At 51.4% G+C, this 115343-nt stretch carries 117 protein-coding genes, 3 tRNA genes, 2 riboswitches and 1 other annotated feature (2 of these 123 only partly in view); of the genes, 80 read left to right on the top strand and 40 right to left on the bottom strand.

Annotation, left to right across the window (positions count from 1 at the left end; translation table 11 throughout):
• From KNP77_RS05920 to lysA, 10 genes are all read left to right on the top strand, one after another.
• Positions 1-820, top strand: partial view of an alanyl-tRNA editing protein gene (locus KNP77_RS05920; protein WP_214889203.1) — the 3' portion only. 341 nt of this gene lie to the left of the window's left edge; 820 of the gene's 1161 nt are visible here — the last part of the coding sequence; its start codon lies off the left edge, out of view; the stop codon is at positions 818-820.
• Positions 814-1242: a GNAT family N-acetyltransferase gene (locus KNP77_RS05915; protein ID WP_131465760.1), complete on the top strand. Its 429-nt coding sequence runs from the start codon at positions 814-816 to the stop codon at positions 1240-1242. Before KNP77_RS05920 ends, KNP77_RS05915 begins: the two co-directional genes overlap by 7 nt.
• Positions 1243-1319: 77 nt before the next feature.
• A riboswitch (Lysine riboswitch) is annotated at positions 1320-1500 on the top strand.
• Between the two features lie 114 nt (positions 1501-1614).
• Positions 1615-2814, top strand: coding sequence for an aspartate kinase (locus KNP77_RS05910; protein ID WP_070328972.1), 1200 nt, complete (start codon positions 1615-1617; stop codon positions 2812-2814).
• A gap of 12 nt (positions 2815-2826) precedes the next feature.
• Positions 2827-3822, top strand: a complete 996-nt coding sequence (locus KNP77_RS05905; RefSeq protein ID WP_214889200.1) for an aspartate-semialdehyde dehydrogenase — start codon at positions 2827-2829, stop codon at positions 3820-3822.
• A 12-nt stretch (positions 3823-3834) separates the two neighbouring features.
• Entirely contained in the window at positions 3835-4716 is an 882-nt protein-coding gene (gene dapA / locus KNP77_RS05900; RefSeq protein ID WP_214889187.1) for a 4-hydroxy-tetrahydrodipicolinate synthase, read from the top strand.
• Entirely contained in the window at positions 4713-5462 is a 750-nt protein-coding gene (gene dapB / locus KNP77_RS05895; RefSeq protein WP_131456721.1) for a 4-hydroxy-tetrahydrodipicolinate reductase, read from the top strand. The genes dapA and dapB overlap by 4 nt, the downstream gene beginning before the upstream one ends.
• Positions 5440-6147, top strand: a complete 708-nt coding sequence (gene dapD / locus KNP77_RS05890; protein WP_070328832.1) for a 2,3,4,5-tetrahydropyridine-2,6-dicarboxylate N-acetyltransferase — start codon at positions 5440-5442, stop codon at positions 6145-6147. Before dapB ends, dapD begins: the two co-directional genes overlap by 23 nt.
• A gap of 46 nt (positions 6148-6193) precedes the next feature.
• Positions 6194-7120: a branched-chain amino acid transaminase gene (locus KNP77_RS05885; protein ID WP_131441174.1), complete on the top strand. Its 927-nt coding sequence runs from the start codon at positions 6194-6196 to the stop codon at positions 7118-7120.
• Positions 7121-7133: 13 nt separating this feature from the next.
• Complete coding sequence (gene alr, locus KNP77_RS05880; protein ID WP_214889183.1) at positions 7134-8222, top strand: alanine racemase; 1089 nt, start codon at positions 7134-7136, stop codon at positions 8220-8222.
• Positions 8192-9484 carry a diaminopimelate decarboxylase gene (lysA, locus tag KNP77_RS05875; RefSeq protein ID WP_251138946.1) on the top strand — a complete coding sequence of 431 codons (1293 nt, stop codon included), beginning with the start codon at positions 8192-8194 and terminating at the stop codon, positions 9482-9484. Before alr ends, lysA begins: the two co-directional genes overlap by 31 nt.
• A gap of 99 nt (positions 9485-9583) precedes the next feature.
• Here lysA and KNP77_RS05870 read toward each other — a convergent pair whose 3' ends face one another.
• Positions 9584-10198 (bottom strand): hypothetical protein, encoded by a 615-nt coding sequence (locus KNP77_RS05870; protein ID WP_131508230.1) that lies wholly within the window; start codon positions 10196-10198, stop codon positions 9584-9586.
• A gap of 186 nt (positions 10199-10384) precedes the next feature.
• Between KNP77_RS05870 and KNP77_RS05865 the strand changes: the two genes are divergently transcribed.
• The gene (locus KNP77_RS05865) at positions 10385-10933 is read left to right on the top strand and encodes a nitroreductase family protein (RefSeq protein WP_131465752.1); all 549 of its coding nucleotides are present in this window, start codon (positions 10385-10387) and stop codon (positions 10931-10933) included.
• Positions 10934-11361: 428 nt separating this feature from the next.
• Here the strand turns inward: KNP77_RS05865 and KNP77_RS05860 are convergent, their stop codons facing one another.
• Positions 11362-11898, bottom strand: coding sequence for a gamma carbonic anhydrase family protein (locus KNP77_RS05860; protein ID WP_070328839.1), 537 nt, complete (start codon positions 11896-11898; stop codon positions 11362-11364).
• Positions 11899-12017: 119 nt separating this feature from the next.
• Between KNP77_RS05860 and ade the strand changes: the two genes are divergently transcribed.
• The 3 genes from ade to KNP77_RS05845 all read left to right on the top strand — a co-directional run bounded on the left by ade (position 12018) and on the right by KNP77_RS05845 (position 16068).
• Positions 12018-13727: an adenine deaminase gene (gene ade, locus KNP77_RS05855; protein WP_214889179.1), complete on the top strand. Its 1710-nt coding sequence runs from the start codon at positions 12018-12020 to the stop codon at positions 13725-13727.
• 117 nt (positions 13728-13844) lie between these two features.
• On the top strand, positions 13845-14117 hold the full coding sequence (locus KNP77_RS05850) for a hypothetical protein (protein WP_070328841.1): 273 nt from the start codon (positions 13845-13847) through the stop codon (positions 14115-14117).
• 69 nt (positions 14118-14186) lie between these two features.
• A riboswitch (Lysine riboswitch) is annotated at positions 14187-14362 on the top strand.
• A gap of 113 nt (positions 14363-14475) precedes the next feature.
• The gene (locus tag KNP77_RS05845) at positions 14476-16068 is read left to right on the top strand and encodes a Na+/H+ antiporter NhaC family protein (protein WP_214889176.1); all 1593 of its coding nucleotides are present in this window, start codon (positions 14476-14478) and stop codon (positions 16066-16068) included.
• Positions 16069-16178: 110 nt separating this feature from the next.
• Here the strand turns inward: KNP77_RS05845 and KNP77_RS05840 are convergent, their stop codons facing one another.
• Entirely contained in the window at positions 16179-17807 is a 1629-nt protein-coding gene (locus KNP77_RS05840; protein WP_131465746.1) for a peptide ABC transporter substrate-binding protein, read from the bottom strand.
• A 224-nt stretch (positions 17808-18031) separates the two neighbouring features.
• Between KNP77_RS05840 and KNP77_RS05835 the strand changes: the two genes are divergently transcribed.
• Positions 18032-19435, top strand: a complete 1404-nt coding sequence (locus KNP77_RS05835; protein WP_070328844.1) for a basic amino acid/polyamine antiporter — start codon at positions 18032-18034, stop codon at positions 19433-19435.
• Between the two features lie 42 nt (positions 19436-19477).
• Here KNP77_RS05835 and KNP77_RS05830 read toward each other — a convergent pair whose 3' ends face one another.
• The gene (locus tag KNP77_RS05830; RefSeq protein WP_131465744.1) at positions 19478-21520 is read right to left on the bottom strand and encodes an EAL domain-containing protein; all 2043 of its coding nucleotides are present in this window, start codon (positions 21518-21520) and stop codon (positions 19478-19480) included.
• A gap of 157 nt (positions 21521-21677) precedes the next feature.
• On the opposite strand from KNP77_RS05830, the gene KNP77_RS05825 reads away from it, so the two are divergent.
• From KNP77_RS05825 to KNP77_RS05815, 3 genes are all read left to right on the top strand, one after another.
• Entirely contained in the window at positions 21678-22880 is a 1203-nt protein-coding gene (locus KNP77_RS05825) for an ornithine--oxo-acid transaminase (protein ID WP_131441167.1), read from the top strand.
• Between the two features lie 91 nt (positions 22881-22971).
• Positions 22972-23376, top strand: coding sequence for a fluoride efflux transporter CrcB (gene crcB, locus KNP77_RS05820; protein WP_131441166.1), 405 nt, complete (start codon positions 22972-22974; stop codon positions 23374-23376).
• On the top strand, positions 23376-23723 hold the full coding sequence (locus tag KNP77_RS05815; RefSeq protein WP_236633519.1) for a fluoride efflux transporter FluC: 348 nt from the start codon (positions 23376-23378) through the stop codon (positions 23721-23723). Before crcB ends, KNP77_RS05815 begins: the two co-directional genes overlap by 1 nt.
• Positions 23724-23752: 29 nt before the next feature.
• Here the strand turns inward: KNP77_RS05815 and yhfH are convergent, their stop codons facing one another.
• Positions 23753-23914, bottom strand: coding sequence for a protein YhfH (yhfH, locus tag KNP77_RS05810; RefSeq protein ID WP_016509445.1), 162 nt, complete (start codon positions 23912-23914; stop codon positions 23753-23755).
• Between the two features lie 145 nt (positions 23915-24059).
• On the opposite strand from yhfH, the gene KNP77_RS05805 reads away from it, so the two are divergent.
• Together KNP77_RS05805 and KNP77_RS05800 are read left to right on the top strand one after the other, a co-directional pair.
• Positions 24060-24425, top strand: coding sequence for an ArsR/SmtB family transcription factor (locus KNP77_RS05805; protein ID WP_070328849.1), 366 nt, complete (start codon positions 24060-24062; stop codon positions 24423-24425).
• A gap of 109 nt (positions 24426-24534) precedes the next feature.
• Positions 24535-26571, top strand: a complete 2037-nt coding sequence (locus KNP77_RS05800) for a heavy metal translocating P-type ATPase (RefSeq protein WP_214889173.1) — start codon at positions 24535-24537, stop codon at positions 26569-26571.
• A 45-nt stretch (positions 26572-26616) separates the two neighbouring features.
• On the opposite strand, the gene KNP77_RS05795 is transcribed toward KNP77_RS05800, so the two are convergent.
• On the bottom strand, positions 26617-27240 hold the full coding sequence (locus KNP77_RS05795) for a hypothetical protein (protein ID WP_236633751.1): 624 nt from the start codon (positions 27238-27240) through the stop codon (positions 26617-26619).
• A gap of 168 nt (positions 27241-27408) precedes the next feature.
• On the opposite strand from KNP77_RS05795, the gene KNP77_RS05790 reads away from it, so the two are divergent.
• The gene (locus KNP77_RS05790; protein WP_251138945.1) at positions 27409-29478 is read left to right on the top strand and encodes an alpha-amylase family protein; all 2070 of its coding nucleotides are present in this window, start codon (positions 27409-27411) and stop codon (positions 29476-29478) included.
• Between the two features lie 43 nt (positions 29479-29521).
• Here the strand turns inward: KNP77_RS05790 and KNP77_RS05785 are convergent, their stop codons facing one another.
• The 3 genes from KNP77_RS05785 to KNP77_RS05775 form a co-directional block, all read right to left on the bottom strand.
• Positions 29522-32110 carry a putative bifunctional diguanylate cyclase/phosphodiesterase gene (locus KNP77_RS05785; protein ID WP_251138944.1) on the bottom strand — a complete coding sequence of 863 codons (2589 nt, stop codon included), beginning with the start codon at positions 32108-32110 and terminating at the stop codon, positions 29522-29524.
• Positions 32111-32225: 115 nt separating this feature from the next.
• The gene (locus KNP77_RS05780; RefSeq protein WP_070328853.1) at positions 32226-33092 is read right to left on the bottom strand and encodes a YitT family protein; all 867 of its coding nucleotides are present in this window, start codon (positions 33090-33092) and stop codon (positions 32226-32228) included.
• A gap of 86 nt (positions 33093-33178) precedes the next feature.
• Entirely contained in the window at positions 33179-33586 is a 408-nt protein-coding gene (locus KNP77_RS05775) for a YkvA family protein (protein ID WP_070328854.1), read from the bottom strand.
• A 114-nt stretch (positions 33587-33700) separates the two neighbouring features.
• On the opposite strand from KNP77_RS05775, the gene KNP77_RS05770 reads away from it, so the two are divergent.
• Complete coding sequence (locus tag KNP77_RS05770; protein ID WP_214889170.1) at positions 33701-34939, top strand: aminopeptidase; 1239 nt, start codon at positions 33701-33703, stop codon at positions 34937-34939.
• Between the two features lie 54 nt (positions 34940-34993).
• Here the strand turns inward: KNP77_RS05770 and KNP77_RS05765 are convergent, their stop codons facing one another.
• Entirely contained in the window at positions 34994-35776 is a 783-nt protein-coding gene (locus KNP77_RS05765) for an alpha/beta hydrolase (RefSeq protein WP_070328856.1), read from the bottom strand.
• 127 nt (positions 35777-35903) lie between these two features.
• Here KNP77_RS05765 and KNP77_RS05760 point away from each other — a divergent pair, with 127 nt between their 5' ends.
• The 6 genes from KNP77_RS05760 to KNP77_RS05735 all read left to right on the top strand — a co-directional run bounded on the left by KNP77_RS05760 (position 35904) and on the right by KNP77_RS05735 (position 38781).
• A complete protein-coding gene (locus tag KNP77_RS05760; RefSeq protein WP_214889167.1) occupies positions 35904-36482 on the top strand; it encodes a TetR/AcrR family transcriptional regulator in 579 nt (192 codons plus the stop codon).
• Between the two features lie 11 nt (positions 36483-36493).
• Positions 36494-36823, top strand: a complete 330-nt coding sequence (locus tag KNP77_RS05755) for a DMT family transporter (protein ID WP_251138957.1) — start codon at positions 36494-36496, stop codon at positions 36821-36823.
• The gene (locus KNP77_RS05750) at positions 36820-37134 is read left to right on the top strand and encodes a DMT family transporter (RefSeq protein ID WP_214889160.1); all 315 of its coding nucleotides are present in this window, start codon (positions 36820-36822) and stop codon (positions 37132-37134) included. Before KNP77_RS05755 ends, KNP77_RS05750 begins: the two co-directional genes overlap by 4 nt.
• A gap of 67 nt (positions 37135-37201) precedes the next feature.
• Positions 37202-37759 carry a GNAT family N-acetyltransferase gene (locus KNP77_RS05745; RefSeq protein ID WP_131465726.1) on the top strand — a complete coding sequence of 186 codons (558 nt, stop codon included), beginning with the start codon at positions 37202-37204 and terminating at the stop codon, positions 37757-37759.
• An 86-nt stretch (positions 37760-37845) separates the two neighbouring features.
• Positions 37846-37918: transfer RNA gene (locus KNP77_RS05740), tRNA-Val, on the top strand.
• Positions 37919-38076: 158 nt separating this feature from the next.
• Entirely contained in the window at positions 38077-38781 is a 705-nt protein-coding gene (locus tag KNP77_RS05735; protein WP_214889157.1) for a DUF554 domain-containing protein, read from the top strand.
• Between the two features lie 27 nt (positions 38782-38808).
• On the opposite strand, the gene KNP77_RS05730 is transcribed toward KNP77_RS05735, so the two are convergent.
• From KNP77_RS05730 to KNP77_RS05715, 4 genes are all read right to left on the bottom strand, one after another.
• A complete protein-coding gene (locus KNP77_RS05730; RefSeq protein WP_214889154.1) occupies positions 38809-39024 on the bottom strand; it encodes a FeoB-associated Cys-rich membrane protein in 216 nt (71 codons plus the stop codon).
• A gap of 15 nt (positions 39025-39039) precedes the next feature.
• Positions 39040-41016, bottom strand: coding sequence for a ferrous iron transport protein B (gene feoB / locus KNP77_RS05725; RefSeq protein WP_214889151.1), 1977 nt, complete (start codon positions 41014-41016; stop codon positions 39040-39042).
• Positions 41013-41249: a FeoA family protein gene (locus KNP77_RS05720; RefSeq protein ID WP_070328862.1), complete on the bottom strand. Its 237-nt coding sequence runs from the start codon at positions 41247-41249 to the stop codon at positions 41013-41015. The genes feoB and KNP77_RS05720 overlap by 4 nt, the downstream gene beginning before the upstream one ends.
• A gap of 187 nt (positions 41250-41436) precedes the next feature.
• Positions 41437-42234, bottom strand: coding sequence for a pyrroline-5-carboxylate reductase family protein (locus KNP77_RS05715; RefSeq protein ID WP_251138943.1), 798 nt, complete (start codon positions 42232-42234; stop codon positions 41437-41439).
• A gap of 209 nt (positions 42235-42443) precedes the next feature.
• On the opposite strand from KNP77_RS05715, the gene yidD reads away from it, so the two are divergent.
• Positions 42444-42713, top strand: a complete 270-nt coding sequence (yidD, locus tag KNP77_RS05710) for a membrane protein insertion efficiency factor YidD (protein ID WP_083274114.1) — start codon at positions 42444-42446, stop codon at positions 42711-42713.
• A gap of 132 nt (positions 42714-42845) precedes the next feature.
• Positions 42846-44204, top strand: coding sequence for an alanine/glycine:cation symporter family protein (locus KNP77_RS05705; protein WP_214889145.1), 1359 nt, complete (start codon positions 42846-42848; stop codon positions 44202-44204).
• A 19-nt stretch (positions 44205-44223) separates the two neighbouring features.
• Here KNP77_RS05705 and KNP77_RS05700 read toward each other — a convergent pair whose 3' ends face one another.
• Positions 44224-44586 carry a potassium channel family protein gene (locus KNP77_RS05700; RefSeq protein ID WP_131490651.1) on the bottom strand — a complete coding sequence of 121 codons (363 nt, stop codon included), beginning with the start codon at positions 44584-44586 and terminating at the stop codon, positions 44224-44226.
• Positions 44587-44675: 89 nt separating this feature from the next.
• Positions 44676-45425 carry a sugar nucleotide-binding protein gene (locus KNP77_RS05695; RefSeq protein ID WP_131505097.1) on the bottom strand — a complete coding sequence of 250 codons (750 nt, stop codon included), beginning with the start codon at positions 45423-45425 and terminating at the stop codon, positions 44676-44678.
• A 101-nt stretch (positions 45426-45526) separates the two neighbouring features.
• On the opposite strand from KNP77_RS05695, the gene KNP77_RS05690 reads away from it, so the two are divergent.
• Complete coding sequence (locus KNP77_RS05690; protein ID WP_251138942.1) at positions 45527-46081, top strand: GNAT family N-acetyltransferase; 555 nt, start codon at positions 45527-45529, stop codon at positions 46079-46081.
• A 105-nt stretch (positions 46082-46186) separates the two neighbouring features.
• Entirely contained in the window at positions 46187-46996 is an 810-nt protein-coding gene (locus KNP77_RS05685; RefSeq protein ID WP_070328868.1) for a DUF368 domain-containing protein, read from the top strand.
• A gap of 80 nt (positions 46997-47076) precedes the next feature.
• On the opposite strand, the gene KNP77_RS05680 is transcribed toward KNP77_RS05685, so the two are convergent.
• Positions 47077-47631 (bottom strand): methyltransferase family protein, encoded by a 555-nt coding sequence (locus tag KNP77_RS05680; RefSeq protein ID WP_016509434.1) that lies wholly within the window; start codon positions 47629-47631, stop codon positions 47077-47079.
• Between the two features lie 99 nt (positions 47632-47730).
• Positions 47731-48576 carry an ABC transporter ATP-binding protein gene (locus KNP77_RS05675; RefSeq protein ID WP_214889138.1) on the bottom strand — a complete coding sequence of 282 codons (846 nt, stop codon included), beginning with the start codon at positions 48574-48576 and terminating at the stop codon, positions 47731-47733.
• 190 nt (positions 48577-48766) lie between these two features.
• Here KNP77_RS05675 and KNP77_RS05670 point away from each other — a divergent pair, with 190 nt between their 5' ends.
• Entirely contained in the window at positions 48767-49816 is a 1050-nt protein-coding gene (locus KNP77_RS05670) for an NAD(P)/FAD-dependent oxidoreductase (RefSeq protein WP_070328870.1), read from the top strand.
• A 10-nt stretch (positions 49817-49826) separates the two neighbouring features.
• Here KNP77_RS05670 and KNP77_RS05665 read toward each other — a convergent pair whose 3' ends face one another.
• Positions 49827-50240, bottom strand: a complete 414-nt coding sequence (locus KNP77_RS05665; protein ID WP_070328871.1) for a VOC family protein — start codon at positions 50238-50240, stop codon at positions 49827-49829.
• A 102-nt stretch (positions 50241-50342) separates the two neighbouring features.
• On the opposite strand from KNP77_RS05665, the gene KNP77_RS05660 reads away from it, so the two are divergent.
• Complete coding sequence (locus tag KNP77_RS05660; protein WP_070328872.1) at positions 50343-50714, top strand: hypothetical protein; 372 nt, start codon at positions 50343-50345, stop codon at positions 50712-50714.
• A gap of 62 nt (positions 50715-50776) precedes the next feature.
• Here the strand turns inward: KNP77_RS05660 and KNP77_RS05655 are convergent, their stop codons facing one another.
• On the bottom strand, positions 50777-51658 hold the full coding sequence (locus KNP77_RS05655; RefSeq protein WP_131490648.1) for a hypothetical protein: 882 nt from the start codon (positions 51656-51658) through the stop codon (positions 50777-50779).
• Between the two features lie 331 nt (positions 51659-51989).
• Between KNP77_RS05655 and KNP77_RS05650 the strand changes: the two genes are divergently transcribed.
• The gene (locus tag KNP77_RS05650; RefSeq protein WP_035385937.1) at positions 51990-52211 is read left to right on the top strand and encodes a hypothetical protein; all 222 of its coding nucleotides are present in this window, start codon (positions 51990-51992) and stop codon (positions 52209-52211) included.
• A 176-nt stretch (positions 52212-52387) separates the two neighbouring features.
• Here KNP77_RS05650 and KNP77_RS05645 read toward each other — a convergent pair whose 3' ends face one another.
• Complete coding sequence (locus KNP77_RS05645; RefSeq protein ID WP_070328874.1) at positions 52388-53302, bottom strand: hypothetical protein; 915 nt, start codon at positions 53300-53302, stop codon at positions 52388-52390.
• Positions 53303-53503: 201 nt separating this feature from the next.
• Here KNP77_RS05645 and KNP77_RS05640 point away from each other — a divergent pair, with 201 nt between their 5' ends.
• The 3 genes from KNP77_RS05640 to KNP77_RS05630 all read left to right on the top strand — a co-directional run bounded on the left by KNP77_RS05640 (position 53504) and on the right by KNP77_RS05630 (position 55749).
• Positions 53504-54718 carry an LCP family protein gene (locus KNP77_RS05640; protein WP_214889135.1) on the top strand — a complete coding sequence of 405 codons (1215 nt, stop codon included), beginning with the start codon at positions 53504-53506 and terminating at the stop codon, positions 54716-54718.
• 79 nt (positions 54719-54797) lie between these two features.
• Positions 54798-55502: an SDR family oxidoreductase gene (locus KNP77_RS05635; RefSeq protein WP_071399121.1), complete on the top strand. Its 705-nt coding sequence runs from the start codon at positions 54798-54800 to the stop codon at positions 55500-55502.
• 28 nt (positions 55503-55530) lie between these two features.
• Positions 55531-55749 (top strand): PspC domain-containing protein, encoded by a 219-nt coding sequence (locus KNP77_RS05630; RefSeq protein WP_016508377.1) that lies wholly within the window; start codon positions 55531-55533, stop codon positions 55747-55749.
• Positions 55750-55785: 36 nt separating this feature from the next.
• Here the strand turns inward: KNP77_RS05630 and KNP77_RS05625 are convergent, their stop codons facing one another.
• The gene (locus tag KNP77_RS05625) at positions 55786-56637 is read right to left on the bottom strand and encodes an aldose 1-epimerase family protein (protein ID WP_233589682.1); all 852 of its coding nucleotides are present in this window, start codon (positions 56635-56637) and stop codon (positions 55786-55788) included.
• Between the two features lie 75 nt (positions 56638-56712).
• Between KNP77_RS05625 and KNP77_RS05620 the strand changes: the two genes are divergently transcribed.
• On the top strand, positions 56713-57267 hold the full coding sequence (locus KNP77_RS05620; protein WP_214889133.1) for a TlpA family protein disulfide reductase: 555 nt from the start codon (positions 56713-56715) through the stop codon (positions 57265-57267).
• 41 nt (positions 57268-57308) lie between these two features.
• Here KNP77_RS05620 and KNP77_RS05615 read toward each other — a convergent pair whose 3' ends face one another.
• The 4 genes from KNP77_RS05615 to KNP77_RS05600 all read right to left on the bottom strand — a co-directional run bounded on the left by KNP77_RS05615 (position 57309) and on the right by KNP77_RS05600 (position 59044).
• Positions 57309-57515 (bottom strand): DUF3006 domain-containing protein, encoded by a 207-nt coding sequence (locus KNP77_RS05615; RefSeq protein WP_016508383.1) that lies wholly within the window; start codon positions 57513-57515, stop codon positions 57309-57311.
• Positions 57516-57907: 392 nt separating this feature from the next.
• Positions 57908-58708: an MBL fold metallo-hydrolase gene (locus KNP77_RS05610; RefSeq protein ID WP_131505094.1), complete on the bottom strand. Its 801-nt coding sequence runs from the start codon at positions 58706-58708 to the stop codon at positions 57908-57910.
• Positions 58709-58871: 163 nt separating this feature from the next.
• A tRNA-Gly gene (locus KNP77_RS05605) sits at positions 58872-58945 on the bottom strand.
• A gap of 25 nt (positions 58946-58970) precedes the next feature.
• Positions 58971-59044, bottom strand: a tRNA-Gly gene (locus KNP77_RS05600).
• Positions 59045-59172: 128 nt separating this feature from the next.
• Here KNP77_RS05600 and KNP77_RS05595 point away from each other — a divergent pair.
• The 3 genes from KNP77_RS05595 to KNP77_RS05585 are packed head-to-tail and all read left to right on the top strand — an operon-like array spanning position 59173 to position 60499.
• A complete protein-coding gene (locus tag KNP77_RS05595; RefSeq protein WP_131441135.1) occupies positions 59173-59532 on the top strand; it encodes a hypothetical protein in 360 nt (119 codons plus the stop codon).
• Between the two features lie 2 nt (positions 59533-59534).
• Entirely contained in the window at positions 59535-60089 is a 555-nt protein-coding gene (locus tag KNP77_RS05590) for a hypothetical protein (RefSeq protein ID WP_070328879.1), read from the top strand.
• The gene (locus KNP77_RS05585; RefSeq protein ID WP_070328880.1) at positions 60086-60499 is read left to right on the top strand and encodes a hypothetical protein; all 414 of its coding nucleotides are present in this window, start codon (positions 60086-60088) and stop codon (positions 60497-60499) included. Before KNP77_RS05590 ends, KNP77_RS05585 begins: the two co-directional genes overlap by 4 nt.
• A 40-nt stretch (positions 60500-60539) precedes the next feature.
• Here KNP77_RS05585 and KNP77_RS05580 read toward each other — a convergent pair whose 3' ends face one another.
• The 3 genes from KNP77_RS05580 to KNP77_RS05570 all read right to left on the bottom strand — a co-directional run bounded on the left by KNP77_RS05580 (position 60540) and on the right by KNP77_RS05570 (position 65917).
• Positions 60540-63110: an SH3 domain-containing protein gene (locus KNP77_RS05580; protein WP_214889130.1), complete on the bottom strand. Its 2571-nt coding sequence runs from the start codon at positions 63108-63110 to the stop codon at positions 60540-60542.
• A gap of 193 nt (positions 63111-63303) precedes the next feature.
• On the bottom strand, positions 63304-64206 hold the full coding sequence (locus tag KNP77_RS05575; protein ID WP_214889127.1) for an alpha/beta fold hydrolase: 903 nt from the start codon (positions 64204-64206) through the stop codon (positions 63304-63306).
• Between the two features lie 25 nt (positions 64207-64231).
• The gene (locus KNP77_RS05570; protein WP_214889124.1) at positions 64232-65917 is read right to left on the bottom strand and encodes a formate--tetrahydrofolate ligase; all 1686 of its coding nucleotides are present in this window, start codon (positions 65915-65917) and stop codon (positions 64232-64234) included.
• Positions 65918-66160: 243 nt separating this feature from the next.
• Between KNP77_RS05570 and KNP77_RS05565 the strand changes: the two genes are divergently transcribed.
• From KNP77_RS05565 to KNP77_RS05445, 25 genes are all read left to right on the top strand, one after another.
• Positions 66161-67066, top strand: a complete 906-nt coding sequence (locus KNP77_RS05565) for a carbohydrate ABC transporter permease (RefSeq protein WP_070328883.1) — start codon at positions 66161-66163, stop codon at positions 67064-67066.
• Positions 67063-67968 carry a carbohydrate ABC transporter permease gene (locus KNP77_RS05560; RefSeq protein WP_251138941.1) on the top strand — a complete coding sequence of 302 codons (906 nt, stop codon included), beginning with the start codon at positions 67063-67065 and terminating at the stop codon, positions 67966-67968. Before KNP77_RS05565 ends, KNP77_RS05560 begins: the two co-directional genes overlap by 4 nt.
• A 106-nt stretch (positions 67969-68074) precedes the next feature.
• Positions 68075-68316: a binding site (T-box leader), on the top strand.
• A gap of 65 nt (positions 68317-68381) precedes the next feature.
• Complete coding sequence (asnA, locus tag KNP77_RS05555) at positions 68382-69365, top strand: aspartate--ammonia ligase (protein WP_070328884.1); 984 nt, start codon at positions 68382-68384, stop codon at positions 69363-69365.
• A 180-nt stretch (positions 69366-69545) separates the two neighbouring features.
• Positions 69546-70841: an ABC transporter substrate-binding protein gene (locus tag KNP77_RS05550; protein ID WP_214889121.1), complete on the top strand. Its 1296-nt coding sequence runs from the start codon at positions 69546-69548 to the stop codon at positions 70839-70841.
• A 147-nt stretch (positions 70842-70988) separates the two neighbouring features.
• Complete coding sequence (locus tag KNP77_RS05545; RefSeq protein WP_131443902.1) at positions 70989-72179, top strand: right-handed parallel beta-helix repeat-containing protein; 1191 nt, start codon at positions 70989-70991, stop codon at positions 72177-72179.
• Entirely contained in the window at positions 72166-72732 is a 567-nt protein-coding gene (locus tag KNP77_RS05540) for a nitrous oxide reductase accessory protein NosL (protein ID WP_070328887.1), read from the top strand. The genes KNP77_RS05545 and KNP77_RS05540 overlap by 14 nt, the downstream gene beginning before the upstream one ends.
• Positions 72733-72735: 3 nt before the next feature.
• Positions 72736-73536 carry an ABC-2 transporter permease gene (locus KNP77_RS05535; protein WP_070328888.1) on the top strand — a complete coding sequence of 267 codons (801 nt, stop codon included), beginning with the start codon at positions 72736-72738 and terminating at the stop codon, positions 73534-73536.
• Positions 73523-74242, top strand: coding sequence for an ABC transporter ATP-binding protein (locus KNP77_RS05530; RefSeq protein WP_070328889.1), 720 nt, complete (start codon positions 73523-73525; stop codon positions 74240-74242). Before KNP77_RS05535 ends, KNP77_RS05530 begins: the two co-directional genes overlap by 14 nt.
• Positions 74243-74305: 63 nt before the next feature.
• Complete coding sequence (locus tag KNP77_RS05525; RefSeq protein ID WP_131505091.1) at positions 74306-75766, top strand: MDR family MFS transporter; 1461 nt, start codon at positions 74306-74308, stop codon at positions 75764-75766.
• Positions 75767-75801: 35 nt separating this feature from the next.
• Positions 75802-76890 (top strand): PQQ-dependent sugar dehydrogenase, encoded by a 1089-nt coding sequence (locus tag KNP77_RS05520; RefSeq protein WP_070328891.1) that lies wholly within the window; start codon positions 75802-75804, stop codon positions 76888-76890.
• Positions 76891-76985: 95 nt separating this feature from the next.
• Positions 76986-78194 (top strand): M48 family metallopeptidase, encoded by a 1209-nt coding sequence (locus KNP77_RS05515; protein ID WP_070328892.1) that lies wholly within the window; start codon positions 76986-76988, stop codon positions 78192-78194.
• Between the two features lie 102 nt (positions 78195-78296).
• Entirely contained in the window at positions 78297-80048 is a 1752-nt protein-coding gene (locus KNP77_RS05510) for a sensor histidine kinase (protein WP_070328893.1), read from the top strand.
• Positions 80045-80752 (top strand): response regulator transcription factor, encoded by a 708-nt coding sequence (locus KNP77_RS05505; RefSeq protein ID WP_070328894.1) that lies wholly within the window; start codon positions 80045-80047, stop codon positions 80750-80752. Before KNP77_RS05510 ends, KNP77_RS05505 begins: the two co-directional genes overlap by 4 nt.
• A 15-nt stretch (positions 80753-80767) precedes the next feature.
• Positions 80768-81481 (top strand): purine-nucleoside phosphorylase, encoded by a 714-nt coding sequence (deoD, locus tag KNP77_RS05500; RefSeq protein ID WP_214889118.1) that lies wholly within the window; start codon positions 80768-80770, stop codon positions 81479-81481.
• 142 nt (positions 81482-81623) lie between these two features.
• Positions 81624-82790 (top strand): MFS transporter, encoded by a 1167-nt coding sequence (locus KNP77_RS05495; protein WP_070328895.1) that lies wholly within the window; start codon positions 81624-81626, stop codon positions 82788-82790.
• Positions 82791-82895: 105 nt separating this feature from the next.
• Positions 82896-84281: an aldehyde dehydrogenase gene (locus KNP77_RS05490; protein ID WP_070328896.1), complete on the top strand. Its 1386-nt coding sequence runs from the start codon at positions 82896-82898 to the stop codon at positions 84279-84281.
• A 185-nt stretch (positions 84282-84466) separates the two neighbouring features.
• Positions 84467-85177, top strand: a complete 711-nt coding sequence (locus KNP77_RS05485; RefSeq protein ID WP_214889115.1) for a Crp/Fnr family transcriptional regulator — start codon at positions 84467-84469, stop codon at positions 85175-85177.
• A gap of 184 nt (positions 85178-85361) precedes the next feature.
• Positions 85362-85481: a cytochrome c oxidase subunit 2A gene (locus KNP77_RS15975; RefSeq protein WP_233589685.1), complete on the top strand. Its 120-nt coding sequence runs from the start codon at positions 85362-85364 to the stop codon at positions 85479-85481.
• 21 nt (positions 85482-85502) lie between these two features.
• Entirely contained in the window at positions 85503-85973 is a 471-nt protein-coding gene (locus tag KNP77_RS05475) for a cytochrome c oxidase subunit II (protein ID WP_070328898.1), read from the top strand.
• Entirely contained in the window at positions 85974-87659 is a 1686-nt protein-coding gene (locus tag KNP77_RS05470) for a b(o/a)3-type cytochrome-c oxidase subunit 1 (protein WP_070328899.1), read from the top strand.
• A 48-nt stretch (positions 87660-87707) separates the two neighbouring features.
• Complete coding sequence (locus tag KNP77_RS05465) at positions 87708-88316, top strand: kinase (RefSeq protein WP_070328900.1); 609 nt, start codon at positions 87708-87710, stop codon at positions 88314-88316.
• Positions 88317-88451: 135 nt separating this feature from the next.
• Complete coding sequence (locus KNP77_RS05460; protein ID WP_070328901.1) at positions 88452-88844, top strand: GntR family transcriptional regulator; 393 nt, start codon at positions 88452-88454, stop codon at positions 88842-88844.
• The gene (locus KNP77_RS05455; RefSeq protein WP_131441121.1) at positions 88822-89502 is read left to right on the top strand and encodes an ATP-binding cassette domain-containing protein; all 681 of its coding nucleotides are present in this window, start codon (positions 88822-88824) and stop codon (positions 89500-89502) included. The genes KNP77_RS05460 and KNP77_RS05455 overlap by 23 nt, the downstream gene beginning before the upstream one ends.
• Positions 89499-90299 (top strand): hypothetical protein, encoded by an 801-nt coding sequence (locus tag KNP77_RS05450; RefSeq protein ID WP_131443908.1) that lies wholly within the window; start codon positions 89499-89501, stop codon positions 90297-90299. The genes KNP77_RS05455 and KNP77_RS05450 overlap by 4 nt, the downstream gene beginning before the upstream one ends.
• 11 nt (positions 90300-90310) lie before the next feature.
• Complete coding sequence (locus tag KNP77_RS05445; protein ID WP_214889112.1) at positions 90311-91396, top strand: hypothetical protein; 1086 nt, start codon at positions 90311-90313, stop codon at positions 91394-91396.
• A gap of 30 nt (positions 91397-91426) precedes the next feature.
• On the opposite strand, the gene KNP77_RS05440 is transcribed toward KNP77_RS05445, so the two are convergent.
• The 3 genes from KNP77_RS05440 to KNP77_RS05430 are packed head-to-tail and all read right to left on the bottom strand — an operon-like array spanning position 91427 to position 93708.
• Positions 91427-92068 carry a hypothetical protein gene (locus tag KNP77_RS05440; RefSeq protein WP_214889109.1) on the bottom strand — a complete coding sequence of 214 codons (642 nt, stop codon included), beginning with the start codon at positions 92066-92068 and terminating at the stop codon, positions 91427-91429.
• Complete coding sequence (locus KNP77_RS05435; RefSeq protein WP_070328906.1) at positions 92065-93231, bottom strand: DEAD/DEAH box helicase; 1167 nt, start codon at positions 93229-93231, stop codon at positions 92065-92067. The genes KNP77_RS05440 and KNP77_RS05435 overlap by 4 nt, the downstream gene beginning before the upstream one ends.
• A gap of 54 nt (positions 93232-93285) precedes the next feature.
• Positions 93286-93708: a hypothetical protein gene (locus KNP77_RS05430; protein ID WP_070328907.1), complete on the bottom strand. Its 423-nt coding sequence runs from the start codon at positions 93706-93708 to the stop codon at positions 93286-93288.
• Positions 93709-94068: 360 nt separating this feature from the next.
• Between KNP77_RS05430 and pflB the strand changes: the two genes are divergently transcribed.
• Positions 94069-96315, top strand: a complete 2247-nt coding sequence (gene pflB / locus KNP77_RS05425) for a formate C-acetyltransferase (protein ID WP_131465689.1) — start codon at positions 94069-94071, stop codon at positions 96313-96315.
• 56 nt (positions 96316-96371) lie between these two features.
• The gene (gene pflA, locus KNP77_RS05420) at positions 96372-97088 is read left to right on the top strand and encodes a pyruvate formate-lyase-activating protein (RefSeq protein WP_070328909.1); all 717 of its coding nucleotides are present in this window, start codon (positions 96372-96374) and stop codon (positions 97086-97088) included.
• 138 nt (positions 97089-97226) lie between these two features.
• On the opposite strand, the gene KNP77_RS05415 is transcribed toward pflA, so the two are convergent.
• The 3 genes from KNP77_RS05415 to rsgA all read right to left on the bottom strand — a co-directional run bounded on the left by KNP77_RS05415 (position 97227) and on the right by rsgA (position 101629).
• Positions 97227-98903: a retron Ec67 family RNA-directed DNA polymerase/endonuclease gene (locus tag KNP77_RS05415; RefSeq protein WP_214889106.1), complete on the bottom strand. Its 1677-nt coding sequence runs from the start codon at positions 98901-98903 to the stop codon at positions 97227-97229.
• Between the two features lie 323 nt (positions 98904-99226).
• Positions 99227-100453: an NAD(P)-dependent malic enzyme gene (locus KNP77_RS05410; protein ID WP_214889103.1), complete on the bottom strand. Its 1227-nt coding sequence runs from the start codon at positions 100451-100453 to the stop codon at positions 99227-99229.
• Positions 100454-100660: 207 nt separating this feature from the next.
• The gene (rsgA, locus tag KNP77_RS05405; RefSeq protein WP_251138940.1) at positions 100661-101629 is read right to left on the bottom strand and encodes a ribosome small subunit-dependent GTPase A; all 969 of its coding nucleotides are present in this window, start codon (positions 101627-101629) and stop codon (positions 100661-100663) included.
• A 244-nt stretch (positions 101630-101873) separates the two neighbouring features.
• Between rsgA and KNP77_RS05400 the strand changes: the two genes are divergently transcribed.
• From KNP77_RS05400 to KNP77_RS05375, 6 genes are all read left to right on the top strand, one after another.
• Positions 101874-102257: a lmo0954 family membrane protein gene (locus KNP77_RS05400; RefSeq protein WP_016508398.1), complete on the top strand. Its 384-nt coding sequence runs from the start codon at positions 101874-101876 to the stop codon at positions 102255-102257.
• A gap of 23 nt (positions 102258-102280) precedes the next feature.
• Entirely contained in the window at positions 102281-102937 is a 657-nt protein-coding gene (locus tag KNP77_RS05395; protein ID WP_071399150.1) for a PspA/IM30 family protein, read from the top strand.
• Between the two features lie 86 nt (positions 102938-103023).
• A complete protein-coding gene (gene liaF / locus KNP77_RS05390) occupies positions 103024-103716 on the top strand; it encodes a cell wall-active antibiotics response protein LiaF (RefSeq protein WP_070328912.1) in 693 nt (230 codons plus the stop codon).
• Positions 103713-104741 carry a sensor histidine kinase gene (locus KNP77_RS05385; protein WP_016508424.1) on the top strand — a complete coding sequence of 343 codons (1029 nt, stop codon included), beginning with the start codon at positions 103713-103715 and terminating at the stop codon, positions 104739-104741. Before liaF ends, KNP77_RS05385 begins: the two co-directional genes overlap by 4 nt.
• Entirely contained in the window at positions 104738-105370 is a 633-nt protein-coding gene (locus KNP77_RS05380) for a response regulator (protein ID WP_070328913.1), read from the top strand. The genes KNP77_RS05385 and KNP77_RS05380 overlap by 4 nt, the downstream gene beginning before the upstream one ends.
• 22 nt (positions 105371-105392) lie before the next feature.
• Positions 105393-105938 carry a GNAT family N-acetyltransferase gene (locus KNP77_RS05375; protein ID WP_131465685.1) on the top strand — a complete coding sequence of 182 codons (546 nt, stop codon included), beginning with the start codon at positions 105393-105395 and terminating at the stop codon, positions 105936-105938.
• Positions 105939-105956: 18 nt separating this feature from the next.
• On the opposite strand, the gene KNP77_RS05370 is transcribed toward KNP77_RS05375, so the two are convergent.
• From KNP77_RS05370 to KNP77_RS05355, 4 genes are all read right to left on the bottom strand, one after another.
• Complete coding sequence (locus tag KNP77_RS05370; RefSeq protein WP_131465683.1) at positions 105957-107846, bottom strand: ABC-F family ATP-binding cassette domain-containing protein; 1890 nt, start codon at positions 107844-107846, stop codon at positions 105957-105959.
• The gene (locus tag KNP77_RS05365; protein WP_070328916.1) at positions 107843-108544 is read right to left on the bottom strand and encodes a lysophospholipid acyltransferase family protein; all 702 of its coding nucleotides are present in this window, start codon (positions 108542-108544) and stop codon (positions 107843-107845) included. Before KNP77_RS05365 ends, KNP77_RS05370 begins: the two co-directional genes overlap by 4 nt.
• 87 nt (positions 108545-108631) lie before the next feature.
• Positions 108632-108892: a hypothetical protein gene (locus KNP77_RS05360; RefSeq protein ID WP_016508370.1), complete on the bottom strand. Its 261-nt coding sequence runs from the start codon at positions 108890-108892 to the stop codon at positions 108632-108634.
• Positions 108893-108976: 84 nt separating this feature from the next.
• Positions 108977-109219 (bottom strand): hypothetical protein, encoded by a 243-nt coding sequence (locus KNP77_RS05355; protein ID WP_070328917.1) that lies wholly within the window; start codon positions 109217-109219, stop codon positions 108977-108979.
• 567 nt (positions 109220-109786) lie between these two features.
• Between KNP77_RS05355 and KNP77_RS05350 the strand changes: the two genes are divergently transcribed.
• The 5 genes from KNP77_RS05350 to map all read left to right on the top strand — a co-directional run bounded on the left by KNP77_RS05350 (position 109787) and on the right by map (position 114682).
• Positions 109787-110638 (top strand): CvfB family protein, encoded by an 852-nt coding sequence (locus KNP77_RS05350; RefSeq protein WP_070328918.1) that lies wholly within the window; start codon positions 109787-109789, stop codon positions 110636-110638.
• Between the two features lie 162 nt (positions 110639-110800).
• Complete coding sequence (gene cshA / locus KNP77_RS05345; protein ID WP_070328919.1) at positions 110801-112330, top strand: degradosome RNA helicase CshA; 1530 nt, start codon at positions 110801-110803, stop codon at positions 112328-112330.
• Between the two features lie 102 nt (positions 112331-112432).
• A complete protein-coding gene (locus KNP77_RS05340; protein WP_035385950.1) occupies positions 112433-112684 on the top strand; it encodes a hypothetical protein in 252 nt (83 codons plus the stop codon).
• Positions 112685-112751: 67 nt separating this feature from the next.
• Positions 112752-113915 carry an EAL-associated domain-containing protein gene (locus KNP77_RS05335; RefSeq protein WP_251138939.1) on the top strand — a complete coding sequence of 388 codons (1164 nt, stop codon included), beginning with the start codon at positions 112752-112754 and terminating at the stop codon, positions 113913-113915.
• An 11-nt stretch (positions 113916-113926) separates the two neighbouring features.
• Positions 113927-114682, top strand: coding sequence for a type I methionyl aminopeptidase (gene map, locus KNP77_RS05330; RefSeq protein WP_214889100.1), 756 nt, complete (start codon positions 113927-113929; stop codon positions 114680-114682).
• Between the two features lie 41 nt (positions 114683-114723).
• Here the strand turns inward: map and menC are convergent, their stop codons facing one another.
• Positions 114724-115343, bottom strand: partial view of an o-succinylbenzoate synthase gene (gene menC / locus KNP77_RS05325; protein WP_214889097.1) — the 3' portion only. 448 nt of this gene lie beyond the right edge of the window; only the last 620 of its 1068 coding nucleotides appear in the window; its start codon lies beyond the right edge, outside the window — the gene reads right to left on this strand; the stop codon is at positions 114724-114726.

The raw sequence follows: 115343 nt of genomic DNA, 5'->3' as shown, positions 1-115343 counted from the left end.
CGATTCATCGATCGAGATCGCGGCCGAATCGTTCGATTGGGAGTTAATCGAAACGTTAGAACGTGACGTTCAGCAGATCATCTTCGACAACCGACCGATTCACATTTTTGAATTACAGGATGGCGAAGTCGAGCATGACCGGTTACGTAAAGCGACGGATCGCACCGGCACGATTCGGATCGTCGAAATCGATGGACTCGATTATAACGCTTGCGGAGGGACGCATGTGTCGACGACCGGCCAGCTCGGGATCATTAAAGTGACCTCGATGAAAAAAGTGCGGGGGAACGTTCGTTTGACGTATGTCGCAGGGATGCGGGCACTAACGGTCATCCAATCTTCGCGCACCGCGCTACGGGCGATCCATCAAACGTTGTCGACGACGAACGAGACGGTCGCGGCCCGTGTCGCCGAAGAGCGGACGGCGCGACTCGAACGTGAAAAAGAAGTGAAGGTGCTCGAGGCCCGGGTCGCCAAGGCAAAAGTCGCAGCATTCTTACAAGAGGACAATTACGTCATCACGCACATCGGCAAGACCGAGGCGGAGACGCTCACGACGATGATCGTCGAACGGATTGCGGCGACCGGACGGATTGCCGTCGGTGCCAATCATACCGGACAAAAACTGTTGCTCATGCATGACGGGACGCATGACATCGCCATCGGCAAGTTTTTAAAACGGACGTTAGACGACCTTGGCATCGGTCGGGGCGGTGGCAGTCATAAACAAGCCCAAGCCCGCTTCGAATCGATCGTCGACCTAGAACGGGCCACGGCAGAAGTCGTCAAACGGTTACAGGAAGGAGTGGTGTCATGTTGACGATTGAACACGGCAACGACACGTCGCTCATCGAACGAGCCCGTTCCGTACGGGAGGTTGTCTTTATCGGCGAGCAAGGGATTGACCCGGCGCTCGAATATGACGACCTCGATCCAATCTGTATCCATTTTGTCGGGATGATAGACGGGGAGCCCGTGACGACGGCACGACTGCGACCAATCGGAGACGGTGTCGGCAAAGTCGAACGGGTCGCCACGCTCGCATCGGCGAGAGGGAACGGATATGCGAAAAAGCTGATGCTCGAAATCGAGGATGTGGCGCGCGAGAGCGGGCTGCATGAGTTGAAGCTCGGCGCTCAACTGACGGCGCTCCCGTTCTATGAACGGCTCGACTATACGACGTTCGGTGACGAGTTTTTAGACGCCGATATCCCGCATCGGATGATGAAGAAGTCGTGGTGATTATTTTTAGAAAGTTTCTTTTTTTCTAAAAAAAGGTTGGCAAGCCGGGAAGCATTTGTTATAACTAAAACTAACAACTGACAGATAGAGGTTGCGAATGACATGAGTAAGCTTGATTGAAACGGACGCATTCCGGATCGAGCCGAAAGGGGAAATTCGCCGAAGTCAACGTTCGCATGCGTACGAACGAAGGCTGGGGTAGTCGTGAACAACGCCTACACTGCCATGGATGAAATGCCATGGAGCGCTATCTACGGAACGATTTTTTAATCGTTTTTCAACTGCGCGTACAAGCGGCAGACCGTAGGGAGAGTGCTTCCTACCGGTCTGCCGCTTTTTCTGTTGGTCGACATCATGAAAGTGGGGAACCTGATGACAACCGTACTAAAATTTGGAGGAAGTTCTGTTGCCACAATCGAACAGATTCAGGCAATTTCTGAATATTTACAGACACGAGTCGTTGCTGGCGAGAAACTCGTCGTCGTCGTCTCCGCGATGGGGAAAACGACCGATTCGCTCCTGTCACTCGCAAAACAAATTACAGAGCGTCCGATGATTCGTGAGCTCGACCGCTTGCTCGCCGTCGGAGAAGAACAGACGATCAGTCTACTCAGCATCGCCTTGAACTCACGAGGCGTCGCCGCCATCTCGCTCACGGGGCAACAGGCCGGGATCGACACGATGGGCATTCACACGAAAAGTAAAATCAAAGCGATCCGGAAAGAAGTGTTGGAAGAAAGGCTCAGAACGAATGACGTCGTCATCGTCGCCGGCTTCCAAGGCGTCAACGAGTTCGGGGATGTGACGACGCTCGGACGCGGTGGTTCGGATACGACAGCCGTCGCACTTGCCGCCGTCCTCAGTAAACGTTGTGAGATTTATACGGACGTCGCCGGTGTCTATACGGCCGATCCGCGTATCCATAAAACGGCACGTCGCCTAGATACCGTCTCGTATGACGAGATGATGGAAATGAGCGCGCTCGGCTCGAAAGTGATGGAAATGCGCAGCGTCGAGCTGGCCAAAAAATATGATGTGAACATCTTTGTAGGGAAGACGCTATCGAGCGAAGGAGGAACATGGATCATGGATATGACACAGGCGATGGAACAAAAAGCGGTGACGAGCGTGAGCGTCGTGAAAAACGTGCTCAGCGTCTCAATCAAACATATTCCGCATTCAGTGGCAGGGGTTGCCGATATTTTCGAGAAGTTGTCACAGCGTCACGTCAATATCGACATGATCAGTCAGACAGCGTTCGACGGTGAAGTGTTCCTGTCGTTCACTTGTCCACTTGACGAGGAGGCGTTCCTCGAAGAAGCGCTCGCCGAACTGACGGAGGCGTTCCCGCAAATTAAAATCGACCGTCATACCGAACATGCGAAAATCTCGGTCGTCGGCATCGGCATGCGTGACGCGACCGGTGTCGCAGCCGGATTGTTCGCCACGTTCCGTGAGAGCGGAATCCCGTTCTATCAAGTCACAACTTCAGAGATCAGCATCTCTTACACGATTAACGATCAAGACGTTGAAGCGGCGGTCGCGGCCATCGCGGAGCGTTTCCATTTATAAGGGGGAGTTACCATGTATAACGTTGCCGTCATCGGTGCGACAGGCGCCGTCGGTCAAAAAATGATCGACGTGCTCACAGAATATGAGTTTCCAATCAACGAACTATTACTATATGCGTCAGCCCGCTCGGCTGGGAAAACATTCGAAGTGAACGGTCGCGACATCGTCATCCGTGAACTGTCGGACGCGATTTACGCAGACGCGATCGACATCGCCTTGTTCTCGGCCGGTGGTAGCATCAGTGAACAGTATGCACCGCGCCTGAGTGAACAAGGGGTCATCGTCATCGATAACTCGAGCGCGTTCCGGATGCAAGCAGGAATCCCGCTCGTCGTACCAGAAGTGAACCGAGTCGAACTGGGCCCGGACAAGATGCTCATCGCCAATCCGAACTGCTCGACGATCCAATCGGTCGTCGCCCTCGCACCGCTCGCAGAAGTGTACGGATTGACACGCGTCGCCTATACGTCTTACCAAGCCGTCTCCGGTTCGGGACAAAAAGGCATCGAAGACCTCGAACGGGGCGCCCGCGGTGAAGAGCCGCAAAACTACCCGTATCCGATCTACGATAACGTGCTGCCGCATATCGATGTCTTCCTCGAGAACGGCTACACGAAAGAAGAACAAAAGATGATCGACGAGACACGCAAAATTTTGAACGCACCAGAATTAGGTGTGACGGCGACGTGTGTCCGCGTCCCGGTCCGTAACAGCCACGCCGTCTCGATCACGGTCACGCTCGATCGTGAAGCGACGCTCGCGGAAGTGAAGGCGGTCCTCAGTGACGCGCCAGGCGTCGTCCTCATGGACAACCCGAGCGAACTCGTCTACCCGACGCCGCTCGATGCGAACGGGACGGACGAAGTGTACGTCGGTCGCGTCCGCCGCGACGAGTCGCAACCGAACACGTTCCATCTCTGGTGTGTCGCCGATAACGTTCGCAAAGGGGCGGCGGCGAACGCCGTTCAAATCGCCCAGTGCATGATCGGGCAAGTCGCTACGAAATAAGGGGGAAATCATATGTTTACAGGAGTCGCTACAGCACTCGCTACACCGTTCCAAACGGACGGTCAGTTAAATCTCACAGCGTGGGAAACATTGATTGAAGATCAAATCAAAGAAGGCGTCAGCGGTCTTGTCGTCGGGGGGACGACAGGCGAAGGGATGACGATCACGGACGAAGAGTTCGAGACGCTCCTCACGAAGGCGATCGAAGTCGCCGCCGGTCGTGCCGTCATCATCGCCGGGACAGGGTCGAACAATACGGCGTTAAGTATCACCAAGACGAAACGGGCGGCAGAACTTGGTGCCGAGATGGCGATGGTCGTCACGCCTTACTATAATAAGTCGACCCAAGCGGGGCTGATCGCCCACTTCACGGCGATCGCCGACGCGTCACCGATTCCACTCATGCTCTACAACGTCCCGTCACGGACAGGCGTCGCGCTCGATCCGGCAACGGTCGGTGAACTCGCCGAACACCCACAGATCGCTGCGTTGAAAGAAGCGAGCGGGGACATCTCGGTGATGGCGCAAATGATGGCCCACTTGCCGGAAGGTTTCCCGGTCTACTGCGGAAACGACGACCAAATCCTGCCGTACATGGCATGGGGCGCCCAAGGTGTCGTCTCGGTGCTCTCGAACGTGTATCCGGGAGCGACGGTCGCGCTCGCCGAAGCGCTTCTCGCTGGAGATTTAGAGACGGCCCGCACATGGCAGATCCGCTTGCTTCCGGTCATCGATGAACTGTTCGCCGAAGTGAACCCGATCCCGGTCAAGGCGGCGTTGAACGCCCGCGGCTTCGAATTTGGCTCGCCGCGCCTCCCGCTCGTTCCGATGAGCGCGACGGCCGAGGCACGTCTGTTGTCGGCGATGGAGCAGTTTAATGAGGTGAGACAGTGAACTTGTTAATTCACGGATACGGCGCGATGGGGCAGATCGTTGAAGAAGTCGCGCTCGCTCAAAACTTGAACGTCGCGGCCATCGTCTCACCGGCGGGCGGCGATCATCCCGTTTCACTGAAAGAAGTTGACGCCGCGATCGACGTCGTCATCGACTTCTCGAACCCGGCGCTGCTTGATGATGTGCTCGCGTTCGGGAAAGACAAACAAATCCCGCTCGTCATCGCGACGACGGGCTTCTCGGAAGCGGAACTGGCAAAGATCGAGGACGCATCGAAACAGATCCCGATCTTCCAGTCGTATAACACGTCTTACGGGATTGCACTGTTGAAGCAGTTGCTTGATCAGCTCGTGCCGCTCACGCTTGGTTATGATATCGAAGTGATCGAAGCGCATCACCGTAAAAAAGTCGACGCGCCGAGCGGGACGGCTGAACTGCTCGCCCGTGCCATCGAGGCGAAGCGGGACGTGACGCCGGTGTACGAACGTGCGTCACGCCGTGAGGCGAGAGGCACCGACGAACTCGGCATGCACTCGGTCCGCGGCGGTACGATCTTCGGTGAGCATACGGTGCTCTTCGCCGGAGACGATGAAATGCTTGAATTAAAACATACGGCCCTGTCGAAACGCGTCTTCGCGAACGGGGCACTCGCCGCGGCGGCGACAATTCTCGACCGCCCGGCCGGATTATACAATTTAACGAACCTATACGAGGAGGCCACTCATGTTACTCACAAACGCTTATGAGATCGCACAATACATTAAAGATGCCAAGAAAGAAACGCCAGTCAAATTGTACGTCAACGGTCAGTTGGCAGGTCTAACAATCGAAGAAGCAAAAGCATTCGGAACGGACGAGTCGAAACTATTCCTCACGACGGCTGAACGTGCGGCCGCTTTCCTTGAAGCGAACGCGTCAGTCATCACCGACTCGCACCTCGAGTTCGACCGCCGCAACAGCGCCGTGCCGATGCTTGACACGACGAAGTTGAACGCCCGCATCGAACCAGGTTCGTTCATCCGTGACCACGTTCAAATCGGCAACAACGTCGTCGTCATGATGGGGGCGGTCATCAATATCGGCGCCGTCATCGGTGACGGGTCGATGGTCGACATGAACGCCGTCATCGGCGCCCGCGGCACACTCGGTAAAAACGTCCACCTTGGCGCTGGCGCAGTCGTCGCAGGTGTCCTCGAGCCGCCTTCAAAAGATCCGGTCATCATCGAAGACGGGGTCATGATCGGTGCAAACGCGGTCATTTTAGAAGGTGTCCGTGTCGGCGAGAATGCGGTCGTCGCAGCAGGCAGTGTCGTCACAGTCGACGTCCCGGCAGGAAGTGTCGTCGCCGGCACGCCAGCCCGTGTCATCAAGCAAAAAGATGAAAAAACAGCAGAAAAAACACAACTAGTGGATGACTTACGCTCCCTGTAACGTATAATAGACAGAAAATATCAAAAGTGAATGGGAGAGTTGAACAATGGAACAATATGGACAATGGATGTGGAAAGACGGGGCTTGGATCGAGCCGAGTGACGCGAACACGAGTATCATGACGCACGCGATCCACTACGGTAGCGGGTTCTTCGAAGGAATTCGGGCGTATCACACAGAGGAAGGTCCAGCCATCTTCCGACTCCGTGAACACTTGGAGCGACTCGTTCGTTCGTGTGCTTACTATCACGTCGAACTACCGTACACGGTCGACGAGCTCGAACAAGCGACGATCGAATTGATCGAACGCAACGGCTTTGAAGCGTGTTACATCCGTCCATTCGTTTTCCTCGGCACACCTTGGCAGGCACTCATGCCGACGCAGGAAACGAAAGTACACGTTGCCATCTCATGCTGGCCGCTCGGCGAATATTTCAGCAAGACGGTCGGTATCCGGGCGAAAGTCGCGTCATACCGCCGCGTCTCTTCGACGATGATGCCGATGCAAGCGAAAGCGGCCGCCAACTATATGAATTCGCAACTCCTTAAAGGAGAAGCGGTCCGAGACGGGTATGACGAAGCGATCGCCCTCGACATGAACGGAAACGTCAGCGAGGCGAGCGTCGCCAACATCTTCCTCGTCAAAGGCAATAAAATTTTCACACCGTCACTCGACTGTTCTGTCCTCGACGGCATCACGCGTCAAACGGTCATCGATCTTGCCCGTGAAGAAGGGTTCGAGGTCATTGAGCGCCATATCGGACGTGATGAATTGTATGTAGCAGATGAGATCTTCTTGACGGGTACAGCAGCTGAAGTGACGAGTGTCATCGAAGTCGACAATATCTCGATCGGCGGCGGGGTTCAGACGGTCGCAACGACTATGCTCGCCCGTTACCGCGAGACCGTGACGGGACAAATCCCGGCACACCGCGATTGGATTACGTTCGTCAAAGAAGCAGTCAAAGAATAAAGGAGCAATGTGTATGGGAGTCACAATTGACTTAAACGCGATTCGCGAGAACAAACGTCGGATCGAGGCACTCGGCCGACCGGTGTTTGCCGTCGTGAAAAACAACGCCTATAACTTAGGGATGGAGCCAGTTGTGACGACACTGTACGCAGAGGGGGTGCGTCACTTCATGGTGACGACGCTCGACGAGGGGAGCGAGGTCCGGGTGCATGCGCCCGAGGCGAACGTCCTCGTCATGAACCCCGTTTACGAGTGGTCGGCCGTGCATCGCGACGGTTTAGACGTCGCCATCGGTTCGTACGATTGGCTCGTCTCACAACGCCATGAGCTCGACGGCGTCCGTCTTCATTTGAAGCTCGACGTCGGCATGAACCGGTTCGGTGCGAAGACGTTCGAAGAAGCGCTCGCCATCTTAGCGTTCTGCCAAGATGAAAAGCTCAATCTCGTCGGTTTATGCACACACTTTCCGCTCGCCGACGCCGATAACGCCGAAATCGAGCACAGTGTCCATGTCGAACGGTTTGCCGACTGGTCGACGCGTCTGATCGAACGGCATTCGTTTGAAGTCGTCCATGCCGCCAACAGCGCGGCGACGCTTCAAGCCGATCCGCGTCTCGGGCACTGCACGCACGTCCGGGTCGGAATCTTTCTCTACGGCTACTCATCGGTCGAGGCGGTCGATTGGCTCGTCCCGGCGTTTCATTGGGAGACGGAAGTCGTTGCCGTGCACGACATCGAGGCCGGCGCACACGTCGGCTACGGGACGGGCTACACGGCACCGTCGAAAGAGCGGATTGCCGTATTGTCAGTCGGATATGGCGATGGCTTGATGCGGGCCCGCCGGCATTTGCCGGTCCACATTAATGGACGGGCGTTCCCGTTCGTCAGCAATATTTTCATGAGCCACAGCTTCCTCCGTGTCGACGAGACGGTTCAAATCGGTGACCGGGTCGAGCTGTACGGTAATGAGACGAAGATCGATGACGTGACCCGGACCGGGCACGCCAACAACTCGGAACAACTATGCGCACGCTCATGGCGTGTCCCGCATCGCTTTGAAGGAGGCATTTTATGTACACCAGCAACCAATCCGTTTGTATGATCGAGGGCGTATCCGTCCAAGAACTTCAAGCGACGTACGGGACACCGCTCTATATCATGAGCGAGCCAGAACTTGAAACTCGGCTCGGGCTCGTCCGGAGCGCATTTTTAGATAAGTATCCGAACACGTACGCGCTCTATGCGTCAAAGGCGATGTCGATCGCGGCCGTGTATGAGAAAGTCATGACGGCGGGCTTGAGCATCGACGTCGTCTCACGCGGTGAGATGTTCGTCGCGCTCCATGCCGGTGTCCCAGCTGACCGGATTCACGTTCACGGGTCAAATAAGACGGTGCAAGACATCTCGTTCGCGCTCGAGAACGGCATCACCCATTTCACGATCGACAACATGCGTGAGATCGGTCTGCTCTCGGGTCTCGCTGTAAAGTATGATGTCGATGTCGACGTCTTGCTCCGCATCGTCCCGCAAGTCGTCGGAGGCGCCCACGAGGCGATCCAGACGGGTGGGGTCGATACGAAGTTCGGTTTCCCGACGCATGACGACACGTATCTCGAAGCGGTTCGGGAAACACTCGCGACGGAACGTCTTCATCTGAAAGGGATCCATTGTCACGTCGGGTCACAGATTCAAGAACCGACGCTGTTCATCAATACGGTCAAGACGATGGTCAACTTCATCGAGACGATTCGTCGGGAGACCGGCTTTACGGCTGATGTGTTGAACATCGGCGGTGGCTTCGGCGTCGCCTATCTCGAGACGGACGACCCGCTCGACTTTGCCGCTACGATGACGCAAGTGATGGATACGCTCGTTTCAGAAGTGGAGCGATTCGGTTTGCCGCTCCCGAAAATTGGCATCGAGCCGGGACGTTGGCTCGTCGCCAACGCCGGTGCGACGCTGTATGAAGTCGGGACTGTCAAAGACGTGAGCGGTGTCCGCACATACGTCTCGGTCGACGGCGGCATGACAGACAACATCCGTCCTGCCCTCTATGATGCCGAATATGACGTCATTGCGGCGACGCGGATGGATGAAGCGAAGACGCTTGAAGCGAAGATCGTCGGGGCATGCTGCGAGTCGGGAGACATCATCTCGAACCGTTCGCTCATCCCGCCGGTCGAAGCCGGGGATCTTCTCCTCGTCAAAGCGACAGGCGCCTATAACTTCTCGATGGCGAGCAACTATAACCAAATGCTCCGCCCGGCCGTCGTGTTCGTGAAAGACGGGACACATCGTCTCGTCGTCCGCAGACAGACACTCGAAGACTTGGTCGCGTGTGAAGTGATTGGACAATCGACATAATTTTGTAGGTAGATAAAGAAAAGGGGTTCAGTCATAAACACGACTGAACCCCTTTTCGTATGAACGACCGATGCGACTTTATCGAGTCGATCTATCAGGTTAATCTAGTTGTGCGTTGACTTCCGCTTCATAACGATCAACGAGCTCGTTGTTGTCGTCTGTCTGGTACTTCTTTTCCAACTCAAGTTTCAACTTTAGCCAAATCGTATTCTTTTCATAAAGGTCTCGATCGAACTGATGATTTAGTTGTTGCAGCGACAAGCCGAGGGCGCTCGCGTAGGCGAGATGACTCGGTAAATCACTCCGGTCCGGTCCTTGTTGAATGTAACGGTCAATTTCTTCTTCCGTTACGTGAATGTTGTACTGCTCTTTTGCGACCATTTTCCATGCGATGTCATGCTTCATCGCTTCCGTTGAGAGCGTGATGACTTGTTCATCCGTCAAGTCGGTTTCATAATACAGTTTCTCTTGGGACAATGTCCGAATTACCCACTTTCGAAGCGGTTCCTCAACGTCGAACTGGTTTGCTTCGGTGATGACGTCGTCAAACAGTGCTTTATAATCTTCGAACGCGAAGTTGTCTACGATTTGGCGTTGTTCTTCTTCGCTCTTCATGTCAATCGTCAAAGGTGACGATGTCGCGGATTGACATGCTGTTGTAAAGATGACGAACGAGAGCGTACATAATAGAAACGATTTGAAACGTGGGGTCACGGTGATCCTCTCCTTATTTGTATCGTCTTCAAACGGAGTGCAAGTTTCAATCAAAAGAACAGTCTAGTCATTTCTATATACGGGACGATGAGCTACCAAGTTCCCATGCTTTTCGGTCAAATTGCTACACGTGAGAACCGTTTTCACTTATGATGAAAAAGACTACATCAGGGGAAGTGATTTCTAATGGAGAAGACAGTCGGACAACAGTTGATCGAGTCGCGGCGGACGATTCGGATGTTTGTAGAGGAACCGCTTGATACGGCATTGCTGTATCAGTTGCTGACATCGGCCCACCAAGCGCCGTTTCATAACAAAGTCGAGCCGTGGAATCTTTATTTGTTCAATGGAGACGGGAAAGGCGTGTTGTTAGACGCGCTCGAACCGGCGTTTCAAAACGGTCCTGAGGCCAAGCGAGAGAAGATTACCGGACGAATCCGCAACGCGGCGGCGTGTGTGTACGTGACGACGAAGCCGTTTGAGACGGAGAAAGGGCAAAAGGATGCACTGCTCGCGACGGCGACGTTCATCCAGAACTTCCATTTGCTCTGTGCCGAGCAAAACATCGGGCTCGTCTGGCGGACGGGCGGTATCTTCGAAGACGCTCGCCTGCAGGAGATGATCGGGGCGGACGGGGAGACGTTCGTCGGTCTGCTCCAACTCGGACGATTTGAAGACGTTCCGCCGACGAAGGCGCGGCAGTCGCTTGATGCGTGTTTGACGATCTTCGAGTGAACATGAAAAAGCTCGAGCACGGCGTGGCCGCACTCGAGCTGGATGTATAAACAGGCTGAGACGTTTAAAAACGTCTCAGTTTATTTTTTGAGCTTGCCAGCAAGCCAGTTTTGAATGACATTCGTCGGAATCATGGTAATTATTTTCCCCCAGTTTGAGTTTCTTCTTCTATGTCATTATCCGATTGCATCCGTTCCCAAACCTCTCGATGTGTACCTTTTAGCGTATCATCGAACGAATCATCGATGTGAAGGCAATAGCTCGGGTTAATGGACGAGGCGTACAGGTCTAACATGAGTTGTGCATGGTTTGGATACATACAATTGGCCCCTTTCAACACGTCGGCTTGACTACATCCTCAGTATACAAGGGAAACATGAAGAAAAATCGGGGTAATCGTTAACAATTTATGAATCTTGTAAACGCTTTCACAAACTTTGTGTCGGTGTTAACGGTTCACACGTGTTCAAATACTGCTCGGCCCGCTTCGCATACTTGTTGACGGTCCGTTCCATGATGAAGCGGTCTTCGTCATTGAGCGGACGGACGACTTTGGCCGGTACGCCCATGACCATGACACCTTCCGGAATTTGCATATTCGGTGTGACGAGGGCGCCGGCGGCAACGAACGAGCCTTTCCCGACTTTCGCACCGTCAAGCACGGTCGCATGCATCCCGATGAGACAGCCTTCCTCGATCTCACACCCGTGAATCATCGCCATGTGACCGATCGAGACACGGTCATGGATGATTGTCGGTGATCCTTCGTATTGATGGATCATCGACCCGTCTTGAATATTGACGTAAGCGCCGATCTGGATCGGACCCTCGTCTCCACGGATGACGGTGTTGAACCAGACGCCGGAATGGGCTCCGATCGTGACGTCACCGATGACGTGGGCGCCAGGCGCGACGAATACCGTCTCGTCGACTTGTGGGATCAGGTCTCCTAATTTGTATTGCATATGTGTAACCCCTTTCAATTAGATATGCGTTCATTGTCGCACAACTACAAAAAGAAATTGCGCCCGAAAGATTATTCTTGATAAGATAGGTAAAATACGTTGCAAAAGGAGACAGACAGATGGAAAAACAATATTTGATCGACATTGCCGCCAAGAAAAAGAAAGCGGCGGTCGTCTTTAAGGACGTAGCGGTCATCGACGTCTATAGCCGCGGGACGATTCGCACCGATGTCGCCATCGACTCGGGCTATATCGTCGCCATCGGGGAAGGTTACGAAGGGGAGACGGAATATCATGACCCGTCTTGGACGCTCGCTCCGTCATTCATCGACTCACACGTTCACATCGAGTCGTCGATGGTACCTCCGCATGAGTTTGCGAAAGCAGTCCTGCCGCTCGGTGTGACGACGGTCATCGCCGACCCACATGAGATCGCGAACGTCAACGGTGCGCTCGGGATCGAGTATATGCTTGCCGATGCGAACGGGTTGCCGCTCGACGTCCGGATGATGCTCCCGAGCTGCGTCCCGGCGACGCCGTTCGAACACGCGGGCGCCAAACTGTACGCCGAAGACCTTGCGCCATTTTTAGGAGACCCAGGGGTGCACGGTCTCGGGGAAGTGATGGATTATCCATCGGTCGAAGCCGGAAGCGAGGACATGCTCCAAAAAATCGCACAAACGGAACTCGCGGGAAAAGTCGTCGATGGTCACGCGTCAGGCCTCAATCCTGATCAGTTGAACGTGTACCGGACAGCCGGCATCATGACCGACCACGAATGTACGACGGCAGAAGAGGCGATCGAGCGGGTCCGTCGTGGCTTTTACGTCCAGATTCGCGAAGGTTCGGTCGCGCGAAACGTCGAAAAAGTGAGTCGGGCCATCACCGAAAGTAACGCCCACCGCTTCTTGTTCTGTACGGACGACAAGCACCTCGATGATCTCGTGGCAGAAGGTGGTATCGACTATAACATCCGCATGGCAATCCGTCAGGGCGTCAAGCCGGAGACAGCATACGCCATCGCCAGCCTTCATGCGGCCGAAGCATACGGCTTGAAAGACGTCGGTGCGATCGCGCCGGGCAAGAAAGCGAACTTTGTTATCTTGTCAGACGTCGAATCGGTTAACATCGAAACCGTCTACGTCGATGGTGAAGTAGTCGCTCGAGCGGGGAAAGCCACGTTCGAGGCCGAAGGGATTGAAGTGCCGAAGCCGATGAAAGGTGAGCTCAAACTCCCGGACCTGACAACTGACTCGTTCCGCTTGCCGATCAAGGAAGAAGCGGTCGACGTCATTCAAGTGTTGCCGAACAGCCTGTTGACGAAGCGGGTCCGCCACGTGTTCAATCCGGATGAATCGGGCGCTGATCTTAACGAGGACATCGTGACGCTCGCCGTCATCGAGCGGCATCACGGGACGGGCCATATGGCGCTCGCACCGGTGACGGGCTTTGGACTGAAACGTGGTGCGCTCGCAGCGACTGTCGCCCACGACAGCCATAACCTTGTCATCGCCGGTGTCAGCCCGGAAGACATGTTACTGGCTGCAGAGACGCTCGAGAAGGTCGGTGGCGGTGTCGTCGCCGTCTCGGAAGGGGAAGTGCTTGCCGTCTTGCCGCTCGAGATTGGGGGGCTCATGACGAGGCGTCCGTATCATGAAGTCGCAGACGTGCTCGAACAGCTGAACGACGCACTTGACGTCGTCGGGGCTCACCGTCACTTCAACCCGTATTTGACGATGTCGTTCCTGGCACTTCCCGTCATTCCCGACTTGAAGTTGACGGACATGGGACTGTTTGATGTGACGACGTTCTCATTTGTCGAAAATTGACTCGGTCTAACGTATGATTTTCGTAAAGATCAACCCGAAACGATTGAATGCGTGCGCTTAAGTTGATATAGTTACAACAAGTTTCATCGGTACAAATTGAAAGGGGGGATATAACAGATGGAACAAGTTGCTTACAACCGGTCGTATGATGAACATGAGGATTTGATCAATTCTGTGTATCGTGCCTTCAAGGACCGATGTGAAGAATTGCCTAGCGAGACGCAGACGAAGCGACGGTTGCGCCGTTTGATTTTATTGACGATCAAAGATCATACGTCATCGCATGCCGAACGGTTCGTGCTTTATCATTTCTTTAGTGATTTCTTTAAAGCCGTTGAGTCAAACGACCAAGCCGCGCTCGCTGTATTAAAACAAATCGTCCGTGACTAAAAAAACTATTGATATGTTACTGTAACCTATGATAATTTAGACGTAACTTTAAATGAATATTCGTGCTATCGATGAGGTAGAGGTGCGATGCTGATGAGTAAGTAGTCCGAGGATGACAACGGTGAAGACTACAGAAAGGCAGAATCGCCGAAGTGTAAAGTCATGTCTCTGACTTTATGCTGGGCTGACGGGAAACACCCGTCAGACTGCCATACATATATTACGTATGGAGCGCTCCAAGTCGGCTAAGAAAGACGGAACATCCAGCGAGGGTGTCGGCTTTGTTGCCGATGCCCTCGCTTTGCGTTTTTTTAAGCATTGGGGGGCCTCATCTCAAACAGAAGAGGAGGAAATCAGCATGGTAGATTATTCAACATCGGTACTTTCGTTAGTACCGGCACTACTCGCCATCATTATGGCGATCACAACTAGGAAAGTCATTCCGTCACTCGGTGTCGGGATCATCGCAGGGGTCTTGCTCCTTCATAGCTTCAACCCGCTTGAATCGATTCAGTACTTATGGTCGAACGTCATCGCCTTGTTCTGGGCAGATGGGGCCATAAACGAATGGAACGTGCTCTTGATCGCGTTCTTGCTCTTGCTTGGTATTTTATCGTCGATCATCCAAACATCGGGCGGCGCTCGCGCGTTCGGTGAATGGGCGGCTTCTAACGTTAAAACGGCGCGCGGCGCACGCCTTGTCTCGTTCGGTCTTGGAATCTTGATTTTCATCGACGACTATTTCAACAGTCTCGCTGTCGGGAACATTAGCCGGCCGCTGACGGACCGGAAGAAAGTATCGCGCGCTAAACTCGCGTATACGATTGACTCGACGGCGGCTCCAGTCTGTGTCATCAGCCCGCTTTCGAGCTGGGGTGCCTACATCATCGCCATCATTGCTGGTATTTTAACGAAGTACTCAATCGACAGCTACTCGTCGTTCTCGGCGTTCATTCAAATCATCCCGATGAACTTTTATGCCATCTTCGCACTCATGTTGACAGGGTACGTCGCTTTCACAGGGCTTGCCATCGGACCGATGCGGACGCACGAGCTACGTGCGCTTAAAGGCGAGCTCTACGACGTGTCGAAAGGTGCGCCGATGGGGATGAGTGAAGACATTAAAGAGCATGATGGTGGGAAAGTCCGCGACTTGATCGTCCCGATCATCGTCTTGATCATCGCGACCGTCTCGGCCATGCTTTACACGGGTGGTCAAGCACTCGCTGCCGACGGTCAAAGCTTCTCGCTGCTCGGAGCGTTCGAATCGACGGACGTGACGCGTTCACTCGTTGCCGGTGCGGTCATCAGTTTGATCGTGGCGTTCTTGCTCCTGATTGGTCGCAACATTCCAGCTGTGGACTACGGCCATGCAGCGTGGGCCGGTATCCGGGCCATGTGGCCAGCCGTGCTCATCTTGCTGTTCGCTTGGACGATCATTGCCGTCATCGGGGATATGAGAACTGGTGATTACTTGGCAAGCTTCGTCACAGATACGATCGCGGCGTCATACTTGCCGCTCATCTTGTTCGCGATTGCCGGTCTCATGGCGTTCTCAACAGGTACGAGCTGGGGGACGTTCGGTCTCATGCTACCAATTGGTGCTGATTTGATCATGGCGGTCGACCCAGAGCTGTTGCTCCCGACGCTTGCCGCTGTGCTCGCAGGTGCCGTGTTCGGTGACCACTGTTCACCGATCTCGGATACGACGATCCTCAGTTCGACGGGTGCCGGGTCGCACCACATCGACCACGTGTTGACACAACTCCCGTACGCGTTGATCGCGGCAGGAGTGTCGGCGGTCGGTTACTTGGTGCTCGGAATCACAAGCTCGATGTGGATTGGCTTCTTCGCGGCGTTCGCGACGTTCGTCGTCGCGCTGGTCGTCGCTCAAGTCATCTCGAAGCGCGGCCAAGTGCCGGCAGAGATGCGTGCTGAGCGTGAAGCGTAAACAGCTCGTCTAACAATCCGAAAAGATGTGTGTCACGCGATTCGTGACACACATCTTTTTTGTATGGAATGTAAAAACAAATCCTGCCGCTATGCGACAGGATTTGTTTTTTAGTTAACGTCCAACCACTTGAAGCTAGCGTCAGCTCCGAACGGATGGCGGTACATGTTTTGAATGTTTGAGCGCTCGAGGTAAGCTTCACCTTTTTGGTAGATCGGTGCGATCGCGAAGTCGTCTTCGAGCAAGATGCGTTCAGCTTCTTGCATCGTCTCCCAACGCTTCATTTGATCAGCTTCTTTCTTCGCGCTTTGGATCAACTGATCGTACTCATCGTTCGAGTACGCCATCCGGTTGAACGGACCGTCTGTGATCCACATGTCGAGGTACGTCATTGGATCCTGATAGTCAGGGCCCCAGCCGGCAGCAGAGATATCATAGTCGCCTGCACCTTCAAGCTCGAGGAAGTTTTTGAACGGCTGTTGTTTGATGTTAAGCGTGAGTCCAGGCAAGTTCTTCTCGAGTTCACCTTTGATGTACTCGTTGACTTTCTTGAACGCTTCTTCATCACGTGAGAGGAACTCGAGTTCGATCGTCTCGACGCCGAGCTCAGCAAGTCCTTTATCCCAGGCAGCTTTCGCTTCGTCGACGTTGTAGCTTTGAAGATCAGGATACTTCTCGCGGAAGTCAGCTCCGTCTTCCGTGAACGTGAAGTCCTTAGCGACGATGAAGTTGGCCGGCTGTGAACCGTCTGTCAAGATGACGTCAGTTACGCCTTGCTTGTCGAAACCTTTCGCCAACGCTTCACGAATATTCACGTTTTGGAGTGCTTCATTCTTTTGGTTGAAACGAAGGAAGTTGATCCGTGCGTCAGCACGTGTTTTAAACTCTTCTGCTTCTTGGAATTGTGGAACGAATTCAGAAGACAAGAGCGTATAGTCGACTTCACCTGACTCGAACAAGTTGACACCGGTCGCGACTTCTTTGACGACTTTGACGTTGATCGTGTCCATCTTGACGTTTTCAGCATCCCAGTAATCTGGATTCTTTTTATAAACCCAACCTTCGTTGTCTTGCCAGCTATCAAGTACGTAAGGGCCGTTGTAGAGCGTTTTATCGACGGCTGTCGCGAACGACTCGCCTTGTTCTTCGACGAACTCTTGTTTTTGCGGCATGTACGTCGGGAATCCTGTCAACCCGAGGAAGTATGGAGCCGGTGCTTCCAATTGAACTTCAAGCGTCTTCTCATCGACTGCTTTCGCACCGAGTGAATCGAGTTCAGCTTCGCCGCCGAGGATTTTGTTGGCATTCTTCAAGTCTTGAAGGATGTATGCGTACTCGGCACCCGTTTCAGGGTTGAGGGCACGTTTCCACGAGTAAACGAAGTCTTCAGCCGTTACTGGTGAGCCGTCTGACCAGTTGGCGTCACGTAATTTAAATGTGTATGTAAGACCGTCTTCCGAAATCTCGACGTCCTCAGCAATACCTGGTACTGGTTGGTTGTTTTCATCAAGACGATACAGTCCCTCGAAGACGTTGTTCGTCACGATGATCGATGTCGAGTCGGTCGTGAGTGTCGGGTCAAGCTGTGGCAAATCAGTTGCCGAAACGAGCGTGACTTCTTTTTTCGCGTCACTTGATGACGATCCGTCCGTCGAATCTGTTGCCTCTTCTCCACCGCCACACGCTGCTGTAGCAAGCAAAGCGACACCCGATAAAGCTAACCATTTTTTATTCCGCATTGTCTTACCTCCCGAAAATTCTGATTGTTTCGAATATATTGCAATTAAACTACAAACAGAATGAATGCGCAATAAAATTTTTTAAATTATTCGAAAATACAAACATTACTGAAATACCTATCTAAACGTTCCTTTATTCAGTAGAATGAGAAAATCGTCGAATGTTTATACATTATGTGTGTATAGTTATTCGATAAAAGTGAACTAATGTTGGAGGGTTTTGAATGAAGTCACAATCAGCCGGAATCGGCTTTTTCGGGCTTGCTGCCATGGTCGTCGGGACGATGATTGGCGGAGGAGCTTTTAATTTGCCAGGAGCGATGGCCCAAGGTGCCGGGGTCGGGTCAGTGATGATCGGTTGGACGATCACAGGGGTCGGTATGATTATGCTGGCGTTCGTATTCCAATTTTTGGCGGATTCACGTCCTGAACTTGAGGGTGGGATTTATGCCTACGCTAAAGAAGGGTTTGGGAAGTTCGTCGGCTTCAATAGCGGCTGGGGTTATTGGATGTCCGCTTGGATCGGGACGGTAGCGAACATCACGCTGATCTTTAGCACGCTCAGTTACTTTTTCCCGATTTTTTCAGCAGAGCATCGATCGTTCCGGTTAGTGATGAGCGCGTTCTTCATTTGGGGGCTGTTCTGGCTCATCTCCCGAGGGATGAAGGAGGCGGCGCTCTTGAACATCGTCACGACGATTGCGAAGCTCGTCCCGATCTTCTTGTTCATCGTGCTCATTTTGTTTGCGTTCCAGATTGAGACGTTCCAAATCGATGTTTGGGGCGAGTCTGGTTTCAGTTGGTCGCACGTGTTTCCCCAAGTGAAATCGACGATGCTCGTGACGCTTTGGGCGTTTGTCGGCATTGAAGGCGCGGTCGTCTTATCGTCGCGGGCGCGCAATAAGCGCGATGTCGGGCGGGCGACGGTGATCGGCCTCATCGGGACGCTGTTGATTTACATGATGATTTCAATCTTCTCCTTCGGCGTCATGACGCAAGAACAACTCACGGCGCTCCCGGAACCGTCGATGGCGTACGTGCTCGAAGCGGTCGTCGGTCCGGTCGGTGCGACGATCATCAATATCGGTCTGCTCGTGTCGCTCGCTGGGGCGTTGCTCGGGTGGACGATATTGGCGACGGAGATCTCCTACGTGGCGAGCCGAGACGGTGTGTTCCCGAAATTGTTCAATCGGCTCAATCGAAATGATACGCCGGTGAGCGCCTTGTTCATCACGCAAGCGTTCACGCAAGCAGTCACGGTCATCGCCTTGTTCTCGGAACAGACGTACTTGGTGCTCTCGAGCATCGCCGGTATCGCCGCGCTCGTGCCTTACTTATTCTCGGCCTTGTTCGGCTGGAAAGAGGCACGGCGGACTGGTGTTCGGAAAATGGTCCTCGTTTCGAGTGTCGCTTCGCTCTACGCGGCATGGTTACTCTACGCATCCGGGATTGAATACATGCTCATCGCAATGATTTTGTATGCGCCGGGAATCTTCGTTTTCATGCTCGCAGAACGGGAGCAAGGACGGAAGTTCCTAAGCGGGATTCAGTATGCGATTGCGACTGTCATCATCCTCGCGGCGACTTATGGTGTGTACGGACTATGGACGGCTGCGATTAGCCTCTAATCAAAAGAAGCACCGGTCGTCGAGATGACGACCGGTGCTTCTTTATGTCTCGTTATTCGTGAGCAACCGGACGACTTGGTCGGGTGGCATTGGTTTGGCATATAAAAATCCTTGGAACGAGTCGCAATCGGTCTCTTTTAAATGGTCGAGCATGATTTGGTCTTCGACGCCTTCGGCGACGACGTGAAGGTTCAAACTCTTGCCGAGGTGGACGATGACGTCGAGCAAGTGAGACTTCGACGTCAACCAGTCGTCGAGGAACACTTTGTCGATCTTCAGCTCGTCGACCGGGAACGATTTCAAGTATTGAAGCGACGAGAAGCCGGTTCCAAAGTCGTCGATCGACAGGCGGTAATCGAGCCGTTTGATTTGATTCATCCGAGCGATGGTTTCTTCCGTCTGTTGCATGACGAGACTTTCTGTGATCTCGAGAATGACGTCGGACGGGTTCAAATCGAGTTGTTGCTTGATGTTTCGGAGCGTGTTGATGAAACTCTCGCTGCGGAACTGGTTCGGCGAAATATTGACCGCCATCGATAGAGGATGATTGACGAGCGGTTGCCACGCCTTCAGTTGCTTGGTGGCCTCAAGAATGACCCAGTTGTTGATCGGGACGATCAGCGCCATCTCTTCAGCGAGCGGGATGAACTCCGAAGGCGGGATTTGCCCGAGTTGGTCGTGATGCCAGCGCAGTAACGCCTCAAATCCAATCAGCTTATCCGTTTTCAAGTCGAACTTCGGTTGGTATTCGAGATAAAAATGTTTTTCTTCGAGCGCTTGGTACAGCGCTTTTTCGATATGGACTTGTCTTGAGAACGCATCGTCCATGTCTTTCGTGACGAATTGGATCGTCCCGACACCGATGCGCTTGCCTTTGAACAAAGCGCTCTCGGCCCGGGTGTACAGCTCGTCCAACGAATTAGTGGCCGATGGGTAGAACACGCAACCGATCGAGATCGATAACATGATCGAATGGTGGTAAATCCGGAACGGTCGTTGCAGTTCGTGTTGCAGTTGACGAAGCAGCTGGAACACTTCTTCTTTTGATTGTTCAAAGAAAAGAATACCGTACAAGCCGCCCGAAGGATGGAACATGACACTCGACTGGGGCAGGAAGCGTTCAGCCCGGTCTTTAATTTGGAGCAACAGTTCATTGCCGACGCGTGAACCGAACGACTCGTTGATAATTTTGAACCGATCGATATCGAAGAGGGCGACGTGCAATAACCCGTTATGTTCTTTCACGTCAGTAAGTGAATGCGCATATTGGCGCAAGAGCCCTTTTTTATTTAACAGCCCGGTCAAATCGTTGTGATAGGCGAGGTAGTTCACTTCTTGTTCGAGACGTTTTTTATCAGACACGTCGAAACCAAACGCCGTGTACTGGGCGATTTCGCCGTCTTCACTTAAAATCGGTACAATCGTCAAGTTGAGCCAGCAGATGTTCGTCACATGTCGTTGCGATCGAACCGGCATCTCGCCGTTCCAAATTTGATCGGTCGTGAGCGCTTGACGTACCACGCCCGCAATCGGATCATCTTCAAAGGATGGGTGAATGAGCTCGAACCAGTTACGACCGATGAATTGTTGGTCAGGTGCCCCGATCAAGTCGCACAACAGCGGGTTGATCTCGGTGATCTCGCCACGAGCGTTGGCTGCCAAATAATAAGTCGAATGCTCGATCATCGCTTGGAAGTGGTGGAGCAGGTTGAACTGCTCGGTGCTGATGAGCGGACCGAAGCCTTTCGGTAGGAAGGCTAAAAAATAGCCGTTGACGTCGTTGATCGAAAAAGTTTGTAAGTAAGCGGTCGCATAGACGACCGAGCCGTTTTTATGTTTAAACGCCGTCAACGCCGTCGTCGAGAATGGATATTGAAGGAGCAATGGTGACCACGTTTCAAGCGCCTGCTCTAAATGTTGGACGACGGGTAATGCGTGGTGAAGTACCTCGTCACGCTCCCAACCGAACAGCGTCTCCGCTTGTTCGTTCCAAAGAAGGACGGTGCCGTCAAAATCGATGTAACAGCATGGGATCGATAGGGCATCGATGAACGTATCAATCGGCAAATCACGCAATGAAGTCACACAAATTCCTCCAATCTACATCAAATAAGTCATACTATACGTTCAGTGTACCTTATTTTCCCAACCCAAGGAACGGGCAAGTTCGTCGTTGTCAAAAGAAAGACGGTCATCATATACTGAAGGTGTAAGGTAGTTCTTTTCATAAGGGGGAAATCAAATGTCAAAAACACAAGAAGTGATTGAATTGACAGAGAAATTCGGGGCGCACAATTATCATCCGCTTCCAATCGTCATCTCGGAGGCGAAGGGGATTTGGGTGACGGACCCGGAAGGAAATCGTTACATGGATATGTTGAGTGCGTATTCGGCTGTCAACCAGGGGCATTGTCATCCGAAAATCATTCAAGCGTTAAAAGATCAGGCCGACAAGATCACGTTGACGTCACGTGCTTTCTACAACGATCAGCTCGGTCGCTTCTACAAAAAAGTGGCAGCGCTTACAAATAAAGAAATGGTGTTACCGATGAACACCGGTGCCGAAGCGGTCGAGACCGCGGTCAAGGCATCACGACGCTGGGCCTATGAGGTCAAACAAATTCCGGGGCAAGCCGAGATTATCGTCTGCACCGGCAACTTCCATGGACGGACGATGGCGGCTGTGTCGATGTCGACAGAAGCGGACTATCAGCGCGGTTTCGGACCGCTCCTCCCAGGCTTCAAAGTCGTGCCGTACGGAGACATCGACGCGTTCGAGGCGGCGATCACGGAGAACACGGCGGCGTTCATCGTTGAACCGATTCAAGGGGAAGCGGGTATCATCATCCCGCCGGCGGGTTACTTGAAGCGGGCGGCTGAATTGTGTAAGGCGAACAACGTGTTGTTCATCGCAGATGAGATTCAGTCAGGTCTTGGCCGCTCTGGAAAATGGTTCGCAATCGAATGGGAAGGCGTCGATCCCGATATGTATATCCTCGGAAAAGCACTCGGTGGCGGTGTCTTCCCGGTATCGTGCGTGGCTGCTAACGAAAGCGTCCTCCAAGTGTTCAATCCAGGATCGCACGGGTCGACGTTCGGGGGGAACCCGCTCGCGGCGGCGGTATCAATCGCTGCGCTCGAGGTGCTTGAAGAAGAACAGCTTCCGGAGCGTTCGCTCGAACTCGGGACGTACTTTATGGACCGTTTAAAGTCAATCGACAACCCACGCATTAAAGAAGTCCGGGGCCGCGGCCTATTCATCGGGATCGAGTTGACGGAAGCGGCTCGTCCTTATTGTGAGGCGCTTAAAGAGCGGGGCTTGCTCTGCAAGGAGACGCACGAGACGGTCATTCGACTCGCGCCACCGCTTGTCATTACGAAAGAAGAACTCGATGAGGCGTTCACGGCAATCGAGGCTGTATTCGCACCGACTCCTATTTCATAATGCGGGAGGGCTTGTTATAATTTGAGAAGAAATGCAGACACCTGCCGGGCGATGTTTTCGCGCAGGTGTCTTTTCGTAAGGAGGAACGGTCGTGCTCTACGTTTACGTTGGTTTAGCAGGAGCGCTTGGAGCGCTAGCAAGGTATGGGGTCGGTATAGGGATGCATACGTTGTGGACAGGTACATTTCCGCTAGGGACGCTCACCGTCAACTTGATCGGCAGTTTTCTACTCGGTTGGCTCACCCATTACTTGTTTCAGACCGGAAAGTTTTCACCGATGGTCATTACGGCGGTCGGTACAGGGTTTATCGGTTCGTTCACGACGTTCTCGACGTTCAGTGTCGAGACGATTGTGATGATCGAGTCAGGGAACCTGGTCGGAGCGCTCACCTATGTGACACTGAGCATCGTCCTCGGTCTGTTCAGCTCGTGGTTAGGCTATAAACTAGGAAGAAGACGATTCCGGCGTTTTGTGAAGCGAGAGGGGGAGGCGTGATGACTGTTTTGACAGTGATGATCGGTGCCTTTTTCGGGGCGATGGCCCGCTTCGGGATTGGTCAGCTCGTTAAAGTATGGACGACATCGGTCTTTCCTTGGGCGACTTTGTTCGTGAACGTGACCGGATCGTTTTGGCTCGGATATTTGTATGCGGCCCCTGTACCTTCGGTGGTGGGATTCGGAATCGGCGTCGGCTTCCTCGGTTCGTTCACGACGTTCTCGACGTTCAAACTTGAAGTGATGCGGTTCGTGACGAAAGATTGGGTTCGCTTTGGTTTATACTTACTGGCGACGTATGTCTTTGGTTTAATTGCCGCCTACCTCGGCTACCAATTTGGACAATAAACAATCCCTCGGAAATTCCGAGGGATTGTTTATTGTTCAGCGAGTTGAAGCTTTTCAGCACATGATGCGCATGTGTTTTCATAAGACTCACACTGCTCATCCATATGTTGTCCGCATTCTTGACACGTCTTATCTGGTAATTTCCGATAAAATTCCACTGACGATTCGAGTCGGCTTGCCCATTCATTCATATAAAGCGCCTCCTTTAAGTATGCGTGCGTTTGTTAAGTTGTATTCATTGTATTATAACAGTTGTGTTTAAGTCAATTATAATCTATAACAGATTTTTCTGTTTGGATTTGCTAAAATGAAATTATACGAAATGAGGTGACACGGATGAAGGCACCACAATGCGAAACAATCGCCATCCAAAGTGAAGACGTGGCTGTATTGCAACAGGCGCTTGTGCGATTGGATGCGAACCGAGTCAGTCGGTTGTTTAAGGCGTTCGCTGATCCGACGAGACTGAAAGTGCTGTACGTCCTGACGCTCGAGCAAGAATTATGTGTCTGTGACGTCGCCGCCGTGATCGGACACTCGAACGCGACCGCGTCTCATCATTTACGGACGCTCCTCGATCAAGGGCTCGTAAAATATCGTAAAGATGGGAAAGTTGTTTATTACTCATTAGATGACGAGCACGTTCGCCTTCTCGTCGAAATCGCGATGGCGCACAGTGCCGAACAGCAATCAGGTCTTTGAGAAGTGTCTACTGCGACAACACAGTAGACACTTTTTTATATTGTATTCTCTTCCGATCAGCGTTAAGATATATTCAAATAAGCGTTTGAATGAAGTGGGAGGGAAATCTATGGAATCACGTGACGTCTTACCAGTCGAAGGTATAACTTGTACAAATTGTGCGGCGAAGATCGAGAAAAGCGTCTCGGAGCAGACCGGTGTCGCATCCTGTCAAATCGACTTTGCGACGAGCCGGATGATCATCGAATGGATTGACCCGTCCGAGCGTGAAACAGCGCTCCGTTCAATTGAAGAGACGATGGGGCGGATTGAACCGGGCGCGCATTTCGTGAAAACTGATCAAATCGAGCAAGCATCGAACCACCTGTTGTGGCGCTTTGGTATCGCCCTCAGCCTGCTTGTGCTCGCTCTCTTGACTGAATCACTGCCGTTATACGTTGTTGCTTATGCAGTCGCCGGCTATGATGTCGTCTATGCGGCAGCACGAAACGTATGGCATCGCGAATGGTTCGATGAGAAGTTTTTAATGACGATTGCGACGATTGGGGCATTCGCAATTCGAGAATATCCGGAAGCGGTCGCCGTCATGCTATTTTATCAACTCGGCGAATACTTCCAAGGACGAGCCGTCCATGCGTCGCGTCGGTCGATCCAGTCATTATTGAATATGAAACCGACGATGGCACGTGTGCTCGGTCCGGACGGTGAGTTCGAACGGCGTCCTGAAGATGTGGCAATCGGCTCGGTCATCATCGTCCGTGCCGGCGAACAAGTTCCGATGGACGGGAGCGTCGTGATCGGCTCGAGTTCACTCGATACGGCATCATTGACGGGCGAATCGGTTCCCCGTCAAGTCGGACCGCACGATGAAGTGCTCGCCGGAATGGTCAATTTAGAAGGGCGGCTTGAAGTGCGCGTCATACGATCTGCGACGGAGTCGAGCTTGCAAAAGATGATTGCGCTTGTCGAACAGGCAAGCTCGAACAAAGCGAAGACAGAGCAGATGATCACACGCTTAGCCAGAGTGTATACGCCGATTGTCGTCGTTTTAGCAGCAATCGTTGCGTTCATCCCACCTCTTTTCGTTGGGAATTTAGAGGAGTGGGTGTATCGCGCCTTAATTTTCCTCGTCATCAGTTGCCCGTGCGCACTCGTCATTTCAATTCCGTTAGGTTATTTCGGCGGGATCGGGGCTGGTTCTAAACGAGGGATTTTGGTCAAAGGCGGCGAGTATTTAGACGTGCTCGCCGAAGTGAAGACGGTCATCTTTGACAAGACGGGAACGCTCACGACCGGTCGCTTTGAAGTGACGGACGTGACGACGAGCGGAGACGTGACGGAAGCGGAGTTGTTAACGCTCGCTGCCCGTGTTGAGATGGCATCGACGCATCCGCTGGCAAAAGCAATCGTCGCGAAGGCGAGCAAGACGACCGCGTTTGCGAATATTACCGAAGACCCGGGCTACGGTCTGACAGCGACAGATAGCACGGATACAATCTATGTCGGAAGTGCCCGTTTCATGAGGAAGTTAGGACATTCGATTCAAGATGAACAAATGGGCACAAGCGTCCACGTCATGAGAAATGACCGCTGGCTCGGGCGGATTGAACTGATGGATACGGTGAAAGAGGATGCCGCAGCAGCCATTGCCGCGCTAAAACGTCTCGGCTATCGGACGGTCATGTTGACAGGGGACCGGGATGAAGTTGCGACGTCGGTCGGTTTGAAAATCGGAATCGATGAAGTGAAAAGTGAGTTACTTCCCCATCAGAAAGTCGAGGAAGTGGAGAAGTTGGCCGCGCGAGGGAAAGTCGCGTTCGTAGGTGACGGTTTGAACGATGCGGCAGCGCTGGCCCGTGCGGACGTCGGACTCGTCATGGGTGGAATCGGGAGCGATGCCGCAGTGACGGCGGCAGACCTCGTGCTCATGAATGACGCACCGAGCGATGTCGTTGCGGCGATTGAGTTAAGTCAGCGGACGAAGCGGATCGTGTGGCAAAATATCGTCCTCGCATTCGGGATGAAGGCGCTGTTCCTCCTGCTCGGCGTGCTCGGACTCGCATCGATGTGGGAAGCGGTGTTCGCAGACGTCGGCGTCGCGTTGCTCGCGATCGGCAACGCGACTCGCTTGATCCGTTCCAACTAAAAAAACTTCAAGCGAGCTTGAAGTTTGGTGAATACTTGAGACCGATCAGTTGTGATCGGTCTTTTTTTGACGTGTTTTGAAAATCATGAACATGAGGATGATGAGGACCGCTACGAGTAAGAAAACGATTGAGTACAGTGCTTGAATGACGATATCGATTTGATTTTGAGTGGATACGAGCTCTTTCCGGATATCGTTGTATTGCATCTGTTTCAAAGCTCTTAAATCTTCTAGTATCGTCTGCCGTTGATCGGTCATCGACTTGGCCGTCACCGTCGCCTGTTCGATGTCACCGCTCTCGTACATGACGAGGACGCGGTCGGCTTCTTGTTCCCAAATGCCGTCCCGATGCAGTAAGTCGAGGAATGAACTTGGCGTTCTCGGATCATTCTTGATAGATTCCTTCAACTCTTTCGTACGTTGGGACATGCTGTAATAGGCTTCTAAAAAGCGGCGGTCTTCATAGGCGAGGAGACCGCGGATAGCGTTGGCGCGTTCGATATTGTAGTACATGATTTCTTCAATTGCTTCATATGAATCGAACCGTTGCTCGTGAATGGTATCGATCTGGTCAGTCGTATTTCGCAGTTGAACGATGAAACTGGCGATGACGAGGACGATTAATACGGACAATGAGGCGAGCAGCAGCAGCCACTTTCGTTGGGACATGTTCATCCCTCCTTTATGAAGACAATCGTACAATATTTTTCGGGTTTCAGCATAAAATATTTTTTTAGGAAAGGAAAAACCGGGTAAAGAGTTAAATATATAATATGACGTTTCTTGTTATCGCTTACAATAGACGATGGAATGATTTCATTCATAAGGAGAGTAAATATGCCAGAGAACTCGTCGTTAAAAAAGTTACATCAGGTCTTAAAAACAAAACGGACCAATCTTCAATATGAAATCCCGACCTTATGGAACCGGATGCGATTTCCGGCAGAACCCGTGCGCGACGGTGTCGAGCGGGTGAACCCGTACGACTTTTTAATCGATACGATTGAACGAGGCATTCTTCCGCACGCTGTCAACGGGCGTGATTATCGTCAGTCGATCGCACAAGCGGACGGGCACCTCGAGACAGGGGGAGACTGGATTAAGCGCTCCTCGGTCTACTCGATGCAAGTCCGGACCTCGACGTCGTGGGACCATGACGGGTCAGGCTACGTCGAGATGGACAACTCTCAAGGCATGAAAGATACCGGCACGTTCGTGAAAACGCTGGCTCTGTTGCCACACTTGTTATACATGGGGATCGACACGTTATTTTTATTGCCGATCTCGCAGCACAGTCATAAAAATAAGAAAGGTGAGTTCGGTTCCCCATACGCTGTCCAAGATTTCTTTGCCATCGACGAAGAACTAAAAGAGACATTGACAGGGGACGGGTTGACGGTCGAGGAAGAGTTCGCAGCTTTCGTCGAGGCGTGTCATATGGTGGGCATTCGTGTCGTCATCGATGTTATTCCTCGCACATGCGCCCGCGATAACCGTCTCATTTTAGAAAATCCGGAATGGTTCTACTGGATCCCGGTTGCGGAACTCGATTACTATCACCCGCCTCACGTCCCGGGAATCGGAGAAAACGTGAAGCCTGAGTATGCATTCCTGCCGATGATCTATGGATCTGAGGACGTTTGGCACCATCTCCGCCGCTTCTCGATGGCGCCTAATCTCGTCGATGCTGCCAAGTGGGAGACGGTGAAAGCCTACTTGGTCGAACATCCGGACGAAAACTTACTTGCCGTCATCGAGCGTGAGTTCGGTTTGACGACCGCTCCGGCGTTCTCGGACTGTATCAACGATCCGCAACCGCCGTGGTCGGACGTCACATACTTCCGCCTGTTCCTCGACCACCCGACAGCAGCTGCACCTTATGTCGGCGAGGCGAGTCTAGCACCGTATATTTTGTTCGACTCGATCAAGTCGAACCAGTTCCGGGGTGACGAGATCAACGAGCCGCTTTGGGCGATGTTAGCCGACATCATCCCGCATTATCAACGCGAATATGGGATTGACGGTGCTCGAATCGACATGGGACACGCTTTGCCAGTCGATCTCGCCCAGCGCATCTTGACAGAGCCGCGTCAACTCGATTCGAACTTCAGTTTCATCGCCGAAGAACTGATCGAAGTCGGGGCTTGGTCGGCGCGTGACGCCGGCTACAATATGATCATCGGATACGGATTCTATAAAGAGCCGCGTTTTGACACGCATGACACCCACCAATTCATCTACGACTCACGTTTCTTGCCGTTGCCGGTATTTGCGGCTGGTGAGACAGCCGATACACGCCGGATTGCGACACGAGACGGTGGACACCAGGCGAGTCGCTTGCTCACCGTACTGAACGGCTTCATGCCGAACGGGGTGCCATTGACGAACTCGGGGCTTGAACTGTATGAGACGCAGCCGATGAATACCGGTCTCGATTGCCGACCGGAAGAGGCGTATCAGTTGTTCCCGACCGATCCATATTTCGGGAAACTTGCTTTCTTCGACGCGTATCAGTTCCATTGGGATCATCCCGAGCGGACTGAAATGGTTGAACTCATGCATCAAGTGGCGGAAGTTCGCCGCCGTTGGCTCGATGTTCTCGTCGACCCGAGTCACTTTGAACCGCTCACGATGATGGATATGGGGGCGCCGTTCATCGGTCTAGCTTGGTTACGGGCAGATACGAACGAGACGTTGCTCATCATCGCCAACACGAATATGCAAGAGCACCTGCAAGGGAAGGTGCCGCTCGATGGGGTGCGTCGCCGGAACTGGAACGCGAGTCGTTTCGCCGAGATGGTGTACTCACCGAACTCATGGCCGTACGCCGAGCATTCGTTCGACGACAACTGGGACCTTTGGGTCGATTTGATGCCAGGCGAAGTCAAAATCTATGAAATGAAATAAGCAACGCCTCGGGTCCGTAAGTGGATCCGAGGCGTTTGTCTGTTCAAGCGTTTTGTTTCATGTAATAGATGACGAACTCGTCGAGCGGCATCGGTTTCGCGTAACGATACCCTTGCATCGAATTGCAACCGATCCGCCGAAGGAACGTCTCTTGGTATTCGGTCTCGACGCCTTCAGCGACGAGAGCCATCCCAAGTTGTCGTGCCATGGCGACGATGGTCGCGGTCACGGTTTGATACTCGCGATTTTCTTCTAGCTGCATCGTGAACTCCCGCGGGATCTTTAACTCGTCAATCGGATAGCGGACGAGATAGGCGAGTGAGCTGTAGCCGGTCCCGAAATCGTCGATCGATAGTTTGATGCCGAGTGCCTTCAACTCGAGAATTCGATTTAAGACGCGGTCCGACTGGTGCGCCGCGACCGTTTCGGTCAACTCGAAGTTCAAGCGGCTCGGTTCGATCGGGAAGCGTTCGAACAACGTCGTCAAATAATCGATCAAGTGTTCATCGAACAATTGCCGGACCGACAAGTTGACCGATAGTTTCGGCAAATCGATGTCGCCTTGTTCAAACGCGTACATCAGTTGGAACGTCTCATGAATCATCCAACGACCGAGGTCATGAATATGACCGGTCTCTTCGGCGATCGGAATGAATTCGCTCGGCGGGATGAACTTGCCGTCGCGTTGCCAACGCATGAGTGCCTCGGCGCCGATGATCGCCTTCGTCGAGGCATCGACCTGTGGCTGGAGATAAAGTGAGATTTCACCTTTCTCGAGTGCCATATCAAGTCCTTCCATCAACAATTTTCGTTCTTCCTTGTCGACGCGAAGCGCAGGAGCGAAGATGACGGTCTCATCGCGTCCTTTGTCTTTTGCCTTATACATGGCCAAATCAGCGTTCGATAAGAGGTGCTTAAGCGTCGTGCCGTGCTCCGGATAACGGACGATTCCGATTGAAGCATGAATTTCGACGAGGTTCCCGGCCATGAAATAAGGAGGACGATAAACGAGACGACGTAAACGTTCAACGAGAATTTCATCATCATTGTGTTCGGCGACGACGATGAATTCATCGCCTCCAAGTCGTCCGGCATATTCGTTTGGCAACAAGGCGCTGCGTAGACGTTTACCGATGTGCTGCAGCAACTGATCACCCATATGATGGCCGAACTGGTCATTGATTTCTTTGAACCCGTCGAGGTCGGAGAACATGAGTGTGAACGGTCGGCCGTCCGCAATCAGGCGCTCGATCTGTTCTTGCAGCGCGTAACGGTTATGCAGCCCGGTCAAGCTATCGTGGTTAGCCTGGTACAGGATCTGTTCTTGCTGGACGATCATTTGCGTGATGTCTTTGACGATGGCATAGATGCCTTCGACTTCCCCATCAATGATCATCGGGATGTTCATCAATTGCCAAACGCGTGCCGAACCATCTTCTGTCACGACATTGACGTCTAATGTTTGCGGCCGTCCGTTCGTAAGGTCACGTAACACGTTCGTATAGGCGGATCGATCCGTTTGTTCGATGATGTCTAAAATATTTGATCCGATGAGCGTCTCGGTGTCATGACCGAGGACAGAGCTCCCTGCTTCGTTGACGGACAACACTTCGCCGTCAAGGTCGAACAAAAAGATGGGCTCTGCGTGATACGCGAACAGCGAGCGGTACTGTTGTTCACGGAGTTCGAGCTCGTGGGCTTTCGTCGTGACCGCGACTTCGAGGTCTGTATTGACGGTATGTAAGCGATGGCTAATGAGTGCGTTCTGTTTGGCGACAACGAATTGACGGATGAGCAGTAGCAACACCGCGTTCGCAATCATCGAGTCGACGATCGAGGTGCCGAGCAGTCGATCCGAGGCGAGCATGTACAGCATGACAATCGTACTGTAGATGACGTAATCAAACACAGAATCATGGGCGAGGACGTCTTCTGTCGATTCATCGAACAAATAACTGATTGAAATGATGAGAATGCTGATGACTTGAAGCAAATGGAGAAGCTCATGGCCGATACCGGTTAACAACTGCAGCTCATTGATGATCGAGGCGGTTGTAAAACCGAGAATCCCGATGAGGAGCATCACGCGGAAGCCTTGCCCGGATGTCACGATGCGATTCAAATATAAGAAACCGAGCACCATGTAAAGGCTGATGAGCACCATCTGTTCTTCAAAGCCGTTCAAACTCGTGACATACTGGCCGCCGTTCTTTGTGTAAAAGAAGATATGCAACGCACCGACAATCAAAAAGCTGAGCAGTGCGAACACATCAAACATACGCAACTTCAACGTTCTAATTTCAATCGATTGGGTGATGACGATGAGGGCCATGATCAAATAAAAGAAGTTTTGAATGAACAGCATCATGTCAATTGGCATCGCCGTGGTAAAGCGGTGTCCCACCAAATAAGCGATGAAACAGACGTTGCCAGCGCTAATGAGAAGATAGATATAGCGGCGCATCCCGTGATGGCGCAATACGGCACTCCCGCTTACCACGGTGGCGACGAGTGCGATGATCATAAAGTAGACGAACAAGCTCGTCTCCCTTAACGCATAAGGGCTGAATAAGATAACGAATAGACCGATAAAAAACGTCCCGAGGAGAAGAGCGGGGACTGATTGGCGCAAAGTGTGGCTAGACAACTTATGCACCTCCTTCTGTATATGTCTCTGAGGCTCATCCTTATTATCGGACCGTTCGGGTATTTATTACACAAAAAAATCGACAGCACGATGCTGTCGATCAAAGTGTATACGAATGTTCTTTAAAGTTACCGACAATCGAGTCGATTTCTGAGACAGTGACGAACGCCTCGGAATCAATGTCTGAGACGATTTGACGCAACTTTGGAATCTCATTGTTTTGAACGACGACGTATAGCATTTTTTTCGCGTCGTTCGAATAGCCGCCGGTCGCGTCCATGATGGTGACCCCACGCTTCAAGTTTTGTTTGATGACCAAGTTGATCTCATCCGCTTTTTTACAGATGATGAAACACTGTTTTTGGGCGGAGAAGAAGCGATGGATCGTCAACAGCGTCCGCGACCGGACAAAACTGAGAACGAGTGCGTACATGACCGCTTTAATATCGAACGTGATGAACACGAGAATGTAGACGATGATATCTTGGGTCAAAAAGATTTTCGGGAGCGATAAGTTGCGGTTGTTCATGAAGATGACTTTCCCCAAAATATCGAGCCCGCCTGTCGATGCCCCGGCAAATAACAAAAGTGCCAAACCGAGTCCTGAGACGATACCGCTGAAGACGGACGCGACGAGCGGATCGTCGAGTGGCGTCGGTGGAATGAGGACAGGCAGCGCATCGATTAAAATCGATGATAATATGACGACGAGTCCTGTCATGAGAATAAATCGTCTCCCGAGATATTTGATCCCGATGATGAAGAGCGGGATGTTTAGTACCAACTGGGTGAGTCCGATCGGTGTGCCGAACAGCTCGTTGACGATGAGCGTGATTCCGACAATCCCGCCGGATCCGATTTCATTCGGTTTGAGTAACAGACCGACAAAGATAGATTGTAGGATTGTTCCGGCGATGATAAAAAGGATAGTCTCGACAGCGATCCGTTTACGTGATTTTGCGTACATATGAGTGGCTAAGGCGCCATACGCCTCCTTTGAATGAACTCATGCAAGCGTACTCCGATGACGCCGGAATTTCAAGTCTTGAAAGATTATAACTCGTTATGGAAGCGGTCGATATCACTCGCTAGCTGTTCGTGGACGTAGTCGATGACTTGAGCGTCGTCAAAAAGTCCGAGCGGGGCGTCGTCCGGAATCGCGTCGAACGGTGAGACGAAATAGAGCACGGCCGCGACGAGAGCGTGTTGCTTGTCGGGCTGCATCTCGAACTGGGCGTTGTAGACGGCACGTAGCATGTTGAGCAGTTGTTTCATTTGGAAGTATAGTGTGAGCTCCTCTTCCCGTTCGATGTCGCTGATTTCGTTTGAGGCGACGTCGACCGTGACTTTTGCTAGGGCGAGTTCTCCTTGGACTAATAAGTCACCTAGCTTTTCGTTCTCGGTGAATTCGGTTTGGGCGTTGTTTAAAAAGTGTGAATAAGTCGTTTTCCAATCTGACATGTTTTTCTCCTCCTTCTCTCTACAACTACTAATATGCCCGTTTTTGCGATTTGGTTGCAACTTTTCCGAAAATTTAAGAAAATAGAAGTAAGTGAAAAAGGAGGAACTGTACATATGTCTACTGTAACTTTACCGACCGAGGCAGAATTTGCCCGCTATGCCGAGCTTGCTGTCAAAAAAGGTGTCAACATTCAACCGGGTCAACAGCTCGAAGTCCGAGCCGATATTAGCCAAGCACCGCTCGTCCGCCAAATCGTGAAAGCGGCCTACGCGGCCGGGGCGAAACAAGTGTACGTCAACTGGAGTGATGAAGAGACGACGAAAGTGCGTTACTTCAACGCACCGACTGAAGCGTTCAAGGAGTTCCCGGAGTGGCTCAAAGCACGATTCGAGCAACTCGCGGAAGAGAAGACGGCGTTCTTGTCGATCGTCAGCGACGATCCCGACGCGCTGAACGGTGTCGAATCATCACGCATCGCCGACTCGAACCGGGCGTCTGGTGTCGCGCTCGCGAAATGGCGTAAGTATGTCATGAGTGATAATGTCAGCTGGTCAATCGTGGCCGGTGCATCTGAAGCATGGGCGAAAAAAGTATTCCCAGACCGTGAAGATGCGGTTCCAGCCCTGTGGAGAGCGATTTTCGCAGCGACACGAATGGACCAAGACGATGTCGTTGCCGCCTGGGACGAGCACGATCAAGCGTTGCGCTCACGGGCGCAGCTGTTGACGGACAAGAAATACGCGAAACTTCACTACAAAGCACCAGGCACGGAATTGACGATCGGTCTTCCGAAGAAGCACGTCTTCCTCGGTGGTGGCGGTCCGAACATGGACGGCGTCGACTTCATCGCCAACATGCCGACGGAGGAAGTGTTCACGCTCGCCGATAAAGATGCTGTCGAAGGACACGTGTCGAGCACGAAGCCGCTCAGCTACAGCGGGAACTTGATCGACGGGTTCACGCTTTGGTTCGAAGGCGGAAGAGTCGTAAAAGCGGAAGCGAAGCAGGGGCAGGCAGCACTCGATGAACTGTTGAACCTTGATGAAGGGGCACGCCGCATCGGAGAAGTCGCGCTCGTGCCGGACGATTCGCCGATCTCGAACTCGGGACTCCTCTTCTACAACACGTTGTTCGATGAGAACGCATCGTGCCACTTGGCGCTCGGTCGTGCCTACTCGACATGCCTTGAAGGCGGACCGACGATGTCGCCCGAAGAACTCGCTGAGAATGGCGCGAACGATTCGATGACACACGTCGACTTCATGATCGGTTCGGCCGAAATGAATATCGACGGTGAGCTCGAGGACGGAACACGCGAAGCGATCATGCGTGATGGGAACTGGGTCATCTAATAGAAAAAGATAGTTGAAAAGACGCAAAGGCGACCGCCTTTGCGTCTTTTCATGTCATGAGAGTTCATACAGAAATGCGAGCGCGTTCGGCAACCGACGCCGCCATGCAATCTCGTTGTGGACCGCTCCGGGCTCGACTTCGTAGCGGAAGGCGACGCCGGTCCGAGCGATCGTCTCGACGAGTCTCGCATTCGTGTATAAGTAGTCCTCGGGCGTGATCGGTCCGCTCGTCTCGTTCGTGCCGATATCCATGTAGAGTCGGGCAGACAGGTCAGTTTGTTTCAGTTCGCGAATGAGCGAGTCGAGGTTGGACCAGGCGGCCGTCGACAGCGAACCGACACGACGGATTGCCGGATACGTCGCCATCATGTAGAGCGAGATGACGCCGCCCATCGAGCTGCCCATCACGCCGACGTCATCCGGGTCGGTCGCGTATCGTGCGTCAATCCACGGCTTCAGCTCCTGCATGAGCCAGTCGGCATAGAGGCGCCCCTTGCCGCCGAGTGTCGGCCGGGTCTTAGCGAGCTCTGGCCCGATGCGTTTATAAAGCATCTCGTCTTCATAAAACGAATACTCGTCATAGCGGTCAAGCCAATCGGGGGCGCTCGCGATGGCGACAACCATGAGCGGCAGTTGCAAATCGTCGAGATGGCGGTCAATCGCCCAACCTTCCCCGATTGTCGCGGTCTTGCCATCGAAGACGTTTTGGCCGTCATGCATATAGAGCACGGGCAACGCCTCGTCGGTACGAGCGAAGTCGGGACGGTAGACGCGGACGATTCGTTTTCGGCCGCGCATCGTCTCGGTCGGCAAGGTGAAACTAAACTGTTCGATCATACAATCATTCCTTCCTCTGACAATCTCTTCTCATTTTGGCGTTGTCCGTACAAAAACTCAATCCGGAAATTTGACTACCTACCGTTCGTTAGGTAAAGTAAGAGGAGATGAAGGGGGTAGATCGCACATGACCACGAAACAGCGCATTGAACAAGCTGCCAGACGCCGGTTCGCGCTCGAAGGATATGAAGGATTATCTTTGGCGGCGCTCGCCGAAGATGTCGGGATTAAGAAGGCGTCTTTATATGCGCACATCGAAGGAAAAGAACAGCTGTTCAAACAAGTCGTCGAACAGATGGCCGAGCGTTACCAGGGAGCTTGGTCACAAGCACGGGACGAGTCAAATGAGGCGGCACCGCTCGAACGGATCGAGGCAATCGTTGAAGCGCTGATTCATTTCTTCGAAGAAGAAGAGACTTGGATGCTGACGAAACGAATGCTGCTCGTACCGCCTCCTGAGCTGCGCGCGTTCATCGAGACGACGATCGGGTCGGTCGAGACCGAGCTCCAGGCGTTTGAGAAAGAGCAGTTCCGTTTGGCGATGGAGCGTGGCGATTTACCGGAACAATCGCTCGACGACGTATATGACGCGTACTATTGCTTTTTGGACGGGGCGTTGCTTTCACTCTTTTCGTTTGCAACGAATCGAGCGCAACGACAGCATGCAGCATTTAAAATTTTCAAGAGAGGAGTCGGGTGGACATGAAAAAGGAACAAATGGCTTGGTTGTGGCTCGTGTTCGCCGGACTTCTTGAAATTGTTTGGGCGACGACGATGAAATTGTCGAACGGGTTTACCGTGTTAGGACCGACCGTCGTGACCATCGTGTTATTGATTGTCAGTTTTGGCTTGTTGGCGATGTCGTTCCGTGTGTTGCCAGCTGGCACCGGGTACGCCGTTTTTACGGGTATCGGTGCTGTCGGGACGGTCATCGTTGGAAATATTTTGTTTGATGAGACGATGACGGGAATGAAGCTGTTGTTTATCGCGACGCTCCTCATCGGGGTGGTCGGTTTGAAGCAAGTGACAGGAGGTGAGTCGGCATGAGTTGGACATTTTTAATCGGGGCTGGGCTCGCTGAGATGCTTGCTGTTTTCTTCATGGGAAAATCAAAAGGCTATCAGATTTTAAAATGGTCGCTTCTTTCGATCACGACGTTCGCACTAAGTTTTTATTTGTTGTCACGTTCGCTCGAGACGCTGCCGCTCGGACTCGCTTACTCGATTTGGGTCGGAATCGGCGCGGCGGGCGGAGTGATTCTCGGTATGCTGTACTTGAACGAGTCGAGGGATCGCTGGCGTATCTTCTTTTTAATTCTCATTATCGGGAGTGTCGTCGGATTGAAAGTCGTGGCGTGAATAGGATTGAAACGAGATGAAAACGGGAATCGAATAGTTCAGACTGTGAACGAAAGGGGAGGGAAAGATGAATCTTGTCGAGTTGCAATCAGAACGTCTACGGCTTGAACATTACACGATCTCCGATTTCTATTTCGTAAAATCGCTACTCCAAGATCCGCGAGTGATGCGTTTCATCAGTCCGGACGGCAAGCCATATACGGATGAACAGACAATCGAATGGTTCGAGAGACAATTGGTCCGCTATACAACGGGCCGACAGACCGGACTCCTCAAACTGATGACACATCACAGCGATGAGCCGATCGGCCATGCCGGGACGCTCTTGCATGAACTTGATGGCAACATCGAGCTCGAGGTCGGTTATTGGCTGGCACCAAAGCACTGGCACATGGGCTACGGCCGGGAAGCGGCCGCGCGTCTCATGCGGCATGCGTTCGAGGAAGGCGAGAAAGACATCATCTCGCTCATTCACCCGGACAACGTGCCGTCACAACGAGTCGCGAAAGCGAACGGATTGCATTGGGACCGTGACACCGAACACGGAGGCATGATTGTGTCCGTGTATGCCGGCGATTTGGAACGTCTATGCCGTCACATGAAGCGGGAAGAAATGACGCGGTGAAAAAAATAAAAAAAGTTTTAAAAAACAGTTGCCAAGGCATTAGTTTCTTGATATATTAATAGTGTCCTAAAGAGAGGACACGACCTGATTCTGTAGCTCAGCTGGGAGAGCGCTACCTTGACAGGGTAGAGGTCGCTGGTTCGAGCCCAGTCAGAATCACTTGGGTGCCAAACCCGATGCGAAACCCATAGGAACGTGGGTTTCCGCGCAGCCACTTCTTACGAGAAGTGGCTTTTTTTGTGTATTCTTTTAATTGACAGCCCACATAAACAGTTGGTATATTCCTCTCAATACATACAGAAACGGGGAATTATACGATGGTATTAACCGGAACAATCGTCAATGCGGCCTTGATCGTGGTCGGCACATTACTCGGGTTGTTGTTTCACCGAATCCCCGAGCGGATGAAAGAGACGGTCACGGCTGCCATCGGTCTCGCCGTCGTCGTGCTTGGCGTACAGATGGGCTTGAAAAGTGAGAATTTTTTAATCGTCATCGGCAGTCTCGTTATCGGAGCCGCACTTGGCGAATGGTGGAAGCTCGACGAGAAGCTGAACGAGATCGGCTATCAGTTGGAACGGCGTCTCGGTGGGAAAAGTAAGTCGAGCATCGCGGAAGGCTTCATCACGGCGACGCTCATCTTTGTGATCGGGGCGATGGCCGTCATCGGGGCGCTCGACAGCGGCCTGCGCGGGGACCATGACGTCCTCTATACAAAAGGGTTGATTGACGGTTTCACGGCGCTCGTGCTCAGTTCGACGCTCGGCATCGGCGTTATGTTCTCGGCCGTGCCGGTCTTGTTGTACCAAGGAGCGATCGCGTTGCTCGCCATCCAGATCATGAAGTTTATTCCGGAGTCGCTCATGGATGACTTTATTTTGGAGATGACGGCGACCGGGGGCGTCATGATCGTCGCCATCGGGTTGAACCTGGTCGGGATCACCCGGATTCGTGTCGCCAACTTGCTGCCCGGTATTTTGATGGTCGCGATCATTGTCACCACGCTACATATCTTTCAATGAAAAAACGGACTAGCGCGAAAAAATGCGCTAGTCCGTTTTTTTGTGGGCCGTGACTGGTTGATCAGGATGTAGTGCTTCCGCAATGATTTTATCCCAGTCTGCGGCGTCACAGGATGTCGTACAAGTCGGTGCGATTTCGCACGTGGCGCATTTACCGGCTTTTGCTTTACGGGTGTAGCGATAGAGCGAATAGGCGGCGTACCCGAATACGGCAAGACCGATCAGTACATCAAATAAGGACATAAGTTTTCCTCCTTGTTAAGACAATCCGAACAGACGACCGATTTGATAGATCATCAGTGATACGACGTACGCAACACCAAGCCCATAAAGGCTAGCGACCCACGTCAACTTGGCACTTCCCACCTCGCGCCGAATGACGGCGACGGTCGCTAGACAAGGGACGTACAAGAGGACGAACGCCATGAAGCTATATGCGCTCAACGGCGTAAACACGGGAAGCAACGAAGCAGACAAGTCAGATTCGCTGACCGCATAAATGATCGCCATCGTCGATACGACGACTTCTTTCGCCAAAAAACCTGTGATGAGCGAAGCACCTGCCTGCCACGTCCCGAAACCGAGTGGAATCAACAACGTCGCAACGACCCCGCCGACCATAGCGAGAAAACTCTCGTTCATCGGGACGTCCATTCCGGCTGGACCGGAATAGGCGAGTAACCAAATGAAGACGGAACCGCCAAAGATGAACGTACCTGCTTTTCGGACGAACCCTTTCGCTTTTTGCCACGTGCTACGCCAAAGCGTCAACCCTTGGGGGACACGGTATGGGGGCTGTTCGACGATAAAGAGGCTGTTTCGATCTTCCGCCGCCAATACGGACGTGAATATTTTCGCGGCAATCAACGCCAGGACGATCCCGAGCATATAGAGCGATAAGACGACGAGCGCTTGGTTTGATGCGAAAAAGCTGGCAGCGAAGACGGCATAGATCGGTAGGCGCGCCGAGCACGACATGAACGGCGAAATAAAAATCGTGACGAGCCGCTCCCGCTCTTCCTCGACCGTCCGTGCCGCCATAATACCTGGGACGTTACAACCAAATCCAATGATCATCGGAATGAAACTTTTCCCGTTCAGTCCGACGAGTTGCATGAATCGGTCCATGACAATGGCGACACGCGCCATATAGCCAGAGTCCTCTAAAAACGAGATAAAGAAAAAGAGCACGAAAATCTGAGGGACGAAGACGAGGACACCGCCGACACCGGCAATTACCCCATCAATCAGCAACGCCTGGATGAAAGAAGAGGTCCCGAGCAGTTGTAACAACGAGCTCGTTCCGGACGTGACCGGACCCGACAGAAATCCATCCAACAGATCGGACAACGGGGCACCGATCCAGTTGAACGTGATGTGGAACAGGGCGTAAAGTACTGTAAGGAAAATGGGTAAGCCCCAGATCGGATGTGTCACGACGGCATCGATGCGGTCGGTGACCGTGGCTTGTTGTGCGCCTTGCTGATCGACGACGTGGTGGCGAACGTCTTTCGTCCAGTCGCGTCTGCGTTCTGTAATGTGGGCGTGGGCGAAGCGTCCGAGTTTTACTTCTAACGCTTTACGAATTTCATTGACGGTTGGCGTCGAAGACTCGAGCTGTTCTGAAATGACGCGATTTCCGGCCAAGTATTGAATGGCGACCCAGCGATCGCGCTCACCAAGTCCCGTCGCTTCAAGAATTTGTTGAATCGCCTGTTCGGTCTCTTCCCCGTAATCGAGTACGAAAGGTTCGCGAGGGGTCGTTCGCAGGGAGGACAGGAGAACTTCACAGCCGGCGCCTGTGCGCGCTGTGATCGGAAACACATCCACGTCCAAACGTTCTTTCAGACGCTCTAAATTGATGTGGATGCCTCGGCCTTCAGCGACATCGACCATGTTCAGACCGATTTGAAGCGGGCGGCCCATTTCGAGCAGTTGGAGCGTTAGTTGTAAGTTACGTTCGAACTGCGAGGCATCGATGATGTTGAACATCCCATCGAACGGTTCCTGCAACAAGAATCGTGAGACGATTGCTTCGTCAGCCGATAGCGGGTCTAAATCATAGACACCGGGCAAGTCGATCAACTGTCCGATGTTTCCATGCAGCTGCCCGATTTTCTGTTCGATCGTGACACCGGCCCAGTTACCGACGTGGGCGAAGGAGCCGGTCAATCGGTTAAATAGAGACGTTTTTCCGGTGTTCGGGTTTCCGATTAAGGCAATCCGTTGCGTCACGGGACGATCACCCCAATCTGTTCAGCGTCACAGCGACGGATGGCAATCATTTGTTGATGTTCGATTTGTTCAATCGTGAGTGGTCCGGAAAAGATGGCCCGACGTTTAATTCGTACGGAACAGCCCTCATAAAATCCTAAGGCAATCATGCGACGCCGCAAGCGGTCATCGATTCTCGTTAAATCGGATATGAGCACTGGTTGATGTAGCGGCATGGCAAGTAATGAACTCATTAAGATCTCTCCATTTTAGTCAAATGATAATTCTTCTCATTTGGTAGCATAACACGTTCTTTACTATCGGGAAGCTAGACTATTTGTGGATTTTATGACTTCTAAAAAATAGTAGTGCGAGAATTAAAAAAACCGCCCGATAGAAGTCAGAACTTAACGTTCGACTTCTATCGGGCGGTTCAAGTGCTTACGTTCTTTCAATCGTTGCGTCGACAGGGTCGTGGTCTTCCTTTGCACTCTCGCGGAGCGCGGACGACATCACGTCAGACAAGTCACGTGAGCGGAGCACGCCGACACCGCGGTCGGTCGGTCCATCTGGTGCGGCGACGTCGGCGATCAGCTCGTCAGTCGGACGTGTCTCATGCAACAATAACTCGGCTGATCCTTTCATCGCCTGAGCGACGATTTGGCGGGCCGTGTCTTCATCAAACCCGGCTTCTGTCAGCACCGGGGTCATCGAACCGACGATCTCGTAAAAGAACGCAGGACTACATCCGGCTGCCGCCATGAAAGCCGACATCGTTTTCGCGTCCGTGACGGCCGTCCGACCGACCCGGTTGAACAGTGCCGTCGCCGTCTCGCGGTCGGTCGCATCTGTCTCAGGTCCGAACCAGAGTCCGGTCATCCCGGTTTGATGGGCGACCGGGGTGTTCGGCATCGCGCAGATGGCTGGGATGCCGGCTGCTTCTTCAAGCTCGCTCGGCTCGATATGCGCCGCAACGGATACGAGCAGTGGTGTTTTCCACGTCTGTGATTGAGCGTAAGCTAAGACGCCGTCTGGTTGCATCGCGAGCACGACGATTGTATAAGCGTTGACGTCTTCTGTTTCGACGATCTGTACGCCGAGTTCATCTTGCAGCTGCTCTAGACGTGTAAGGTCGCTCCGGTTCGTCATCGTAATCTGTTCAGGGGAGAGCCCGGAAGCGATCCAGCCTCGGACGAGTGCCTCGCTCATCGATCCTGCTCCTACCATTAATATGTTCATTTCCGTCACCTCTTCATTCATTTGATTCGGTCGTATATATGTTGCCTATCATAACAAATGTTCGAACAATTATCGCCTGCCACGCTCGAATTGTAAAAGAAAGGAAAAATACTCGTCGTTTTGTAACGAGAATCGACGAAGCGCTGCAGATGACAATTCACGCAGTCCGGGCTATCATTGCAGTAATCTGACTGAGCGAGGCGATTGAAATGAAACGAGTATTAGTACGTGGGATTCAAGGATACCAGCGCTTTATTTCTCCTTTAAAGCCCCCGACGTGCCGATTTTATCCGAGCTGTTCGCACTATGGGATTGAGGCGATTGAGAAGCATGGCGCTGTCAAAGGCGGGTATTTGACGACTCGGCGCCTGTTGCGGTGCCAACCGTTCCATTCGGGCGGACTTGACTATGTGCCGGACGATTTTGATTGGAAAGCCCCCCTGCAACGCGAAAAGCCACCGTCACAGCGAGACGTCTAACCGACGGCTCGCTGTTTTAGATACAGGGCGTTTATCCCCTTCTTTGTTTTAGCACAATACTTTTGACAACGTTCCGAGTATTCTGAAAAAATAGAGGTGTATTTATTACATAAGGGGAAAGGGGATTACAGCATGAGTCAATCGTTCAGCGAACTAATCGGTACGATTTCAGACTTTGTGTGGGGACCGCCGCTGTTAATTTTGATTGTGGGGACAGGCGTTTATTTGACGGTGCGTCTCGGGGGGCTCCAAATCACGAAGTTGCCTTACTCGTTGAAACTCGCATTCTCTAAAAATCAAGACAAGACGTCACGAGGAGATATTAGCCACTTCCAAGCCCTCATGACGGCGCTCGCAGCGACCGTCGGTACGGGGAATATCGTCGGTGTCGCGACTGCGGTCGTCCTCGGGGGACCAGGCGCGATCGTTTGGATGTGGGTATCGGGCTTCTTCGGGATGGCAACAAAGTACGCCGAAGCCGTGCTCGCCGTCAAGTACCGGGTGACGGACGAACGTGGTCAAATGGCCGGAGGACCGATGTATTATTTGGAACGGGGCTTGAAGCAACGCTGGCTCGCGGTCGCGTTTGCAGCGTTCGCCTCACTGGCCGCGTTCGGGATCGGGAACGGGGTTCAAACGAACTCAGTCGCGTTGGCGCTCAACTCGACGTTCGACGTCCCGCTTTACGTATCGGGTATCTTGATGATGATTTTCACGGGCGCCGTCATTCTCGGTGGTGTCAAATCGATCGGTCGTGTCGTCAGTTACTTCGTCCCGGTCATGATCGTCTTTTACTTAGGGAGCGGTCTCTTGATCATGATCATGAACTACACACTCATCCCCGATGCGATCGCGCTCATCTTTAGCAGCACGTTCAGTGCCGAAGCGATTGGCGGCGGGGCCATCGGGGCAGCCATCCGGTACGGGGTTGCGCGCGGAGTCTTCTCGAACGAAGCTGGTCTTGGCTCGGCTCCGATCGCTGCGGCCGCGGCCAAGACGGACATGCCAGGTCGTCAAGGCCTCGTCTCGATGACGCAGGTGTTTCTTGATACGTTGATCGTCTGTTCGGTCACCGGGATCACGCTCGTCATGGGCGGTCAAATCGGATCGGGACTTGAAGGGGTCGAGTTGACGACGGCGACGTTCGAACAGTTCCTCGGGCCGTTCGGCAGTTATGTCGTCACAATCGGTCTCGTCATGTTCGCTTACTCGACGGTGCTCGGTTGGTCGTATTATGGTGAGCGATCGATTCATTACTTATTCGGTCAAAAATCGATCATCCCATATCGGATCGCATTCGTACTCGTCGCTGGACTCGGGGCGATGACGACGAACTTGAACATGGTGTGGGCACTGTCTGACGTCTTCAACGGCTTGATGGCCATCCCGAACTTGATCGGGCTCTTGTTCTTGTCGGGCGTCGTCATCGCTGAGACGAAGCGTTTTAATCAGCAATTGGCAATCGAGAACCGAAGTCGAAAAGCATCATAACGAACGAACGCCGCTATCCTTAATCGGATGGCGGCATTTTACGTTTGTTCTTGATTTCCTCGAGTCGTGCCTGCTGCAAGTGATTGAATACTTGTGTCACGAACCCGACCATGATGCCGACGCCGGTGATGACGTAACCGATCGTGAACACTTTGCCGATATCGGTCGTCGGGACGAAATCACCGTAGCCGATCGTCGTGAGCGTGATGACGCTGAAATAGAGGGCGTCTAACCAACGCATATCTTCAAAACGGGAGTAAAACAGCGTACCTGACAAAATCGTGAGGAATGCTAGACTGAACAGAACTTGAAATTCAGGCTCTTTCAACCCACGCCATATTCCACGAAACATGCGACGGAACGTCAAAATGAATGAGAGCATACGGCCCCCTCCCTTCCTATGTAAGTTTGTTCGGTAGAAGCGAGGTAACATCCTTTATAACCATAAAATGAGTCGACGAATTCGTCGACTCATTTTGTATGAAGTGTCAATCGTTTCGTGATCGGTTGGATCGTGATGTTCATGTCGACCATCCGATTGTCGCGTTTTGGTTCATCCGTTCGCTCGACGCGCCACGCGAGGTCATGCAACTCGTTTAACGCAGTGGCGATGTCATAGAACGACAGGCTCGGATTGCCGTTCAATTGATATAGACCCGGACCGCGCTTCGTCAATATCTCGAACAATGCGTCGGCCGTGTCTTCTAAAAAGGAGCACGATGGATACCAGTGTGCGCTCGCAGTGATGACACCGTGCTGGTTCATTTCATTCGTGAAATAGTCCATCATATTGTTCGAACCGGCAGCTTCGCCGATTTGCCAGCCGAGTCGGACGATTTGTGCCCCGGGGTTGGTCCGGGCGATCGTTTCTTCGCAGGCACGTTTATAGGCACCATATTCGTCTGATGCGTCAGGTGGTGTGTCCGGCGTGATTGGACCGGTCACATTGTCTGAGAATACCGAGACCGTGCTCGTAAACAAGAACGGGATGTTGTATTCTCCGCATAGACGGGCCAACGTTTCCGCCCATTCAACCGATCCCATACCGATATGAAGAAAATAATGAGGACGCACCGATTCGATAAATTCACGCATCGCCGCCTCGTCTGACGTCGAGACTGTTGATCTGTCCCAGGCGACAGGTTCGATCCCATGTCGTTGTATCGTTTTGGCGACGACCGGTGCGACTGTACCGTTCATGCCCGTTAAAATAGCTTTCATTACAAATTCCTCCCTTCTGTTTCTATCATCCCACACTTCTAGATGTGACAAACCACCAGTTTCTAGCTTTGTGCTAAACTGATTGATGGAGGAGATAAATGATGAACATTCGACAAGCACAGTCAAACGAAAGTGGAGCAATCGCACCGCTCGTTTACGCAGCGATTCATGATATCGCCTATTCATTGACGGGGACGGCAGACCAAAAGCAAGTGCTTGAGCGCTTAGCGATGTGGATCGGTCGGCCGAACAACCGGTTAAGTTATGAAAACATTTGGGTGGCAGACATAGACGGCGTCATCGCAGGCGTTATTATCGCCTATGAGGGCAAGCGCGCGATTGAGTTGGATGAGCCGATTAAGCAATGGCTCATCGAACATGGGCAGCCTGGACATCTTGACGTGGAGACGGAAGGAGACGTTTTGTATATCGATTCCGTGGCCGTCGACTCAGAATTTGGAGGACGCGGCATCGGCACGAAATTGATCCAGCGAGTGGTCGAACATGCTCGCGAAACAAACATCCCGGCCGTCACACTCAACGTCGACCAGGGCAATCCGGCAGCGGCTCGTCTGTACGAACGTCTTGGATTCCGCAAACATAAAGAGATTGAGATTTCAGGAGACCGTTTCGATTATATGATGCTCGACTTGTGAAACATGGACCGAAGTCCGAGTCTCAGTCTCGAAACCGATGCAAAACCCGAGCTTCTCGGATATACTAAGTGCTTGAAACGAATCAGATATAAAAGGAGATCGATTATGGAGTGGAAAAATATCCTGCGCGGTATCGCGATGGGGACGAGTGACTTGATTCCTGGCGTCAGCGGGGGGACAATCGCAGTCATTTTAGGGATTTACGATCGATTGATCGAAGCGATCAGCGGTGTGTTCAGTCGGCAGTGGAAAAAGCATATTGGGTTTCTAATTCCGTTAGCAATCGGAATGGGAACCGCGATTTTAGGACTGAGCCGTCTAATTGAATTTTTATTGTTAGAATACTATGCACCGACACAGTTCTTTTTCATCGGCTTGATTCTTGGGATTATCCCACTGTTGATGTTTGAATTTAAATCGCGTGCGACGATGCGCCCCGTGCACATCGTGGCGATGGTGATCGGAGCGATTCTAGTAGCAAGTATGGCAATCATCAAACCGGCCGACACAGCCATTATTACTGAACTGTCGACCGGCACGGCGCTGTTGTTGTTCTTCTCGGGTTGGCTCGGCAGTATGGCGATGTTGCTCCCGGGGATCAGCGGCTCGTTCGTCTTGCTCTTGATCGGCGTGTACCCGACGGTCATCAGCGCCTTGTCGAACTTGAACGTGCTCATTATCGGGATCGTCGGACTCGGTGTAGCCGTCGGATTCATCGTCAGCAGTAAAGTGATCCGTTATTTGCTCGGGAATTTCCCGGGCATGACGTTCTCGGTCATCTTAGGACTCGTCATCGGGTCCCTCGCCGTCGTCTTCCCGGGTCTTCCGGAGACGGCGACGATGTGGGTCTTGAGCGTTGTTTCGTTCGTTGCCGGTTTTTTGATCGTCCGACTGCTCGGCCGATTTTCCGTATAAAAAATGCGATCCTGTCATTTGCTGACAGGATCGCATTTTTGTTGGGTCGAGGTTATCAATTCGTGTTTTTCGACGCTTGTTCAATAAATGAACGGAATCAATCGTTTTCGTGATTTCGCCCAAGTTTGATAGGCGCTGCCGAAGTGTGACGTCAACATCTGTTCTTCGATATGGATGCGCCAAAGCAAGGCGATCCCCATGGCGAACGTACCGACGAGCGCGACGCCCCAATGACTGAAATAGAGCGAAAATCCGAACGTGATAAATAATAGCCCGGTATAGAGCGGATGGCGCAAAAAGCGGTACGGTCCAGAGCTGACGATCTCATCAGCAGGACGGACGACGACGTGACGAGTGAATTGATGACGCAAATGCGCGATTCCCCAGTAACGAAGTGAAACACCGGCTATGTAACACCCGAGCCCGAGCCAACGGACTAGGAGCGGTTGGCGTGTTTCAGTGAAAATAGATAAACCGATCGAGACGGCGAACACGGTGACCATAATGAGTGAGACGATGTAAAAGCTCATGTGCTCACTGTTGCCATCGGTCGGTTCATCACGATTACGGTATCGCCTCATCTCATACAGCCATGCGGTCGAGACGAGAATGAACAAACCATCGAGCCAATCCATAGCGTTTCCCCCTTTCTTCAATATGTTCCACTCATTACCCGCCTCTTCCTGCTGAAAAACGCCTCGCAATGTGCGAGGCGCTCCGTTCGCTTCATCATACTAACGAGAACTAGCAACGAGATCAGCACTCGAAGGGTCGAGCGCTTCACGTTGAATCTCATCTTTTATAAGTTGGTAGGTGAGGCACATCGGTTTTTCGGTCCGTGGGTCTCGTCCGATGATGGCATCGATATGAAAGACTTGTCTAAGGACGAGCGGACAAATGACTTCCTCGGCGGAGCCCGTCGCGAGCACTTCTCCGTCTTTCATGGCGACGATATGGTCGGCAAACCGGGCGGCCTGATTCAAGTCGTGGAGGACCATGACGATCGTCCGGCCCTGCTCGCGGTTCAACGTCTCGAGTAGTTCGAGCACTTCGAGCTGATGCGCGAGATCGAGATACGTCGTCGGCTCATCTAAAAATATCAAGTCCGTCTCTTGGGCCAGTGCCATCGCGATCCACACCCGTTGGCGTTGTCCGCCTGAAAGGGCGTCGACGCTTCGATCTTTGAACTCGAGCGTACCGGTCACCTCAAGCGCCCAATCAATCACTTCATGGTCATGTTTCGATAAACGACCAAACCCGGATTGATAAGGAAAGCGACCGTACGAGACGAGTTCTCCCACGGTCAAGCCGCCAGCGCCTTCAGGCGTTTGCGACAAAATCGCCATCTTTTGGGCGATTTCTTTCGTATTGCATTTGGCGATGTCCGCTCCGTCTAAATGGACCGAACCGTTAGACGGGGACAGAATCCGAGTCATGGCTTTCAAGAGTGTCGATTTCCCACAACCGTTCGGGCCGATGATGGTTGTGATTTGACGGTCCGGGATCGATAAACTCAATTGCTTCACAATTGTTTTGCCGCCGTAACCGACCTCGATGTCTGCCGTATGGATCCGTGACATGTGGATTCCCCTCTCCTCGTAACAGTAGTTTTGATAATGATTCTCAATGTAACGTCAACTATAGCAGTCTGAATGAAAAGCTGTCAACGAATGTTTTGATATCAAAATAGATTGTCTGAACTAAAATTTCGATGTATATTAAATGAGAATGATAATCAGTGACGGTAAATGTTTAAGGAGGATGGAGCGGATGAGCGAACAGGACGTGTACGACGTAACAATCATTGGTGGCGGTCCGGCGGGATTGTATGCCGCTTTTTATAGCGGGTTGCGCGGGATGAAGACGAAGTTGATCGAATTTCAACCGCATCTCGGTGGTAAGATCCATGTCTATCCGGAGAAGATGATTTGGGATATCGGTGGCGTCACCCCGACGACAGGTGCCCGCCTCATCGAACAATTGATCGAGCAAGGTCTCACGTTCGATCCGACCGTCGTGCTCGGCGAGAAAGTAGAATCGATGGCGAAAGATCATACTGGTCATTTCGTGCTCGATACGACGAACGGCCGGCACGTGTCAAAGACGGTCATCGTCGCGACGGGGAGCGGTATTTTACAACCTCAAAAAATTGAGATCAGCGGGGCGGAGCGGTTCGAAGTCTCGAACCTTCACTATACGGTTAAGTCGTTGATGCGTTTTAAAGGGAAGACGGTATTGATTTCCGGTGGCGGCAACAGCGCCATCGATTGGGCGAACGAACTTGAGCCGATTGCGGAGCGCGTGATTTTGACGTATCGAAAAGAAGCGCTCAAAGGGCATGAATCGCAAGTCGACAAGCTCCTCTGTGGCCGAGTCGACTGCCGACTTCATACAACGATCGAGGACTTGATTTCCAATGATGGCACGACGATCCATGCCGTCAAGCTCATCGATTGCGGGACCGGGGCAAGTGAATTGGTCGAGGTCGATGAAGTGGTCATCAACCACGGCTACGAACAGGACTCGGCTCTCCTCAACGACAGCGAGTTAAAAGTCGAGATGGTGGATGGGTTCTATGTGAACGGGAACGCGAGCAGTGAATCGTCAGTACCTGGACTTTATGCAGCGGGCGATATTTTGACGCATGAAGGCAAGGTGCATCTGATTGCGGGAGCGTTCCAAGATGCGGCTAACGCGGTCAACCGGGCCAAGACGTTCATCGATCCGGACGCGACGAAGTCGGCGATGGTGTCGTCGCACAACGAACGGTTGAAAGCGAAAAATCGTGATATTATCGAGCGGACAATAATGAAGCAGTGAGGGATGTCCCTCACTGCTTCATTGCCGGATAATCACATAGTTCGACGATGACCCCGCCCGAGTGGCGTGGGTCCATATAGATGAGGCGTCGGCCTTTTGCCGTCGTTCGGAGCGTATCTTCTAAAAACGTGATGCCGTCGCGTTTCAAAGCGGCAATCGATGCTTCTAAATCATCGACTCGATAGGCGATGTGGTGAACGCCTTTGCCGCGTGCTTTCATGAATCGGGCGATCGGGCTCGTCGAACTTGTCGGCAAGAGCAACTCGATCACGTCTTCACCGACGTGAATCACGGCGAGCTCGGTTTCGACACCGGCTGCCGTATTCGTATAACGGTCGACAAGTTTTCCTTGTAACACGTTCGTGTAAAACGAGATCGCTTCGTCTAAGTCGCGAACAGCGATCCCGGTGTGGTCAATTTGCATACTAATCCCTCCTCTTGCTCTAGTTTGCCGAAACTTGAACAAAATGTCACTTCACAACGTTTTAGCAAAATCCGATATAGTAGAAGAGGGAGGGACGGCGACATGAACGGAAAGATCACTCTTGGATTGATCAGCGCGTTCGCGCTGGTATCATTTGTGTTTGGACTCTCACTTGCGACATTTGTCGATTATCAGATCAATGAGGAGCAAGTCGTTCTCGAACGACTGACGACCCACAAAAAAATCGGCCCGGCAGAAATCCTTTCGACCGAAGTGGATTTTCATTTGAACGGTTCGAATTATGCGCTTCGCTTCACGGATGAACCTCACATCACGTATTGGTTCAGTGTCGCGGACCGTGAAATTCAATTCGATCGGATTGAATCGTTGGACCGACGTGATATCGGGCTTCGAACCGTGCTGTTCGAAGAGATGCCACCCTTAGCAATCGAATCGGCAAACGCTGCTGAATGAAGAAAAGACGCCAAACGAACGAATCCTTTCCGTGAAAAGGACGTGACGTTTAGCGTCTTTTTCTAATTGAGTGGAAACGATGGCGCGGAAGGCGCCACTTCTTTAATCATCGTGTAGGTTCCTGCTTGGGTTGGCGATCCGCCTTGTCGGATCAAAGCGTATCGTAGCTCTGGTTGGAGCGAAGTCAACGTGACCCGAATCTGTTCAAGCGACCTGAACCGGAAATAAAATTCTTGCTGAATAAAAGACACGGCCTCTTGAATCAATTCATCGCTACCTGACACGTGGAGTTCATATACGTCCAGTCGTCCAGATCCAATTCTTGATCGCATGATGCCGACGATTTTCCCTTTCAATTTAAGGGAATGGAAGACTTCCTGACGACGTTCATGCTCGAGCAGTCGTGATGCAGTCAGCGGCAACACATCAGTCAGCATATGCGCATATTGATTTCGGTAGGCGAGCCAGCTAGAGTGTGTCGCAAAATAATCAACGTGAAGCGACCAGTTCTCGTATGTATATTTTTGGAAAGGGATGAGCGGCAATGTGTAAGTGACAGTCTCGTGATATGGATCAAAACCGAGCACTTCAAACATTCGACGCTTATCTTGGTCGTGGTCTTGTTTGACGTGTAACAGCAACGTTGTGTCATGTATACTGTTTCGACGTATCTCACGGATCAGTCGGTCGAGCAAACCTCGGAAGACATAGCGGTCCCGATAAGCCTCGTGCGTGAGCCGGATCATCTGATCCGTTGCATAATCGCTATAGTCGGAGGCGATTGCTGCGACGGGAACATCTCCTTGCCAGGCCGTATGGACATATTGGTGTGGTCGGATGGCGAGGATGTGAGGCGACTCGCCCGGGTTGTACAATTGGTGAAGCAGTGAACGTTTTTTAGGTTGGATTTGGCGACACTCCGCGAATATAAGCGTCCGTTTCATGAGGAATCCTTCTTTCTTCTAAAATAATCACTACCCTTAAATTGTAAGGGCTACCAATTGAAAAATGTCGTGTTCATTTTATGAACATTCATCATGTTTGATTACTGTTTTGACACGTGGAAAGTCAGATTTTTAAAGGGGAATGGTGAGGGAAATGGCTTTGGAATGAGCATTTTATCGAAGTGTGATCCGTGTCGGAACAAGGAAGTTTAGAGCAACGAAGGGGCTGTGAGATTTGTTAAACTTTTCCGGTGGGAAGAGGAGAAACGAATGGGTCGAAGCGAGAGAGACGTGCTATACTGTCAGTGAGAAAAAACGACAGGAGTATGATATGCGATACGTAATAAGTTTATGGTTGGCGCTGCTATTGGTCGGTGTCCCGGCCACGGCTCTTGCCGAGACTGAACCGATTGTAGTCCATGACAATGTCATCGTTGAAGAACAGGTCGAGTTATACGAAGGCTTCCGGTCACCAAATGAGATGGTGTTTATTTTCGTTTTAATTGTTCTGTTGTCAGTGATCGGGTTGGGCATTATTAACGCGATTGAATAACGTGAAAACGTTCACAAAACTGCAATAACTATCCCGGAAGCGGTTTCAAATATCTTTTATACTAGGTATGTAGGAAGGAAGTTCTGCACCAACTTCCACTCCTCTTTTCAGATGAACACCCCTCGTTCATATCATGTTTTGGAGTCAACCGACGCCGTCGGTTGACTCCCTTTTTTTTAAAATTGGATGCGTTTCTCTTTGGCTAGCCGGCGAAGTCGTTTCGTTTCATCAGAATGTCCGCGGCTCTCGAGCATATTGACATACACTTTGAACGGTTCTGAACGGTGTGAGAAGAAGGGGATGTACTCAGAAAACAACTTCCGTTCAGCTTCTGACAATTGTCCGCGCTCAACGAGGAGTTCGAGTTCAAGCATTTTAAGTGCTTGATAGTCCTCAAGTGCACTGTCATCGGACGGGGCTTTGGCAAGTGTCCGTTCACAAAGTGTGATGATGCGTTGATGGAATAAATTCCATTCAAACGAAGTGTAGGGTTGCTCAAGAAGTGTAGAGAGTAAGTCGACCCGTGTCGAGTCAACATCTTTTGGGACGTGGAGCGCCGTGTACAAAGAACGATCGATCCACACGTCGGAGGTGGGGGCGTCGAGTTGATAGTAATGAATCAATTGAGTGAGCATCGTGGTTTGCGAGAGTTTCAGCAGTCGAAACGGGTCACTTGTTGAAAATAGGGGCTCTTCCCCTGCCGAAGAGGACAAGAGTAAAAACATTTCCTCATACATCGTCCGTGCCTCTGCTTCATCTTCGGCGTAATACGATAAGTCACGAATGATTTTCTTGGCGTGTATATACCAATTCTTTTGATCGCGTTCGCTCATGATTTGATTTGGCAGCAAGTAGAGGTGATCGTAAGCCAATTCCACGAAGCGTTCAGCGAGGATTACTGTCTGCGAGAGCGAATGTCGCTCGTCTGACGATTTTTGTTCTTTGTAACGAGTGAACTGACTAATCATGTAATCCATATCTTTTTCTTCGATAACGGCTTTAGGGGTGTTTCGGTACATTTCGACGACTAAATCGCGAAGAGTCGTCTCTCCGTACTGTTCAAGTAACATGCGGAGCTTCCCGATGCGCATTAGCTCTCCCTCCCTTCAAAGGACATCGAACGGGCTGCCATGTCTCGTTTATAGGCAGACACCGATTATTATTCCTTTCCCGCTTTTCATTTAAAACAATCCTCGCGTCTCATGCTTAAGACGGATTTTTGCGCTAACCGTTGTCAGAATAGAGTTTGTCGATGATAATGTAGGAAAATCTAAACTATAGAGGTACATCATATGAATGACGATCAACAACTCTCACGTGTCGAACGACGCAGACGTGAATTAGAACGCGAGCGGCTAGAAGAACTGTCTCGCGATGAACAAGTGAATCCGGGTGAGGCGGAAGACGAAGTGATTCGCCCTTCACCAGAGTCGAAGCAAGCGGAAGGACAAGACCATCCATTTTTAGATCGTTCCGATGTAAAACGGACCGAGACGAACAATAATCGAAAACGGAAGGTTCAGGCACCTAAACTGAAGATGCCGTTCGGGAAAAAAGCGAAGCGCCAAAAGCGTGAGGACAAGCGAGAACCTCGCTCTCATGACACGAAAGAGCGTGTTCCGAAGCAGCAAAGCAGCGTACCGCCGAAACAAAAGCCGCAAAAAGACAAGCGCAAGCGCCGAAGTTGGAAAGGAAAGCTCTTGCTCGTCTTGTTGCTCCTCGTGATCGGGGTCGGTTATATGGCATCAAACCCAGTTACGTTCTTAGTCATGGGCAGTGACGCCCGTGTCGGCGAATCGGTGTCCGGTTCACGAACCGATTCGCTTCAGTTGATGGAGTTCGTCCCGCGTTCGCGGACCGTTCAAAACGTATCGATTCCACGAGATACGTATACGACGATCCCTTGTGAACCTGAGCGCGAAGGCGATAAGATTACCCATGCCTTCGCTTATGGAGGCGCTGAGTGTACGGTCGGTGCAGTCGAAGGATTGACCGAGACTTCGGTCGACGGTCAAGTCGTCATCACGTTCGAGACGTTCATGGAATTGATCGACGTCGTCGGCGGAGTGAACATCACGGCCACCCATTCGTTCAGCGAAAAGGGGTTTAATCAAACGTATGAATACACGGAAGGTGTATCGTATTCGATGGACGGGGATATGGCGCTCGCCTACGCGCGACATCGTAAATCGGATACAGACGGTGCCCGTTCAAGTCGCCAAACCGAAGTCATGTCGGCAGTGGCCGACAAGTTGGTAAGCCCGGCCGGATGGTCGAAGATCCCGGCCACGTACAGTTTTATGAAAGATGAGATGGGGCTCGAAATGAATCCGCTGCAAATGGCGTCGGTTGGCCTCACGATGATGCTTCAACCCGAAGTGAACAAACTTCAAGTCGACGGACAAGATGCTTACATTGACAACATCTACTATTACCAACCGAATGAAGAGAGCGTCCAATCGATTCGTGACGCGCTCGACTTAACGATGTGGGGAACTGTGAGATAATTTTGCGAAACGGGTTTGATTCCGTACGGAAAGAGGAATTTTAATCAAATGAACTACTCTTTTGAGGAGGGAAATTTGAATGAAAGTTTTAGTCATTGGAGCAACAGGAAAGATCGGTAGACGTGTCTTGAAAAGTTTAGCGAAAACGCATCAAGTGACCGCTTTAATTCGTTATCCTGAACTGCAAGCAGAGTACGAAAAAATGGGTGCGCGCGTGCTCACCGTCGATGTTGAAAAAGAGCTTGATAAAAAGATTCACGAGGCGACCGCTGGCCAAGACGCCGTCATCGTCGCTGCGACAGCAGGTGCTGAAGGCACGAGCAAAGAGATTGAACTGCTTGACCGGAACGTCGCGATGAAAGCGATTGACGCCGCTAAAAAAGAGCGCGTCCGTCACGTGGTCTTACTAAGCGCATACGGTGCCGATCGACCAGACGCGGGCCCGAAAGAACATTACAACTTCTTGTCTGCGAATAATGCGGCCGATGAGTATATCGAACATAGCGGCTTGAACTACACGATCATTTGCCCAGTGGCAATTATAGATGGACCTGGAAAAGGGTCGATCGAAGCTTCAGAAGACTTAAGTGACGCCTCAGGCGCCACGATTTCCGAGACGGACGTCGCGACAGTCATTGCTGCCTCGCTCGATAATCGGGGCTTGTACGGACGTCGGATTGAAATTAGATCAGGAAGTACACCGATCAACGATGCACTCGATTTTGATAGTCGAGGCGAAGCCGCGACAGCTGGAAGAACGACACTTCGTCGACCACAGCGATGACCGAAAAAATGAAGGAGAAGGTGTCTTGATGGAACGAAAACTGTACAAAGATCCGTCTGACCAAATGATAGCAGGCGTTTGCTCGGGGCTCGGGAAGTACCTCGGAGTAGACGTGACGTTGATGCGGATCATCTTCGTCGTTCTCGCCTTATTCGGCGGACCGGGCTTGTTAATTTATATCGTGCTCGCGATTGTCATGAAAAAACCGCCTTCAGAGTATGAGGCGGAACAAGAAAGCCGCTTCTAACGAAAACGTGCTGACCAATGCGGTCAGCACGTTTTTTCATTCCGTATAGAGCGTGTAAGTCGCTTCGAACGTTTCGTTCGGTGCGAGCAACTGCATATCTTCTTTTTGACGGATGTCTTTACGATGTCCTTTATAATCGGCATGACCGAACCAAGGTTCGAGGCAGGCGAACGGGGCGTCAGACTGAGGCGGTGACCAAATCCCGAAATGGGTGAATGTCGGGCACTCCATGACGATGGCGCGACCGCTCGGTTGGTGGCGCAGTGCAGCATACTCGATATTTTCGAAAATTAAAGCGTCTTGGTCGAACAAGTGATGCGAGAGCGGGATGTAGCGGCGTTCGCCGAGCGGTTGATAGGCGCCGGTCAAATAAGGACCCTCTAACAATAAGCGATCAAGTGAGCGCGTCTCACCGAAATCGATTGTATACTCTTCGAACACCCCGCCCGCGAACGGGATATTGAAGGCAGGGTGTCCGCCGATGCTGAACGGTAACACCTCGTCGCCGCCGTTTCGGACGCGATATGTCACGTTCAATTCCTCGCCGATCAGTCGATAGTCCACGTGAAGTTCGAACGGGAACGGATAGTGTTTCTGTGTCTCGACCGAGTCACGGAGAACGAACCGGACGTGTGTATCAGACGATTCTGCGACTTCGAACGTCTCATCGCGAGCGAATCCGTGTTGGCTCATCGTATACGTCAAGCCATCATATAAGTAACGGTCATCCAACAATCGTCCGACGAACGGGAATAAAATCGGGGCTTGTCGTCCCCAATACGTAGGGTCGCCTTGCCAGAGTAGCTCGGTCCCGTCGACTTTCCAACTCGTCATTTCCGCGCCTTGCGCTTTCAAAGTGACACTGACTTTTTCATTGTGAAGTTGCACGATAGTTCCGCTCCTTTGAGTGAATGTGATAAGTTAAGTTTAGAAATGAATAGGACAGAGAACAAGGGGTAAATGATGCGATTTCATAAACTGGCTATTGGATTGATTATGGCGGGACTGATCGCCGGTCTGGGCTATAAAGGGTATGACGAATACAAGGCGAGTCAAGCGAGCGAACAGACTGACCGTGTCGCGACGGACGACACGGTTCTCGGTGGTCTCGAGATCGGTCAACGCGCGCCCGCCTTCGAACTGGAGACAATCGAAGGGGAAACGTTGGCACTTGATGCATACGCAGGACAGCAAGTCGTCTTAAACTTCTGGGCATCGTGGTGCCCGCCTTGCCGAGAAGAACTGCCGGAATTGATCGAGTTCGGCGAAGAAACCGGGATTCCGGTGCTCGGGGTGAACGTCACGAAAAATGAGCGACGCGGCAGACAAGACGTCGAGGCGTTTTTGAAAGAAGTCCCGGTCAGCTTCCCGGTATTATTGGACGAAGCAGGCGCGGTGGAGAAGACGTACCGCGTCGTCGCTTTGCCGACAACGTATGTCGTCGGTCCGGACGGTGTGATTACAGCCAAACAAGTCGGTCCGGTCGACTTTAACTGGTTACGCGAACAGACAAAATGAACGTACAAAGACAGACTGGAAGAGAACCGGTCTGTCTTTGTTTACTTTTTATAATGTTGTTTGATGAGCGCATCGAAATTCGGTGTCATGTCTTCTTCAAGATAATAATGGTGGTTATCTCGAATGATCGTATCGCCAACCCGTGCTTCTGATGGCAAGAATCGTCGTGGGATAAAACTTGAGCCGTTGTTCCAACGTAACACGGCGTATTTCCCTTCGACTCGCACCAACGTGCCGTATTTGATCATGCCTCTTCCTCCTCAGCGAACAGCTTTCTGTCTCTTTTATTCTTATAGAGTGTATTCCCATATTCCATAAAACCTACACATATTTGAATGTTGCTACACAAACGAAGGAGAAGTAAACAACGATCAGTAATTGTGAAGAAAGTTTGAAGAAAACGCTTTCTTTTTGAAATGTTTTCTTCTATAATGAAGGCACGGGGTGATTATGACGAATTTGTGAACAATGGGGGTATGGTCAATGTTTTCATCAGCTATGATCGGATTGCTCGCTCTTACCGGAGTGACGATTTATGGGATTGACCGTATGTTCACGGTCCGTTCAGAACGCATCACAAAGAAATAGGTTTACATAGGGGGATCGCAACGTCTTGGGGAGACGTTGCGATTTTTTTGCGTCAATAGTCGCGTTGGCGTGCCTCGCGCTCATGCTCTTTTTGTTCGACATGTTTTCGATTGCGTTCGTGAACCCGGTTAAAAAAGGCGTGCTCAGGCCAAAGCGAGGACCAGACGCGTTCTTCAGGCAAAGCGAGGATATATTCTTCGGCAGCGCTGAGTCGCTCAATCATCTTACTGCGGTCATCACATAGGTCGCCGTGGCCGGGGATGAGCCAACGGATCTCGTGTTCGTAGACGGCGGATTGAAGTTTTTGAAGCGATTCGAGATACGCTTCCGCGTCGTGCTCAATGAACGGTGGTTCGATGTTCGATCCGTAATCACCGCACACGAGCAGACGCAACGGTTCGACAATGAGTGACATATGGGTCGCTTCATGTCCTGGCGTCAAGTAGAACGTGATCGGGGTAGCACCGAGCTCGACCGTACTGTCTTCGGAGATGATGATGTCGACGACCGGCTTTTGAATCGGGCGGTCGATGTAATACTGTTCGTAGAACGTTTTAATCTCTTCAAGTTGGGCGCTGGCGTCTGTTTCGACGAACGTTTTTGAAGCAATCACGGTCGCATCAGGGAAAGCGTAAGCGCCGATGATATGGTCATAGTGCTGGTGCGTATAAATGACGTACAATTTCTTACCTTGTCGCTTCAACTCGATATCGCGACGGATGGTCGCAACTTCTTCTGGCAACCAGTTCGGGTCGATTAAGATGAGGCTGTCTTCAGTGTCGATCAAAGTCGATGTGGTTCGCATTAAAGCACTCTCATAAACGGTAAATGGCTGTAGGCGGACTTGAATCATGGTGATCCCTCCTTCATATCTCCAATTCTTTTCCCGAATCGGTCTCATTTAAGCGTGACGTCAAAAAACAAAAGAGCAGGAAGTCGAATGACCTCCTGCTCGTTACATGGTGTGCACCATGTGGTTATGTGTGCGAGTTAAGCCTCGCGAATATGTCGGAAATTGGAGCGGGTGAAGAGAATCGAACTCTCGTCATCAGCTTGGAAGGCTGAGGTTTTACCATTAAACTACACCCGCACATTCAAGTATAAGATTTAAAAATTGGAGCGGGTGAAGAGAATCGAACTCTCGTCATCAGCTTGGAAGGCTGAGGTTTTACCATTAAACTACACCCGCGAAACGCTTAACGTTACGGTAATATAATAGCACACGATTTAACCTTTGCAAACCCTTTTTCGAAAAAACATTAGTTGTGGCGGATAGGTGGTCTTGCTAAGATAATAGAAGAGGGGAGTGGGACGGGTATGAGCGAACGAAAATCTTATTTGAAGATGATGAGTGAAGGGTTTCGCATGATGAACCAGGCGAAACAAGTCGAACAAACTGTAACGCTCCGTCAATGGACGTTCTCGGTGCGGCATGAGTCGATGTGGCATGTGATTTTACGGACTGACCGGCTAAAATGGGTCAGTTCACCGACCGAGACGTTGGTCATCGAGCCGATGTTCGTTCAAATCGGAGCGTTGCATCTCACGCGCCACGTTGAAACGAACGAGGTACGTTTGAAAATCGAGGAAGAATGGGGAATTGAAAGTAAGATCGTCTGCGACGACCAAGAGTGGGAACGATTCGTCGAAGCGCTCAAACAATTGAAGGGGGAGTAGTCGTGAGTCGAGAACGACTGTATCGGATTGAAGCGGAAGCCCGTGGCAGCGCTTGGCGGGCCCGCGTATTGACCGGCATCCAACGGTTCCGCTTTTTTAAAGGGGAACTGCTCGCACCGACTGAACGACCCTACGTCGTCTTGAGCATCTCCCAAGACGCGGGGGCGTTACCCGATTTGATTGAGACGGATATGGGCGTCTTGCTCATCCACGAACGAATCGGACCCATCTTTATGAATCTATGTCCGTACGACATCCAGCTCGTCCGGGTTGAACTGCATACGAGTACCGGCAAGACCGACCACTATTGCGCGCTCAACGTCTTACGCCGATTTGAGATCGAGCACCTCGAGGATTCCGGTGAATATCGTCCGTTAAGCGAGGATCGTCTCTACTTTCTGTCCCGACAAACCGTTCGGATGGATTTATGCGGACATATGATCGCCCAAGATCGAAACAGCCAACGCCTTTACGTGACGGAGCGGCTCAAATATGCGCTGCAAGCCAAAATGGTCACCGGCCTGACATTCAAGAAAACGAAGGAGCAATTAGCATGAAAGAATACGAAATCGACGGGTGGCTTCGTTTATCCTACCCAGAGCACTATGAATACAATGAAGAAGAGGATCACGTCAGCTTCTATTCGGTGGAGGAAGATGCGCAAGGGACGCTTCAAATGTCTATCTATGAAGCAGAGGAGGCCCAGGCACCTGAAGATGCGGCGCTGCAAGAACTGAATACCTTTTTAGGGGAGTTCCCGATCGACATTAAAGTCGCGCCGAGCGTGACGGATCAATCGGGCGGCATGACGACGGCTTACGCGAGCGGGATTGAAGACGACATGTATTTGGATGTCTGGTCGCTCACGGACGGGAAGCGCCTGTTGTTTTTAACGTACGTCGCCGACAAGAAGACGGATGAAAAGTTAGAGATCGAAGCGATCGTCGATTCCATCGAATGGACATGAAAAGAGACACGAAGCCAAGTTGGCTCGTGTCTCTTGTTCGTTATTGGAACTTTGGTACGTCGAAGTGAACTGTGTACGAATTAAGTTGGCTATACACGTTATTGATTCGATGGGTTTGTTTTAAAGCCCAACCGATATCGGTCGCATATTGATGCACACCCGGTCGGTCTGGGTTGAAACGCATCTTATAAAGTGTATTTTGTTTATAGGTTGGGTGATTGATGTATTGTTCGCTAATCCATCTAGCACCATCTTTAATTGCAATCTCTGGTGTGAACCACTTCTGCTCGAACGCGAATTTCGCGCCTAAAACAACGGGATTGCTATCTGAAGCTCGGATGCCGTACATATTGTAGACTGTAGCCGCAACAGGACGTTCAGGATAGATGCGTGTACCGCTATTATTAATTAATGCGTTGCCGTCTTTATCGACAGGAACCCCTTTAGATAAAAGTGATGAACCATACCCTGTTTCATGTGTAGCGTGGGCAAGCAAATAGACTTCATTTACATTATATTGTTTTCCTGAGTCGATGAAGAGTTGTCCTTTATCGGTTAACGTTCCGCTCAATCTGCCGTTGTTATTGAGGACTTTATTCAACATCGGGGCAGTCGTTCCTGCATTCTTCGTCAAGTCGAGGAATTGATAAAATCCACCTGAACCAACTGTGAAATGATCAGGGTTTGTAAACGCATCAATTTCAGACAACGAAGCGTGACGCCAAACATGATCGTAAATACGAACGTTATGTCCGCCTGGTCGGTAGTACGGACCGATTAAATAGTAATTTCCGACTTGTCCCGTAATACGGACTGTTTCACCAGGGTTAATATGTCCGTATACATGTGAATTCAGATTATCTAAACTAAGAAGTTTTGCTTCTCCGACAACGGAAGAGGCCGGAACGTATCCGATCATTGGACCATAAGAAACTTTGTACCACGTCGAGATGCCGCTCGGACGCTCCATATATTGAAGAAGAGCGCCGCTTGGGATTGTCGCCAACACTTCGGCGTTATTGCTTGACGGATTTTTTTGCAAGTTAATCGATCGAACTGTTTGAAGAGGTGTATGAGTGATCACACCAGTAGACCCGGTGACTTTTACCCACGAACGCGGTAAGTAAGTCGCTTTCGTTTTATTCGCGTCTGTCAGCCCGGAATTGGCGGCTTGGCGTTCGGCCATCCCGCGAACTGTCATTGGATAGTCTGTATACGATACAATGCGTTGGATACCAGTAGCTGGCGGCGTCGTCGTAACGGGTGCCGTATAACTCAAATGGATATAGCCGCCGACGAAACTTCCGCTCGTCAAGATGCCCCATTCCGTATTCAAGACAGGTTTCACTTTTACAATCGTGCCATGGATAAGGGTGCCGATGGCGGCATTTCCAGTCCCAGGAGTCGGCCGGACGTTCAGTGGCGTACCGCTTGAGATGACTTGTACTTCAAGCTCAGGTCCGTATTGTTCGGTTGAAGTCGACGGGGCTGTGAGCGAGAAGTTACGTGCTGCGACATACCCAGTCGTGTTTGCGTAACGAACTTTGAACCATGAGCCCGTCGCGCCGTGCGCCGACAGCTGATCGACTTTTGCACCGACCGGGATCGTTTGAAGGACGTTTCCGCGCGTCGAAGTCGAAGAGTACATCGTCGCCGTCTCTTTAGCGTAGTAAGGTGTGACCTGTTCTGCGACTTGTGACTCAGATAAGTTTCGCATCGGTACGTAACCTGTCAACGAGCCGGCTGCGACTTTCGCCCAAGACCCGGTTGTACCGTGTGTCGAGATCAATTTAACGCTTGTCGCGATTTGAAGTGTGCCGACTACTTTTCTTGAAGTCGACATCGAATTGAAAATACTTGATGTCGATTTGACGTACATCGTTGTCGGTTCGACTGTCACGAGCGGCTGCAAGTTCCGTTTCGCGACATAGCCCGTCTTCCCGCTGTATGTCACTTTGGCCCACGATCCGGTCGCGCCGTGCTCCGAGAGGAACGTTACTTTCGCACCTTTCGGGATCGCAATCAGGGTTGGGGACGTTGAAATCATCGAGCTATGCATCGTCGTGTTTGTTGTCGTACTATGCGTCGGGTTCGCTTGGGGTGCCACGGTTTCGCCTCCTACTTGAGAGAAGTAGCGTTGAGCCACATAGCCAGTTTTCCCGCCGTATGTGACTTTGAACCATGATCCAGTCGCGCCGTGCGTCGATATGTAAGTGACGGTCGCACCTTTTGGAATCGTTGTAACGATTGAAGAGCTCGTTGTCATCGCCGAGCGCATATTGACGGTCGCATTAGCTGTATACGTTTTGGTTGTTGCCGCTTTCGTGACGGTAGACTTCAACGTCAAGTACGAGGAAGAAACGTAGCGCTTTTGACCTTGGAATTCGATTTGGGCCCAGTTGTTGCTTGTCGAATAAACTTGTACAGCAGTTCCTTTCGTCAACTTGCCGACAATCGCTGCCGAAGTCGACGTAGACGACCGGACGTTCAAAATGGAGGTATTCACCGTGCCTTCGTATGTTGCTGCATATGACTCGGTCGGTCCGATCATGCTCAATACTGTGCTAGAGATGAGGACGGCCGCGCTCAGTCGTGTAATAGTTGGTTTCAATGTGTTACCCCTTTCATTCCATATACTTCAATCTATAAGTGTTCTTCGTAGTGCGCGGTCTAAGTATAGCGCACTTAAAAAATGGAAAGAAGATGAAAAATTTCAAAAAAGGTAAATGAATTAGAAAGTCGTTGGTTTAAAATGTAAAAATAAAAAAACCTCCATTTAATAGGAGGTTTTTCCATGTCTTAGCTTAAAGGTTGCGAAAGAGCCAACTGCTTATATCGGTCCACACTTCGTCGCGTTGCCGTTCGCGGAGCACTTCGTGACGCGCGTTGTCGTAAGACAGCACCGTCAGCTCGACTTCTGCTGCCTGATAGTTTCGAACAATCCCTTTCAACCCTTCCCCGTCGTGTACGACCGGGTCGTCCGTTCCGGCGACGAAGAGGATCGGGAGCGTCTTCGGATGTTCATGGATACGGGCGAGGGATGTGACCTCTAGCGAAGCGCTAGCTACTTCATATAAGTAACCGAGTGTCGGGATACCGCCGCAGTCCGGGTCGCTGCGGTAAGAGGCCACTTCTTCCGGGACGCTAGAAATCCAATCGTTCTCCGTCTTGGTTGGGAAGAATTTTAAATTGTAGCGCCCGAACAAGAGGCGTTCGAACAGGCGAGAGTGGTAATCGCTCCCTTTCATACGAATTGCCGACCCGATGGCGTAAAGCCCTAGCCGGCCGACGAAACCAGAGCCAGGAGGCGGCGAAATGGCGACGATGCCGGATAGGTTATGACCCATGATTTGACCGAGACGACGGACGAGCAAAGAACCGAAACTATGTCCGATTACAAACGTCGGCAAATCATTTTGATAGTGACCGATCAATGCGACAGCGTCTTCGACCATTTGGTCAAATCCTTCTTTTGGAAGTAAGTGAGCGTATGTGGATTGAGCACGCGCTGATTTTCCAGCTCCGCGAAGGTCGCAAACAAAAACGTTAAATCCAGTTGTTGCCATAAAGTCGGCGAACTCGACATACCTGCCGTGGTGCTCGAGCATGCCGTGAAACAAGAAACAATTTCCAATCGGGTTCGTTGCCGGGACATGCAATACGTGCGTGCGGTACCCGTCTGCGTACGTGTGCTCAATGACGTCCAAAGTCATCCCTCCGTTGTCGTGTGGATTAAAACAATCCGATGGCCTTACCTGTCTCGTCGATGCCCATGTTGAGAGCGGCTGGATGTTTTGGCAGTCCTGGCATCGTCAAGACGTTACCCGTCAAAGCGACGAGGAAGCCGGCACCGACCGACGGTTTCAACTCTCGTACGGTTACCGTGAATCCTTGAACGTATCCGAGTTTTGTCGGATCGTCGGATAGTGAGAACGGTGTTTTGGCCATACAGATCGGCAAATCGTCCCATCCGTTCGCTTTAATTTGAGCCATTTGCTTTTTCGCCGTAGCGGTGAACGTGACGCCGGCCGCTCCGTAAACTTCTCGGGCAATCGTCGTAATCTTCTGTTCGATCGAATCAGTCAGCTCGTAAAGTGGTGTGAGCATGGCTTCGTTCGACTCGACTGTCTCGATGACGGCCTCGGCAAGTGCTTGTCCGCCTTGTCCGCCGCTCGCCCAAACTTCGCTGAGGGCGACGCGGATTTGATGCGTTTCGCACCAGTCGAGCACAGTGTCGAGCTCTGCGATCGAATCTGAATTAAATCGGTTCAAGGCAACGATGGTTGGCAAACCGAGCTTTGTCATCGTGTCGACATGTTTGGCGAGCAACTCCATGCCTTTTGTGACGGCCTCGACGTTTTCGATGTGGAGTTGGTCTTTGGCGACACCACCATGCATCTTCAACGCGCGGACTGTCGCCACGAGGACGACCGCATCAGGACTTAAGTTGCCGATACGCGATTTAATATGACAGAACTTCTCGGCGCCAAGATCAGCTCCGAAGCCGGCCTCGGTGACGACGTATTCGCCGAGCTTCAAGGCAGTCTTTGTCGCGATGAGCGAGTTACAGCCGTGAGCGATGTTCGCGAACGGGCCGCCGTGGACGAGAGCCGGGGTCTGTTCAAGTGTTTGGACCAAGTTTGGCTTGAACGCCTCTTTCAGTAAGAGTGTGGCCGCACCGGCCGCACCAATCTGTTCAGCCGTGACGGGTTCATTATCGAAGTCGTAGGCGACGACGATCCGCTTAATACGCGCCTCTAAATCGGCGAGCGAATCGGCGAGGCAAAGGATCGCCATAATTTCTGAGGCGACGGTGATGTCAAAACCGTCTTCGCGCGGGACACCGTGTGCGGCTCCGCCAAGTCCGACCGTCACGTGGCGAAGGGCACGGTCGTTCAAGTCGAGGACGCGCTTCCAGACGATTTTCCGAACGTCGATTTTTAGGTCGTTGCCTTGATGAAGGTGGTTGTCGAGCATGGCGCTGATCGTGTTGTGGGCTGACGTGATGGCGTGCATGTCACCCGTGAAGTGGAGGTTGATGTCTTCCATCGGCAAGACTTGGCTGAATCCGCCGCCGGCCGCTCCGCCTTTTAGCCCCATCGTCGGGCCGAGTGACGGCTCGCGGAGACAGACGATCGCTTGTTTATCGAGTCGGTTCAACGCTTGACCGAGTCCGACGGTGACCGTCGATTTTCCTTCTCCGGCGGGCGTCGGATTGATGGCTGTGACGAGGACGAGCTTACCGTCTGCTCGAGTCTTCACTTGTTCGAGCAAATTGAACGACAGTTTTGCTTTGTATTTCCCGTATAGGTCGAGATCATCTTCTTGTAGGCCGAGCTTTTCAGCGATTTGCTTGATGGGGAGCATGTCCGCTTGTTGGGCGATCGCTAAGTCAGATAACGGTTTGATTGTCGTCATGTATAAATTCCCTCCACTTTCGAACGTTTTACTAGTATTATGTTTGATTCATTCGTGATTCGAGCCATAATTCGGATCGTTTCTCTAATATAAACTGGCTCGTTCGTATTGTCATTGACTTTATCATAACGCATCAGTTCTGCAAATTCACTAATTGAGTTCAATATATTCCACCCATTCCGTCAAATGTATCCGTTTTCATTTTATTTCATTGCAGGTAAATTGATAGTGGAGGCGATGAAGATGATTGAAACACCGAAGCGAAGCAAACAGAGACGGAATTGGAAGAAGCCGGCAAGCTTTATCGCATTTGTCGGTCCGGCCTTTTTGGCGTTCGTGGCCATTGTACTCATCCCGTTCTTTAACGGGATCTATTACAGTTTCACGGACTGGAACGGGGTGACCGGTCAGTTGAACTTTGTCGGATGGGATAACTATCATCGACTCTTGTTCGAGGACGCCCAGTTCCGTTCGTCGTTTTGGATCACGACGAAATACACGATCGTGGCCGTCATCATGACGAACATTGTCGGCTTTTCATTGGCGCTACTGTTGACGATGAATATTAAGACGCGAAATATATTGCGAACGGTCTTCTTTATGCCGAACTTGATCGGCGGACTTATCCTTGGTTTCATATGGCAATTCATTTACGTGAAAGGATTCGAGTCGATCGGATCATTGACCGGCTGGAGCCTGTTCGAGCTGCCGTGGCTCGGCGACGCCCAGACAGCGTTTTGGGGAATCGTCATCGTCGCGATCTGGCAAGGCGGGGGCTACGTGATGGTCATCTATATCGCGGCGCTGCAGAACGTGCCTACGGATTTGCTCGAGGCGGCCCGGATCGACGGGGCGAACCGGTTGAAAATGTTGCGCCATATCACGCTCCCGATGATCATGCCATCGATTACGATCTGTCTGTTCTTGACGATCTCCTGGTCGTTCAAAGTATTCGATACGAACTTGTCGCTCACGAACGGAGGACCGTTCAAATCGACCGAGATGCTCGCCTTGAACATTTATACAGAGTCGTTCGTGAACAACAATTACGGTCTCGGCTCGGCGAAAGCGGTCATCTTCTTCCTCGTCGTCGCGGCGATCACCGTCACCCAAGTGTATTTGACGAAAAAACGGGAGGTGCAGGCATGACGACGGAAAAAATTGAACAGTTCGAACCAAAAGCAGATCAGACGCCGAGACGGCAGTTGCCGCAAAAGCCGCTGCGGACGAGCGGGTATACGACCGGCCTTGGCCTCATCGAATTGGTCGCTATTTTACTAGGACTGTTGTATCTCGTCCCGTTTTATTACGTCATCGTCAACTCATTCAAGTCGATCGCTGAGATTTATACGAACACGTCCGCACTCCCAAACGTCTGGCTCGGATCGAACTATACGGAAGCGTGGGAAGCGATGAACTATGGCCGCGTCTTTTTGAACTCGCTTTTGATCACGGCCGGCGCGAACATCGTCATCGTCATCTTCACGTCGATGGCGGCATGGAAGCTCGTCCGGACGAAACATTGGATCTCGACCGTCATCTTCTTCTTGTTCGTCGCGGCGATGGTCATCCCGTTCCAATCGATCATGATTCCGCTCGTGAAAGTATCGAGCGTGCTCGGTCTATTGAACAGTCATTGGGGACTGATGGTCATGTATCTCGGGTTCGGGTCAGGTATTTCGGTGTTCTTATATCATGGCTTCATGAAATCGATCCCGGAAGAGATCGAAGAGGCGGCCATCATCGACGGTTGCTCGACATGGGGGCTGTTCTGGCGGATCGTGTTCCCGCTCTTGAAACCGATCACGGTGACGATCGTCATCTTGAACAGCCTATGGATTTGGAACGATTTTCTGTTACCTTCGCTTGTCCTCCGAGACATTGAACTGCGGACGATCCCGCTCGCGACGTTCTATTTCTTCGGACAATATACGAAACAATGGGATTTGGCACTCGCTGGTTTAGTTCTTGGGATCGTTCCGCTCCTCATCTTCTTCTTTGGTATGCAACAGCATATCATCAAAGGGATTACGAGCGGCTCGATCAAATAACCCTTCCCAAGGGATCTCCCTCGTCCGCTACACGGGGGAGAATTTTTTTTTAGAAAAGCTGTTGACATTCGTCTGAATATTTATAATAATGAGTTCAATTCAATTGTGAACGACATTGAAAGGACGAGTACACAGAAGACGTAAGCAAAGCGAGCCGGGGAAGGTGAGAGCCCGGACTGAAATCTCTGTCGAAGAACCTCCTGGAGTCGCTACCCGAACGCTTTGCAAGTAGACGTAGCCGGACCGTTCCCCGTTATCGGAACTACGAGATGTTCGTCTCGAAAAAGTGAGTAGATTCGTCTACTAATTTGGGTGGCACCGCGGAGCTTGAAGCCTTCCGTCCCATAGTCCATGGGATTGGAGGGCTTTTTTCTATTGCTCCGTCCCAAATCCCACAATTGGAGGAAGACAAAATGACAACGACAGCAACAAGCATGATGAAGGAAAAACAACAGGCAATCACGGCGGTAAAGGCAATGTTCGAGGACAAGTTCAGCACGGCGCTAGGTCTCACGCAAGTACAGGCACCGCTATTCGTCACATCGGCGAGCGGAGTCAACGATCACTTGAACGGCGTCGAGCGCATCATTCAGTTCGACACACAATATCCGGGACATGAGCTTGAGATCGTCCAGTCGCTTGCGAAATGGAAACGCGAAGCGCTCGGCCGGTACGGGTTCAAAGTTGGCGAAGGGTTGTATACACAGATGCGTGCGATCCGCCGCGACGAAGAACTCGACGCGACACACTCGCTTCATGTCGATCAATGGGACTGGGAACGCGTCATCGCCCGGGAACACCGGACGACCGACTATTTGAAAGCAACCGTCGAATCGATTTATGCGGCCTTGCTTGAAACGGAACGGTCGGTCGAGTCGGCATACGCGATCGAAGCGATTCTCCCTGAGTCGATTCACTTCTTGACGAGCCAAGAGCTAGAAGACCTGTATCCGACGCTGACGCCAAAAGAACGGGAACATGCGATTTGTAAAGAGCATGGCGCTGTCTTCCTCTCACAAATCGGAGGCGCGCTCGCCTCAGGAGAGAAACATGATGGCCGAGCGGCTGACTATGACGACTGGTCGCTCAACGGCGATATTCTCGTCTGGCATCCAGAACTCGAGACGGCGTTCGAACTGTCGTCGATGGGGATCCGTGTCGATGAGACAGCGCTCGCTGAGCAGTTGGTGACAGCCGGCGCGGAAGAGAAGCGGAAGTATCCGTTCCATCAAGCCGTGCTCGAAGGACGTCTCCCACTTACGGTCGGAGGCGGAATCGGCCAGTCACGTGTCGCCATGTATCTGCTCCGGGCCCGTCATATCGGTGAAGTCCAATCGTCGGTCTGGCCGAGCGAGATGGTCGCGGCGTGCGAAGAAGCTGGAATTAGCCTGTTGTAATTATATAGAAGCAAATGAGCCAGGACTTTCTTACGAGAAAGTCCTGGTTTTCTGTACAACATTTTCCACCCTACACGTCAATTTTGACACCTACATAATGGAAGCGTTTTCATTTAAAGTAAGGGTGTACTGATTGGATCGATTATTTTAGTCGACTTACACACCGAGGGAGGAAGCAAGATGAAACGCAAATGGAGATTATCGACAGCTGTGATGACGGCTGGCATGGTATTGACGCTCGCTGCCTGCGGGGGCGGATCGCTCACAGAAGGGGGAGGGTCGGCTGACGGGAACGCGGATAGCGGTGACTCAAAAGATGTGACGTTGAACGTCTTCCAATTTAAAGCCGAAATCGCTAAAGACCTCGAGGCGATGGCGAAAGAATATGAAGAAGAGACGGGCGTCAAAGTAACCGTTCAAACGGTCGGCGGCGGAGCCGACTACGGTGCCGCGCTCAAATCGCAATTCGCATCTGGCAATGAACCGGATATCTTTAACAACGGTGGCTTCACGGAAGCGCAGACGTGGAAAGATAAGTTGGAAGATTTGTCGGATGAAAAGTGGGTCGGTGATTTGACGGAAGTGGCCAAAGAACCGATGACGATGGACGGGAAACTGTACGGTATGCCGATGAACCTTGAAGGCTACGGTTTCATCTACAATAAGGAGCTGTTTGAGAAAGCGGGCATCAGTGAACTGCCGAAGACGCTGTCTGAATTGACGGACGCGGCTGAAAAATTGGACAAGGCGGGCATCACCCCGTTCTCGGTCGGATACGCGGAGTTTTGGATTCTCGGCATCCACTTGCTCAACATCCCGATGGCACAACAAGATGATCCCGATGCGTTCATCCAAGCGCTCAACGACAACAAAGAGAAGTTCGAAGACAATGAGCAGTTCCAACAGTTCTTGAAACTGTTCGACCTGACCATCAAATACGGCAACAAGAACCCGCTCACGACGGACTACAACACGCAAGTCACACAGTTCGCCCAAGGCGAGACAGCGATGCTCCAGCAAGGCAACTGGGCCCAACAGATGATTCTCGACGTGAATCCGGACATCGAGATGGGCTTCGTACCGATTCCGATCAATGATGATAAAGAGAAGATGGACCGCTTGCCGGTCGGCGTCCCGAATAACTGGGTCGTCAACAAAAACTCACAATATAAAGAAGAAGCGAAAGACTTCCTCGAGTGGATGGCGACGTCAGACACAGGAAAAGACTACATGGTCAACAAGTTCAAGTTCATCCCGGCGTTCAAGTCGATCGAAGCGAACGACCTCGGACCACTCGCTGACGATATCCTTGCCTATTCGAACGAAGGCAAGACGATCTCATGGAACTGGTTCAAGTATCCGGACGGCGCGGTCAACGAGTATGGTGCCTTAATGCAAGCGTACGTCGGCGGTCAGAAGACCGGTGACGAGATGCTCCAAGACTTCACAAAAGTATGGATGGATAAAGCTAAATAAAGAAAACACAAGCAGCGAACTGACCCCTTCGCCGCTTGTGTTTTTTTTATGAAGAAACTGTCACAGGAATCCCATAAAAAGCACACACATACCCCCCTAGGTTTTCGTACAATATGTTTTGTAAGCGATTGATCAAGAGGAGGGGTTATGAGACAACTAAAACTTGGATTGCTCATCGGCTTGTTGTTCGCAGCCCCGTCTGTCCACGCGGAGTCCGATTTAGTGACGCTTGACGAACCGATCGTGGTCCGTTCGAATGAGACGTTTGACGGTGCGGGGAAACGCTTCGTCAGCTGCAATGAACCGGCGTTTCGGTTAGAAGGGACCGGGGCGGTGCTCGAGAATGTTTTGGTCGAACAGTGCCGGCAGACGGACGTGGCTGCCATACAAGTCTCAGGGCTTGGCCATCAGCTGATCGATGTGACCGTCGAAGCGTCCGGGACCGGTATCGTAGTGGAAGACAGCTACGGGGTAAGGCTCGTCCGTCCCGTCATCTCGGGGTCTAATCAACACGAGGGCATCTCGCTATTGAACAGCGAAGCGGCTTTGATCAAAGGGGCGGTCATCGACCGAGTCCGTGACGGGATCTACATCGAGAACGGGTCGGGTCACCAGCTGATTCGACCGAGCGTTGCCGATGCTAGATACGGTGTCCATCTCATGTTTCCGACAGACGTGTCGATCAATTTGCCGAACCTCCGGCGCAACGGAGCAGGTGCGATGATCATGGGGACAGAGCGCGTCGTCATCGAGAACGGACAAATCCATGACCAAGTCGGCGCGACGGCGACCGGGATCATGTTGTTTGAAGCAGTCGAGACGACGTTGCGTGCCAACGCGATCTTCGGCAATCGGATCGGGATTTATGCGGAAAAATCGGAGTGGACGACGATTCATGACAACGGTGTGAACGGCAATGATGTAGGACTGCGCTTGAAGTCGGCGAACGGGATGACGATGGCAGGGAACGACTTGACCGGCAATCGGTATCCGGTCGTCTCGTTTGAGTCGGCAGACAATGTGATTCAAGGAAACGATTGGGGCGGACAGACGCTCGATTTGACACGCGACGGGTTCAGTGAGATCCCGTTTCGGGCCGACCCGTACTTGTTTTTATTGGCCGATTCATATGAAGCGTTCGAGTTGCTGTACGGTGCCCCGGGGCTAACCGTGCTTGAACGTGTGCTCCGTAGCCCGGACGAGGTCACACTCACGGACGCAGGGCCAATTGTGTCCGCGTTTCGCATCGAGTGGAACGGGTCGTTCGGAGCGGTCGCTTTAACCGGAATGATGGTTTTACTATGGATATTTGGGAGGAAACGATATGACTACGTATAAGAAAATGGCAGGACTATTCGCCGCATCAAGTTTGACGCTCGCACTTGGGGCGTGTTCGAGCGCTGCGGCGGAACCGTTCGATATCGAATGGGGCGAGACCGAGTGTGAAGTGTGCAAGATGAAAGTGATGGATAAACAATTCGCTGCCGAAGCGATTATGGACAACGGGAAAGGCTATGCGTTCGACGATATCGGTTGTTTGATGCGTGACTGGTACCCTGAGCAAACGGAAGAGGACATCGCGGCGATGTATGTGAAAGACTACAATACGATGGACTGGGTCGATTTAGATGAAGGTACGTTTGTCTATAATAAAGAAGCGAAAACGCCGATGGCTTATAACATCGTCTCGTTCGCAAAAGCCGCGGACGCGGAGACGTATGCCGAAGAGAATGGCGGCATGGTGATGGATTTAGACGACTTGAAAGAACACACGTGGGAACGCGGCGAGATGAACGGTCATAAAAAAATGAATTCGGACGACGATGGCGAAGCGAGCGACATGAGTGACGCGCACGATTCGGATGAGTCATCTGACGGTCACGGGCAGTAAGCGATGTTATGGCGGATCGAATGGTCCCGTACGCTGCGTCAGAAAGAAAGTTACGTCTTCTTGCTTGCTTGGGTACTGACACTCGTCTTGCTGGGTGGTCTCGGCCAAGCAATCCCGGTGGCGACGGCGTATACGAACGTCAGCGCGACACTCGTCACGGTGATCGGGCTCGTGTTACCGCTCCTCGTCATGTTGACGACGGCACTGCAGTGGGGCAATGAGCGTGAATCAAAGCGGATGCGACTCGTCTCGACGTTCACGGTGTCGATGCGCCGCGTGGTCTGGATGCGTTACAGCGCATTCCTGGCGACGCAAGGACTCATCATCACGCTTGCGTTCGCGCTCGCCTCGTTCCTTGTTTCGATGCCGCTCGAGACGTGGTTCGTCCTATGGGTGTATGCGTTCGGCCTCACCGCGTACGGTGCCGCAATCGGCACGTTCATCGGCGTCGTCGGACGGACAAGGCTTCGAGCCGTGCTCCTCTCGTTCATCGTCTGGGTCGTCCTCGTTTTACTTTGGCCGACGCTCCTCGTGGCAACGATTGCTTGGCTGCCTTACGGGTCGCAAGCGAGTGCGATGGTCGGGCTTCTGTTTTTGAACGGATTTGAGCTACTGCGCGTCTGGGTGAGCTCGGTCTTGTCGGCACCTGACCTGTTCGGGGCCGTCTATGAAACGTTTATCGGCTGGCTCGGCGACCCACTCGGTAGTTTGACCGTCAGCATCGCGATCTTGAGTGTCGTGTTTGTGTTGTGGTTCGGGACAGCTTGGTTACTTCGACAGGAGGGACGACATGATTCAGCTTGAACAGGTCGGTAAACGCTATGGCGATGTATGGTCGCTCCATCCGCTTGACGGAGCGATTGCCGACGGTCGGGTCGTCGCCTTATGCGGAAGCAACGGGGCTGGGAAATCGACGCTACTGAACATGATGAACGGTACGCTCGCACCGAGTGTCGGTCATATCTCGTTGAACGGGGAGACGCGTGACCGTCGAAAATCGTATAATCAATCGTTTGGTTATATGCCTGATGATTTCGCATTCGATCCGTCGTGGACCGTCGGTGAGACGTTTGCGTATTACGCGTTGCTTCAAGGAGTCAAACCGGATGCGTCTCTATTGAACCGTGTCGGGCTTGACGCCAAGACCCGGCAACAGGTCGGGATGTTGTCGAAAGGGATGCGGCAACGTCTCCTGCTCGCTCAAGCGTTGGTCACGAAACCTGACATTTTACTGCTAGATGAGCCGACGAACGGTCTCGATCCGACGTGGATGCATGTATTGGGCCGACTGTTGCGGGAAGAGGCCGACCGCGGGACGACGATCGTGTTCTCGACACACCAGCTCGATGTGGCGGCGAGGCTTGCTGACGAAGTCTGGATGCTTGATGCCGGCCGGCTGGCCGGACGTGTCCTCGTTCAAGATGAACAGGCCGCTTACGCCGAAATTAAAAACTTCTTTTTCGAACCGGAAGTTGAGGCTTGTCAAACAGACGCCGCTCGCACAAAATAATAGACAGTTGAAGTGGTGGTCGGAGCCTTCCGGCGCCACTATTTTTGTGGGGAGATGGAACAGATGAGAAAGAATGTTACGGTCGCACTACTGCTTGCGACTTTTTTGGCGGCGATCGAAGGGACGGTCGTCTCGGTCGCGACGCCGGTCATTGCGAGCGAGTTGAACGGCGCGGCGCTCGTTAGTTGGGTATTTGCCGCCTTCTTACTATTTACCGCGGTGTCGACACCGATTTACGGGAAAGTCGCCGACTTGTTCGGTCGAAAGCGTGTCCTCTTGTTTGGGATCGGGCTGTTCACACTTGCCTCGCTCTTATGCGGTTTAGCGACATCGATGGAGCAGTTGATCGTGTTTCGGGCGCTGCAAGGTCTTGGTGCCGGTGCGGTCCTGCCGATCTCGATGACGATTATCGGGGACTTGTATAAGTATGAAGAGCGCGGCAAAATCCAAGGGATTTTAAGCGCGGTGTGGGGCGTGTCCGGTGTACTCGGACCGGTCATCGGAGGATTTTTGGTCGAGACGTTGTCTTGGCGCTACGTGTTCTTGTTGAACGTTCCGTTTGCGCTCTTATCGTTCATCATGATCGTCACATTTTATAAAGAGACGGTCGCTGAGACGACCGAACGGATCGATATAAAAGGAGCACTCCTGTTCGCTGGGGGGACGACCGCATTCTTGTACGCCTTGATCACGTTCAGTGAAACGAACATCTTGACGCTACCGGTCGTCGTCAGCGGTCTATTCAGTCTTGTGTTGCTCGTCAGCTTCTTCATGTCAGAGCGCCGGGCCAAGACACCACTCCTGCCGCTCGAGCTGTTGAAGCAGCCGATTATCGCGTCCATCAACGGGGCCGTCTTCTTTGCTGCTTGGGTGCTCGTCTCGATGTCAGCCTACATCCCGATTTGGGCGCAGGCTGTACTTGGTAAATCGGCGACGGAGGCGGGCTTCATGCTCATGCCGCTCTCGGTCGCATGGACGTTCACGTCGATTATCGGCGGACGGACGCTCGGAGCGGCATCACCGCGACGACGGGCTGTCTTCGGGATGGGCCTGCTCTTGATTGGGACGGTCATCTTGACGCTGATGACTCCATCGAGTTCGGACGTCTGGGTGTACCTCGCCGTCGCCATCATCGGCGTCGGATTCGGTTTATCACAACCGATGTTCATCGTCGTGTTGCAGACGGTCGTGTCATACCGTCAGCGCGGTACAGCGACAGCGGCGAACTCATTTTTAAGTACGGTCGGACAGACGCTCGGCGTCGCGGTGTTCGGGGCGATGTTCAACTTTATCGTCTTGAGCGGATTCCGGAACGACGAAACGTTGAGCGGTGTCTCGCTCGAATCGTTCTTCAACCGGGCGGCGAGTGCCACGCTTGACGAGAGCGTCCGTCTGCAAGGTGAGCAGTTGATCGCCTCGGGACTGAACAGTGTCTTCGTCGGAGCGGCGCTCGCGGCGTTCATCGCTTTGCTCATCGCGCTTCGGTTACCGGCCCGCCCACCCGAACCTTCACGCGACGCCTAAAAGCGCGGTATGATGGGGGAAAGGAGGCGGTCACGTTGAAACGATGGTTACTCATGTTGTCACTCGTCTTTGTTGCCGGTTGTGCATCTGATTCGGCGGACGATGCGGTCCAAGAAGAGGAAACCCCGATCGAACAACCGGCTGAATCGACGGAAGGGGCGCCGAACGAAGATGACGCGTTATCGGTTGGGGCGAACGAATCGATTGCACGACAGCTCGACGTCCCATGGTCGATTGCACGAACCGAGGACGGTTGGCTTGTTTCAGAGCGCGGGGGAACGATTGCAGTCATTGATGCTGACGGTAACGTCTCGCGTCAACCGGTCGATCTGACTGAAGATGTGCTTGAAATCGGGGAAGGCGGACTACTCGGTCTTGCTCTCGCGGATGACTTTGCGACGTCGCGACAGCTGTACGCCTATCATACGTACGGGACACCTGGGGATGTGCGGAACAGGGTCGTCGAATTGACGTGGGACGGAGAACGATTTGAAGAGACGGACATCGTCTTGGAAGACATACCCGGGGCGCAGTTCCATAACGGCGGACGCTTATTACTCGACGGTGACGTGATTTGGGTCACGACCGGAGACGCACTCGTCCCAGACCTCGCTCAAGATGAGACGTCGATTGCCGGGAAAATCCTGCGCGTGCCGTTGTCCGGCGAAGGGGACCCGGTCGATTGGATTTATTCGTCCGGCCATCGGAATCCGCAAGGGTTGACCGTCATCGAAGACGTGCTCTATGCGAGCGAACACGGGGCGTCCGGTCATGACGAAGTGAACATCATCGAGCCAGGCAACAACTACGGGTGGCCGATCATCGAGGCCAATGAGACGGAAGACGGTCTCGAGACGCCTTGGTTTGAGGTCGGAGGAACGTCATGGGCGCCATCTGGCATCGTTGCCGACGAACAGTACGTCTATATGGCGACGTTGCGTGGAAATCGTTTGGTCGCGATCGACCGTGAGACGCGCGAAGTCGTTCCGCTCGTCGAGGATCAAGGGCGCATCCGGGACGTCTGGTTAGAAGACGACCGTCTGTATTACATCACGAACAATACGGACGGCCGGGGAAATCCGGGAGCGGAAGACGATCAACTGTTCATGTTGGAATTACGTTAGAAACTGACATCTCGTCAGTTTCTATTTTTTTGTTGTATTACTTGTGAGATTACGTATAATAAAGACGTTAATTGGAAAATGAAGGAGTTAATGACATGGATCATTCAAAATTGGTACATAAGCACGAACAATTGTATTTCGGACTGCTCGTCGCGATGAGCATCCTGACGATCATTGTCGGCATCGTCTTGACGATTGCCTCACTCGGTATCTTCCTGTGGATCATCGGGCTAATCGTCTCGCTGTCGATGTTCGCGCACTGGATTCAAATCGGCTATATTCGGACGAACGGGGTCAAAGTGACGGAGCGACAATTCGCCGACCTGCATGAGATGTATCAGCGCGTCGGACAAGGGATGGGCATCCGTTTGTTGCCAGACGTCTATATTTTACAGGCGGGCGGGGTCTTGAACGCGTTCGCGACCCGATTCTTCCAAAAGAATATGATCATCTTGTATTCGGACGTCGTGGAACTGTCTCGGAACGGTCAGACGAAAGAAGTCGAGTTCGTCATCGCGCATGAACTCGCGCACATCCGCCGCAATCATGTCCAAAAACAGTGGCTCGTCTTGCTCGGGAATATCGTCCCATTTTTAGGGACAGCGTATTCACGCGCTTGCGAATATACGTGCGACCGGATGGCCGCGCATTACATTCAAGACGAAGCGGCTTCAAAACGGGCGCTCACTATCCTCGCCGTCGGTGGAAGGCTCGCCAAAGAAGTGAACGAGTTTGACTATTTATATGAAGCAAGTCGTGAGAACGGGTTCATCGCCAAATATAGCGAACTGATCTCGACGCATCCGACATTGCCGAAACGGATCGCCGCTATCGCCACGCATGCCGGTGAGGCGAACGTGCCGATGTTCAAGACGGCTGGTTATGTCAAAGCCTCAATCATCGGAACGATTGTCGTCACCGTGCTCGTCAACGGGGCCATCATCGCGTGGCTCGTTATGAGTGACGGGTTCACGAGCCTCGCCGCTTCACCGTTCAGCGAAGGGTTCGCTGGTGAAATGACGGAAGAACCGCTCCAAGAATTGGCGTACGACAATGCAGGTGCCGATGCGATTCGAGAAGAGCTGGCGAATGGGGCAGATGTCAATATGCAAGACAGTTATGGCGATACGCCGCTCCATAACTTGCTGTACAACGATGGAATGGACTACGATTCATTAGTGCTCTTGCTCGAAAGCGGGGCAGATGTCACCATAGAAAATGACGATGGTATGACACCGATCGATGTGGCGAAAGATTGGAGCCACGAATTTGGGATTATAGAACTGCTACGTTCTTATGAATGAACAGCTGGCTCGTCTCTCGGGAAACTGAGGGACGAGTTTTTTATGTTGGGATTGCAAACGCTTGCATGACCCGTGATATAATCTTCAAGAGGAGGGGTGTCGGTGAGGAGCATCCGTACGAAATTGACCGGGATGATCGCATTGACGATCATCGTTCCGGTTATTTTAGCGACCGTCATATCATTTTGGTACGTCAAAGACCGGGAACGAGAGCGCGGTCTCGAGCTCACGGACTGGTCACTCGAGCGCGGGACGTTGCAGATCGAACGCTACATCTCTGACTTGAGCCGCCTGCCGACGAGCCTATACGCCAATCGGGACGTCCTCGACATTCTTGAATACGGTCCCGGGCTGTCACTCGAGCAGACGGAGCTTGAAGTTCGGCGGGCCCTCCTTGGTATGTACTTATCACGGGAGGATGTCGCACAGATTCAATTGCTCATGCTTGAAGACATGGACTCGTTCGCCGCCTATAAAATGAAAGTGTCACCACGTTCGAAAAAACAACCGAGTGCGATTCAACAACAATTGCTGAAGTATGAAGAGAGCCGTGTCTTGCTCGAGGCGTCGCATCCGCTCGTCCCGTACCATGACTTTGGACCGATAGTCTCGGCAGAAGAGGTCGTGACGCTCCATTTCCGGCTCGACAAGATCGAGACGGATAAACCGCTCGCGATTCTCTCGATCGATATACCGGAAGACGTGTTTGTCGGACAACTCGCGTCGTTGCAAAACAATCCGGAGGAAAGCCTTTGGTTTATTGGCGGGAACAATCAAGTGTTTGCCAAGCTCGGGGACGAGGACATCCCGGACACTGTGGCGGCGAAGTCGATGTCGGTCGACGGGAAACATCATCGGATCATTAAATCGTTCGAGTTTGAAAATCAAACGTTTTATGTCGGGAAATCGATTCCGGATCGGTTGTTGATTGAACCGGCATCCCGGACGTCATTCATCATCTTCGTCGTCGGGATGGTTTCGCTCGTTTTAGCGTTGATCGGGGCGACATACGCATCGATGCGTTTGACGACGCCGATTAAAACGCTCACGTCGAACATTTGGCGAATCGAGCAAGGGGACATGACCGTTTCGTTCGATTCCCTGGGAAATGATGAGTTCGGCGTCCTTGGTCGGCAGTTCAAACGGATGATCGAACGGATCGATGACTTGATTCAGCGCGAATATCGGTTGGCACTCGAAAATCGGACGAACGAACTGCGCGCCCTGCAGGCACAAACGAACCCGCATTTTTTATTCAATGCGCTGCAGTCGATCGGGACGCTCGCCCTAAAAGGGGACGGTAAAACGGTTTATCGCTTAATCACACAGTTATCCTCGATGATGCGGTACACGATGCACCCGGACGAGTCGATGGTGACGCTCAAGCGCGAAGTCGAGCATCTCAATTCGTACGTTCGGCTCCAACAGGTCCGCTTCCCCGATCAGTTCGACGTCGAGGTCGACGTCCCGGACGCGTTGCTCGACTTGATCGTTCCGAAGATGATCCTCCAACCGCTCGCGGAGAACTTTTTCAAACATGGGTTTGAGCGGGACGGGGCGACGGCGGCCAATCGATTCTGCTTAAACATCCGTCAAACGGGAGCCGACCTCATCATCCGTTGTGAGAACAGCGGGCGAGCGATCTCGGACTTTGAGCTGAACGCCCTGCAACAACGGATCGAACGGTCGACAGGACCGATTCATGGTGCGGAAGGCACCGGTTTAAAGAACATTCGCGATCGACTCATGTTAAACTATAATCGGGAGGCTGAGTTTATGTTGGCTACACCAGAGACCGGCGGATTCCGCATCGTCATGCGTTTCCCGGCCGTGAAGGAGGCGGGTGCGTCATGACGAAAGTATTGATCGTCGACGATGAGTCGCCGGTACGGGAAGCGGTCAAATTGCTTGGGGAGTGGGAACGTCTCGGCGTCACGAAAGTGTTCGAAGCGAGCGACGGCGAAGAAGCGAAACGGATTATCACGAAAGAGCGCCCGGCCTTGGTTTTATCGGATATTCAAATGCCGCGCTGCAACGGGATTGAGTTGATGGAATGGGTGCATCAAGAGGTGGAGTCGGTAAAGCTGATCGTGTTGACCGGGTACGATGAGTATTCGTATATGCGGCGCGCGATTCAGCTCGGCAGCTTCGATTACTTACTGAAACCGATTGATCCGGACGTGTTGAACGATACGCTCGAACGTGCCCTCGCGGACGTCTGTCCAGCCGAGGAAGACCCAATCTTCCAAATCGGTGCGTTTATCGAGCGTCATTATGCGGAAGAGCTCAGCTTGCAAGGGATGAGCGAGCGCTTTTACTTGAGCCGCGAATACATATCGCGTCGTTTTAAGCAGCAGTATGGCGTCAACTTATCCGAGTACTTGCTGTCGATCCGCATGCTCGAAGCCAAGCGTCTCCTTGAAACAAGTAGACAACGTATTTATGAAGTCGCCCAAGCGGTTGGTTTTTCGGACGACAAATACTTCCGAAAAGTCTTTAAAAAACAAGTTGGTGTTACCCCGAACGAATATCGGGAAGACTACCAACGACAACTTTAAAGGAGGAATTTTATCATGAGTGTACACATTGGGGCAAAAGAAGGACAAGTCGCAGAAACGGTATTACTTCCAGGAGATCCGTTGCGCGCGAAATACATCGCCGAGACGTTCTTAGAGGATGTCGAACTGTATAACGAAGTGCGTGGCATGTACGGTTTCACAGGTACGTATAAAGGCAAACGCATCTCTGTTCAAGGGACAGGTATGGGTGTGCCGTCGATGTCGATTTACGTCAACGAATTGATCATGTCGTACGGTGCTAAAAACTTGATTCGTGTCGGTACAGCCGGCGGGATTCAAGAAGACGTCAAAGTGCGTGACGTTGTCATCGCGATGAGCGCATCGAGTGAGATGGGACAAAACCGTGTCCGGTTCGACGGCATGGACTACGCACCGACAGCGACGTTCGACCTCCTACATCGTGCGTATATGAACGCGGAGAAAGCGGGCATCCCGGTCAAAGTCGGTCAAATCTTCACGGCCGACCAGTTCTACCAAGATGACTTCCACCACTTCAAAAAGTGGGCGGACTTCGGTTGCCTCGCAATCGAGATGGAAGCAGCCGGCCTTTACACGCTCGCGGCGAAACATAAAGTCAACGCCTTGACGATCCTCACGATCTCTGACCACTTGTTAACGGGTGAAGAGACGACATCAGAAGAACGTCAATCGACGTTCGACGAGATGATTCGTGTCGCCCTCGACACAGCAGTCGAAGTGACGAACTAAATCATAAGTCCCTACAGACGCAACGTTTGTAGGGACTTTTTGTGTCAGTGTGCCAACGTGTCTATACAAAGCGGAACCGGCAAGCTAGACTGAAGCTGAAAACTCAGTGTCCGTGGAGGTGCTGAGCTAAGGAGAGAATTCCGTGAATAAACCATCCGCTTTTGTGATTTATAGTATCGTCTTTTTTGCGTTTTTTGATCTGTTTGCCCAACTTCCCGTCATGAGCACGTTCGCGACCTCAGTCGGTGCGACGCCGTTCATCGCCGGTGTCGTCATTGCCATCTATTCATTGTCGAACACGTTCGGGAACATTTTGTCTGGCGTTTGGACGGACAAGTTCGGTCCGTTCCGAATCTTACTCGTCGGTTTAGTGTTATCAAGTGCGAGTCTGCTCATGTATCGCCTTGTCGATGATGCTTCGATGTTATTGGTGGTGCGTGTCGTTCACGGATTCGTGGCCGGCTTGATTGTACCGGCTGCGTTTACGCTATCCGCGAACTTGACCGCGGCCAATCGACAAGGGAAAAAAGTGGCGCTCACCGGGAGCTTCGTCGGGTTGGCGGCGATTCTAGGACCAGCGTTCAGCGGCATCATGGCCAGCCGCACATCGGTCCCGGTCGTATTTACGTACGTGGCGGCGTATGGCGTGCTTGTGGCTTTGCTTGCCCTCGTCGTGTTAAAGCGGTTGCGATTCGCTGTTAAACATGAGGACCGGCGCGAAGTGGTTGGCTCGAAAACGCTAGAGCGTGACGTCGTCAAAGCGTATGTCGGGGCGTTTTTATTAATGTTCTCGCAAGGAGCGCTCGCTTATTTATTACCGCTTTACGTGCAAGCGCTCGGTTACGACTCACGGCTCAGCGGGACGTTGCTCAGCACGTTTGGCGTTGCTGCCGTCCTCGTGTTCGTCTTGCCGACGAACCGTATCTTCGACCGGTTCGAGCCGGCGCGCTTGGCTGCGCTCGGGATCGGCATCCTTGGGGTTAGTCAAATTCTGATCGGTTTGTCGGGTAGCGCAAATCTGCTCTATCTCGTGCTCGGCTGTTATGGCGTCGGCTTCGCTATTTTGTTCCCGGCCATCAACACGATGTTGATCAAAGCGACGAACAGTGCCAATCGAGGCAAATCATACGGCTACTTCTATGCGTTTTTCTCTCTCGGTACGGTCGTGGGTTCGGCTCTCTTAGGGTGGCTGTCCGTCTCGTTAACGCAGAAATTCACGCTGACCGGGATTGTTTTGCTGCTAGCGGGCCTGCTTTTGATTGTGATCGAGCAGACAAGGAAACGTGTCGTTTCAAACAAGACCGGGTGAGATGGGCACGTATCAAGCAGCAACGGCTGAACGTTCAAAATGGTCGGGTCTGATTGGATAGTGATAAGATAAAGACAGCGTTATCACTCAAAGGGAGGCAGATTTATGCTCGCACCAATCGAACAGTTGACGATCGAAGAGCTCATCAGTAAGCAACGTCGTTTCTTTAAGACGCAAGCGACCAAATCGCTCGCATTCCGTCTCAGTATGTTGACGTTTTTGAAAGAATCAATCAAACATCACGAAGCAGAGATTATCGAAGCGTTAAAAACAGATTTAAATAAATCAGAGCTCGATGCGTTCACGACGGAGATCGGCTTTATTTACGACGAGATCAGTCGGACGAATCGAGAGTTGAAGCGTTGGATGCGCCCGAAACGGGTTCGCGGCGCAGCGATCCACCTCGGGACAAAAAGTGAAGTCATGTATGAACCGTACGGCACCGTTCTCATTATCGCGCCTTGGAATTATCCATTCCAATTGGCAATCGCACCGCTCATCGGAGCAATCGCGGCCGGGAACACGGCTGTCGTGAAACCGTCGGAATTGACGCCGAACGTGGCCCAAGTAATGACGAAAGTGCTCGAACGGGCGTTCACCGATCGTTACGTCGTCAGCGTCGAAGGGGATAAAGACGTCGCTCAAGCTTTGCTCGCGCAAAAATGGGATCATATCTTCTTTACCGGTTCGACCCAAGTCGGAAAAATCGTCATGGAGGCTGCGGCCAAGCAATTGACGCCGGTCACGCTCGAACTAGGTGGGAAGTCACCGGCCATCGTCCATGAAGATGCCAATATTAACATTGCGGCGAAACGGATTGCGTGGGGGAAATGGATGAACGCCGGGCAGACGTGTGTCGCCCCGGACTACGTGCTCGTCCACGAGTCGAAACGTGATGCGTTTCTTGAAGCAATCAAGCGGGAAGCGTTCCTGATGTTTGGGAACGGAATCGGGACAGAACGGTTCACCCGGATCGTCAGCGAGTCTCATTTTGATCGGTTGACGAGTTATTTGAGTCAAGGGGACGTCTTCTTCGGGGGAGCGACGGAGCGGGAAAGTTTGAAAATCGCCCCGACCGTCATGACGGATATTCATGATGGGGCTGCTGTCATGAAAGACGAGATTTTCGGACCGATTTTGCCGGTGCTGACGTATCGTCAACTCGATGAGGCGATCGAGTTTGTGTCCGACCGTCCGCATCCGCTCGCGCTCTATCTGTTCACGGAAACGAAAGCTGTCGAACAGACGGTGCTCAAGCATCTGACATTCGGCGGCGGTTGTGTCAACGATGTCCTCATGCATTTGACAAACCCGAACTTGCCATTTGGCGGTGTCGGGGAGAGTGGGATGGGGGCTTATCACGGACGCTATAGCTTTGAGGCGTTCAGCCATGCCAAATCAATATTACGCAACACGACAAAATTTGATGTGCCGATTCGTTATCCAAACTTTAAAGGTGCGGAGAAGCTGATCCGTCTCGTCTATCGCTGAGACTGATCTGAGACTGTAGACTTTCTACAGTCTTTTTTTTATGAGAACGAATTGAAAAATAGAAGATTGTTTGAAATGTCACATACTTTTGTGATCAGGGTGCTCACGCTACTGTATAATAAAGCCATAAATGAAACGTACGAGACATTCCAGGCACGAATGAATTGTGGAGGGAGCAGACGAATATGTCTACGAAATGTGGGACGACCGAACCGAACAGCTTTATCTTTTCAGCGGAGACGAAACAGTTATTGCTCGAAATGATGATACCTCAAGACTACCCGAAGGCTAGCATCGTCTGTTGGGAAGGTGAGAAGTGTGATAAATTCTTTTATTTGAAGAGCGGATCTGTCAAATTCACGAAGATCACGAAAAAAGGGAATCCAATCGTCATGTTCTTATATGGCGCCGACGATTTTTTTGGTGAGTTTGATATCGTCGACACGTTCCCGAGTTCTTACAGCATCGAGACGACGGAAGAAAGTGTCATTGGCGTTATTTCAAAGAAAGACATCGAGACTATCATGCAGCAAGACGCCAAATTTGCCGGTGACGTGCTGCGCTGGACGTCGATGATGCGTAAACATTCAGAGATGAAACTGCGTGATTTGCTATTGTACGGAAAGCCGGGAGCGCTCGCTTCGACGTTGCTTCGGATGGCGGCCATGCACGGTGTGGAGGAAGATGACGCGGTCGTCATCTCACGACATCCTTCCGATGGGGAGCTCGGTCAACTGATCGGGGCACCGCGTGAGACCGTCAACCGGATGATGAACCAGTGGCGAAAAGAAGGCGTCCTGACAACGACGGGAAACTCGATCGTCTTGCATGATATCGATTTCTTAAAAGAGCTGTGCCATTGCGAAGGCTGTCCGGCCGGGATTTGCCGATTATAACGAGGAACCGTCTCTTAGAGAGGCGGTTTTTTTGTCGTCTTGATTTGGCTAATTGTGAATTTTATGTGTGGAAACTACGCAAAATTGATGTGATTGTCACTTTTGAAGTGATAAAAGTCACATATTAAGTCGGGGTGAATTTCATACAATGAAAGAGGAAATTATAGCGAAAGGGGTCCTTCACGTGGATAAGAACGGTGGACAAGAACCGAATCTGAAAGGCACGTTTACATCGGTCATGATCGTCGCGGGTGTCATCATCGCCATGTGGTCGTCGGTCTTTTATTTATTTGTTACACGATAACGTCAAAAGGAGAAAACAAACATGCATATTCATAAGCTTGAAAAATATTGGTTGATCTTTGGCATCGTTCTATTAGGCGTGTTTTTGACAGTGCTCGGCATTTCGGCGTTTGCGGCCGGAAACCAGCCCGCATCGGACGCTGATTTGATCGACCCGGCGAAAGTGCATCAGACGGCGCCGTTCGATAAACCTGGACTTAATAAAATTGGTGATAACGAGTATGAACTCGTCATGGTCGCGCAGGCGTTCACGTTCACACCGGGTAACGTTGAAATCCCGAAAGGTGCGAAAGTGACGTTTCTCGTCACGTCACCGGACGTCGTCCACGGTTTCCAGTTGACGGGGACACCGGTCAACATGATGGTCGTGCCGGGACATATCAACTCGCTCACGTATACGTTTGAAGAAACAGGCGAATTTTTAATTCTCTGTAACGAATATTGCGGGACGGGCCATCACATGATGGCGACAAAAATTAAGGTGGTGGACTAAATGAACGACGTAGCCTCAAAACTGAAACAGTGGGAAATGGAGCGCGGTGTGCCGGTGCCGAGCATCGGTGTGAAAGAAGCGCGCCTCGCCTATGCCCACGTTGTCGTCTCGGTACTCGCCGTGTTGATTGGAGCGATCGCGGGACTCATGCAGACGCTCATCCGTACAGGAATCATTCCGGAAGTATTCGGTTACTATCAATTGTTGACGGCCCACGGTATCATGCTTGGTCTCGTCTTTACGACGATGTTTATCATCGGCTTACTTTACGCGCTGCTCGCCAAGTCGTTCGGACGGTTTGAATCGTTCCCGACACGTGTCGCTTGGCTCGGTTTTTGGATGATCATCGCCGGGGCGGTACTCGTGACGATCATGGTGCTCGCCAATAAAGCGACTGTACTTTACACGTTCTACGCTCCGCTCATGGCCGACCCGATCTTCTATGTCGGTCTCGTTCTCTTCGTCGTCGGTACATGGTTCTCGGCGTTCGCGATGTTCCGCATGTATGCGGACTATAAACGGGAACACCCTGGCGTCCATCCGCCACTCCCAGCGTACATGAGTATCATGACGATGTTGCTCTGGGTCATCGCGACACTCGGTGTTGCCGGGACGATTTTGTTCCAACTGCTCCCGCTCTCGCTCGGATGGAAAGACACGGTCGGGATTGAACTGAGCCGGACATTGTTCTGGTACTTCGGTCACCCGCTCGTTTACTTCTGGCTCATGCCGGCCTATATCGTCTGGTATACGGTCGTGCCGAAAGTCATCGGTGGGAAGATCTTCTCGGACGCGCTCGCGCGGATGGCGTTCTTGTTATTCCTCTTGTTCTCGTTCCCGGTCGGTTTCCACCACCAGTTGACAGAGCCGGGGATTGATCCGTTTTGGAAGTTCGTCCAAGTCATCTTGACGTTCCTCGTCGTCATTCCGTCGTTCATGACGGCGTTCTCGCTGTTCGCGACGTTCGAGCTGCGGGGACGCGCTCTCGGAGCACGCGGTCTGTTCGGTTGGGTCAAAAAGATGCCGTACGGCGATGTGCGTTTCCTCGCCCCGTTCGTCGGGATGTTGTTCTTCATTCCGGCTGGTGCCGGCGGTATCATCAACGCGTCGCACCAATTGAACGCGATGGTCCACAACACGCTTTGGGTCACCGGTCACTTCCATATCACGGTCGGAACGGCCGTCGCCTTGACGTTCTTTGGAACTGCCTATTGGCTCGTACCGGTACTACGCGGACGTACACTCACGAAATCAATGAACCGTCTCGGTTTGATTCAGACGGGGACGTGGGCGTTCGGGATGTCGATCATGTCGTATGCGATGCACATCTCAGGCCTTCAAGGTAACCCGCGTCGGACCGGTCCGGCGACGTATTTCTCAGACGCGTTGACGCGTGAATGGATCCCGTACCATATGGCGATGGCAATCGGCGGGACGATCCTTCTCGTCTCGGTGCTCATCTTCGTCTATTCGATGTTCAACCTGTCATTCCTCGCACCAAAAGGTGAGGAAGAGTTCCCACTCGCGGAAACGGAAGAGGCGGCAATGGAGACGCCACGGTTCTTTGAGAACTGGAAGCTCTGGATCACGGTCACGTTCGTCTTGATCGCATTCGCCTACACGGTTCCGATTTGGCACTTGATTGAAAGCGCGCCTCCGGGAGCGAAAGGTTGGGTGCTCTGGTAAACTGAAGTCAGCCTCTAGGGCTGACTTTTTTGATTTGGGGGAGAACGTATGGAGACGTTACAGGAAGTGATTCGTGAAGCATACGCTAACCGTGTCCACGACCGGCCGTTCATCGTCGCGATCGACGGCTTGAGCGGGGCCGGGAAGACGACGCTCGTCGAACAATTGAGTGGTATCGCGCCGAACGAACTGCTTCTACATATTGATGACTTCATCGTCGAACGGCATCGGCGCTATGAGACGGGGCAGCCTGAGGCGGTGGAATACTATGCGCTCCAATGGGACGTCGATCTGCTCGTGAAGATGTTGTTCGAGCCGTTGTCCCGAGGTGAGACGCGTCTGACGTTGCCATACTACGAGCGAGACGAGGACGCGATTGTCATGCGGACGATCGATGTGGCTCCGAATGCGCTCGTGTTGATTGAAGGCATCTTCTTATTGCGGGACGAGTGGCGGTCGTATTTCGACTACATCGTTTATCTTGACTGTCCACGCGAGACGCGTTACGAGCGTGTGCTAAATCGCGATACGTATATCGGCGATTTAGCGGCACGGCTCGCCAAATATGAGCGCCGCTACTGGCCGGGTGAAGCGCACTACATCAAGACGGTCAATCCAGTGATACGAGCCGACTATATCGTCCGCTCATCAAACTGACGCATCCTAATCAATGAGGATGCGTCTTTTGTTTTGGATTGTTTTGGGAAATTATTATTGACAGTCAAGTGTATTACGGTAATAATACAGTCAGATAGTGTATTAGTCGCATCATACACTTAGAGAGGTGACAACATGATCATTCAATTTAACACGAGGTCTCCCGTCTACATCCAAGTCGTCGACTACTTCAAAAAGAAGATGGCGCTAGGCGAGTTGAAGGCGGGCGAAGAGATGCCGTCGCGGCGAGAGCTCGCGACCGAACTGAAAATCAATCCGAACACCGTCCAAAAGGCGTTCAAGGAAATGGAGGAACAGCAATTGATCACGACCGAACGCAATCGTCCAAGTCGGGTGACGACGGACGACCACGTATTAAAACGAATTCGGACCGAACTCGTCGATGAGGCGGTCGCTGTCTTCGTCGAATCGATTCAAGAGCTCGACGTCACGATGGACGAGCTCGTCAGCAAAATCAAACGGCAATACGGGGAGGGGAATCTCGATGATCGAGGTACTGGGAGTTAAGAAGCGTTACCGCAAAAAACAAGTCATCGAAGATGTGTCGTTCACGGCCAACAAAGGCGAGATCACATGCCTCATCGGTCTGAACGGGACCGGCAAGTCGACGATTTTAAAAGGCATCATGGGGCTGACCCCGTTCGATCAAGGCAACGTTTTGATTGACGGCAAGCCGATCGATTTGAACAACGTCGCGTTCGTACCGGACCATTCGACGTTTCCGATCCACTTTTCGATCGAGCAGTGCGAAGCGTTCATGCGCGATTTTTATCCGAAGTTCGACACGAAGTTGTTCGCTAGACTCGTCGACGAGTTCAAACTGTTTCCAGAAGACAAGTTGAGTGAACTGTCGAAAGGGACGCTCGCCAAGGTCAATTTGGCGCTCGGCATCGCCCAAGACCCGGACTACTTGCTGCTCGACGAACCGTTCTCAGGTATCGATGTGTTTTCAAAAGAGCAAATCGTCGAGCTGTTTTCGAGTGACATCATGGAAGACCGCGGTGTCTTGATCACGACGCACGAGATTGACGACATCGAGTATTTGGTCGACAAGGCCGTCATGTTGAACCGGGGACGGATCGTCCGTGAATTCGACGTCGAGGACGTCCGCTTCATCCACGGGAAATCGATCGTCGATGTCATGAGAGAGGAGTACGGGGCATGAATCTATTGAAATTGATTGGCTGGGAACTCGATCGCGTCAAAAAGATGTACGGGTTGTTGCTAGGGGTATTGATGACGATTCAATTCGGTTGGTTGGCCGTGTTTATATGGCGGAATACAGTACTGAATGAAGAATACAGACGTGAAGGTCAAAGCTTGTTGGTAGTGTTTCATTCCTATCTCATGAGCACTCCTTACATTTTATCGATTGGGATTGGACTCATCGTGATGCTCGTCTTCAGTGGCTGGATTTGGTATCGAGAATTTTGGGGCCGTGGCACGTTCATGATGCGCTTACTGACGTTACCCACGAAACGGATTCAACTGTTCATCTCGAAATTCATCACGGTCATGATGATGATTTTAGGGCTGATTGCCGTGCAATGGTTCGCGCTCGTTATCGAATATCAGATTTTCACGACATGGTTGGACGGACAGGGGATACGACAACAAGATACGTTCGCAGACATTCGACAATTAGATGTGTTCTCCCTTTTATATCCGACATCATTCGTCAATTTTATCATCCATGTGATGCTTATCGCTTTCGTCGTCTTAACAGTCTTCACGTTCGTATTGGTGGAACGGAGCTTATGGCAACGAACAATCTTTTCTCCGCTCGTGTCCATCGCGCTCATCGGAGGCGTCCTCGCGATTCCGTCAACCATCTTTTATGTCATTGAACAATATTTGTTTATGGATGAGCTCGCACTCATCCTCGTTATAGGGTTTCTCTTCAGCGTTGCGACATTGACGATAATTGCGCGACAGTACTTACAAAAAAAAATAAGTGTGTGAGGTGAAGTGATATGAGACGTATGCTGAATATCGCAGCTTTAGGCGCAATCATCGTAGCGGGAATCGGTACATATGCCGTCAGTGGGGAACAAAACCAGGACGACTGGATGTTACACGTCGATTCGAACGAGGCCGTATGGAAAAATCGCGCGGTACGCCTCTCGGCTACTGATATGGATCGATCTGGTCAAGATGTAGAGGTGTCTATTGATGGGAGTCGATTTGTCAATGGAAGTTATATTGACGAAGTCATGCAATATCGAAGCGATATCGGGGGACAAGACCGCTCGTTCGCTCGTGCTTTAAAGCAACTTAATTATGCGCAACAAATTAAAACGGAAGACGGCTATGTGGCTATCGGACAAAAAGGCCAAGACACGCTCGTATTATTGCAATCGAAAGACGGGAATATGGTCGAACGGACAGAGTTTCCTAACGTACAGTCGATTGTCGACAGTGGATGGGGCGGAATGTTTGTTTATGACGGTACTGTTCATATCGTGTATAACGAAAACTATGAACTGACGAATCAGCATGTAGCGGTGCTCGACGTAGCGACAACAACGATTGACACGAAAAAAATCGCACGTGATGGTGTGCTCATTGAATACGTGATGGGTGAAACGTGGGGATTCGCGTTAGGTGATGGTCAGCGAACGACAATCGGGAAAGACAATCGCTACATCCCGATTCAAGCGACACGCTTAGAGACGGTCGAGGCAGAAGATGGTGAAGCGTATTCAGAACATATGTCTTTATCTGGCTTATACGTCTACGACGTCGAAGAAAATCGGGTCGTTTCATTAGATGTTGAGCAAGAAGCGATTGCAACTAGCGTATTCGGGGATACGTATCAGGCCCTTCTCGCCGATGGGACGGAGACGAGTATCGACTTAAAAACGTTAACCGAAACGTCACGGACAATCATTCAAGGCGAAGTCGGGACAGCAAGTTATTACGATGGATTGCTTTACCATGTGAGTCCGACAAAAGACGGGGCAGAAGTCGATGTCTATGACGAAGCCGACCTCGTCTCAGAGGCGACCGTGACAGGGAAAGAGGTCAATCCCGACTCATTCCAATATTATGTCTATTAAAAAAGAGGCAGCGCGAGAGCTGCCTCTTTTTTACTTGGAAGGTTTTGGAATGATGACCCCTTCTTCTAAATCGAGCAACATATCGATCAGTTCCGCGCAAAACTCAGGGAATTGATCGAGGAACGCACCTGGACCGACTTCATCCGTGAAGTCGATGTACAGATCCGCTACGTTGCCAGCCATCTTCGCTGGAAGTGCGAGGAAGGCCGACCCGAAGCGCCAGCTGCCACGGATGTCGAGCAGCTTGCCGAGCATGACGTCGCCTGGTTCGCGTACTTCCGGTAGCATTACCTTGTACGTCTCTTTCGTCTCCCAATCACGTAAGCCGTCTTCGGTCACTTCAAACACAGAGCACCGGGGGACGGCGAGACCGCGCAAGGCATGATAGAGAGCAGGTGACATGTCAGCTTTATGGTCCGCCAAATAGCGGCCGTGCGGTGTCATCCCGTCCTCATCCGTCTCAAAGAAGACGGCCCAATCGATGAACAAATCGCGGAACAGTTCGGCGTCTTTCAAGTGCCACGTGCCTTCCGAAGCGATCTCTTGGATATAGTTCGTCCACTGCGTGCTGCGTGCGAGTGCCGCTTGCTCGTATAACTTTTTCAGTTCGGCCAGCAATTCGGACTCTTCGACGAGCAAAGGGAAGGGAATTACTTTCCGGTCTTTTTTCATCGCCGTGGTCCTCGCTTGTCTGCAGGACGTTTGACGACCGGCGGTTTGTCTTCGATCCGTTTCTCGATGACTTCGCCACGGTAAATCTCAAGCTCTTTCAATTCGACACCGAGCTGGCGGGCGAACGATTTCAAGTGCGTCAAATCTTCCGGTGTCACGATCGAGAGGACCGTCCCGGCCGCGCTACCGCGAGCGGTCCGTCCTGAGCGGTGGATGAAGTCATCGGTCGATTCAGGTAAATCGAAATGGACGACGTGCGTCACTTCATCGATGTCGAGTCCGCGCGCTGCGAGACCCGTCGTGATGAGGAGCGGATATTCGCCTTTACGGAATTCGCGGAGCGTCTCGACGCGGGCACGTTTCCCTTTCAAGCTATCGAGCATACGGTAGTTCACTTTCATCTTATCGAGCTCACCTTTGAGCGGCGGTAAGAACGAGCGGTTGTTGATGAAGGCGAGCACTTTGACACCGTCGACGTGTGATAGGCGACGAAGCAATTCTGGCTTATAGCGACGTGTCGTCAACATATAGCCGTACGTCACTTGAGCACTGACAGTCCGTTCGACCTTCACGTGAACCGGTTCTTTCAAGAACGGGGCAGCCCAGGCTTGGAGCGTATCCGTCAACGTCGCCGAAACGAGTGAGATTTGATGCTCGTGCGCCGTATGGTTGATGATGCGCTCAGCCGCTTCCGTCAATCCGCTGTCGATGATTTGATCGGCTTCATCGAGCACGATCGTATGCGTCTCATGAAGCTTTAACTTTTTCTTCTCGATCAATTCAACGAGACGTCCTGGTGTCCCGACGATCAAATGCGGTTTTTTCTTCAAGCGATCGATTTGGCGCTTCAGTTCGACGCCGCCGATGAACGAGGCAATCCGGACGTCACCTTTTTCGGTGAAACGTTGCGCCACCGTTTGGATCTGCATGACGAGTTCGCGCGTCGGTGCGACGATGACGACTTGGATCCGGTCGTTCGAGGCATCGATTTTTTCAATAGCGGGTAAAAGATACGCGAGTGTCTTACCTGTCCCTGTTGGTGCTTCGATTGTGACGTCTTTTCCTTCTAAAAGGGGCGGGAACGCTTCCGCTTGGACCGGCATCGGTTCGTTAAAGCCAAGGCGTTCCCAGGCTTCGTTAATGAATGGTTTTGTAAAGTTCATATCAGTTCTCCTTATCGTTGGGCAAAAACAAAGGAAGCATAAGCGCTCCCTGGTTCAAATATAGCGAACATGTTCAGTGTCTTGGTCAATCGATGAACGGAGCGTCTGTGTGTACACTTGCCCGTCCTCGACGAGTTTGATGTGCACGTCGATGTGCTCAGGTGAGGCTTCGACACCTTCGACTGTGAAGCCTTGATACACGCGGTATTCCAATTCCTTAAGCAATTTTGCATAGGCGTTTAGTTCTGGATACGTCGTCGCGACGTCGATTGGGCGCGACACGAGTGCGACCATTAAATGGTCACGGAAATCGATGAAATCCTCATTCTCGATATCGTCATCAAAGCGAATCCAAAAGCCTTTTTCTTCAAATTCTGTGATAAATCCGTCGCGCTTGTCTCCAGCCTCTTCGACTTTAAGGGAGATGCGGTCACCGGCTTTTAAGTTATGCTCGGCTGTTAATGGTTCATACGTCATGGGAAGAACCCCTTCCTCTTCTACAATGTTCTGCTTCCATTGTGCTCGATATAAGGCAAAAATTCAAGTTCTATCCCGAACCTGTGAGTTAAGTCACTACAAAAACTGTATGATTTTTCACAACTACTTAAAGATAATACAGAATTCACAAGAACGTGAACGGATAGGGATTCGTCTGTTTCTATGTAAGTTGAAAAACTACTATAACAGATAAAATAGCGCTTACAAAAACGGCGTAACACCAATGTTCATGAGATTGTTACAACTTTCACAAGAATGTAAAACATATTGTTCACGTTTTCACGTACACTCATATTATAAGGAATCAGGCAGTTATCTCAACTATGAGGAGTGACCATAATGGCAACTGAAATTAAATCAGCCTGGTCAGGATTTGTTCCTGGACAGTGGACGAACGAAGTGAATGTCGGTGAATTTATCCGCTTGAACCGCCACGAGTATACAGGGGATGACCGTTTCTTAGTCGGACCGACAGAGGCGACGAATCGTCTTTGGGGACAAGTGATGGAATTGACGAAAGAAGAACGGGAACGCGGGGGCGTTTGGGATGTCGATCAAAACACGCCGTCGACAATCATCTCACACGGACCTGGGTACTTAAATAAAGACCTTGAAAAAGTCGTCGGTGTCCAAACGGACGAACCGTTCAAACGCTCGATTCATCCGAACGGCGGCATTCGCATGGTCGACGCCGCGCTCGAGTCATACGGCTTCGAACCAAATCCTGAAATCACAAAAATCTATTCAGACATTCGTAAAACACACAACCAAGGTGTTTTCGATGCCTACACACCAGAGATGCGGGCGGCACGTAAGTCAGGGATCATCACAGGTCTCCCAGACGCATACGGACGTGGCCGGATCATCGGTGACTACCGTCGCGTTGCCTTGTACGGTTTAGATTTCTTGATTGCCGAGCGTAAAAAAGATTTGGCAAACAATGGCGGTTTCCTCTCGGAAGCAGACATTCGGACGCGGGAAGAGATGTCTGAACAGCTTCGTGCCCTTCAAGAATTGAAACAACTCGGCGCTGCTTACGGATTCGACCTCGGTCGTCCGGCTGAAACGACGCAAGAAGCCTATCAATGGGTATATCTCGCTTACCTTGCAGCTGTCAAAGAACAAAACGGTGCGGCGATGTCTCTCGGACGCGTATCGACATTCCTTGACGTGTACGCTGAGCGTGACATGGCGGCGGGCCGTTTGACAGAGTCAGACGTCCAAGAAATCGTCGATCACTTCATCATGAAACTCCGCATCGTCAAATTCTTGCGGACGCCTGACTATAACGAATTGTTCTCTGGAGATCCAACGTGGGTCACGGAATCAATCGGTGGGATGAGTGAGGATGGCCGTTCGAACGTCACGAAGAGCTCGTTCCGTTTCCTTCACTCGCTCACAAACCTCGGCCCGGCACCAGAACCGAACTTGACGGTGCTTTGGTCGACGAAATTACCGGAAGGATTCAAACAATATTGCGCGAAGATGTCAATTGAGACGTCGGCGATCCAATACGAGAACGACGACCTCATGCTTCCAGAGTTTGGTGACGATTACGGCATCGCCTGCTGTGTGTCACCGATGAAGATCGGCAAACAGATGCAGTTCTTCGGTGCCCGTGCCAATATGGCGAAAGCACTCCTCTACAGCATGAACGGTGGACGCGATGAGAAGAGCGGCGAACAAATCGCTCCGGCTTGGGACATGAACACAGAAGACGTCCTCACGTACGACAAAGTGTACGCTGACTTCGACCGGACGCTCGACTGGCTCGCAGAGCTTTACGTCAACACACTCAACGTCATTCACTTCATGCATGATAAATATGCGTACGAGCGGATTGAAATGGCGCTCCACGACCCTGAAATCTTACGGACGATGGCTTGTGGTATCGCTGGCCTTTCGGTGACGGCGGACAGCTTGTCAGCAATCAAATATGCGACGGTCAAACCGGTCCGGAATGAATTCGGCATCGCTGTCGACTTTGAAACAGAAGGCGACTTCCCGAAATTCGGAAACAACGATGACCGTGTCGACGCGATTGCTGTCGAACTCGTAGAATCGTTCATGGAAAAAGTCCGGAAACACAAAACGTATCGCGACGCGCTTCATACGCAATCGGTCTTGACGATCACGTCGAACGTCGTCTACGGCAAGAAAACAGGTAATACACCGGACGGCCGTCGTGCTGGTGAGCCGTTCGCACCGGGTGCGAACCCGATGCACGGCCGCGATACGAAAGGAGCGGCAGCGTCGCTCTCGTCAGTCGCTAAACTTCCGTTCGAACACGCGCAAGACGGTATCTCATACACGTTCTCGATCGTACCGAAAGCACTCGGTAAAGAAGACGTCGCACGTGAACTTAACTTGGCGGCACTTCTTGACGGCTATATGGGTGGCGAGCACAAAGGTCACCACTTGAACGTCAACGTCTTCAACCGTGAGACGTTGCTCGACGCCATGGAACATCCAGAAGAGTATCCGCAGCTCACGATCCGCGTATCAGGTTACGCCGTCAACTTCATCAAGTTGACACGCGAGCAACAGATCGACGTCATCAACCGGACGTTCCACGGTTCATTGTAAGTAAAGGCTTGGCGGCCTTCGCTTGAAGGCCGCTCATTCGTTAGGAGGTCATCTCGATGACAATGGGATATGTACACTCGGTCGAATCGTTTGGAACCGTTGACGGCCCGGGAATTCGTTTTATCGTCTTTTTGCAAGGTTGTGCGCTTCGCTGCTTGTATTGCCACAACGCTGATACGTGGGATTTTAAAAAGAATAACCATCGTTCGGCCGAGGACGTCATTCAAGAAGCGCTCAGCTATCGTCCGTTCATGGAAGCATCAAAAGGCGGCATCACAATTTCAGGGGGCGATCCGCTCGCGCAACCAGAGTTTTTAGAAGCGCTGTTGCGTGAAGCGAAAAAACACGGGCTCCACACGACGCTCGATACGTCGGGTGCACTCCGTCCCCCTAACCTTGACGCCATCTTAGACCACACCGACCTCGTCTTGCTCGATATTAAACATATCGATGACGACATGTGCAAGAAACTGACAGGACGGAGCAACGCCAACACGCTCGCGCTTGCTGAACACTTATCCGAGCGCGGAACGAAAATGTGGATTCGCCACGTCCTTGTCCCGGAATGGACGCTTGATGAAGGGGCGCTCCGGCGCACGGCGGCGTTCATTCAAAAACTCGATCACGTCGAGAAAGTCGAAATCTTGCCGTATCACGAGATGGGCGTCTATAAATGGGAGGCGCTCGGCCTCGACTATCCGTTAAAAGGCATCAAACCACCGACGACGGAAGAAGTCGAGTGGGCGGAAGGTATTTTACAAGGTACGGTATGAAAACTGCGCAGCCTCTCTTGAGGACTGCGCAGTTTTTTCTTTTCATTAATTTGAGTGTATATAACGTTTAAATTGTAATGAAAAAATGATAATTGATAGTAAACAATAACTGTTAAGAAGATCAATTAAATAATTATTTTACTTAGAAGCAACAGAATGATTTCTGATTAAATCTGATAACTTATCTAGTAATGGTTTAAAGTTATCAAAATCAATTTCTTCATAGTTAAGTAATACGTATTTTGAAAATTGATCTTTCCCATAGTAGAGTGATTTATCAAGTTTCTCCGTTTTATCAAATTTTCTGCCTTTGATAACTATTGCCAACTCACTAGTCTTGAACAAATCTTCTATATCGCCTTCTAATCTATTATCCATTAACGGAGTAGTTAAGAGGTGTAAATTTCCAATTACATTTAGTGTGAGATTTTGTTTGATTATCGATTTTTTATTATTAATTTTTGCATGGTTTATAAATTTATTGAGAGGTTTCTCCTTAGTAATTTCATTGTCAAAAAGTAAAACTACTGGATTGGTAGGTCTATTTTCACTAATTTTCATAAAGTGTTCATAGTGATTAGGGTCAAGATTTACTCCTTTATAAAAATTATATACGTTGTTTAATGCACTTGCCCCATCTGGAACAATTCCGAAAAAATACTTCATTCTTTTAGTCTTTTTTAAAAAAGTAATTTTAAAGTTAAAATTATCGTTTGTATCTTTTTCCACTAGTTCTGGATATTCTAGAGAATGTTTTTTTAAAGCAGCTTTTAAGTAGCGAACATCAGTTTTTCCCTCAGTTATTAATAAGGGCTTGGAATTGGAAAAAAAGTATTTATAAAATAAGAATTTTTGATATTCTACTTCTCGACCGCTTAAATGGAATCTATTGTGTTTAATATCATCATCAAGTGAATTGTTGTATTTTGTTAATTGATCTATAAACGTAAATCTACCTTCTAAACGACCTATAGTTCCAAGATCTCCATCAATCACATATTCACCTGTTTTATAAAGCTGATTCGCCATTGCTCTAGTATTTTTGTAGTACTCCCGTGGCACATTTATTTTTTTATTTACTACAAGTCCTGTAACAGTTTGTCTAGAGTTCCAAAATTGCAATCTCGTTTTTTTTTGATTTATTCTAAATCCTGATTTTAAGATTACTTTGGAGATTTCATCTGAGAATTGAGAATATAAATTTACAAACTCATTATTATTTGTAGAGAAAGTGAGATCGTCAGCATATCGAGTATATTTTAACTTATATTTTTTTGCCAAACTTAATATTCTATAATCTAGCACTTCACATATAAGGTTAGAAATAATCGGAGAAGTGGAACCACCTTGAGGTAGACTACCTTTATAACATGTCAGCTGAGCAAGAATTGTAGCCACTTCTATCGGTAACTTAAACATGTCATTTTTATTAAAGTATCCTCTTACACGTCCAAAATGAATACTTTCAAAAAAGTTCTCTAAATCCATATTAACAACGATTCTTTTGTTTCTATGAACTTTTGAATTTGTAATGATTCCTTTATTTTTTTTAAAAGCATGAGAAATGTTGTTGTCATATTTTTGTTGCTTAGTAATGTGTACATCTAAAGATTGTGCTATTTTGACTTGGATATTTTTTAAATCTTTATTTGGGGATTGAATCACTCGTTCTCCACCAGATTTTTTAGGGATTTTAAAAGAAGAGTACATATTATCCACATTTATTTTATACAAAACATTTGTTAAGTGACGGATAGGAATGCCTATAAATTCTGCAAGTTCATTTCTTGTTTTTATATCTTTAAAATTTGTCATTATATGTATTCTCCTAAAAGAAATAGACGTGTGGTTACTCCTTATGCGGCTAAACTCATCGAAAAGCTAATGTTAACAGCAGAGAAAAGCGGAGAAATATATCGCTAATACTCCTACCATTTATGTCAATGCTTGCGAAACACAAGCAAAAAATCTAACCACACGTCTATAACAATAATAAGAAACACAGTGAAATTTATCAAGAAATAAACAATATAACATGTAACATAAAATGAAAAAACTAGTAAATTTAGTTTTCTAGTAAAAGTGAGAAAATGGATTTAAGTTAAAAAATAATAATTATATATCAGTTTTGACCCGTATTATAGTCTTTTATTACTCACATGCAGGCGAATGGCGTCCTCGTCGAGCGGACGGTTGGCGACACCGGTCTCGACAGCAGTCTTCGCGACGGCGATCGCGACGGCCGGTGCGACCCGCTCGTCGAACGGGCTCGGGATGACGATGCCGTTCGCGAGGTCGTCCTCTGTCAACAAGTCGGCGATCGCATGGACGGCCGCTTCTTTCATCTCTTCGTTGATCTCTGACGCCCGGACGTCGAGCGCCCCACGGAAAATACCGGGGAAGGCGAGGACGTTGTTCACTTGGTTGGCGAAGTCCGAGCGACCGGTCGCGACGATGCGGGCACCAGCGGAAGTCGCGAGATCCGGCATAATCTCCGGCACCGGGTTCGCGAGGGCGAAGATGATCGAATCTGTGGCCATCGAGCGGACCATGTCCTCGGTGACGGCGCCTGCGGCCGAGACACCGATGAAGACGTCGGCCCCCTCGAGCACGTCTGAGAGTGTGCCGACGTGGAGCTTCCGGTTCGTCGCCTTGGCGATCTGGTCTTTGAACGGGTTCATGCCGTCGGCGCGTCCTTCATAAATCGCACCTTTCGTATCACAGATGACGAGATCCTCTACGCCGAAGCGCTTGAGCAGCTTGGCGATGGCGATTCCGGCGGCCCCGGCTCCGTTCATGACGACACGCAGTTCAGGCATCGCTTTGTCGACTAAACGGAGTGCATTGACGAGGCCGGCCAAGACGACGATGGCCGTCCCGTGTTGATCGTCATGGAAGACCGGGATCGGGAGCGTCTGCTTCAACCGGGCCTCGATCTCAAAACATTCGGGTGCCTTGATGTCTTCTAAGTTGACGGCGCCGAACGTCGGGGCGAGCAGTTCGACCGTCCGCACGATCTCATCGACGTTGTGTGTGTCTAAACAAATCGGGAACGCATCGACCCCGGCGAAACTTTTGAACAGGACGGCCTTGCCTTCCATGACCGGCAACGCCGCTTCCGGACCGATGTTGCCGAGCCCGAGTACGGCGCTTCCGTCCGAGACGACGGCGACCGTGTTGGCGCGCAACGTATATTCATAGGACAGCTCTTTATTTTCAGCGATGCGGCGGCACGGTTCGGCGACGCCCGGTGAGTAGGCGAGGCTGAGCGCTTCTGTCGTGTCGACGTCGACTTTTGGTGTCGTTTCCAATTTACCGTGGTGCAAAGCATGCATCTCGAGTGCGCGTTCGTTCAATGTTTTCATAACTCTCTCCCTGTGTGCGTACGATTTTTTGTCTGTCACAATCGACTACATTGTATCGAAGAAACCGCTTACTTTCGAGCGTTTTACCTGCTATGGACGCAATTATTTCTGAACGATTGTTCATATATGTAGAATTGGTCTTAACATTTGGTGCTAATCATAAACGAAAACAAAAAGAGTCGCGGATATTCCGCAACTCCTTTGATTTCATGCTCTTGTTTTGCGCTGTTTCTTTTCTGCTAGTCGTGCCGCTTCGGCTTGGCGTTTTTCAGCGTAACGCAGCTCGCGTTCGAGTTTGACGTAACTCGCATACCGTTTTTTATCGAGCGCACCGGTCGCAATCGCGTCGCGAACGGCACAACCGGGTTCGGCTTGATGCGAGCAGTCACGGAACCGGCATCGTTCTGACAACTCCTCGATATCGCTGAACGTGTCGTCGAGATGATCGGCGCCGTCCCAAAGACCGAACTCACGCATGCCGGGCGTGTCGATGATGAAGAAGTCGTCGACGCGGAACAGTTCGCGGTGCGTCGTCGTATGCTTACCGCGCTCGTCGCTTTCGCGGACGGCTTGCGTCTCGGCGAGTGTTTTCCCGGCAAGCGCGTTTGTCAGCGTCGATTTCCCGACGCCGGACGAACCGACGAGGACGAGCGTGCTCCCGCTCGGCAGTGAAGTTCGCAATGCCTCGACCCCGTCGCCGGTGATCGAGCTGACCGGGAAGACATCAATGCCTGGCGTCGTCAGTTGGATGTCTTGAACGAGTGGGGCCACATCAGTTACTTGATCAGCCTTCGTTAAGACGATAAGCGGTATCGCCCCCGTCTCCCAGGCGGCGAGCGAGTAACGCTCGAGCCGGCGCAGGTTGAAGTCGTGACCGACCGCCATCGTGATTAAAATATAGTCGACGTTCGCGCAGATCAGTTGTTCGCGCGTCTCGTTGCCGGCGGCTGTCCGTGAAAGAACAGTCCGTCGTTCAAGGAGACGTCGAACCGTGCCTTGACCGTGCTCGCGAACCGTGAACTCGACGAAGTCGCCGATGACCGGATAGTCGCGCTCGCTCATCGCCTCGTGGCGAAATTTGCCCGATATCCCGCATGTGAAAGCAGCGTCCTCTGTCGTTACCGTGTACATATGTTGAAACTGTGCTGTGACGCGTCCCGTTGTTGTGTGATCCAAATCGAATCCTCCTTTTAGTTGTGGAGGACAACTGCCCTCCTGTTGGCTGACAAGGTGTATACGGCTGTTTGTAAGGTGCTCATAAAACATCATCCTTTCATTGTTCGATACATTCAATGTACCACATTTTCTGATAACGCTATCATCTCAGTCTACAGACCGAGGGAAAACAAGCCTTCCGCTCGTCGCCATCTTTTAAATGGCGTATTATGATAAGAGTGTACTTAATGAGGAGGGATGACAGATGAATCGCCAAGTGAAGCAAGTGTTGTTCATCGTGGCGGCAATCTCTCTAGTTCTCGTCCTAATCGGCTTTTTACCAAATATGATCATGTTTGGTTTGGGGGCGCTCTTAGCACTTTGGGCTGGAGTCAGATTCATGGCCGTGACGCATGTCGGCGCAAAAATCGGTTACGGCTTGCTCGCCGTGATCGGGATCATCACGATTTTGTCGAATATTTGGGCGTTAATCGGAATTGTGGTGGCATGGATGTTGTTTAAAGGGTATATGATGTATGCCAACCAAAAGCGGGACGTTGAGATTTTAAATGCGGACGGGTCGCGTGCTAGTCGTAGCAGCTTCCAATCGTTCGATCAAGTCTGGCAAAAGTTTGTAAACCGTCGCTAAGTTTTTAGAAGGAGGATTTTATGATGAAGACACCATTTGATCAGTTTCGTGATTTAGCTAACGAGTTGACGAAAGAATTTTCAAAAGAAATGAAAAAGTATCAAGAAAAAGAGGCGCCACGCTCGAGTGGGGAAGCCGAATTAAACCGCCACATCCGCGGTGCTGAAAAAGAGGCGTTGTCGGTCGAACGTCTCGTCGAGCGTCAGAAGGCGTTGCTCGGCGAACTCGCGACGAAGCGTGACGATGCCAAATTGATGGCTGACAAGCGCTACGAACAGACAGAGCTCGCGAAACAAGCCGGCGAAGAGAAGTTGGCTGAACGCGCTGCTCTAGAGTCAAAACATTACGGTGAACAGTATCGCTACTTCGAAGGCTTGCTAGACGAAGGCGGTCGTGAACTTGACGCCCTTGAGCGCCGTGCCCTCGAGATGCGCCTCAAACTCGACGAGATGCAAAACAAACGTTACGAGTTCGCGATGCGTGAGAACCTTGATTTGTTGAAAGGTGCGCTCGATCAAATCTTCGGAGCGGACACATCGAAGTCGCATCCGTTCACAGAAGAAGAGAAGAAAGACGCAACGAAGGAAGAACCTGCGGCCGAAGAAAAAACCGACGCGGCGGACGAAGATGATTTCGAAGCAAAATTAAAAGAACTTGAGCGTCGCTTTAAACAAGACTGACGCACTGGTTCAGCGATGGTCCAGAGTATTTTCGGGCCATCGCTTCTTTGCTTCATTGTACATATCGTTAGGGAGGGGGAAGCAGAGTGGAACGTTGGAACACACGCCAAATTATCGGCTTCATGATTATTTTATTTGCCATCGGACTATTTATCGACATCGTGACGGGTGGGAACAGCGTCCTCTTCAGCATGATTGTGCCGCTCTTATTGCTTTATATCGGGCGTCGCTTCAGCCGGAAAGGAAATCAGCCGGTCAGTTATATCTTTTACGGGATCGGTGGTGTGATGCTCGTCGGACTCATCTTTTCTTCGGCCGCGTTCGGGTTCGTCTTATCAGGATTATTGCTCATGTTCGGGTACCGTTTGTATAAAAATCGACCGCTTGAGTCGAATCGGTTCCGGTCGCACATTCGTCAAGAACAGGCGTTTTCGTTCGGGACGAAAGAGTCGGGCCATTACGTCTTGCAAGACACGAATGAATTCTTTTTGCTACGCGACGTCGAGATGGATTTATCGCGCGCCATCATTCCGGAAGGGGAGACGTTCTTGCTCTTGAACGGACTCGCCGGGGATATCCGTATCCTCATCCCGGCCGGTTACGATTACTCGATCGACGCCTCAATCGGTTTCGGCAAGATCCAAGTCGATGAATCGAATTATTCACCGGTGTTCAACCGCCGTTTTTATACGGCGTCTGATGAGTACCAAGCGGCGACGCGAAAAGTCCGGATTCATATCGTGCTCATGAGCGGAAGCGTCGAGGTGATGACCGTATGAAGAAAGATTCTTACCCAAGGACGGTCGTCTGGCACCAGTTATTCAGCAGTCTACTGACGGCGTTATTCGTGACGATTGCATTTCTAATAGGTGACTCGACTTCACTCCGAGATTTATTTACACGTGAAGAAGGGTTGCCTTTCGGTGTGTCTATCGTTGTCATCGCCGTTTTGATCGGCAGCATATTCGGAGTTGGGTCTTACTTTTACTTGCGCCGGGATTTCCGTGAAGTGGCGATTGCCCTATGGAAGCTCGAGAATCAAAAAGAGATCACGTTCCGGCCGTTATCGCCGTATCGCGACACGCTCGAACGGATTGTCCGTATCAGCAAACAACGTACGGAGATGATCGAGGTCGCCAAACGGGTCGGCGATCGGCCGGTCAGTGTCGAAGAGGCACGAAGCGAGGCGGTCGTCGAAGAACGTCGTCGTGTCGCCCGTGAGCTGCACGACTCGGTCAGTCAACAGCTATACGCGATCTCGATGATGACGACAGCGGTCAAGCAGACGATCGAATCGAAACCGGAACTCGCCGCTAAACAGATCGGTCAAGTCGAAGTCATGGCACAGACCGCCCAGGCCGAGATGCGTTCGCTCTTGTTGCAGCTTCGTCCCGTCGAGTTAGAAGGGATGACCTTGAAGACGGGGATTGAACGTCTGTTAGAAGAACTGTCCCGCAAACAATCGACCGAGCTCATCTGGCGTCTCGAGGAAGTGAAATTGTCACGCCATACGGAAAATGAGTTGTTCCGCATCGTTCAAGAAGCGATCAGCAATACGCTCAGGCATGCCAAGGCGAAGCGGCTCGAAATTGAAATGCGGACCGTCCAACAGACGGTCATCTTGAAAATAAATGACGACGGGATCGGTTTTAATGTCGAGGATACACAAGTCGCCTCATATGGCTTACAATCGATAAGAGAGAGAACGGCCGAAGTCGGCGGGACGTTACGTCTCGTCAGCGTGCCTGGAGTCGGTACACAAATCGAAGTGCGTGTGAAACAACAAGTGGAGGGGTTAGAATGATTCGAGTCGTATTGATTGATGATCATGAAATGGTCCGGGCCGGTGTCTCGGCATTTCTGTCGACACAGCCGGACATTGAAGTAGTCGGGGAAGCGTCGGACGGGGCGACCGGAGCGGAACTCGCCATCGCTGAAAAACCGGACGTCGTCTTGATGGACCTCGTGATGGAACCTGTGGACGGAGTCGAGTCGACGAAGCGTATTAAAGCGAGCTGGAAAGATGCGAAAATCTTAGTCGTGACGAGCTTTTTGGACGATGAAAAAGTGTATCCGGTCATCGAGGCCGGTGCGATGAGTTACGTCTTGAAGACGGCAAATGCGAATGAAATCGCCGACGCGATCCGTCAGACGGCAGCCGGTAATCCGGTCATGGCCGCACAAGTGACCGGCAAGATGCTCGAACGTCTGCGGCACCCGGAGACGACCCTTCATGAAAGTTTGACGGCGCGAGAACGCGAGATTTTGCAACTGATGGCCGAAGGCAAGGCGAACCAAGTCATCGCCGATGAATTATATATTTCATTGAAGACGGTGAAGACGCACGTCTCGAACATTTTGACGAAGCTTGACGTCTATGACCGGACGCAAGCGGTCGTCTATGCGTTTCAACATAATTTAGTGGACAAATAATCACTCGGACGGGGGAAACGGGATGATTCCAACGATTGAAACGGAACGACTGCAGTTACGGCAGTTACAACCGACCGATGCGGAGCGTCTATTCACGATTTTTTCAAACGTCGACGTGTTGCGCCATTATGGGATGGAGCCGCATCAATCGCTTGAACAGACGGAACAAATGCTATTCGGAATGCTAGAAGGGATTGCCGACGGATCGATCATGCGTTGGGGCATTATGAGGAAAGGTCATCCCGAGTTGATGGGGACGATCGGATTCCACAATCGCGCCCCGCGCCATCGACGTGCCGAGATCGGTTATGAGATCCATCCGCGCTATTGGCGGAACGGCTACGCGACAGAGGCGTTGCAGGCGGCATTGACGTTTGCTGCGTGTTCCGCAGACATCGAGCGAGTCGGGGCTATCGTCTATCCTGAAAATATCGCTTCGCAGCAACTGTTAGAACGCAACGGTTTCATTCGTGAAGGAACGCTGCGCCACTATATGCGCCAAGGCAATCAACCATACGACGTGTACGTATACGGCTACATAGCGAAAAAAGACGGACCACAATGTTAAATTGTGATCCGTCTTTTTTTATTTTTTCTGAGCTTGAATTTGTTCATCGATTTCAGACAAGTATTCCCAGCGCTCCATTTTTTCTTCGAGTGTTTGCTTGAGGGTACTGATTTCAGCGTAAAGATCGTTCACTTTTCCGAGATCGCTACCGGCATCGGCGAGTCGCGCTTCTGCAGCTTCGATTTTCTGTTCGGTTGTAGCGATCTCTTCCTCGATCGTCTCCCACTCTTTTTGCTCTTTAAAAGTGAACTTGACGACGTCGGCTTTGGCGCGTTCTTTCTTGTCTTTCGGTTCTTTTTTAAGTTGCCGTGCCTCGTCTTGAAGCTCGGCCAGATAGTCGCTATATTCGGCGTGGTAGACGTTGATCGTCCCCTCTTCGAAGGCGATCAGTTGCTCGGCGATACGGTCAAGGAAGTAACGGTCGTGACTGACGGCGATGACGGTTCCTGGGAACGACTCTAAGTAGTCCTCTAAAACCGACAACGTTTCCGTATCGAGATCGTTCGTCGGCTCATCTAAGAACAAGACGTTCGGCTCATCCATCAAAATCCGCAACAACACAAGGCGCCGCTTCTCGCCACCGGAAAGTTTACTGATCGGTTTATATTGGGCGTCCGGTGTGAACAAGAAACGCTCGAGCATTTGACCGGCGGTGATCGTCTCGCCGTCCGGTGTGTAGATGACTTGGGCGATCCGTTCGATCTCGTCGATGACCCGTCGCGTCGTATCGTCAAATTCGACTTGTTGACCGTAGTAACCGATGTGAACCGTCTCACCGTGGACGACCGTGCCTGACGTCGGTTCGATGCGACCGGCGAGCAAGTTCATGAGCGTCGTTTTGCCGCTCCCGTTCGGTCCAACGATGCCGTACCGTTCCCGGCGTCCGAACAGCCAGCTGAAATCGTGAATGAGCGGCGTGTCCGCATACTGGAACGACAATTGTTCGACTTCGATGACTTTTTTTCCGAGCCGGCGTGAACCGACCGATACGTCGAGCGCATCGTCTTCGGCGAGTGCCTCTTGCTGCTTTAAGCCCTCGACACGTTGAATCCGGGCTTTCTGTTTCGTCGTCCGGGCTTTGGCACCGCGGCGCAGCCAAGCGAGCTCGCGTCGCAAGATGTTTTGCCGCTTTTGTTCCATCGACTGGGAGCGGGCTTTGCGTTCGGCTCGCTTCTCGAGAAACAGTTCATAGTTCCCGTCATAAAAGTAAGACGTGCCGTCGGCAATCTCGAGAATATGGTTCGTCACCCGGTTCAAGAAATAACGGTCGTGGGTGATGAGCAAGATCGCGCCTCGATAGTCCGCGAGAACCGTCTCGAGCCAAGCGATCGTATCGGCGTCAAGTTCGTTCGTCGGCTCGTCGAGTAAGAGCAAATCGGCTTCGTCGAGCAAGGCCGCAGCGAGCGCGACCCGTTTTTGTTGGCCCCCGGAGAGGGAGCTGATCTCGGCCGACACATCAGGTAACCCGAGCCGATTCAAGATCGACTTCAGCTTCGCTTCCGTTTCCCAAGCATCAGCGGCATCGACCGCTTGCTGTGCTTTCATGAAACGTTCGAGCCATTGCTCGCTCGATGGGTTCGCCTCGAGTGCCTGGCGAGCGAGCTCGTATTGTTTTAACGCCATGACGGATGGAGTGTTGCTCGTGAACAAGGCGTCTAAAATGGTCTGACCGGGAGCGAAATCAACGGTTTGCGTCAAATAACGAATCCGATAGTCGTTCGGATGTTGCATCGTGCCTTTGTCTGCTGTTTCGACGCCGGCAATGATTTTTAAGAACGTCGATTTCCCAGAACCGTTGACGCCGATGACGCCAATCCGGTTACCGGGATGAATCGTCATCGTGACGTCGTCAAACAAGACTTTATCGGCGAACTCTTTACGGATGCCTTCGATTGTTAATAAACTCATTTGGAACCTCCTTCAACGACTTGGCGAATCATCGCTTCTACTTTCGCTGTCAATTCTTTATTCGAGACGTCAGCCGGGTCGATAGCCGGTAAAAACGTCACATCGACGATACCCGGTCTAATCCGGTTTTTCATTTCGAGCAGGTGATAGCTGCCGTTGATCGCCACCGGAACGATTTTTGCTCCGCTCGACGTGGCGAGCGTCAGGCTGCCGGCTTTAAACTCTTTCATCGGCCCGCCTTTTGAACGAGTGCCTTCCGGGAAGATGATGATGGACTGTCCGGATTGGATCGTCTCGACACCGGCGCGGATCGCTTTGACGGATTGGCGGCGGTCACTGCGATCGATAAAGATACAACCCATCAATTCCATCCAACCCGCGATCATCGGAATTTTTTTGACTTCGATTTTTGAGATGAACGCTTTCGGATGGTTCGTCGCCGTGATCATGATCGGGATGTCGAAGTTTCCTTGGTGGTTAGCGACGTAGACGACCGGTTCGTTCGGAATATGTTCTTGTCCGTGCACACGGACTCGGGCTCCGGCCACTTTCAATAAGAAGCTGGCCCAGTTGTAGGCGATTTTTTGAACGTAATCGTATCGTGCCGGTACGTCGAGTCGTTTTGCTTTCGGATAAAACGGAAGCAAGACGGGCAAGACGGCGAAGAACGAGAAAAACCAAATGGCGGTGCGTAACATAGTATCAATCTCCTTTTCAAAATAGAGCCAAACAGCAAGAAAGAGTCTTCTTCTCACACAGAGAATCTGACTCTTAGACATGAATCTTTATTCCCAGAAGCGAGAATCGGTTTCCTCTTCTTCTTCCTCGAGTTCGAACGTAATTCGTTTATTCACCGGGTCAACGACAAAGTAGGCACCGTCTTGCTCGATGCTCTTAAACTGCATCACGTGATCACTGCCAATTTCTAAGGTGAGGCGGATTCGATTGTCGTCATCGACGAGCAAAATGCCGTCTTCTTTCAGCCACAGCTCCATGACGGGTGAATAGCGTAACAGCCATTCGTTCGATAAAGGGATTTCATTCATTCGTGTTTGTGCCTCCTACGGTCCAAGTCCGTTGTGCTCTTCTATCTAGAATAGAATACCAAAAGTGGTGTGGGAACACGAGCGTTATGTAGAGCGTTTGCGTGAACTGGAGTGCATGCGAGCGACGATGCGATCGATGCGCTTTTGATTGCGCCTTTCTTTCAGGAGCACGTTCATTTGTGCGATAAGCTGTTTAAATGAAGATAGACCCATGGCGAGCAGCGCCGCGAACAAGAATGTGCCGATCGGATCTTTGAAAAAACCGGTTTGGAGCGAGACGGACAAACCGACGACTGAAAGAATCGTGGTGAGAAAATAAAATAGCATGAGTGACTCTCCCTTCCCAGATGATTCAATTGAAAAAACCGAACGTATTTCTCGTTCGACAAGTGAGCAAAAAATTCCTTTTTTTGTCGAACAAAACAAAAAAACGCCTTCTGACGAGCGAGAGGGCGCTTACTCTTGAACCATCGTGACGGAAGACGATACGTTCGTATCGACACCGTTTGAGAATATGAAACTCAGCGAAGCGAGAAGAGCGAAGAATGCAATCAAAAGGCCCTTCATGAAGCGTTTCGCAAATGAGCGAGATTGAACATCAAACATTTTATTTCCCCCGTTCGGACATTGCTGAAACCTGATTTATAAACAACACTCCTTTAATAATAACGTTTTCAAAAAGTGGATACTAGATGGAAAAACATTGTTCACAAAATTGTCACAAAATTCCGTCTGATACTCGGTCGATTTAGAAGCTTGACGGTTGGGTGGTTCATTGTCTCGTTCACAAATTGGACACAATTGACCCGAAGCAAGAAAAGGAACGTGATATGATTAAGAACGTGTGTAGGTAGGTATACTGACAGTAATAAGATGAAAAAGGATGTGTATAGAATGGTATTACGTGCAGGAGATGTAGTCGATCTAGTTGCGGAACGTTCAGCCGATTTTGGCGTATTTATTGGGAACGGCCGTGAAGAGGTATTACTTCATCGGAAAGAACAAACAGAAGAAGTCACAGTCGGTCAAACGGTGCGTGTCTTCCTTTATCACGACTCGGAAGGCCGTCTCGCTTCGACGATGACGATTCCGAACGTATCGTTTGAAGAATATGAATGGTTCGAGGTGACAGGCGTTCGCTACAATACGGGTGTGTTCGTCAACATCGGCATTCAAAAGGATGTGCTCGTCTCGCTCGACGACCTTCCTGAAAACCGGACATATTGGCCGAAAGAAGGCGATAAGCTATGCGTCCGTCTCAAATACGATCAAAAAGGCCGTCTTCTCGGAGAACCGGCTCATTATGCGTATTTGAACTTGCTTGCCCGTCCTGCGAAAGAAGAGTGGGGCAATCAAGATGTTCAAGCGATCGTCGTCAACAAACGTGACGTCGGTGTCAACGTCTGGGTCGAGAATGAATCACTCGGTTTCTTACATGAAGCAGAGATGACGCGGTGGCCGCGTCTCGGCGAACAGTTAGCAGTACGTGTGACGCAAGTGAAGCAAGACGGTACCGTTCTTGTATCGATGAAACCGCGAGCGTATGAAGCGATCGACCCGGATGCGGAAAGCATTCGTTCTTACATCGAAGAACGCGGTGGTGAAATGCCTTACGGCGACAAGACAGCCCCAGACGTGATCGACCGTGAGTTTGGCATGAGCAAGGCGGCCTTCAAACGGGCGCTCGGGAAGCTCTTGAAAGAAAAGCAAGTTGAAAAACTCGACAACGGGTATAAATTGAAATAAGATTACTCATGTCCAGGTGGCTAAAAAAAGTTTTAGAATGTATTTCTTTCATTTTAGAAACAAATGCGGTATAGTAATAAGAGTTGACTACGAGGAAACATTTAAAGAACGTCTGCAGAACTAACCTCAGACGTTTTTTGCATGAACAAAGGAGAATATAATTTGACAAAATTTCAAGATTTACAGTTAAGTGAAGCATTAGTAAAAGGTGTACTCAAAATGGGCTTCGAGGAAGCGACACCGATCCAAGCTGAAACAATCCCAATCGCACTTACAGGAGCGGATGTATTAGGCCAAGCACAAACAGGTACAGGGAAAACAGCAGCTTTCGGTATTCCGACAATTGAGCGAATCGACACAAAGGCGCGTCAAGTCCAAGCACTTGTTCTTGCACCGACACGTGAACTTGCGATTCAAGTTGCAGAAGAGTTAAACAAAATCGGGGAAACGAAGCGTGTATACGCACTTCCTGTATACGGTGGTCAGCAAATCGACCGCCAAATCCGCGGCTTGAAAAAGAACCCGCAAATCGTCGTTGCGACACCTGGACGTCTCATGGACCACATGAAACGCAAGACGATCAAACTCGACGAGATCCAAACAGTGATCTTGGATGAGGCGGATGAAATGCTCAACATGGGCTTCGTTGAAGATATCGAGATGATTTTGAAAGGCCTTCCGGCTGAACGTCAAACGCTTCTCTTCTCAGCGACAATGCCACCACAAATCAAGAAAATCGCTGAGCGCTTCATGAAGTCGCCAACGATCATCAAAGTGAAATCGAAGGAAATGACAGTTGAAAACATCAACCAACAGTTCCTCGAATTGCGCGAAGGTCAAAAATTCGATACACTTTGCCGTTTGATCGACATCGACTCACCAGAACTCAGCATCATCTTCGCTCGTACGAAGAAACGTGTTGACGAAGTTACAGAAGCACTCATCAAACGTGGTTACACGGCTGATGGCCTTCACGGTGACTTGACGCAATCAAAACGTGACCAAGTCATCCGTCGTTTCAAAAACGGCACGATCGACATCTTGGTCGCAACAGATGTAGCGGCGCGTGGACTTGATATCACAGGTGTCACACACGTATACAACTTTGACGTCCCACAAGATCCGGAAAGCTACGTGCACCGTATCGGACGTACAGGCCGTGCTGGTAAAACAGGTACTGCCCTTACGTTCATCACGCCACGTGAATTCGGTCAAGTGAAGTCAATCGAACGTGTGACGAACAAGAAAATGAACCGTCGTCACGTACCGACGATCGCAGAAGTACTTGAAGGAAACCAAAAGCAATCAGCTGAAGATTTGATCGAACGCGTTCAAGCGGGCGACTTCAAAGCTTACACGCAACTTGCGACTGAGCTCCTTGAAGAGTACGAAGCAGTCGAGCTTCTCGCAGCAGCACTTCGTGGTTTGACGAAAGAGCCAGATTCAACACCTGTTGAAATCTCTTACGCAGAACCAGTCCGTGTGAAACGTCAAGGTGGACGCAACGACCGCGGTGGATACCGTGGCGGCGCACGCAGTGGTGGCGGAGACCGTCGCACTGGCGGCGGAGACCGTGGCGGACGCTCAGGCGAACGTAGCGGTGGCGGTGGATACCGTGGAAAACGCACTGGTGGGACTGACGATCGCCGTCGCTCATCAGAAGACCGTGGCCCACGTCGTCCGCGTGACTAATCGATAAAACGAAAACCGCATTTCCTTAAGTGGATTTGCGGTTTTTTTATTTATCTCATGCTACACTGAACGAGTAGAGATTGAAGGATGAGGTGTCAACGGATGGTAGAACTAGGTTTAGGTCTCGTCATATTATTGGCGTGCATCCTAGCATTGAAGCCGATTGTTATGCGGACAGTACGTCCGAATTTCCGATATATTCCGGTCGCCACACTTTTGTTTGGCGCGATGATTTGGTTGGTCATGGCCATCGGCGTCGGCGGGAAGATGGGAATCGGATACGGTGTGATGAGTATCGTGTATTTTATTGCTTGTTTCGGTGCCTATATGTATGTGCATACACGAGCGAGCTGAAACCGGCTCGCTTTCTTGTTTCGAAAATGAGGATGAGGTGATCCAATTGGATGCAGTGGATGTGATGATGAATCCAAATGAAGTCGAAGTGACATATGAACCAATTTTCGGGGCGGCCACGTTTCAAGTGGAAGGCTACATGGTACACGGCCATTTCAGGGGCGAGTCGCTCACCCCGTTCTTTTATGATGACGACGTACCAGTCGAGTATCAACTCGACATCGCCAAGCGGATGGAACGGTTGGCCGCCGAAGCGTTGCGTGACGAAAAGCAGTTCGTCACGTTCCGCTGCCGGTCGGAATGGATCCTTGAAGAAGGGGGCGAAGCATTTTTAGCACCGTTACGGGAATTGAACTTCCCGCTCCACCGGATATTTGTGACACTTCAAGGGACCGAGCTCGTCGATGTGTCTCGTCTGTCCCGTGTCGTCCAATATTATCGATCTTCTGGTGTGAGAGTCGCGCTCGACTTCGCGGAGTCGACGAGTATCGAGGACATCATGACGATTGCACCGGAGTTGTTGCTTGTCGATTTAGCAACGATGGTCGAGAAGAAGACGTTGTCGGTGACTTACCCCCAAATGCTCCAGACGATGGAATACATCGCTTCGAAACTCGGGGCCCCGCTGCTTTATAAGTCAATCGATCATCTTGGTCAGTTGCGTTACGCCTGGCAGCACGGTGGGAGTTACTACATGGGCGGCTTGTTAGGTCGTCAAGAGGATTTCCCGCCGCGTGAAGCAAAAGGAATGAGTGTGCTCACGCAAGAAGTTCCAGCGTTCTTCCTGCACGACCAAGAGCGATTGAAGCGGTTGTATGAGCTAGAATTCGAACTTCACGGAAAAGTCGCGGAGCTCGTCCAAACCGGGAAATGGTCACGGGATAAGAAGGATGAATGGTTGCTCCATATCGCCCCTAAATTAGAAGGGATGCTCGTCCGCTACTACTTGACCGATCAAACGGGCTTCCAGACGAGTGCGAACGTCTACCAAGAGCAACACGTTTGGAAAGTCGATAACACATACCGAGGCTATAACTGGAGTTTTCGACCGTACTTTATCCGGACGATGGCGGCGATGAGTGTTCGCGGGCGGGGCTATTTGTCGGAAGACTATCGCGACTTCAGCTCCAACGAAGTGACACGGACGTTCAGCTACCCGTTACCGGACGGCATGTTTTTGTTCGCCGATTTATCAGAAGAGTACTTATACCAAAACCGATTATTAGATTGAGAGGGATTATGATGTTTGATTACGATTATGATGCGTTGCGTGAGATTGGGAGAATCGTCGCCCGGGCAAGGGATGAGATGGCACGGGCCGTCACGCCAGGGATGACGACGAAGGAGCTCGATGCGATCGGGCAACGTATTCTTGAAGAAGAAGGAGCGGCCTCGGCGCCGATTACGATGTATGAGTTTCCGGGCTATACGTGTATCTCTATCAATGAAGTGGCTGCCCACGGAATTCCAGGTAAAGAAGTCATTAAAGACGGGGACATCGTCAATGTCGATGTGTCTGCCGTGAAAGATGGCTATTATGCAGACACGGGACGAACGGTGATCGCCGGCACACCGAAATCGCCAGAGCATGTCCGCTTAGTCGAGGTCTCGCTCACGTCGCTCGAAGCAGGTCTCAGCAAAGTGAAGGCCGGTACGAAAGTGAACCAGATCGGAAAAGCGATTTACGCGGATGTCCGCAAAAATGGCTTCACCGTCATTCGAAACTTGGCAGGTCATGGACTCGGCCGCACGCTCCACGGCGAACCGGAGACGATCTCCAATTATTATAGCCGGGAAGAGAATGACATCTTGAAAGTCGGTCAAGTCATCGCAGTCGAGACGTTCGTCTCGACGAAAGACGAGATTGTCTACCAGTCAGAAGAGGATGGCTGGGCGTTGTTCACACCGAACGACAGCCCCGTCTCGCAGTTTGAGCACACGGTCATCGTGACCGAGGACGGCTATGAAGTGTTGACTGGCAGGTTCCGAGAAGAATGACGCAATCAAACAAGGATACAGACCGCGGTCTGTATCCTTGTTTACGTTAATTGGATGATTTGTTCGCTTAACTGATGAATCTTTTTCCAATCCGGAGTGACGACGTCAGGGATCGAGAGTTGACCGTTTTCGACTTCGAGCGGCGTGTCGAGCAAGTCAGTCTCAAAATAGGCGCTCGTTCCGGCCATGTCGGCCGGATAGGCGGCACCCGTCAACGAGGCGAATAAGAGCGTATGATAACGGCCGATCGATGATTCGTACATACCGCCGACCCAATACGGAGTACCGCTGTCACGGATTGCGAGCGCTTCGGTCAATCCCCCGACGCGGGCGGGTTTGATATTGACGATGCGTCCGGCCCGAAGCCGATTCATCGTCTCGACGTCTTGTCGTGAGGTGATGGACTCGTCAAGACAAATGGGCGTCTTGAGTTTTGTTTGCAGGTCGGCCGAGTCGACCCAGCAGTCGCTCGGATAAGGCTGTTCGATCATCAAGAGGCGATGGGCGTCGAGTTGTTCGAACCAGTCGAGCGGCTGCTCGTGCGCACTGCCGTTCAAGTCGATCATGAGCGGAGCGTCCGGGAAAAAAGTCCGCACTTCCGCGAGCGCCGTCAATAGCTCATGAGGCGATGCTTTCAACTTGATCCGTTCGAACCCGGAAT

It is taken from the genome of Exiguobacterium sp. s142 (assembly GCF_018618455.1).
GTDB lineage: Bacteria > Bacillota > Bacilli > Exiguobacteriales > Exiguobacteriaceae > Exiguobacterium > Exiguobacterium aurantiacum_A.
The sequence above is the reverse complement of the archived record's forward strand: the minus strand, read 5'-3'. Positions and strand labels throughout refer to the sequence as shown.

What these genes read in the sequence shown, in the direction of transcription:
- KNP77_RS05915 (WP_131465760.1), top strand. Translation starts at nt 814, where the DNA reads ATGTTGACGATTGAACACGGCAACGACACGTCGCTCATCGAACGAGCC.
- KNP77_RS05910 (WP_070328972.1), top strand. Translation starts at nt 1,615, where the DNA reads ATGACAACCGTACTAAAATTTGGAGGAAGTTCTGTTGCCACAATCGAA.
- KNP77_RS05905 (WP_214889200.1), top strand. Translation starts at nt 2,827, where the DNA reads ATGTATAACGTTGCCGTCATCGGTGCGACAGGCGCCGTCGGTCAAAAA.
- dapA (WP_214889187.1), top strand. Translation starts at nt 3,835, where the DNA reads ATGTTTACAGGAGTCGCTACAGCACTCGCTACACCGTTCCAAACGGAC.
- dapD (WP_070328832.1), top strand. Translation starts at nt 5,440, where the DNA reads ATGTTACTCACAAACGCTTATGAGATCGCACAATACATTAAAGATGCC.
- KNP77_RS05885 (WP_131441174.1), top strand. Translation starts at nt 6,194, where the DNA reads ATGGAACAATATGGACAATGGATGTGGAAAGACGGGGCTTGGATCGAG.
- alr (WP_214889183.1), top strand. Translation starts at nt 7,134, where the DNA reads ATGGGAGTCACAATTGACTTAAACGCGATTCGCGAGAACAAACGTCGG.
- lysA (WP_251138946.1), top strand. Translation starts at nt 8,192, where the DNA reads ATGTACACCAGCAACCAATCCGTTTGTATGATCGAGGGCGTATCCGTC.
- KNP77_RS05865 (WP_131465752.1), top strand. Translation starts at nt 10,385, where the DNA reads ATGGAGAAGACAGTCGGACAACAGTTGATCGAGTCGCGGCGGACGATT.
- KNP77_RS05860 (WP_070328839.1), bottom strand. Translation starts at nt 11,898, where the DNA reads ATGCAATACAAATTAGGAGACCTGATCCCACAAGTCGACGAGACGGTA.
- ade (WP_214889179.1), top strand. Translation starts at nt 12,018, where the DNA reads ATGGAAAAACAATATTTGATCGACATTGCCGCCAAGAAAAAGAAAGCG.
- KNP77_RS05850 (WP_070328841.1), top strand. Translation starts at nt 13,845, where the DNA reads ATGGAACAAGTTGCTTACAACCGGTCGTATGATGAACATGAGGATTTG.
- KNP77_RS05845 (WP_214889176.1), top strand. Translation starts at nt 14,476, where the DNA reads ATGGTAGATTATTCAACATCGGTACTTTCGTTAGTACCGGCACTACTC.
- KNP77_RS05840 (WP_131465746.1), bottom strand. Translation starts at nt 17,807, where the DNA reads ATGCGGAATAAAAAATGGTTAGCTTTATCGGGTGTCGCTTTGCTTGCT.
- KNP77_RS05835 (WP_070328844.1), top strand. Translation starts at nt 18,032, where the DNA reads ATGAAGTCACAATCAGCCGGAATCGGCTTTTTCGGGCTTGCTGCCATG.
- KNP77_RS05825 (WP_131441167.1), top strand. Translation starts at nt 21,678, where the DNA reads ATGTCAAAAACACAAGAAGTGATTGAATTGACAGAGAAATTCGGGGCG.
- KNP77_RS05815 (WP_236633519.1), top strand. Translation starts at nt 23,376, where the DNA reads ATGACTGTTTTGACAGTGATGATCGGTGCCTTTTTCGGGGCGATGGCC.
- yhfH (WP_016509445.1), bottom strand. Translation starts at nt 23,914, where the DNA reads ATGAATGAATGGGCAAGCCGACTCGAATCGTCAGTGGAATTTTATCGG.
- KNP77_RS05805 (WP_070328849.1), top strand. Translation starts at nt 24,060, where the DNA reads ATGAAGGCACCACAATGCGAAACAATCGCCATCCAAAGTGAAGACGTG.
- KNP77_RS05800 (WP_214889173.1), top strand. Translation starts at nt 24,535, where the DNA reads ATGGAATCACGTGACGTCTTACCAGTCGAAGGTATAACTTGTACAAAT.
- KNP77_RS05795 (WP_236633751.1), bottom strand. Translation starts at nt 27,240, where the DNA reads ATGTCCCAACGAAAGTGGCTGCTGCTGCTCGCCTCATTGTCCGTATTA.
- KNP77_RS05790 (WP_251138945.1), top strand. Translation starts at nt 27,409, where the DNA reads ATGCCAGAGAACTCGTCGTTAAAAAAGTTACATCAGGTCTTAAAAACA.
- KNP77_RS05780 (WP_070328853.1), bottom strand. Translation starts at nt 33,092, where the DNA reads ATGTACGCAAAATCACGTAAACGGATCGCTGTCGAGACTATCCTTTTT.
- KNP77_RS05775 (WP_070328854.1), bottom strand. Translation starts at nt 33,586, where the DNA reads ATGTCAGATTGGAAAACGACTTATTCACACTTTTTAAACAACGCCCAA.
- KNP77_RS05770 (WP_214889170.1), top strand. Translation starts at nt 33,701, where the DNA reads ATGTCTACTGTAACTTTACCGACCGAGGCAGAATTTGCCCGCTATGCC.
- KNP77_RS05765 (WP_070328856.1), bottom strand. Translation starts at nt 35,776, where the DNA reads ATGATCGAACAGTTTAGTTTCACCTTGCCGACCGAGACGATGCGCGGC.
- KNP77_RS05760 (WP_214889167.1), top strand. Translation starts at nt 35,904, where the DNA reads ATGACCACGAAACAGCGCATTGAACAAGCTGCCAGACGCCGGTTCGCG.
- KNP77_RS05755 (WP_251138957.1), top strand. Translation starts at nt 36,494, where the DNA reads ATGGCTTGGTTGTGGCTCGTGTTCGCCGGACTTCTTGAAATTGTTTGG.
- KNP77_RS05750 (WP_214889160.1), top strand. Translation starts at nt 36,820, where the DNA reads ATGAGTTGGACATTTTTAATCGGGGCTGGGCTCGCTGAGATGCTTGCT.
- KNP77_RS05745 (WP_131465726.1), top strand. Translation starts at nt 37,202, where the DNA reads ATGAATCTTGTCGAGTTGCAATCAGAACGTCTACGGCTTGAACATTAC.
- KNP77_RS05735 (WP_214889157.1), top strand. Translation starts at nt 38,077, where the DNA reads ATGGTATTAACCGGAACAATCGTCAATGCGGCCTTGATCGTGGTCGGC.
- KNP77_RS05730 (WP_214889154.1), bottom strand. Translation starts at nt 39,024, where the DNA reads ATGTCCTTATTTGATGTACTGATCGGTCTTGCCGTATTCGGGTACGCC.
- KNP77_RS05720 (WP_070328862.1), bottom strand. Translation starts at nt 41,249, where the DNA reads ATGAGTTCATTACTTGCCATGCCGCTACATCAACCAGTGCTCATATCC.
- KNP77_RS05715 (WP_251138943.1), bottom strand. Translation starts at nt 42,234, where the DNA reads ATGAACATATTAATGGTAGGAGCAGGATCGATGAGCGAGGCACTCGTC.
- yidD (WP_083274114.1), top strand. Translation starts at nt 42,444, where the DNA reads ATGAAACGAGTATTAGTACGTGGGATTCAAGGATACCAGCGCTTTATT.
- KNP77_RS05705 (WP_214889145.1), top strand. Translation starts at nt 42,846, where the DNA reads ATGAGTCAATCGTTCAGCGAACTAATCGGTACGATTTCAGACTTTGTG.
- KNP77_RS05700 (WP_131490651.1), bottom strand. Translation starts at nt 44,586, where the DNA reads ATGCTCTCATTCATTTTGACGTTCCGTCGCATGTTTCGTGGAATATGG.
- KNP77_RS05695 (WP_131505097.1), bottom strand. Translation starts at nt 45,425, where the DNA reads ATGAAAGCTATTTTAACGGGCATGAACGGTACAGTCGCACCGGTCGTC.
- KNP77_RS05690 (WP_251138942.1), top strand. Translation starts at nt 45,527, where the DNA reads ATGAACATTCGACAAGCACAGTCAAACGAAAGTGGAGCAATCGCACCG.
- KNP77_RS05685 (WP_070328868.1), top strand. Translation starts at nt 46,187, where the DNA reads ATGGAGTGGAAAAATATCCTGCGCGGTATCGCGATGGGGACGAGTGAC.
- KNP77_RS05680 (WP_016509434.1), bottom strand. Translation starts at nt 47,631, where the DNA reads ATGGATTGGCTCGATGGTTTGTTCATTCTCGTCTCGACCGCATGGCTG.
- KNP77_RS05675 (WP_214889138.1), bottom strand. Translation starts at nt 48,576, where the DNA reads ATGTCACGGATCCATACGGCAGACATCGAGGTCGGTTACGGCGGCAAA.
- KNP77_RS05670 (WP_070328870.1), top strand. Translation starts at nt 48,767, where the DNA reads ATGAGCGAACAGGACGTGTACGACGTAACAATCATTGGTGGCGGTCCG.
- KNP77_RS05665 (WP_070328871.1), bottom strand. Translation starts at nt 50,240, where the DNA reads ATGCAAATTGACCACACCGGGATCGCTGTTCGCGACTTAGACGAAGCG.
- KNP77_RS05660 (WP_070328872.1), top strand. Translation starts at nt 50,343, where the DNA reads ATGAACGGAAAGATCACTCTTGGATTGATCAGCGCGTTCGCGCTGGTA.
- KNP77_RS05655 (WP_131490648.1), bottom strand. Translation starts at nt 51,658, where the DNA reads ATGAAACGGACGCTTATATTCGCGGAGTGTCGCCAAATCCAACCTAAA.
- KNP77_RS05650 (WP_035385937.1), top strand. Translation starts at nt 51,990, where the DNA reads ATGCGATACGTAATAAGTTTATGGTTGGCGCTGCTATTGGTCGGTGTC.
- KNP77_RS05645 (WP_070328874.1), bottom strand. Translation starts at nt 53,302, where the DNA reads ATGCGCATCGGGAAGCTCCGCATGTTACTTGAACAGTACGGAGAGACG.
- KNP77_RS05640 (WP_214889135.1), top strand. Translation starts at nt 53,504, where the DNA reads ATGAATGACGATCAACAACTCTCACGTGTCGAACGACGCAGACGTGAA.
- KNP77_RS05635 (WP_071399121.1), top strand. Translation starts at nt 54,798, where the DNA reads ATGAAAGTTTTAGTCATTGGAGCAACAGGAAAGATCGGTAGACGTGTC.
- KNP77_RS05630 (WP_016508377.1), top strand. Translation starts at nt 55,531, where the DNA reads ATGGAACGAAAACTGTACAAAGATCCGTCTGACCAAATGATAGCAGGC.
- KNP77_RS05620 (WP_214889133.1), top strand. Translation starts at nt 56,713, where the DNA reads ATGCGATTTCATAAACTGGCTATTGGATTGATTATGGCGGGACTGATC.
- KNP77_RS05615 (WP_016508383.1), bottom strand. Translation starts at nt 57,515, where the DNA reads ATGATCAAATACGGCACGTTGGTGCGAGTCGAAGGGAAATACGCCGTG.
- KNP77_RS05610 (WP_131505094.1), bottom strand. Translation starts at nt 58,708, where the DNA reads ATGATTCAAGTCCGCCTACAGCCATTTACCGTTTATGAGAGTGCTTTA.
- KNP77_RS05595 (WP_131441135.1), top strand. Translation starts at nt 59,173, where the DNA reads ATGAGCGAACGAAAATCTTATTTGAAGATGATGAGTGAAGGGTTTCGC.
- KNP77_RS05585 (WP_070328880.1), top strand. Translation starts at nt 60,086, where the DNA reads ATGAAAGAATACGAAATCGACGGGTGGCTTCGTTTATCCTACCCAGAG.
- KNP77_RS05570 (WP_214889124.1), bottom strand. Translation starts at nt 65,917, where the DNA reads ATGACGACAATCAAACCGTTATCTGACTTAGCGATCGCCCAACAAGCG.
- KNP77_RS05565 (WP_070328883.1), top strand. Translation starts at nt 66,161, where the DNA reads ATGATTGAAACACCGAAGCGAAGCAAACAGAGACGGAATTGGAAGAAG.
- KNP77_RS05560 (WP_251138941.1), top strand. Translation starts at nt 67,063, where the DNA reads ATGACGACGGAAAAAATTGAACAGTTCGAACCAAAAGCAGATCAGACG.
- asnA (WP_070328884.1), top strand. Translation starts at nt 68,382, where the DNA reads ATGACAACGACAGCAACAAGCATGATGAAGGAAAAACAACAGGCAATC.
- KNP77_RS05550 (WP_214889121.1), top strand. Translation starts at nt 69,546, where the DNA reads ATGAAACGCAAATGGAGATTATCGACAGCTGTGATGACGGCTGGCATG.
- KNP77_RS05545 (WP_131443902.1), top strand. Translation starts at nt 70,989, where the DNA reads ATGAGACAACTAAAACTTGGATTGCTCATCGGCTTGTTGTTCGCAGCC.
- KNP77_RS05540 (WP_070328887.1), top strand. Translation starts at nt 72,166, where the DNA reads ATGACTACGTATAAGAAAATGGCAGGACTATTCGCCGCATCAAGTTTG.
- KNP77_RS05535 (WP_070328888.1), top strand. Translation starts at nt 72,736, where the DNA reads ATGTTATGGCGGATCGAATGGTCCCGTACGCTGCGTCAGAAAGAAAGT.
- KNP77_RS05530 (WP_070328889.1), top strand. Translation starts at nt 73,523, where the DNA reads ATGATTCAGCTTGAACAGGTCGGTAAACGCTATGGCGATGTATGGTCG.
- KNP77_RS05525 (WP_131505091.1), top strand. Translation starts at nt 74,306, where the DNA reads ATGAGAAAGAATGTTACGGTCGCACTACTGCTTGCGACTTTTTTGGCG.
- KNP77_RS05515 (WP_070328892.1), top strand. Translation starts at nt 76,986, where the DNA reads ATGGATCATTCAAAATTGGTACATAAGCACGAACAATTGTATTTCGGA.
- KNP77_RS05505 (WP_070328894.1), top strand. Translation starts at nt 80,045, where the DNA reads ATGACGAAAGTATTGATCGTCGACGATGAGTCGCCGGTACGGGAAGCG.
- deoD (WP_214889118.1), top strand. Translation starts at nt 80,768, where the DNA reads ATGAGTGTACACATTGGGGCAAAAGAAGGACAAGTCGCAGAAACGGTA.
- KNP77_RS05490 (WP_070328896.1), top strand. Translation starts at nt 82,896, where the DNA reads ATGCTCGCACCAATCGAACAGTTGACGATCGAAGAGCTCATCAGTAAG.
- KNP77_RS05485 (WP_214889115.1), top strand. Translation starts at nt 84,467, where the DNA reads ATGTCTACGAAATGTGGGACGACCGAACCGAACAGCTTTATCTTTTCA.
- KNP77_RS05475 (WP_070328898.1), top strand. Translation starts at nt 85,503, where the DNA reads ATGCATATTCATAAGCTTGAAAAATATTGGTTGATCTTTGGCATCGTT.
- KNP77_RS05470 (WP_070328899.1), top strand. Translation starts at nt 85,974, where the DNA reads ATGAACGACGTAGCCTCAAAACTGAAACAGTGGGAAATGGAGCGCGGT.
- KNP77_RS05465 (WP_070328900.1), top strand. Translation starts at nt 87,708, where the DNA reads ATGGAGACGTTACAGGAAGTGATTCGTGAAGCATACGCTAACCGTGTC.
- KNP77_RS05460 (WP_070328901.1), top strand. Translation starts at nt 88,452, where the DNA reads ATGATCATTCAATTTAACACGAGGTCTCCCGTCTACATCCAAGTCGTC.
- KNP77_RS05455 (WP_131441121.1), top strand. Translation starts at nt 88,822, where the DNA reads ATGATCGAGGTACTGGGAGTTAAGAAGCGTTACCGCAAAAAACAAGTC.
- KNP77_RS05450 (WP_131443908.1), top strand. Translation starts at nt 89,499, where the DNA reads ATGAATCTATTGAAATTGATTGGCTGGGAACTCGATCGCGTCAAAAAG.
- KNP77_RS05445 (WP_214889112.1), top strand. Translation starts at nt 90,311, where the DNA reads ATGAGACGTATGCTGAATATCGCAGCTTTAGGCGCAATCATCGTAGCG.
- KNP77_RS05440 (WP_214889109.1), bottom strand. Translation starts at nt 92,068, where the DNA reads ATGAAAAAAGACCGGAAAGTAATTCCCTTCCCTTTGCTCGTCGAAGAG.
- KNP77_RS05435 (WP_070328906.1), bottom strand. Translation starts at nt 93,231, where the DNA reads ATGAACTTTACAAAACCATTCATTAACGAAGCCTGGGAACGCCTTGGC.
- KNP77_RS05430 (WP_070328907.1), bottom strand. Translation starts at nt 93,708, where the DNA reads ATGACGTATGAACCATTAACAGCCGAGCATAACTTAAAAGCCGGTGAC.
- pflB (WP_131465689.1), top strand. Translation starts at nt 94,069, where the DNA reads ATGGCAACTGAAATTAAATCAGCCTGGTCAGGATTTGTTCCTGGACAG.
- pflA (WP_070328909.1), top strand. Translation starts at nt 96,372, where the DNA reads ATGACAATGGGATATGTACACTCGGTCGAATCGTTTGGAACCGTTGAC.
- KNP77_RS05415 (WP_214889106.1), bottom strand. Translation starts at nt 98,903, where the DNA reads ATGACAAATTTTAAAGATATAAAAACAAGAAATGAACTTGCAGAATTT.
- KNP77_RS05410 (WP_214889103.1), bottom strand. Translation starts at nt 100,453, where the DNA reads ATGAAAACATTGAACGAACGCGCACTCGAGATGCATGCTTTGCACCAC.
- KNP77_RS05400 (WP_016508398.1), top strand. Translation starts at nt 101,874, where the DNA reads ATGAATCGCCAAGTGAAGCAAGTGTTGTTCATCGTGGCGGCAATCTCT.
- KNP77_RS05395 (WP_071399150.1), top strand. Translation starts at nt 102,281, where the DNA reads ATGAAGACACCATTTGATCAGTTTCGTGATTTAGCTAACGAGTTGACG.
- KNP77_RS05385 (WP_016508424.1), top strand. Translation starts at nt 103,713, where the DNA reads ATGAAGAAAGATTCTTACCCAAGGACGGTCGTCTGGCACCAGTTATTC.
- KNP77_RS05380 (WP_070328913.1), top strand. Translation starts at nt 104,738, where the DNA reads ATGATTCGAGTCGTATTGATTGATGATCATGAAATGGTCCGGGCCGGT.
- KNP77_RS05375 (WP_131465685.1), top strand. Translation starts at nt 105,393, where the DNA reads ATGATTCCAACGATTGAAACGGAACGACTGCAGTTACGGCAGTTACAA.
- KNP77_RS05370 (WP_131465683.1), bottom strand. Translation starts at nt 107,846, where the DNA reads ATGAGTTTATTAACAATCGAAGGCATCCGTAAAGAGTTCGCCGATAAA.
- KNP77_RS05365 (WP_070328916.1), bottom strand. Translation starts at nt 108,544, where the DNA reads ATGTTACGCACCGCCATTTGGTTTTTCTCGTTCTTCGCCGTCTTGCCC.
- KNP77_RS05360 (WP_016508370.1), bottom strand. Translation starts at nt 108,892, where the DNA reads ATGAATGAAATCCCTTTATCGAACGAATGGCTGTTACGCTATTCACCC.
- KNP77_RS05355 (WP_070328917.1), bottom strand. Translation starts at nt 109,219, where the DNA reads ATGCTATTTTATTTTCTCACCACGATTCTTTCAGTCGTCGGTTTGTCC.
- KNP77_RS05350 (WP_070328918.1), top strand. Translation starts at nt 109,787, where the DNA reads ATGGTATTACGTGCAGGAGATGTAGTCGATCTAGTTGCGGAACGTTCA.
- KNP77_RS05340 (WP_035385950.1), top strand. Translation starts at nt 112,433, where the DNA reads ATGGTAGAACTAGGTTTAGGTCTCGTCATATTATTGGCGTGCATCCTA.
- KNP77_RS05335 (WP_251138939.1), top strand. Translation starts at nt 112,752, where the DNA reads ATGAATCCAAATGAAGTCGAAGTGACATATGAACCAATTTTCGGGGCG.
- map (WP_214889100.1), top strand. Translation starts at nt 113,927, where the DNA reads ATGTTTGATTACGATTATGATGCGTTGCGTGAGATTGGGAGAATCGTC.